Genomic DNA, 115,343 nt, shown 5'->3' with positions numbered 1-115,343 from the left:
TCCATGCGTTAATATAGCGAGATTACCGCCCACCATCCCAAAGCAATGATAGAGCGGCAATGGAATACACAGCCTATCATCTTCTGTCAGCTTTAAGCCTTCACCCATAAAATAACCGTTATTCAAGATATTTCGATGCGTGAGCGTAGCGCCTTTCGGTGTGCCAGTCGTGCCACTGGTAAACTGCACACTAATAGCATCGGTATTTTTAAGCTGGGCTTGGCGCTCTGCTACGCGTAGATCGTTGGCATCGCCTTCTGCCATCCACGTAGAGAATTTCTGCATAAAACCAAACGCTTCATCAGATGCTGGTTCATCAATCCAGATGATGCGCTCAATCGTTGGAATCTCGACCAAATCAAGCTGAGTGTAATCTTTATGATAAATCTCAGGACACAGCTCACGAATCATTTGCGCATAGTCACTCGTCTTGAAATGACGCATTAATACCAATGCCGAACAGCCCAGTTTATTCAGCGCATATTGCAACTCAAAGGTACGATAAGCAGGATTAATATTGACGAGAATGACGCCGATTTTTGCCGTGGCCAATTGCATGAGCAGCCATTCAGCAGTGTTATGCGACCAAATAGCGATACGATCGCCAATCTCAAGCCCCATCTCAATCATACTACTGGCCAGCTGGTTGGCTTTTTCCTGTAGCTCGCGATACTTCCAGCGGATATTTTGATGGCGAGACACCAAAGCTTCACGCTCAGGATATCTATCAACAATCGCATCAAAGAAGTCTCCAATGGTCGCCTCAATCAGCGGCACATCAGGACCTTTATCATGGCTTTGGGTGAGTGGCGCATTTGCAGAACGTGCGCTTATATTAACTTTGGGAACGTTGTTGAGAATACTGTTATTAGACTTACTTTTATTAATAATACTGTCAAAATCGGTAATCTGAGTCATCACGAGTCCTTTCGTTTTGCTATTTGTGTTGGTATGGCTATCCAACTGCTTACGAGACATCTATTCATCTACCTACAATCGTAGAAAGTAAAAATATGCTACTACCGTAAATACGATATTCTTCCTTGAATATTGTTTACCACTAGACATGATAGTTAAATCACGCCTAGCCAATATAGCGCCTTAAACAAAAGACTGTCAATAATATAGATACGGTATGTATCGATTATGATTGATATAAAAAGTAATATAGTCAAAGAAATCTAAAACAGCTACAAGGCAGCCGACCGCAGATTGTACATATAGTACTTCTAGGGAGGGTAACACCGTAGCGGTTTACTAGTTCGCTGACTATAGATGTAAAAAAGCCAGTGCTGCATAAAGATGGCAACACTGGCTATGGTTTATCATACTCTTACAATTATATTTTATCTGTTAGGCTTTAAGCACTGCAGGCGCTTTGATCGTTACAGTTGCGCTGACTTCATCATTATCATTTAGCAAGTCCATAACCAACTCTTCATCACTTTCTATCTTGACTTGCCAATTGCCAGTCGCTTTTGGCACACCTGTCACCATAACGGATATTGCTTTGTTTTTCAGGCGAATCATGGGCGGTTTATGCTCATAGCCGTTATGCTCTAGACCCAATATATCGTCGGCAATGGTAGCAGCCTGCGCGCGTAACGGTGCCACATAACGACACGGCACGCCATCGATAGACATACAGTCACCAATGGCATAGATATTGGCCGTACTGGTACGCAAGGTTGGCGCATCCACCACGATACCAGTGCGACGATTGAACTCGACACCAGCAGCAGTAGGCAGCTTATCATCGACCGTCAGACCTGTACTGGCAATCACGTGATCCACGATGAGTGGTTCGATTGGCTCAGCAGTCGTACTGTCTGTCGCTGATGCCAGCGCCTCGTAACTGACCTGTAGTTTTCCACTGCTGCTATCACTGAGACGAGTAATAGTAGATACCTGATAACCCCCTAAGAAGTTAATTCCTTGCGACTTGACCGCTTGGGCGATACGAGCCGTCGCTTTCGACGGTAGCATTTGTGATAGTGGCGCGTCGTTTAAATCAATGAGCGTCACTTGATGACCTGCTTTGAGTAAGTCTTCTGCAATCTCGGTCCCAACCATACCCGCACCAACGATGGCAACGTGCTGACTGCCAGTGGCTAGCTTTTCTTGCAGCTGTCCAAAGCGCTCAATATGATTGACGTGCCAAACTAAATCCTCTGGCAAGCTTTTTGGAAAAATAGGATGCGCACCCATCGCCAGTACTAACTTGCCATAACTGATCGTGGCATAATCCGTGTTGGCTGGATCTGAGCGCTGTGCAGAGATAAGCTGCAACTGTTGAATGGTCGTATCAACATCCGTTACTTGTGTGTTGGCAAGTAGCTTAACATTTGCAGCTTCTGCGGCATCAACGCCAGTGGCTCTTACCAAATCTGCCGCACTTTTCTTTTGGCTAATCGCCATCGTCAGCATTGGTTTATGATAACGATCACCACTATCAGCTGTCACCAAAGTAATCGGAATGTCTTTATCTTTTGCACGAATGGCATCAATGACATGCCAGCCTGCCAAACCTGCACCAATGATGACGATACCTTTAGAAGATGCTACTGATGGATTTTCTACACTCATATGAACTCCAATACGGTTTATGAATTATTTTAATTATCAAAAATATTGACCGCTATTGTATCAGTAAACAGCCATTCACTCATCTACTCACTTGTATAGCCAATCATATCGATATCACGATGAGATGCATCAAGCTATCACGCACAAAAAAAGCGCCTATTCGTTAATAGACGCTTGATATAATTATAGAGCTATATAGTAAGAGCTGTATAAATGGTTAATGATTTAGAATCTTCGATAAGAACTGCTGCGCACGCTCACTTTTCGCGCCTTCAAAGAATTCATCCTTACTACAGTTCTCAACGATATGACCTTCATCCATAAAGATAATACGATTGGCTACCTGACTGGCAAAGCCCATTTCATGCGTCACGCACATCATAGTCATACCATCACGAGTCAGCTCCACCATCACATCGAGCACTTCTTGAATCATTTCAGGATCAAGTGCTGAGGTTGGCTCATCGAACAACATCGCTATGGGGTCCATCGCGAGCGCACGAGCAATAGCCACACGCTGCTGTTGACCACCTGATAGCTCAGCAGGATATTTATTGGCTTGAACCGTTAGCCCTACTCGATCTAAATAAGCCATCCCTTTTTGTTTGGCTTCCGCTTCTTTACGGCCCAATACTTTGATTTGCGCGACCATTAAATTATCGATGATGGTCAAGTGAGGGAATAGCTCAAAATGCTGAAACACCATGCCGACACGGCTACGTAGCTTAGGTAAGTTGGTTTTTGGATCACCGACAGAGATACCGTTGACCATGATATTACCTTTTTGAAAGGGCTCTAGCCCGTTCACGGTCTTAATCAAGGTAGATTTACCGCTACCTGATGGACCACAGACCACGACGACATCGCCTTTGTGGACATGAGCGGTACAGTCAGTCAGTACCTGAAAGTCGCCATACCATTTGCTAACGCTATCTATCTCAACGACCATCTCACTGCTAGCATGACCACTGTCTGTGACCAGTCCACCAAAGTCATTTATAAACGTTTTAGCATCATTCATCATTGGCTCCTAGCCTTATTCTTACTCTTGCCAAATTGCACTTATTCAAAATACATTAGTGACAAATGCAGTTAAATTTTGAAAGTATTAGAGCCTATCAAATGAGATCAGATAACCATGTTCAGATAACCATGCATTGATCGACTCTAACGCTTAACAGTTCTTTATTAAAACCTTAACCTTTTTTGTACGCGTTGTACGCCGATTGAAGCTGCCAAGCTTAAGACAAAATACACGGCGCCAGCACCTAAGATATAAGGCGTCAATAGTCCCATTAGCTCACCACGTACGTATGCCGCTCGGAAGAAGTCGGTCAGACCAATAGCGAACACTAAAGTCGTATCTTGGAATAAGATAATACATTGCTGCAAAATCAATGGCAGCATCTTGCGAAAGGCTTGTGGCAAAATCACCAGACGCATGGTTTGGCCATAAGTCATGCCCAATGCTTTTGCCGCATTAACCTGACCACTACCGATAGACTGAATACCCGCACGGACGACTTCTGAGAAGTAAGCCGCTTCGAACATCATAAACGCGACAACACAAGAAGCAAAGGCTGCATCTAGTTGTAAATACTTACCCGCTGCCCAAAAATAAATCATCGGGACGGCAAAGTAAAACCACAGTAGCACCAACAGTAACGGTACGGATCTAAAATAATTAACATACAGCTTAGCGGGAATCTCTAATGCTTTGATACCTGATAAACGCATGAGCGCCAATACCGTACCTAAGCTGATACCACCGATAATAGCCAAAAACAGGACTTTTAGCGTGGTAATCATGCCACCCATTAAGCCTGGATACGCGGTCGCAAGTTCGGTCATCATACTCATTTCTGACTCCCTGCGATAAGCCCTGGTACTCTTAATTTACGCTCGATCAGACCCATAATAGCGATTAGCGAGAGATTAAAGACGAGGTAGATAATCGTCGCATAAGTATAAATCTCAAGGCTATTCTGTGTGTATTCGCTGATGGTTTTGGTTTGACTGATGAGCTCCATGACGCCGACTAATGAGGCGACAGAGGCATTCTTAAAACAGTTAGTCAGCTCAGAGCTAAGCGGCGGTAAGATAATACGGAATGCTTGTGGTAACAGTACTTGCTTGTAAGCTTGCGGAATAGTGAAGCCTAGCGCATACGCTGCGTTTATCTGTCCTTTTGGTAGCGACTCGATACCCGTACGCACTTGCTCGACAATACGAGCTGCTGTAAACAACCCTAAACCAATACTGGCTGAGAGCATCGCGGATGTATTCGGCGATAGATCCCTAAACCACCACTCTTGTAGCGCTGGTGTCAACCAACCAGGTGCCACATAAAACCAAAAAAATAGCTGCACAAGCAGCGGAATATTACGAAAAAAGGTCACATAGGCGGTGCCAATGCGACGAGCTGTTTTGTTAGGTAAGGTACGCATAATACCAAAGACAGTACCGACGACCATAGCGATGGTCCAAGCAATACTACCAATCAGTAATAACCAGCCAAGACCAGTAATCATCCAGTGGATATACAGCTCGTTGCCAATACCCGTATGCTCAAACAGCACACCCCAGTTCCAGCTATAATTCATGATTGTCTCTCCGAACAGCGATTGAAAAACTTACGTGCTAGATGGACGATGAGTCCGATCTGAACACGTAAGCAAGCTAGATTGAAGGACAAATACTACTGTGCAGCTGCTACTTTTGGCTGATCACTGTCATGCGGATTGGCGATAAGCGCTTTTAGGTTGTCTGACATCTCAAAGTTTAAGTTGACGTTCTTTGGTGGAATTGGGTTTAAGAACCACTTGTCATAAATGCTATTGATTTCGCCTGAGCTAAAGGTTTTGTTCAGCGCATCGTTTACGACTGTTTTGAATTCAGGATCGTCTTTACGCATCATACAACCATAAATCTCAAACGATTGCGGTGTACCAACGATGACCCATTCATCAGGGTTTTTAGCTTTGGCTTTTTCGCCTGCTAGCAATACATCATCCATCATAAACGCATCAGCACGGCCGCTCTCTAACATCAAGAAGCCTTCGCCATGATCTTTAGCAGAGATGATATCGGTATCCATCTTTTTCTCGTCATTGTACTGACGAATATAACGCTCTGACGTCGTACCAGCGGTAGTCACTAGGCGCTTGCCTTTTAGGTCTTCAAAGTCTTTGATACCAGAATCTGCTTTGGTCAATAGACGTGTACCAATCTCAAAGAAACCATTAGAGAAAGCCACTTGCTCTTGGCGTTCGACGTTATTGGTTGTTGAGCCACATTCAAAGTCGACTGTGCCGTTTTGGACCAAAGGAATACGAGTTTGTGAGGTGATGAGGTTATAACGAACTTCTAAATCTGGCATGTTGAGTTTTTCTTTAATACCCTCAACCACTTTCATCTCTAAATCATGCGCATAGCCCATCGGCTGGTTAGGATCATCAGCAACATATGAAAAAGGAATAGAAGAGTCACGATAGCCGACCACGATGGTGCCAGAGTCTTTGATTTTTTGTAGTGTACCGTTCATGGTCTCTGACGTCGCTGCATCATCTGCTGGTGCATCGGTAGTGGTCTCGCTGCTGTTGCTACAGCCTGCCAAGCCTAATGCCATCAATACAGCCAAAGTCAACGGTTTGGAAAATGAGTAGATCATGAAATACATCCTTTTATCACAAGTTTGAATGAGTGCTTGGACGACATAGGCCATAGTGACTGACCTGACTGCCCCGCATCCGTACGTATGTTACTATTGTCTATCACAATGCAACTTCATGTTACTTTACAACAAAACGTCCGTGGATGGTAAGTTTTTTCGACAGAATCTATAATTATGAATATATTAGATGTTAGATACAGAATTAACTGTCTATAATGATACAACAGCATGCATTTGCCTCACTATTTTATGCGTCTCTAAACCCCTTTATATATCAATATCATAAATAGATGAAAAAACAGTACGGTCAATACGATTGATAAATCAGCAGTAATCCCCATAAAGCCAATAACTTCTTAACACTATAAATGACTTATGACACAAGATACTCAAGTCCCTGCTACCGACCTTCCAACTGCTCACAATCATAGCGATAATGATATCCGTCAGCGCTTCTTTATCGGAGATTCGCCTGTACGCGGTGATGTCGTGCGCCTATCACGCAGTTATGCGAGCACGATTGCCCAAAAGCCTTATCCCGAAGCCATCAAACGCTTATTGGGTGAAATGCTGACGGCAGCGAGCTTGCTCATCAGTACGGTCAAAATCAACGGTCGCCTATCTATTCAGTTGCAATCATCAGACAGCGATAGCCTGTTGAACTGGGCAATGGCAGAGTGCGATCAAGACGGTATCATTCGTGCGCTTGCTAGCTGGAAGAGCGAGACCGATGAGCAAGTACAAGCGTGGGACAATATGATCCATGCCAAAGAAGCCTTTGCTGAGCTGGGCGCAACGGGACAAGGCGTCTTGTTTATTAATATCCAGCCTGAGGGCGGCGAGCCATATCAAGGTATCGTTGAGCGTAGCCATGACAATTTAGCAGACTGCTTAGCGCATTATCAAAAGCAATCGGCGCAGATTCCGACGTTGATTAACTTAGCATCTGATGGCTTGCAAGCGGGTGGTATCTTGGTACAAATGCTACCGCGTACTGCCGAAGAGACGTATGAAGTTGAGCAAAACCAAGATGCGGGTATCGATGATGACTTATGGACACGTCTAAGCGTGTTGACGCGCACGGTCAAAGCAGAAGAGCTGACCACACTCGATGCCAACGAGATTCTCTATCGTTTGTATCATGAAGAAAACATCGTGGCACCTGAACCTGCTCCGTTATCATTCGGCTGCACTTGCTCACGTGAAAAGTGTGAGACAGCCATTGAGCAAATCGGCGAAGCAGAAGCGTTAGATATCGTTGAAGAGCAAGGCGGGACATTTGAGATGGATTGCGGATTCTGCGGTGAAGTCTATAAGTTCAATAAAGATGATGTAGCAGCGATATTTGCTGAGTAAGTTTTCTCACTTACTATACATCAGTGTTTATAAAAAAACCCTCAAGCGTCATGCTTGAGGGTTTTTTTGTTTTTAAATCATAAAGAGAGATAACTATTTTGATGTTGAACAGTCTTTAATCTTGATGCCATTGTTTCATGTAATCAATCGCCATTGTATTGATTGCCTGCCAGTCAGCTAAATGTTTTTTTGAAAACTGAAGTCTTACATAATTATTGTATTCAGGATACATATAATCCATTTGGCATATTCGATCTTGGTCTTCATTAACTGTAGGCATACAGCGGATCATAAAAGGTGAGTTTAGATAGATATTTCCTATGTAGTATGTAGCATAGGTATCGCCTGACCCGATATATGCTTCTAGTTCATAAGCATCTTTATCAAGATCTCTACTCTCTTCCTGTTTGATAGCACCTATTCTAGTCGGTATATCAGCACCATCAATCTTTGAATTTCTAGCTGCCCAACGAAACTGTATGATATCGTCGTCATGTTCCAAAACGTTTGGGTCTTTGTCATTGTTGTTTAGCCCTCGACCACTAGGCCAGAAAAAATAGCTAAGACCCATATCCGTCTCGAAACTTGCATAACTACCCGTATCTGGTCTGACGATATGATTTAAGGGAATGACATAATTGTCACCATTTACATCTACTTTAATTTGAGCGTTAGGGTCGTGTACATTTGGCTTGGCACAACTAGTGACTATGAGTACGCTGCCTAATAGCAAGGACAAATTTCTCAATAGCCCTTTCTTAAAGGATAAAAGCACCATCGCGCAGTACACATAGCGTAGGCAACTCAAAATAATACCCACCACTCTCTACACTGCCACATCTAAACTTCTAGGATAAGAATGTATGCGCGGACGTCCGGCGTAGTCGCTGCGACCATTATCAACCAGCCACTCAACGACTTGCTCACGTACCCGTCTACTATGGATTAAGTTCATATGATTGACGCCATAAAATATGGCTTTGTGACCATCTGGCACAAACAAAGCATGCTCAGCATCATCCTCACCCAGCGCTGATGCCACTGATACGAGACTATCCCCGAGCAGATCAGTCACTTTAGAATCATAATGCGTCTCAAGCAACGCACTGGCAACAAAATAGGTTTTGATACCACTTGGCAAGCGCGCAGGATGACGAAAATCTTGTGGCAACACACTGCGGCCTTCTAATGCTTTCCAATCCGCATCCCGAATACTGCCATGACGCAGATCAATAATACCTGCGCTGCGCATGTCACCGAGCTTGGCAAGTGAGCCTGCAAATGGCAGCTTTGCAATGATATCCTGTACATAATTGCCGATACGCTCAAGCACAGCACCATGATGCGGTGAGCCTAACGTGATGAGATTGCCCACACGCTTGATCCAATCTAGGCGATCTTGCTCCCCATAAAATAGCGCACTACGAGAGACTAGGCCACCCATACTGTGTCCGACCAAATCTATCTGACTGATGTTTGGGTTATTATCGACCAACTCTTGCAGCAATTGAGAGAACTTGCGACCACTGCGCGAGATACGTCGACCTGTGTTGTAATCCAAGTACAACACTGTCGTATCAGGCTGACTGCTATGAATGGCCGCGCCTAAGTCATTATTTTCTTGTGCTTGCCAGCTTAAGTGACTCATGCACAGACCATGACACAAGATAGCAATACGTCCTGATAGGGCTTCATTTTGTGGTTTGCCATCTTGAGTGTATAGCATCATCGGAATGGCAAGCGTGTTTTGATTATTGACCAAATGATCGCCCATGACGCCATTTAGGACGTTGACCAGCTTTTTTAAGGAATCAGGTAATGGCTGCGCTGATTTTTGGACGATGAAGTTTTTATATATTCGTAGCACCGAGGCCAAATTGTTACCCACCATCAGCATGACATGACGTATCGTGCCATAGATACGACCCGTAAATCCGCGCTGCCAGTTGTTTACGTTCTTGTCATTGAAGCGGCCCAGCGGACGCAAAATAACCTCGCGATGAATGGCTTCTACAATCTCTGTGATCTCCACCACACCCATGGTAGCCAGCTGTGCCAACCCTTCAAAAAAGTCCGCCAAAGAGACAGGCTTGGAGGATGTCTCATCATTATCGTCCACATCTGCCAGTAGTTTAACCAGCTCATCCATATCGATGGCTTCGAGTTGGTCAATCTGTTTGTACAGTTCAGTGTGCAATGGCACGCTCGCATCTGGAATGAAATGCCCATCAAGCTCATGGTGAGCACGAGCATACTGACTATCATTTTTAGCATTTTTAGCATTTTTAGCATTACGATCATTAATACGGTCGTTATAAGGCAAATGTTGACTGATCATAATATTGGTACATTTAGCGAGAAGAATAGTTTTACATACTATCCTTTAAATACAAAAAATAGAAGTAAATGATGTGATTGTAGTGTATTTCCTCATTTTGACAATGCCTTGATAAGCCATTGATATTATTCCTATCATTATTACTATCTATAGCAAAAATCATGGTAAAAATACAAAAACCCCAAGCGATGGCCTGAGGTTTTTGTATGAGTGCTTATTCTTGTTATTGCTATCGATGGTGCGCTGACTGTTTACCTAACTATGTCGTGCTCACTGCTGCATCAAATGACTCTGCCAGTATGACACCACCATCTTCCTTCGTAATCATCACAGTCGCTGAGCGAGGGGTACTACCACCAGTGACGGCGCCCCAAGTATTGCCTGGATGCTGAATATTAATAAACAATGTCTTAAAATCTGGCGCCATGGTAATGCCAGTCACCTCACACCCTTCAGGTCCCACAAAGAACCGTTTGATATTGTCATTGCTTGCCAGTGTACCGGCTCGAGTTGCCTGACCTGCCGAGGTGGTGGTCAACGAACCATCACTGACCTTGCCCGGTAGTGCTGCGAGCAACATGCAGCTACTGGTATCAGTATAAGCGCCATCATCGGTCTGAATCCATAAGACACCGCGTGGATCAAAATATAGCCCATCAGGAGATGAGAAATCATTGTTATCATTCAGCTGAGACAAGTTTTCTGCTGACAAGTCACTTGGCGCACCAAACAGGTAGATATCCCACTCAAAACTCATTGCCGCATGATCACCGCCTGCTTCTGCCCAGCGTATGATATGACCATTATCATTACCAAGCGCTTTGTCGCCTGACTGATAGCTACGTGGATTGGCGGCTGAGACGGGTTGATCGTCACGTACACCGCGGTACTTATTATTGGTCAATGTCACATAGACATCACCCGTTATAGGACTGACCGACACCCATTCAGGTCGATCCATCTTAGTCGCGCCAGCGACATCGGCAGCAGCACGGGCAAAAACCAGCACCTCATCTTGACCATTAAATGGCAACTCGCTGTTAGACGCATCCAATCCGTTTTGGCCATGCACGAGTGCCTTCCATTCACCGCTACCGTCTTCATTGAATATGGCCACGTACAGCGTGCCATCATTTAGGTACTTGTCACCTGATTTGAGCCCGCCGCCGATGTCCGAATTTGACCACAGTGCTTTTGACACAAACTTATAAATATACTCGCCTCTAGAGTCATCACCCATATAAAACACTACTGGGCGGCCTTGCTCAACAGGGGCATAAGCACAGTTTTCGTGAGCAAATCTGCCCATTGCTGTGCGTTTTTGCGGCAAGGAATTTTGGTCAAACGGATCAATCTCTGTGATGTAACCAAAGGTATTGAAGCCATGGCGATAATCTTCAGCAGCGCTGGCACCGACAGCGGTCATATCCCAACGTGAGAACTCATCTACTATCTTGGCATCTTTGGCCTCTGGGGTATGCCATAGGTATTCCCAACCTGGGAAGTTCTCGACCGCACCGTAACGCTCGCGACCATAGTTATCACTGGCGCTTAACTGGCTGGCGTCTTGTCCACGTGCAAACACACCTAAGAAGTTCTCTTCGGTCGTCAGGTAAGTGCCCCAAGGTGACAGCCCTGCACCGCAGTTGTTATTGATACCGCGAGTCTGATAGCCTGTTGGATCGAACTTGGTCTTGACCAAATCAGAGCCTGCCACAGGGCCCGCCAATTGCGCGGTCGAACTGCTGGTCAGCCTGCGATTGTATTTAGAATCGGTTACCATCTCATAGCCCATGCCATCGGCACGGCGTTTCAACTCTACTACCGAGACACCATGACAATTGACCTCACGGCGCACATCACTTGCGAGGCGACGGTTTTTAAAGATAGGTGCGGCATCGTTATCTTGCGTCACATAATAGCCAAATGGGCTGAGCTCATCGCTGTTGACGTACTCATGATTCATCACCAATAGACTGTTTTCTGAGGCTTTGGCATCATAGGCATTGCCATTTTTGCCAAAGAACCACATACCATCGTGATTGTCACCCATACGCCATTCAAATGACTCTGCTGACTGCTCACGATTGTCTTTCCAATCATCGATACCGGAGATCAGTGGCGTGCCAAGTGGCAATATCATCTCAGCCTTGTAGCCTGCTGCAACGGTCATGGTTTCAGCCGTTGAGTGTGCGACCGCCTCAAACTTTAGCGTATCAGGTCGTTTTAGGTCACCCTGCGCAGGGATAGCGGCATTATTGTCGTCCCCCACAACACTACTGTCATCATCTTCACTACAACCGACCAAAGGCAATGCCCCAAAAAAAGCAGCGGCCGTCAATCCTGTGCCCCCTTTTAAGATACTACGGCGGTTCAACCGACGACTGATAACGGTTTGAAAGTCAGTATTATTAGTAGGGTTTGAGTCTTCAACCACTTCGTGGGCAAGCGTTCGTTCGTTGTTCAATGATGTCATTATCAGTCACCTTGCTATTGGGCTAGATTGGCAGAGAGTTGATCGTGGCGGTACAATTACAACCACAAAAATACGAATTCCGCTTAAGTCTACTCATCCTTTATGACAGTACGCTGAACGCTAGATGACAAACTGATGACAATTGCTCTTGCGCTTACTCTTGCTAATGAAAGTAGAAGGAAGTTGAGAAAATAAAATGGTTTGGAAACTAAAAAGCTTCATAAGAGTTAGAAAGAGAAAGGTAAAGGCATAAAAACAAAAACCCCAAGCAATGGCTTGGGATTTTTTGAGATGGAACATATCGTGATTTAATGGTTTAAATCAAAAAATCTATCGAACTTGCGACTGCCACTCATGAGCACCCAATGTCAGCTTGAGCTGATCGCCTGCGTGCAGTATACCTACGCCGCTTGGCGTGCCAGTCATGATCACATCACCTGCTTGCAAACTAAAAGCATGACTGATATTGACCAATAGCTCATAAACAGGGAACAACATCAATGCGCTATCGCCATCTTGCGTTAGCTTATCGTTGATGGTCAGCTGATACGATACGTTTTGGAGATTACCAAATACTTGTGGATCCACCCAGTCAGCGAGCACACAGGCTCCATCAAAACACTTAGCACGCTCCCACGGATGGCCTTTGTCTTTTAGGGTGCTTTGCAAATCACGCAAGGTCAGATCTAGACCTAATGTCACGCCGCCAATTGCTTGCTTGGCTTGCTCAATCGTCGCCATAGACAGATCAGTAGAGAGCTGAATACAGAGCTCGGCCTCGTAGTGCGTCTCACCAAATATCTCTGGGTTTGGACGTACCAAATCACTGCGGATAGAGACCACTGAAGACGCTGGCTTCATAAACAATATCGGCGATGACGGCACTTCATTGCCCAGCTCTGCAGCATGTGCCGCATAGTTACGACCGACACAGACGACTTTGCCAATGGAAGTTCGCAAGCGCTCATTATGGCTGTCAACGCTCTGTTCTGCATTGACACCAGCAGCGATGGCATTTGCTAATGACTGATGTGGTGATTGGCTCATACTAGACTCTCCCTGTGAATGATATAGTCAAATCCATATAAATCCGCTACCTCGTCATCCTCGCTAACCATACTAATGTATCGCTTGCACTCGGTTTTCTTGTATCGAAATTATTTGAACCTAACTATATTTATATTATCAGCAATCCGTACTATATTGCCTGTTGTGATGATTCTTCACTGCTAACTGCAATCTCAATTACGAGCACTAGCTACTAGCTATGGAATCGTGTTGGTCACCACATCTGGTGGCACATAACTGGCATGACGGTTCATGCGTTTTTCAAACATTCTAAAGCTAAATAAGATTACCCATGACAGCAGTAGATAGACGATACCTGCTGCAAAGAACAGCTCCATCAAGGTATAAGTACGCGCACTAATCGTACGAGCAACACCAGTGATATCCATCAATGCAATGGTCGAGGCCAGCGCACTGCCCTTTAGCATAAAGATGACTTCGTTACTATAAGCGGGAACCACGATACCAAAGGCACGCGGTAAGGTAACACGCGTCAGCTTCTGCCATTTTGACATACCAAGCGCATCGGCCGCTTCAAGCTCACCGACTGGAATCGTCTGAATCGCACCGCGTATAATCTCTGCCAAGTACGCACTGGTATTGAGGGTAAAGGCGATAATCGCACACCAGTATGCTTGACTGAGTACAGGCTCCCATAAGAACGAATCACGTACGGCTTCGAACTGGCCAAGACCATAGTAGATAAGGAATATCTGTACCAGTAGCGGTGTACCGCGGAAGAAGAAAATATATAAAAACGGGATGATCTGAACGACCCAATTCTTTGACAGCCGTAGCAGCGCTAAAATCAATCCGAAAAGCAACCCGATAATGCCTGAGATAACGACTAGCTGCACGGTCAATACCGCACCGCCTAGTAAATCAGGTATATGATCAAAAATGACCTGCCAATTCCAATCCATAGTATCTCTCCTCTATCCTATGGTCGATTGACGATGCGTTGACTGACGGCTCAGCTTTTTGGCATAGCGGGCCGCTGGATTGGCGCGCCACTCAAGCCACATCATAAAGCCCGTAATCAACATGGTCAGACCCAAATAAATAATCGCTGCTGCCATATAAAAGGTAAACGGCTGCTGTGTTGACTGCGCGGCACGTGATGACTGATACATAATGTCTTTGAGACCCACGACCGATACCAATGCGGTATCTTTAAGCAACACCAAAAATAAGTTACCCAAACCAGGTAGAGCAATCTGCCATACTTGTGGCAAGGTGATGCGATAAAACGTCTGAAAAGGACGCATACCAATCGCTTGCGCCGCCTCTCGCTGCCCTATTGGAATCTCTTGAATGGACATGCGAAAAATCTCAGTCGCATAAGCACCAAAAGCAATAGACAACGCCATCACACCGCCCCAAAAAGCGCTAATCTCGACATAGTCGTTATAGCCGAACTTTTTGAGGATGCTCATCAATAAGATAGAGCCGCCATAATAAATAAAGAGCACCAATAGCAGCTCAGGGATACCGCGCATCGTCGCAGTATAGACAGTCGCAAGCTTACGCAGCAACCAGACATTTGACATCTTTGCAGTTGCGCCGAGCAAGCCTAAGGCCAGACCAATAATTAAACTGGTCACGGCAAGCTGTATAGTGACGGTAGCGCCGCTCAATAAAAGCGCGCCAAATCCTTGTAAGTCAAACACGATTATCCACTCAGTCTCTTTATATTAGCAATTTGCAAAATATGAGTTAAAAGAATCAGCATCAATAGCTGAACGCAGCCAAACACCGTATTTTTACCACATCAATAGGGATGGTCAGCGTCAAAATAATGACGTCAGAAGAATACGATTATTGCTGCGATAGTTGACACAGTAGAAATGAGCGCTGATTTTATCATATTCACTCGTCGTGATGTTAATACTGACGCGTAAAAGCCGTGCCTAAATAGACACCTATCTTTGTAAATGTGAGATAACCAAACTAAATTTAAGCAAAATTGACAGCCGCTACCGACCATCACATCGTGATTCGATGGCGAAATAAAAAAGACACCGCCATGACGACGATGTCCTTTTATTATTCACCACTTGTTCATGACAACTGAACTATAGCAACTAGGCTGTCACGAATTAGCTGTCACAACCAAAGTGTTTAACGCATATTGATTACTGACTGGCCTCTTCTGCCACAGGTTGCTCAGTAGTTTCGGCACTGACCGTGCTTGTCGCAGAGGCTGGCACCGCAAAGTACTTTTGATTGATTTTATCGTAAGTACCGTTGGCTTTCAGATTGGCTAAAGATTGATTGATTTTTGCTTGTAATTCATCACCTGGACGGACGGCAATCGCAAAATTATCATTGATATCGATCTCGTCACCTTTGAGCGCATACTTACTACCAGCAGGTGAGCTGAGCCATTCTATTGCAGGCAATTTATCAGATACCATCGCATCGACGCGGTTTGACCCAAGATCCAAAAACGCATTACTTAGCGTGTCATAAAGCTTCATATCGGCTTTTGGGTAATTGTCTTCAAACCACTGTGAGGAAATGGTCGAACGCTGGGCTGCGATAGAGTGGGAGTCGATGTCGCCACTCTTACTAGGATCAAAGCTGCTGTCTTTTTTGGCTAAGAAAACTAAAGTATTACTAAAATAAGGATCGGTAAAGCTGACCTGCTCTGCACGCTCCGGCGTGACGGACATCGCTGCCACAATCGCATCGTACTTGCCGGCTTTTAGACCAGGAATGATACCGTCCCAGTCTTGCGCTATGATTTCACAAGTCACTTGCATATCTTCACAGATGGCATTTGCTATCTCGATGTCAAAGCCACCCAGTGTCCCATCAGCATTAGTATAGTTAAAAGGAGCATACGCGCCTTCCGTACCGATGCGCAATACCTTATCCTTCGTTACCGCTGCTGCTTCACTGGCTTCTGGATTGGTATCAGCTGCGCTGTCTGAGCCATTGCTACAGCCAACGACAGCAAAGGCCGTCGCCAGTGCAAGTAGCGACATAGAAAGACGACTGGTCGTTATCGCATGAATAACAGATTTGCCAGTCATGGCAGAGGCTGGGGCACAGTGGTTGCTCATAGTCATCCTTGAGTTTTTCTTTAGTAAACAGCACTTTTTTGATGTATAGCATTTTTAGCGAGTCAACAGTCAACTCGCTAAAACACATATTAGTTAGCTGGCGCTTCTTCTGTAGCAACGTCGGTGACATCATTAACGACCGCTTTACTTGCCGCAGCTGTTGAGCTGGTACCGAAATAGCTGCCCGTGATTTGATCATAGGTGCCATTGTCTTTTAGCTCAGCCAATGCTGCATTAAATTTTGCGACTAATGGATCGCCCTTGCGGAATGCTATGCCCATCGCATCATCATCGGTACTGATTTCTTGACCTTTGACTTCATAGTCTTTACCAGCGTCTGTTTTTAGCCAGTCGATACCCGTCACTTTATCAGACATCATGCCGCGTACTCGACCTGAAGTCAGATCTAGATAAGCGTTGTCTTGAGTGTCATATAGTTTGATATCAGCAGATGCATGCTCGTCTTGTAGATACTGTGATGCCACGGTTGAGCGCTGTGATGCTACCGGTTGTCCTTCTAGCGAATCAATGCTTAAATCATCGCCTTTTTTACCGATCAAGATGATACCGCTATGGAAATACGGGTCACTGAAATCAACAACTTCTTTACGCTCAGGCGTGATAGACATACCAGCAATGGTCGCATCGAATTTTTGGGCATTTAGACCTGGAATCAAACCATCCCAGTCTTGAGAGATGACTTCACATTTGGCTTTCATTTGTGCACATAGAGCATCAACCAGCTCGATCTCATAGCCGATCAATTTGCCATCAGCATCAGTATAACTAAAAGGCTTATAGCTTGATTCTGTTGCGATTTTTATATTCAATGGTGCTTCGGCTTCGGTCGCTGTATCCGTGGCAGCACTTTCTGTTGGTTCTGAGCTGTTGCTACAACCTGCCAGCATTAGTATCGCGGCACTAAGCGGTGCTAGCCACAAGGCTTTTTTGCTCATTGATGATGTCATTGAAACTGTCATACGGGTTATTCCTTAATATGTTTATCAACCGTGTCGTCATTTGCCAATTACTGAGCCAGCTTATGAATATGACTCATAAGCTCAGCTCGGTCTTTAAGACTTATTCACCAAAGTTTTTCTGCTCAAGGCGTGCAAGCTCACCGTTACTACGGATTTCGCTCAATGCTTTATCAAAGTCTGCTTTGAGTGAGTCACCTTTACGCACAGCGATAGCAATATTGTCATCGTTATCAATCTCATCACCAACAACGCCAAAGCCTTCTTTATTGTCCGCCAACCATGATTTTGCAGATACTTTTTCAGCCAAAACCGCATTACTACGACCAGATTTTAGGTCCAAATAAGCATTGTCATAGTTGTCATACAATTGAACGGTGTTGCCTTCTTTGCCTTCGTAGTTATCTTGCAGATAAGCACCTGGCGTCGTAGAGCGTTGACCGCCTAGCGTGACGTTGCTGATCGCCATAGGATCAAAGCCACCATCATTACTAGTTAGCCATACCATGGTATTGGCAAAGTACGGTTCGCTGAAATCAACTTTTTCTTGACGTTCAGTCGTGATAGACATGCCGGCTATTACCGCATCGTATTTCTGTGCCAATAGTCCTGGGATAATACCATCCCAATCCTGAGCGACGATTTCACACTTGGCTTGCATCTGGTCACACAAAGCATTGGCAACATCGATATCAAAACCTGCCAAGCTGCCATCAGCATTGGTGTAGTTAAACGGAGGGTAAGCACCTTCGGTTGCAATACGAATGGTTTTGCCAGTCGTTTCTGCAGCAGCTGTGTCAGCGTTGGCATCGGTGGCTTCATCGGCAGGTTGACTACAGGCGCTCAGCATTAATGCAGCGGTCATGGTCATCGACGACCAAAGTAGGCGAGAATTCGACATCATACGTTCCTTAAATTCTGATGGGTTTTGACATAAGTTTTGATAGGATTTTCTGACTTAGGGTTCTAATACTTTGTTCTCTGACGTCCCTGCCAGACAAGCAATATAGATAGCAGAATATATAGGCAGTCGCTAATATTGACTACCTATAAACCTTTTGATAATACCTGACTAAAATATCAAAAACAAACGTTTTGCATACTCACAGATATCATCAAGCAATAAACAGCCAACAATAGTTACGATAAAGTGATTTTATACTGCTTTATAATATGGTTTTTTCAGGACTCAGCCGTTACTAAGTATTAGCAGATGCTGTATTTTGAATTTGGATTTGAGCTTGATAAGATCTTTATGGCGGCAAACGCTTTGCCACCATAAAGATTAAGGAATAACGAATGTCATATTAGGTCGGGCGATGTGATGCCATAAAGTCTTTGACACGTTCAGAGGTAGGATTGTCAAATACTTGCTCAGGCGTGCCGATCTCCTCAACCACCCCTTGATGTAAAAATACCACTTTGCTGGATACTTCACGGGCAAAGCGCATTTCATGGGTAACGATAAGCATCGTACGTCCTTCTTCTGCCAGCTCGCGCATGACAGCAAGCACTTCATTGACCAGTTCAGGATCTAGCGCAGACGTGGGCTCATCAAATAACAAGACTCGCGGCTGCATTGCTAATGCACGGGCAATCGCCACACGCTGGCGCTGACCACCAGATAGGTTGGCAGGATAAGCATCTTTTTTGTCAAGAAGACCCACTTTATCGAGTAGCTTTTCTGCATCGCTAATCGCTTGGGCTTTTTTAATCTTGAGAACCTGCGTCGGTCCTTCGATGATGTTTTGCAAAATAGTTTTGTGCGGCCACAAATTAAAGTTTTGAAAAACAAATCCCACGCGAGCACGCAAGCTCTCTAATTGTTTTACATCTACAGCCTGCAGTTCACCTGATTTATTAGGCTTTAGCATCAGCTCTTCATTGCCAATAAGGATGCGGCCCTGATTTGGGTTTTCGAGCAAGTTAATACAGCGCAGCAACGTCGATTTGCCTGAGCCAGATGAACCCAAAATAGAGATAACATCGCCATCATAGGCGGTGAGTGACACACCTTTTAGCACGTCTAATGAGCCATAGCTTTTATGGATGTCTTGTAAGTCTAGGGCGATAGGCCGAGTCGGAGTTTTTGCAGTATCAAGCATGGTTCAGCAGACTTCCAATAAATATGAGTGAATACACGAATAAAAATAAATAAGAGCCGTATATATAGTGTCAGTAGCACTATCGTGATAATGCGATGCCTGAGGCGGCAAAGAGAAAAATGCGGTATTGTCTCTTATTACACAGCAAAAAGGCAAATCTTGTGTTTAACCAGTCAGTTAGTCACTACTAGCTAATGATAGATATTTTATAAGCGACTATTATAAATAGTCGACCTAAAAAAGCCCAGAGTGCGTTTATCGCTCTGGGCTTTATTTTATCACTTTAGCGCACTAGACGTGGTTTTATCTGATGAGTCTAAGTCGACCATTTACGAGTAATTGCTGACATACCTAGTACTGACAGCAGTTAATAGGTCGAAACATGCTCTGAATCCCCTGTACCATCCATGACTTCTGCATCATCTGCTGTCGCCACTGCTACATCATCATTATTAGTAACGTCCATACCCTCATCATCAGCACTGGCCACAGCGACATCATCGGAGCTGGTCGCCGTTGCGTTTTCTTCAACGCTCGTTTGCGCATCGACAGTCGTGTCAGCCTCAGCCTCCATTGGTGTCTCGTCTTTTTTGCCACAGGCACTTAAGGTTAGCGCTGCTGCGACAAGGCCAACAGTTAGCCAGTTTTTGTAAGTCGTATTTTTAGTAGTCATGTCATTCTCCATTATTCGTCATAGGATGGTTCATTGCCATCTATTGATAGCGTCGCTTTATTAATGCCTACTATACTGACGATGTCCTACGGCTACCTTAGTAATTACAGCGCAGTTCTGTTGAAGGCACGTAAAAACCGTGTGCTTTGTTTATCGTGTCTATATCAAAAACCTCTCGCTCTACGCTCAAAGCTTGTGTCAACCTCCTAATTAAACTTGGCAAATTTGCTCATTAAGACTCACTAAACCGTCTCAAATAAATCTTTATAAACCTATGACAGGGCGGAATCTGTTCACAAAATCATCTTTACTATCGACTCAATCTGCTCTATGTTAAATAGCGTAATGCCTTATCGCTATTTAAGTAGGCATTAAAAACTGCTATTTTTGCTAAATTTTCGCCTTTTTAGGCGCTTTTATTTATATAAAATCCATATGACATAAGGAAAATAATTTATGAGTCAATCAAATACGACCGATATCGCCACCTATATGCAGTCTGTTGGTAAACAAGCTCGAGCCGCTTCTCGTGCACTTGCTGCTGCCAATACTGGCGATAAAAACGCTGCGCTCATGGCGATTCATGATGAGCTGGTCGATGCTAAGCAAGACATTCTAGCTGCCAACAAGATTGATATGGATAATGGTCAAAAAAACAATCTCGATAGTGCCCTACTTGATCGCTTGGAGCTAAACGAAGCGCGATTTAACGGTATGCTACAAGGTCTGAAAGATGTCGCAGGTCTCCCTGATCCAATCGGTGAAGTTACTGATATGACCTATCAGCCATCAGGTATTCATCTGGGCAAAATGCGTGTGCCACTTGGTGTGGTTGGTATGATTTATGAGTCGCGTCCTAACGTGACGTTAGAGGCCGCATCACTGGCGCTAAAATCAGGCAACGCGATTATCTTGCGCGGTGGTTCTGAAGCTTTTGAGTCCAACCAAGCGATTGCTAAGTGCATCATCAAAGGTCTCAGTCATACCGACCTCTCTGAGCATAGTGTACAAGTGCTACAGACGACCGATCGCGCCGCTGTTGGTGAGCTGATTACCATGACTGAATACGTCGATGTCATCGTGCCACGTGGCGGTAAAGGTCTGATTGCTCGTATCAGTAACGATGCAAAAGTCCCTGTGATCAAGCATCTAGACGGCAACTGTCATACCTTTATTGATAGCGATGCTGATCCTGAGATTGCGATCAAAGTCAGTGTCAATGCCAAGACTCATCGCTACGGTACGTGTAATACCATGGAGACCCTACTGGTCGATGAGGCAGTCGCTGATAAGCTATTGCCTAAGATTGCAGAAGCCATCATCGCTGCTGATGACGCAATGCAGCTGCGTCTTGATGACAAATCACAAGCTGTCTTAAATGACAATGCTGCGCTTAAAGGTCATCTATCCGCTGCTACGACTGAAGATTGGGATACCGAATATCTTGCGCCTATCCTAGCGGTAAAAGTCGTCTCAGGTATTGACGAAGCCATTGAGCATATCAATACGCACGGCAGCCATCATACCGATGTCATCATCACTGATAACTATACCAAGTCGCAACGCTTCATCCGTGAAGTGGATTCAGCCAGCGTGATGATTAACGCCTCTAGCCGCTTTGCAGATGGCTTTGAATACGGGCTTGGTGCTGAGATTGGTATCTCGACTGATAAAATCCATGCGCGCGGCCCTGTCGGACTCGAAGGTCTGACGTCGCAAAAGTGGATCGTCTATGGTCATGGCGAAACCCGTGCGTAGGTAATGCAAGAATGCTTTACTAACATGAGGATTAATGCTTAAGTTAAGCAACCAAGAACGTCAGCTACCGTGCTGGCGTTTTTTTAATGTCAATTACCTAGGATGGCACAATCATGCAGAGTGGCAAGATTAAACATTGGAATAAAGACAAAGGCTACGGCTTTATTGATGTAGACAACCAAAGCGAAGACGTGTTTTTTCATGTGAGTACAGTACGGTTGTCACAGCCTATAGAGGAGGGTCAGACCGTTTATTTCAATAGCAAACGCAATGAGAAAAACCAATTGCGAGCCACTGAAGTCACTTCTACTGACCTCAGTCTTCAAGACGATGTTAATCATGGTTTACCTAAGCCTATAACTAATAGTAGTAATGCACGGAACCAAAACACGAGAAATAACAGCAAGGTTCAACCACATAACAGTAGTCGACCTAAAAAAACCCCCCTATCTACCTTGATGAGTCTCATCGCGATTATCGCCGTCGCTTTTTATTTCTTTGATGATCTAAAATCAACCCTTTTTGCAGATGATGTCGCCCCAACCACCCTATCGCAAACCGCATCTGGCAACACAACCCAAGCAGCTTCTGGTTCTGCCATAACGGGTGATGCACAAATAGACCAAACCATCACCCTTATTCAGCAAGGCGGGCCGTTTCCTTATCCCAATAAAGACGGCACAACGTTTTATAATCGTGAAGGCAAGCTGCCTGTTCAGTCGCAAGGCTATTACCATGAATATACTGTACCCACTCCTGGTGTCTCACATCGCGGACCGCGCCGTATCGTCACAGGTGGATATCCGCCTGCCGTCTATTACTTAACTGTCGATCATTACGATAGTTTTCAAAAACTGCAGGTGCCCTAACATGGAACGAGCAGATATGAAAAAAGAAAATATTAATCAAGAAAGTAAGAACCGAGCCATCCACTACGTTAATCAAGACCACATTAACCAAAACGGTACAGCACTACATGCGGGCATTCCTCCTCAGGCTGTTACCATACCCGTGGGTGACACAGTGGATAAAACCATGCTACTGGCGAGTCTAGGCCACGCCTGTGATTTTCCCAGTTACTTTTCGCACAATTGGGACAGCGCATGGGACTGTCTGACAGATAGCGAGGTGGTGCACTTAACGCTTGATTTGACGGTGGTGAAGAGGATAAATACCGAAGACTTCAATGTTTTTAAGAGCCTCATCGAAGATGCCTATAGAGATTTCGGCAAACCAGAACTCTGGATTATTGTGCCACCTGAGGATGAAATCTAGTCTAACTGTCAAAAGATTCGTCACCGATCATTATTTGTCATCATAGAAACCTGAATTCGAGATAAAGCCATATTTATCCCGAATTCAGGTTAATTTATTTTATAGAAAGGATTAACGTATGGAGATTACTTTAAACGGTTATTACACCTTGATATTGGCCACATTAGTACTATTGCTTGGACGATTTTTGGTAAGGAAAGTCAAGTTTTTAGAGGACTTTAATATTCCAGAGCCTGTCGCTGGTGGATTGATTGCGGCAGTCATTGTGTATGCCCTTAATTTTATTTGGGGCTACAGCTTTAATTTTCATCAGGGCTTACAGACAGCCACCATGCTGATGTTCTTTGCCTCTATCGGTCTGAGCGCTGATTTTGGTCGACTAAAAGCAGGTGGTACTCCGTTATTGATTTTTACTATTGTGGTATCAGTATTTATTATCCTGCAAGACGTCGTTGGCGTGACAATGGCAAGTGCATTAGGACTTGATCCATTGCTAGGTCTGGTCACAGGCTCTATCGCGCTTACAGGCGGTCATGGCACCGCTGGCGCATGGGGTACTGTGCTAGAGCAAGAGTATGGCGTGGTAGGCGCGACGACATTAGGCATTGCTGTTGCGACCTATGGCTTGGTCGCAGGTGGTATCGTGGGTGGCCCTGTGGCACGTAGGCTGATCAATAAACTTGGCTTAAAGCCAACGCCTGCCAACCTCAATCCAAGTGATGTTGAAAAAGTAGCAGGCGCGCAGTCGCTATACAGCACCAAGCACAGTGAAAAAGAAGCCAGTGACAATCAAGAGATGTTTGAGAAACCAGACAACATCCGCCTCATTACGGCATCATCTACCATTGAAACCTTAGCGCTGTTTGCTGGTGCTCTAGCATTTGCTGATTTAATGACCATCGTTGCTGAAGGTACCTCATTTGAGCTACCTACCTTTGTATGGGCATTGGCTGGCGGTGTGATTCTTCGTAATTCATTAACCATGATATTCAACTTTGATATGTTTGACCGCGCCATTGATGTGATTGGCAATGCGTCATTGAGCCTGTTTTTGGCCATGGCATTGTTGTCGTTAAAGCTATGGGAATTGACAGATTTAGCAGGCCCTGTACTCATAATCTTACTGGTACAGACATTCGTTATGATTTTATACGTTTATTTCATTACCTTTAAGGTCATGGGCAAAAACTACGATGCTGCGGTACTATCAGCAGGTCATTGCGGTTTTGGTATGGGTGCAACACCAACTGCGATTGCCAATATGCAAGCAGTCACTGACCGTTATCTGCCCTCGCCTAAGGCATTTTTGATTGTACCTATGGTTGGTGCATTCTTCGTTGATATCGTCAATGCGACAGTCTTGCAGATATTTACGAAGTTGCCGTTTATGTAGGCTAATGCTGCCGTAGCGCAAAGCTTGGTTCAATGAAAAACAAAAAAAACGCCTAGCAAATGCCAGACATAGAAAAGCCCGCCAAGACTAATATTGGCGGGCTTTTTTAATTATCAAGTTATAATAAAGTGTTCAATCAAACCCATTATTTATACTTTTTAACTTCACCACTTTTCACACGAGCCACGAAAGAATTAACCTCTCTTTTCACAACTGGCATTAAGAAGTATAGACCGATGATGTTAAAGATAGCCATAGCGAACAGAGCCGCATCTGAGAAGTCGATAACGAAGCTAAACTGTACGATAGTACCGATAACAACGAAAATCAAGAAGATAAGTTTGTATATCATCTCGCCAGCTTTACCTTCACCGAACAGATAAGTCCAAGCTTTTAGACCATAGTATGACCATGAGATCATCGTTGAAAAGGCGAACAATAGTACCGCTACCGCTAAGAAGTACTGGAAAATTGGTGCTGTTTCCATGAAGGCGGCACGGGTTAGATCCACACCAGTGATCGCTTGCGTTTGCAAGTTTGCTGCGGTGTTCACCCCAGAGATAGTAATAACGAGCGCCGTCATAGTACAGATAACAACTGTATCAATGAAAGGCTCTAACAAAGCCACTAAACCTTCAGTAGCAGGCTCACTTGTTTTTACTGCGGAGTGAGCAATAGCGGCTGAACCAACACCCGCCTCGTTAGAGAAAGTCGCACGTTTTAACCCTTGAATCAACGCACCAATAAAACCACCAGCAACACCAGCACCTGTGAAGGCACCTGTGAAAATCTCTCCAAATGCGGCGCCGATATGATTAAAGTTAGCCGCCAGTACGATGACACTCATTGTGATATACAACAAAGCCATAAAAGGTACAACTTTTTCGGTCACTGCGGCAATGCTAGGCATACCACCAAGGATGACCGAACCAACCAAAAGAGCCAAACCAATACCAAAGAATATACTGTAATCCGTTGGAATGCTAAAAGTAGAGCTCATGACTGCAAAGGCTTGGTTACCCTGAAACATGTTACCAGCCCCAAAAGTGGCCAATATACACATAAGGGCAAAACCGACGGCTAATACCTTACCCAATCCACCCATGCCACGTTCAGCCATACCGCGGCTCAAGTAGTACATAGGGCCACCTGATACGACGCCAGATGGTAGTACCGTACGGTATTTAACACCTAACGTACACTCTACAAACTTGGTCGCCATACCGAACAGACCAACCATAATCATCCAAAAGGTAGCGCCAGGTCCACCAATAGCGAGTGCTGCACCGACACCTGCAATATTACCAAGACCAACCGTACCTGACAAAGCAGTGGCTAGTGCTTGAAAATGGCTAACCTCGCCTTCTTCTTTGACAGCAGGGTTTGGATCAGTATATTTGCCTCTGACAATATCCAAAGACAGTCCTATATGACGAAACTGAATAAAGCCAAAATAAAAGGTAAAGACTAAGGCGGCAACCAATAACCAACCTACAATTAGCGGAAAGCTTACGTCGCCAAGAGGTACTGAAAAGAAAATAAGATCGACAAACCAGCCAAATATATTGGCCATAAAGGCATCTAGGCCCGTACCAAATGCTGCTAGACCTCCTTGTTGTTCTGCTGCTTGCGCAAGAGTAGTGCTAAGTAATAGCATCGTTGCGACTAAAGATTGTTTTTTCATGTAAATCCCTTTAGTGAAAATAATATTTATATAATTATTCAATCAATTACAGCGATACTAATACAAAGTGTAATTATTTATTATAATTTGTATTAGTATTATTACTCGATGTTCAATGCCAACTATATACTAATACTTTTATATAAACAAAAACATTTACATATTTTTCTTAATTAAACATCAACTTAGCGCTTTGAAGCTGATAGCTAAACTCAACCAAGCTCACTATAATTATCGATAAATGTCGGTAATATTTTCAGTATAAATAACAAACCTAAATATAATTCAAAGGGCGAGATGACCACATCAACATAGGTTTGCGTCAAATGATCTACTATTGGTAAAGCGTAAGGACAAAAAAACCGCTAAGCAAAAGCTTAGCGGTTTTTTTATTACCATTCTAAAGTTTACTGATTTTTAGCATAGACTGGCAACTCTGCACAAATCGCTTCTACTTTAGCGCGTACTTCAGTAGCAACCGTTTCATCACCGCGGCTGTCTAGTACGTCACAGATCCAACCTGCCAACTCGCCCGCTTGTGCTTCGTTGAAGCCGCGAGTAGTAATCGCAGGCGTACCGATACGAATACCAGACGTTACGAACGGAGATTTTGGATCGTTTGGTACGGCGTTTTTGTTCACAGTGATGTGAGCGTCGCCAAGCCATTTGTCCGCTTCTTTACCCGTCATTTCTTGCTTAACGAGGCTGATCAGCATGAGATGGTTTTCAGTACCACCAGAGATAACTTCATAACCACGATCTTGAACGACTTTTGCCATGGCTTTAGCATTTTTAACCACTTGCTGCTGATAAGTAGAGAAGTTGGCTTCTAATGCTTCTTTAAAGCAAACGGCTTTTGCCGCGATGACATGCATCAACGGGCCACCTTGGTTACCCGGGAATACGGCAGAGTTTAGTTTCTTGGCCAGCACTTCATCACGTGCCAAGATCATACCTGAACGTGGGCCACGTAGGGTTTTGTGCGTAGTCGTTGTGACCACATCAGCGAAAGGTACTGGGTTTGGATAAACACCACCAGCAACTAGGCCTGCAACGTGAGCCATATCGACTAACAGGTAAGCGCCGACTTCGTCCGCGATGTCACGGAAACGCTGCCAATCGACTACTTGTGAGTATGCCGAAAAACCAGCAATAATCATTTTAGGCTTGTGCTCACGCGCTAGAGCGTCTACTTGGTCATAATCAATCAAGCCAGTGCCATCTACCAAACCGTACTGTACGGCATTGTAGTTCAGACCTGAGAAGTTGATGTGTGCGCCATGCGTCAAGTGACCACCAGCATCTAGGCTCATGCCCAATACCGTGTCATTTGCTTCTAGCAATGCTAAAAATACCGCAGAGTTTGCTTGGCTACCAGAATGCGGCTGAACGTTGACGTACTCAGCACCGAACAACTCTTTTGCACGGTCAATGGCCAATTGTTCAACGACATCCACATGCTCACAGCCACCGTAGTAACGCTTGCCAGGATAGCCTTCTGCGTACTTGTTAGTCAGGTCAGTGCCTTGCGCTTCCATCACTGCTTGTGAGCAGTAGTTTTCAGACGCGATCAATTCGATATGGTTTTCTTGACGAACGCTTTCTGCGGCCATCGCTTCAGCAAGTACTGGATCAAAATCTTTGATAGAAATATCTTTAAACATAGTGATGTCCTAAGTAGTGACTGTCATTGAAAAAATGTCATTGAAAAGAAGCTGATAGCCTGCCCACAATAAAACAACTACTGCGTCAACGTCGCTCGAGATATGTTTGATACCTCTGCACTCTGTTTTTCTACAATCTGTTGTCTTTCTACCATCTATTTTATGGTATGACCATTATTGTGAATAGCGTCTATTAGCAAAGAATAAAATAAGAGCAAACACAGGCGAATGGCCTGCTATTAACTTGACTGATTCGTCAATAAAACCGATATACATTTGCATCGATATCACTGCGAAAGATTAAGTGTAACATGAAAAATTGTGCTGCGAACGCAAAAAAACCTCACCTTAAGATGAGTGAATTAAATGGTCATATAACGCAGATAAATAGCCAATAAAATAAAGGATTTACCCATTGAGAATTTTCGCTTAACTGCCTTTTTATACTGAAAAAGGCATAAAAAAAAATTACAGCTCGTTAGATAAAAATGGAGGTAAGAACGTTTCACTGATCATTATCTTGCGCCCATACCAGTCATAACACGTTTGCCGTTGCCAACCCTCGGTGGTATGACCTATAAAACGCTGATTGGGTAATGTTCGACGGCGCTTAAATAGCACATAGCCAATCGGTGTGCCTTTGAGTTGCTGTAGACGACGCGCGCTTCCTTGCAAACTGGGCAGCGGGAACACACTTTGTGCTTGCACCCATGGCGCTTCATCACAGCCATATAGTTCTACTTCACGCACCCATGCCAGCATCGGACGACCCAGCATACTGCCTTGCAAGCCCAGTTGCTTTTTTTGTACTAAGCTCAGGCGTCGATAACCCTCAAAACTGCGTTTCACGCGCAGTGGCTGTCCTGCTCTCTCCTCTAATATCGCAGTGAGAGAGCCTTCAGCATTGAGCCAAGGCAGCAGTTCAGTCGGAGGTGACAGGTTGTTAAAGCAAGAGGGTTGAGTACTGGACATAGTTAACGGCTAATTATGAAGTATTAAATAAGAGGAGCTGGCACTAAATGTTCACATCAAAAGACTAATGATTCACATCAAAATTCGGCATATTATCCGCATTAAAAGGCAATGCCTCAAATGCCTGCTGTCGATACTGTGCCATATGCTCACGATCTCTGGCACAAAAATCACCAATCGCCGGTACAAAACGTGGATCATAGATGCGGTGCAACGAGTGTGTCGTCGTTGGAATAAAACCACGTACCAGTTTATGCTCGCCTTGCGTACCTGGATCAAAGGATTTAAGCCCTTGCTCAATAGCAAACTCAAGCCCTTGATAGTAGCACAGCTCAAAATGCAAGCTGTCGTACTCACCTAGCGCGCCCCAGTAACGACCATATAAGGTGGCATTATCATCGTCATCAGCCTTGTCACCATCAACATTGTGACTATCAGGTGTGTCATATAAGAACAGACTACTAGCGATAATCTCACCACTGGCATCGAGTGCCTGCGCGAGCATTATATGCGCAGACAGGCTCTCTGCCAATGCCATAAAAAAGTCTATCGTCAGATAAGGCTGCTGTCCGCGCACTGCATATGTCATTACATAACAGTGATAAAACGCTTTCCAATCAGCATCGGTAATATCCGATCCACACTTACGCTGGCAACTGATACCTTGCTCCACAACTTTACGGCGCTCAGCTCGAATGGTTTTGCGTTTTTTGGCTTTTAGGGTCATCAAAAATGCATCAAAATCAGCAAATGGCTGACTATCATTAAGTAAGTCTTTATTTTGCCATAAGAACTGACAGCCTTGACGCTCAAATATTGGCATCTCAATAGGCGCAGATTCTATGCCACGCTCTTGTGCAGCTATCGCCAGCGCTACATCAACTTCAGTCGGCATAGAGCTGGTCGCAGCAGATGCCAGCTCAGGCGTGACAAACAGTCCATGCCAGCTTGAGGCGCCTACTTGTTGAGCGATATCGTCGACACCTGCGATGGCAGTTTTGAGGATATCCTTATTTAAGGTTTCACCTTTTGCCAACCACAGACGTTGACCGGTAATTGGTGTATAGGGTACGCTAGTGACTAATCGCGGATAATAGTCCACGCCGTAGCGCGCGTAAGCTTCAGCCCATGCATGATCAAATACAAACTCACCGCGATGATGACCCTTTATAAATACGGGCATCACGGCCACAGGTTGCAATGCATTTTCTGCAGTGCTGTCTATTAAACTATCGGCGCTATTTTCACTATCAGCATAGTCAGCGACCCGGTGTACCAAAATAAATATCGGTAACCATCCCGCCTGCTCACCTATCGCACCGGTATCCGCCAACGCTTGCCAAAATTTGAATGACATAAAAGGCGTGTCTGGAGTCTGCCACTCAGCCTGACTCTGCCAACTGGTATCATTAATCAGCGCATACTCTAAACTCATACTTTTTGTCATTATTATAGTCGCTATATATTTATCGATAACCGATTGATGTGACCTAGCCTAGCAAATTTTTGATAGTTTGCTGTCACAATTTGCAAAAATTCATCTATATGCAATAAAAAACCACCTACTATAATATAGGTGGCTGTGTTTTATAATGATGCTTATATCCTATTCTCCATCTCATTATAAAAGCCAATGAAACGACAGTAGTTGTATGGAAAAGATGATATCGAAGCCGATGACTGTTAGAATAAGGTTGTTATTAGCTTAATATAATTAGAAACCATAGGATATAAGCTAAAACAGTATACTTAGTTCATGGTATACGATTGACATCCTATCGGATTTATCATGGATTGATTATAATATGCCTTCAATGACCCGTTTTAAGTCACTCTGATATAGAGTCTTGGCTTACCATTTTACAATGTCATTGTAATAAATATTAGAAAAACAAAATGTATTATCAGTCTCAATATCTCTCAAAAGATACATGTGATGTACTTGATATAAGCGTATCATTCATTACTGCATAGTATCATTGACCCATATTCGACACTATCTCTGAGCTTTATTATTCACTACAGCCTAAAGGAAGATTATACTAATATGTCAAAAATCATTTATACAAAAACTGACGAAGCCCCAGCGCTGGCGACTCTGTCGTTTTTACCGATTGTAGAAGCATTTACCAAAACTGCAGGCGTCGAAGTTGAAACCAGCGACATCTCTGTTGCTGCGCGTATCTTGGCAGAATTCCCTGAATACTTGACCGAAGAGCAACGTGTTCCGGACAACTTGGCTGAGCTTGGTCGTCTGACGCAAGACCCAAATACAAATATTATTAAACTGCCAAACATCAGTGCCTCTGTACAGCAGCTAAAAGCCGCTATCAAAGAGCTACAAAGCAAAGGCTTTGCGTTACCTGATTTTCCAGAAGATCCACAGACTGATGAAGAAAAAGAGCTCCGTAAGCGTTATGGCAAGAGCTTAGGCAGTTCAGTGAATCCAGTACTACGTGAAGGCAACTCAGATCGCCGTGCACCAAAAGCGGTGAAAAACTTTGCCCGTAAACACCCGCATTCAATGGGTGAATGGAAACAGTGGTCAAGCACGCACGTATCACACATGCATGGCGGCGACTTCTATGATGGCGAGCAGTCTATCACGTTAGACAAAGCCCGTACCGTACGTATGGATTTGTTGCTAGATGATGGTACCCAAAAAGTATTAAAACCTAAAATTGCCTTGCTAGATAAAGAAGTCATCGATCTGATGGTGATGAGCAAACAGGCATTGCTAGAGTTTTATGAGACTGAGATGGAAGATTGCCGAGAAGCTGGTATCTTGTTCTCACTACACGTAAAAGCCACCATGATGAAGGTATCACACCCTATCGTGTTTGGTCACGCCGTTCGTATCTATTACAAAGAAGCCTTTGAAAAACATGGCGCTACGTTTGACGAATTGGGCATCAACGTCAATAACGGTATGGCTGACTTGTACGACAAAGTTGCAACTTTACCAGCCTCAAAGCGTGAAGAGATTGAGCGCGACTTGCATGCGTGTCAAGAGCATCGCCCACGTCTGGCCATGGTTGACTCATCTAAAGGTATTACCAACTTCCATTCGCCAAGCGACATTATCGTCGATGCGTCTATGCCTGCTATGATTCGTAATGGCGGTAAAATGTGGGGTGCTGACGGCAAACTATATGATTGTAAAGCGGTCATGCCAGAGTCTACCTTTGCTCGTATTTACCAAGAAATGATCAATTTCTGTAAATGGCATGGTAACTTTGATCCAAAGACAATGGGTACCGTTCCTAACGTTGGCCTAATGGCTCAAAAAGCTGAAGAGTATGGTTCACACGACAAAACGTTTGAATCTAGCAATGCTGGTATTGCCCGTATTGTCGATGTTGATACTGATGAAGTATTACTCGAAAAACGTGTTGAAAAAGGTGATATCTGGCGCATGTGTCAGGTTAAAGACGAGCCGATCCAAGATTGGGTGAAACTTGCTGTACGCCGTGCTCGTGAATCAGATACGCCTGTGATCTTCTGGTTAGACCCATACCGTCCACATGAGAACGAGCTGATCAAAAAGGTTAAACTGTATCTAAAAGATCATGATACCGAAGGCTTACGTATCGAAATCATGTCTCAGGTTCGCGCTATGCGTTATACCCTAGAGCGTGTCGCTCGTGGCCTTGATACTATCTCTGCGACTGGTAACATCTTGCGTGATTACCTCACTGACTTGTTCCCTATCTTAGAGCTAGGCACCAGTGCCAAGATGCTATCGGTTGTACCACTCATGAAAGGTGGCGGTTTGTTTGAAACTGGTGCGGGCGGTTCTGCACCAAAGCACGTTGAGCAGCTTATCGAAGAGAATCACTTGCGTTGGGATTCACTCGGTGAATTCTTGGCCTTGACCGTATCTTTGGAGCATTTGGCCGAGAACGATAAAAATGCCAAAGCCAAAGTGCTGGCCGATACGTTAGACAAAGCCACTGAAACACTGCTGTTGAATAATAAATCACCATCACGTAAAACCGGTGAAATTGACAACCGTGGCAGTCACTTCTACCTAGCCATGTACTGGGCTGAAGCGCTAGCGGCGCAAGACGAAGATGCAGATCTAAAAGCCAAATTCAAAGCGCTTGCACAAACGCTGCAAGACAACGAAGCTGCTATCATGAAACAGTTCAATGATGCTCAAGGCAAATCAGTCGATATCAAAGGCTATTACTTAGCTGATGAAAAAATCGCTGAGCAAGTCATGCGTCCAAGCGTGCTATTTAACGAAGCATTGGCATCGTTGTAGTTTGTTTGGATAGCTTGCTGATATGATTACATTTGATCGTCTGCTTGTTTTTACTTCAAGGCGATCAAATTAGTTCAAAGCAAAGAAAACACCTCAATAGTCTTAGGACGTTGAGGTGTTTTTTATGGCGCGCATATTTTATAACTTTCATAAATATATCGTCGTTTTGGAGAAAATCATCATTGGCTTATTGATCTTAATATGATTATAAATAGCATTTTTAGCCACTTACTTTGAATGACTTTTATCCCATAACACGTTACTAGCTATATCTCTATATGCTCAATCACTAATGATACCATCAGCCACTTTCATCTAACCCTTATCCTATAGCCTCATATTAGAAGAAATTATGAGCGACCTGCGAATCGCCAAAAAACACTTTATAATAGCTTGGCATCTTAACCCAAAAAGTTTTAAAGATTTGAGCATGCTATCATTCAGATAAACCTCATATAACCTATGAAACTGATTTATTCATATTTAGGACATTTCCGCTTATGCCGACCTCTAGTCTCGTCTTATTTAACAAGCCTTATGGCGTGCAAAGCCAGTTCCGAGATGACAGTAATAATGATCACACTACGCTATCGGAGTATTTTACAGATAAGTCATTGCGAGTGGCAGGTAGACTCGATGCCACATCAGAGGGCTTATTGATGTTGACCAATGATGGACGAGTCAACAAAGCCATTACTCAGCCGCCCTCTGCTGCTGGTTTTGCGAGAAACAAGCGCAAACAAGCAAAGACTTACTTAGCACAAGTGGAAGGAGTAGTAACGGCGGCGCAGCTGAAGGAACTTGCCACTGGTGTTGCCCTAAAAGATGGTAAGACATTGCCTGCGACTGCCGTCGTGGTAGAGGAAGCTGATTTGCCTGTGGACTTATGGCAGCGCGAACCGCCTATTCGTGAGCGCAAAAATATACCAACCTCGTGGCTTATGCTGACGATTTATGAAGGCAAAAACCGTCAAGTCAGGCGTATGACCGCTCATGTTGGTCTGCCTTGTCTTCGTCTGATACGCTGGTCAGTGGCAGGGTTTGAATTGGGCGATTTGGCCGTTGGTGAGTCTATACACATTGAACTCAATAGCGAGCACTATCAGCAGTTGGGTATTAGCCATTAGTTTGCTAAAAATGATGTTAAGAATCAAAAAATATGGAGGAAGAAACTAATGAATATATATTGTTCTTTTGCAATTATGTTTTTAGCATTAAATCTCTTGCAAAAGTATTAGTTCACTAACGGATTTACTAGGGCTAGCAATGACTTATACAAGCGGTCTATTATAACGTAGAATGAAAATAGGAGTCTCGTTTGGATAAAGAGATAGAGAAAGAAATATACCAAATTCGAAAAATCCTAGTGAATTTTAAGAAATCCGACTTTCATTATATGACCAGCTTTTATCATTCATCAGGCTTTCCTAGAGGTTGTTGTGGGGATGCTACGGATTTAATTGGGCTATATCTGTTGGAATTTCATGGGATAGAAAGTGAGTATATATGTGGTGAGGGCCTTATTAATAACTTATATCAATCTCATGCATGGTTACTATGCCAAGGCTACATAATCGATATAACAGCAGACCAGTTTAATGATATTGGCTATAAGTTGCCAGATGTCTTAATTCAAGTTCAAAGTGATTTTCATGACAGCTTTGATACAAAAACTACTCACCCTACTAGCATCGAAGGCTTACAAGACACTAATATTCCAAACGTACTATCAAAAGTTGTTTCATTAATGCAAGCGTAATAATTTTCTTTCGACGAACTGTATAATATGCCACTACCTCACACTAACTATTCTCTAAAGAGGCAGATGGTTAACTAAAACAGGAATGCTAGCGTCTGACACGTCACATTTTTTCTGTACGCAGCTTCCACGATAAATAAATGCTCTTTACGACTTTTTAAACATCGTGTCTCGAATGAGTAAGGTTTATCTGCTAAGATTCAGCACGTCATTGGTTATGTACAGTCATCAGTTATTACCATGGGTTTGGTCCAGTTATCGTTTGGTTTTTTATAATAGGGATATGTCATGATTGCTTCTCATCGTTTGGTATTATTGGCCACTAGCATCTCTGCGGCGCTTATATTGAGTGCGTGTCAGCCAATGACAGAGAGCAATCAATCAGCACCTGTAGAAGAGGCCACGACGCCTGTCACTGATATGTCTCATAGCGAGCATGATAGTACAGATGCTGATACGCTCACAGACAGTGGCAATGTCGCTGATGAATCTAAAACGTCTGACATACTCAGAGACTACACCAAATCGATGAGCCAGATGCACGATGAGATGATGGTTGGCATGAATTATAACGACCCTGACACAGCGTTTGCTAAAGGCATGCTAGGGCATCATCGCGGTGCAGTAGATATGGCAAAAATCGAGCTAAAATACGGTACTGATGATGCCATGCGCCAACTTGCCCAAGACATTATCATAGCGCAGCAAGCTGAAATTGATGTTTTGAATAAATGGCTAGCCAGCCACCCTGACTCTGCCAAACCCAAACCCAATACTGAGGCAATGCAGCAGGCCTATGCCAAAGGCATGAGTGACATGCATGGTGAGATGACATTGGGTATTGCTGATCCTGCTGCTGATATGGCGTTTGCGCGCGGTATGTTGCCGCATCATATTGCTGCTGTAAATATGGCAACAACTCAGCTCATATACGGAACCGACGAAGAAATGCGCGTATTGGCACAAAATGTCATCGATACTCAGCAGACTGAGATTGATTTGATGAAAAATTGGATCGCCACACATCAGAAGATGGATAATACTAAACACACAGCAGTTCCAGATAGTGATGTTAAAAATGACAATGCTAAAAATGACGATGTAAAGATTGACGCTACTGCAAAGTAAAACCTGATTGCCATGATTGGAACCTCTAAAAACAAAACCCCTTAACAAGCTTTATGGCCTGTTAAGGGGTTTTTTTAATGATATTTTTTATCTTAGACGATGGCCTTTATGATAGTGGACGCGTCATCACATTGAGCCACGTCTCCCACCCTGCCTGTCCTTGTAGACCATCTTCTTTATTCTCTACTCCTTTATCGGCTTTTGCCAAACGTAGACTGACTTTATAAGGAGATGAGTCATCATGACTGTGCTCTCGCCCCATATGGTCTTGGCGTTTTTCCTCGGTGATTGTGCTCGGCTGTACCTGCACACGCATTAGCTCATCACGGCGAAACAAGTGACAATCAACCGCTCGTTTTGTATGACTCAGTGCCGCTAACTGTTTGGTATCGGCTTTTATACCATCAATCGCAATAATGACATCATGCGCTGAAATACCCGCTCTGGCAGCCACACTATTACGCATCACCCGGTTGATTTTGAGTCCAGCAGGGGTATCATTACAGCGCATCCCCCATGGTGTATGCTTATTGGCTGTCTCTTTTGTACTTGACTGGATTTTGACACCGTTTGCGATCAGTAGTGATTCAATAGGCAGCTCTTCAATGCCATTGACATAACGGTGTTCAAAATCCTCCCACTCTGCCACTGGCATAAACTGCCCAATCACGGCGCCCATATCAGTGCTATTTATACCTATGCGCTTGCTGTCATTTTGTTTGGCCTTATCATAAAAAGCTTTGACCACATCAAATAAACGATAGCGACCACTAGTATTTTTTAGCAAAATCAAATCCAGACAAAGGGCTACTAGCGCGCCTTTATTGTAATAGCTGATACCCGCATTACCGGTATTTTCATCGGTACGGTACAGCTTAATCCAAGCATCGAAGCTGGACTCTGCAACGCTTTGATACGCACGCCCCGGTGTTTGATAGTAGCGATTGATTTGCTCAGCCAACAGTTTTAGATAGCTTGGCTTATCAATCACGCTAGATGCTTGCAGCATAAAATCATCGATATAAGAGGTAAAGCCTTCAAACACCCACAGCAACGGTGTAAATGCCTCACGGCGCAAATCAACATCGATCATGACATCTGGGCGGACTGTTTTGACCCACCATGAGTGAAAGTATTCATGACTACACAGACCCAAAAATCGCTGATAGTCTGGGCTCGGTATTTTTGGTTCATCAGCATTTGGTAAGTCGCGGCGCGGCGTAATCAGACTGGTCGAGTTGATATGCTCAAGACCACCATAATCCTGACCGCTGGCAAACGTCATAAAAGTATAATCATCAAATGGGGCATCACCCAACCAGTTCAGGTAAGTCTGACAAATTTTAGTCACATCTTGCTGTAGTCTGCCCATGTTAGCGCTATGCTTACCTGACAGATAAAAGTGGTGTTGCAGTTTTTGATGCTCATTATCCTTGACAATAAAATCAAATTTTTGCTGCTCTGCGATTTCAAAAGGATAATCGATCAGCTCATGATAACTGTCTGCTTGTAATTCATAACGTTGCTGGCTACCCATCTGCTGCTCGTTCACGAGCTTGCTATCAAAATGCATGTGAGTAGAGGCTAAGCCGCAAGCTAGCAGTACATTACTGGCCTCTTTGTCTGCCATAAATGCGTCTGGCACAATCAAGCTAACCCCTACTGGTGAGTGCTCTTGACCATCGATGGCCAATGCCAATGAGGTAAAGTTGCCATATAGACGCTGCTGATCTACATAGGCGGTACGTACCGACAGGTCATAACAGTAGACCTCGTACTCCACGACCACCGTTTGCCCTGCACTGACCGCAGGCAGCTGCCACGTATGCTTATCCAGTTTTTGCGCGCGATAAATGTCAGATTGTTTGTTTTCATCTGTGATTCGATAATGGACCGCTGTGATATTTCGGGCAAACTCGCGCATCAAATAACTGCCCGGTATCCATGCTGGCAACCAAAGCTGCGGCGCGTCAGTGGTCGCCATAAAACTCAGTGACACATCAACCAAATGCTCAACAAATCGGGCAAAATCGAATTGGTAATAGATATGGCTCATCGTATTGATGCGTGCGTCATCGCGGCTGATTGATACATCGCTCGTTGACTGATGATCGGTCGTTTTATCAAATGAAGTCATCGTCTTTCTCATCCTTATTTTTATCGTTATGGTAAAAGTGGTTTCTTAGAAACGCAACTTATGAACCCTAAATAGCCAGTAGCTATCAACTGACTATAGAAAATAGCAGCTATTATTGTAAATTGTCGCATTAATTAGATTTTTTTATGTTTTTTGCCTTGAAAGTTATGTGAGCCATCTCAATTAAAGATGCTAACTGCTACAGTTACTTTAATAAACTGATGATAATTGACTAATGATATGGCTATTTGGCTTGCTGATTGGCTTTTTTAGGTTTATTGCAACCACATTTAATTTTTTACATCGATATATTTAGGATATTTTATGACTACTATCGCAAAAGACACTGCCGTCAAATTCAATTACACGCTAAAAGACGACGAAGGCAATGTACTTGACCAGTCACCAGAAGGTCAGCCACTAGCGTACCTACATGGTCACAGCAACATCATCCCAGGTCTAGAGTCACAACTAGAAGGCAAATCTGCTGGCGAAAGAGTGAATGCCGTTGTTGAGCCTGCTGATGGCTACGGCGAATACCAAGAGCAAGCAGTACAACATGTACCACGTGATAACTTCCAAGGCGTTGAAGACATCCAGCCTGGTATGCAGTTTCAGTCAGAAGCTGGTGGCCAAGTAATGTTGGTAACTGTTACTGATGTAAACGATCAAGAAGTCACTGTTGATGCAAACCATCCGTTGGCTGGTAAGCGTTTGACTTTTGACGTTGAAATCCAAGAAGTACGTGCAGCAACTGAAGACGAATTAAACCACGGCCATGTACATGGTGCAGGTGGCGTTGAGCACTAATCTCTTTTTAGAGTATAGTGAAATGATTGGGTGATGGATGACGATTGATTCCGTTATTTGATCAAAGGCTCAGTAGAGATATCTACTGAGCCTTTTTTATGCGCTTTAATAGCGGATTGCTTTTCTTTATGGATGATTATAAGTGGTTATGGATGGATTCAAATATGGATATAGCAAACAAGTAGCTAATCATCAATTAATCATTGAGAATTTGACTAGCTATCATTAGTGGTTGGTCGTTAGCGGTAGGTCATTCATTTGATGAGAGCAATGCTGTCAGTTCATGTTTAACAAATTACGAGAGCTTATCCTAATACCCAAACGTAACAAAGCCGCATAACGACAAGCGTCATGCGGCTTTTATTACTAACCATCCATGTTAACGTTACGTGATACCTAATCCCGGGGTATCTCATAACTGACAGGCATCCAGCCTTATTATCCTTAATCAGCAAACCACTTATCCCTAGTGCGACCCGTACGATACCAATCCCTAGTATCAATGAACCGTTTCGTTCAATCGTGCCGTACAGTTATAATCGCAGATTGATGCATTGTTAGTAAGAGGTGTTAACGTCAATCCATGTAAGCATATGCTTACATGGATTATAGGGCGCTCTTATGATCCGCTTTGTGCCAGCTTTTCTTCAGGACTAACTGGTCTTAGAGGGTCAGCGCTCAGCATGATATAAGCGGCTTCAGTAATGAATGCTTCGTCTTCTGGTAACTCTGGACGCTCAGACTCTTTCATACGACTGCGCTCTTCAAACTTGGCATCCATCGCAGCTTGATAAGTGTTCCAATTAGAGTATGGGCGCTCTCCGGTCGCTATCAGGCGTTTGTTCTCAGCTTCTAATGAGCGCTTTTCAATCAGCTGCATCTTAGCACGGCGACTATTGATATCTAAGGGAACTGGTTTTTTCTCATCGTCCATATTACGTATGTCGTTGAGCGTCGATAAATACGTAAACTGCGGGCTCTTTTCTTGACGGATTTTAGATTGCTGATTGAGTGTCGCCAAGGTGTCACTGGTGAACTTGCCTTCAGGCTTATAAGGCGAGGTTTTAATAGTGTCCCAAGGTAACGCATTTTTCTGAGCGCGCTCACCAAAGGTGGCGTCATCGTAGATATTGACCAGCTCGACATCGGGGACAACGCCTTTATTTTGCGTGCTACCACCAGTGATACGATAAAACTTGCGCTGAGTCAACGTAGCAGAACCCAAAGCCAGACTATCGAGCTGGATTTGGGCAGAGCCTTTACCTGTTGTGGTGCTACCAACGACCAGCCCTCTACCATAATCTTGGATAGCAGCAGCAAAGATTTCACTGGCTGAGGCAGAGGCCAAGTTTGTGATGACAGTCACCTTGCCATTATAGAGCTGCTCACCGCCGTCATTGTCGCGATAGACTTGGATATTGCCTCGATTGTCACGAATTTGTACCAATGGGCCACTCTTAATAAAGAAGCCCAGCATTTTGGCAACCTCATCTAGCGAGCCACCTGGGTTATTGCGTAGATCAACCACCAAGCCATCAATGTTCTTTTTGTTCAACTCTTTTAGGGCTTTTTCGGTATCGATACTGACACTACGGTAGTCTTCACCATTGCGGCGGGCACGGTAGTTCAAGTAAAAGCTGGGTATCTCTAATACACCGATACGCTTCGGTGTTTTATCGATATTGGGGCGTTGTACTTCTACGACGCGCTGGGTCACCCCTGACTCTTCTTGTTGAATAATGTCACGCACCACGGTGACCGTACGAGCACTGGCATCCGGTGTATTTGGCTGACGCAATTTTAGCGTCACCGAAGTACCGCGTTTGCCACGAATCAAGCTGACAATCTCACGCGTAGACCAACCCACCACATCGGTCATAGTCTCACCGTCTTTGGCGATACCCACAATCAAATCATTCGGTTTGATTTGACCAGATTTGGCCGCTGGGCCGCCATCTACCAAGGTCACAATACGAGTATAGTCTGGATTTTTACGATCAGGACGAATAGAGACACCAATGCCTTCAAGCTGTAGGCTAGATTGAATCTGCAGTTCTGTCGCTTGAATCGGTGCATAGTAGTTACTATGCGGATCATAAGTCAGCATGGCCGTGTTTAGGACTGTCTCCATGACTTCGTCATCTGTGAGACGCTTAAACTGCTCTTGCTGGCGGGACAAACGATTTTGCAAAATCTCACTTGGCGTACGCTCATCATTGCGGACCAAATCCTGCCCACGCGTAATATCTGGATTACTTAAAAAAACTTTTTCTTTGGCTTTTTCGTCTTCTTGACCCAGCGTGATACTGATCAGTTGGAACTTCAACTGACGCGCCCAGTAGTCACGTTGCTCTTTTTTGGTCTTAAAATGATTGAGCTTTTCGCGATCAAGGATGATGCTCTCATCGCCCGTCAATTTAATATCTGTTTTGAGCATCTTGGTTGCCATCGCAAAGTACTCATTTGAGCGTTTGCGATAACGGTTAAATACCTCTACCCCTGCAGACAAATCACCTTGTTTGAGACGGGCGCCAAAGTCATCGGCGTATTTTTTCTTAAGCTCGTCCACATCTGACTGCAAAAACAACGTATGGTTTGGATCCAGACTGTCGATATACATGGAAAGTATTTCACTGCCAGTTTTACTGTCTAGTGATTGATTGAGATAATGACTACGATCCAACAAAGCAGCAACTTGGCGCGTGGTGACTTTTTGTTCTGGCGTCTGTATAAATTCCCCAGTATTGGTTTCTGCTACCGCTGTACCATAACTCTGGGTCAGTATAATACCAGCGATGCCTACGGATGCTGCGCTGAGTAACCACTGTGCTGGTTGTTTTTTCATCATATATACCTAGTTAATTAAAATGGATTGTATTATTGGTTTTATTTAGATTAAAGATGGCTACGTTCACGATTGTCCAAAAGTGCTGTCTGCTTCTTATTCATGCTTAGCGGTCATAGTGCTTTATTTCATGATCTCTGAGCGTTCAATTACTATTATTAGATGCTGATATATAGTCAAAAATCAATCAATACTAGCATGCTCATAAACGTCGAACTGTCTCAAACTGTATAAGCAATATTACACGCTACGCCTGCACATACCAAACTTTCTATTACTTTTATTACATAAGAGACATAGGTGTTCTGGACATGGATTTGATAACGTTCATCCATTTTAAAATAGAGATGGTAATACTCACAGAGCCACTGGTATAAACGTACGTGATCCTTTCTCACGCTGACAAATATCAGGTACTAGGTATTTATACCAACTGCACATAAGTGTTAACGTACCATTCTCATGCCGAACTGACTGTATTTATTTTAGCGTCATAATCTACCTTATTATGCTCGGCTCATAATAGCTGTCATAATAAGCATATCTCTATAAAGGCAATTTTTGGATAATGGCGAACAGTTTTTCAATACCCTTCGTTCGTCATATAACACTGTATAACATAATAAGGATTACGCGATGTACGGCGTTTTAATGATAGATATTGATAGTACTGCGCTGACGGCTGAAGATATCAGTTTGATTAAACAAGCACAGGTTGGTGGGGTCATACTGTTTGGTCGTAATGTGACCGATGCCGCTCAGGTGCGAGCACTGTGTGATGATATACGCTATCACAACCCCGATATCCTCATTGGTGTCGATCAAGAAGGCGGACGCGTCGCAAGACTGCGCCAAGGATTCACAGCGTTGCCTGCGATGGGTCGATTGGGTGAATTGTTCAATACAGACCCAAGCCGAGCACTCAATTGTGCTTATGATTGTGGCTACCTGATGGCCGCTGAAGTATTGTCTGTTGGTATCGATTTGAGCTTTGCGCCAGTGTTAGACAGAGATGGCATCAGCCAAGTAATTGGTGACCGTAGTTTTCATCATGAGCTGCCAGCCATTACCGCATTGGCCACACAGTTTATGCGCGGTATGAAAGCGGCTGGCATGGCAACCACGGGCAAGCACTTCCCTGGTCATGGTGCTATCGCGCCTGATTCTCATGTGTCAGAAGCCATCGATACGCGCGGTTTGGATGAGATTATCAATAGCGATATGCAGCCCTTTGCACAGACACTGCCATGGCTTGACGCCCTGATGCCAGCACATGTTATTTTTTCACAAGTGGATGATAAGCCCGCAGGATTCTCTAAAATTTGGCTAAAAGACATCATCCGCGATCAGCTGCAATTTAAAGGTGTCTTATTTTCCGATGATTTGTCCATGGCAGGGGCAAAAGCGGCTGGTGATGTCAGTGCGCGTGTCAAAGCAGCCATCGGAGCGGGCTGCGATATTGCGCTGGTATGTAACGATCGCATTGCTGCTCATGAAGCGGCCGCTGCTGCTCAAGACTTACCGTACCCCAATCAAAAACGCATCAAAGCCATGTGTGGCAAGATACCAAAGTGGCAGGGTGATCTTGAGTCGACTTGCCAGCAGTTTGACTACTGGCAACAAGCAAAGCAGAACATCACGCAGACTTTTTTTGACGATCCATCTGAGACTACGATTATGGCAAAGCATCATGAGCCGAAAGATCCCACTGCTTATAAGTAATGGGTAAATATGTTGATGTACTAACTGATCATATGCCCTCATTCAGTCTACTTAATAAAAAACCGCACCTTATAAAGGTGCGGTTTTTTATTATTAAATGCCGTTAGAGCCAGTGTATAATAAACAGGCTCTCAAAGCGCGCTATGGATCAATTGGCTGACGTCGCGTCATCATCATCTGGTAGCAAGTCATCATTATTGCTATCTAATGGGTTCAAGTCAGGGTTGAGTGAGTCACTGTTGATGGTCATACCATCGTTTGCACTGACAACCTCGTCATTGACCATAAACTCAATACGGCGGTTACGAAAACGGCCCTGTTCTGTTGAGTTATCTGCCACAGGTTCTGACTCACCCATGCCTTTGGTCACCAATTTACTTGCATCAATACCTTTAGAAACCAAATAGGCTTTTACTGAATCAGCACGCTCTTGCGATAGCTTCAGGTTATAAGCATCAGATGCTTGACTGTCTGTGTGGCCGATAATCATAAGCTTCATATCAGGAACTTCGGTGATAATTTTTGTCGCACGGTCTAAAAATGCTTTGTTTACATCTGGAATCACTGCTTCATCCACTTTAAAATTGATAACTTGGATACTCAGCGCACGAGCCACATCACGTGGATCTGGATTTTCACCCAGATTATTCATGGCAACATCTGCAGCAGCCAAGCTATCATCGATCTCACCTTGCAAATCTAGCGGGCCTTCTGCTTGTACCGTCATCGCAGGGGCAGCCGCTTGTAAGTCAGCTATCAGCTTATCAAGTGCGGCCTGATCAGGGGCATTGACCGTGATGGTATCGCCTTTAATAATCATACTAGCATTTGGAATGTTTTTGATAATAGGCAATATCGTTGCCAGTTGAGCCGCTGCGGGCATGTCTGTTGCAAAACTGTCATCAACATCCACACGGCATTTATTGGCCTCATCACCAAACACACTGGTCAAAACATTCATCACATTGGTCTGTAAGGTCTCATCACCGACGCTTAGATTGCAGGCATACAACTGTCTATTTTCACCTGTAGCAATACGCAAAGATGCTGGCTGAATATCTGCTAGCGCTGCACCTGACTCATTACCTTGCGCCACTTGCTGCGCTACAGCCGCGGCTGGCGTGGCTACAGGTTCAGGATTTTCTTGACAGCCTCGCAACAATGCCCAAGCCAATGCACCCAATATAATCAAGCCAATAATCGGTAGCAGTGCTTTCATAAAGCTACCTTGCGGCTCTTCTGTACGTTGCAAAGGGGCCGTGCTCACAGTATCAGAAATGGGCGTACCTGTTGGCGTAGCGGCTAGTGCACTGGCAGGTAAGACCGCCGCTGCCCATGCAGGAACATGATGCTGGTAACTACCCAGATTGTCATGCAAAAATTGCGGTACAGGTGTGGCGCCAGCCAAACTCTTGATTTCGTGAAAAGCAAGCGGCGCTGCCATGGCAATCAGGCCACGTGAGTCCGTCACATCTACGTCATGCTGACTTGCCAGCTCACGAGAGATCTGGTCACGCTGCCCGCCTTCTTCCCAAACCCGATCATAAAAAGCATTGTCATCACGGGCGATAGTCTCATGAGCAAAACGATCATAGGTGCTACCATCTGCGAGTCGAGTCGCAAAAATGGCATAAAACTGCTCAAGTAAATTCTTTTTCGCTGGGCTACTGCCCTCCTCTAACACTGCTGGACTGACCGTGCGTGTTAAATGGCTAATGATATCCATCATATAGTTCTCCCTTTAATTTTTATTTGGGTATGTTCTGATTTTAAAATAGTAATAAGAATAGACTGCGGACAAGTTAATATTGCTTACTTTATGCTGTTCTAGTCTATAACCTTACTTAATGATAGATATTATAAGAGCATTAATAGAACCGTCACAGTCGATGCGTTGTTGTACAAATGCTACATTAAGTAATATTTCCGTCATTACACGTAATCGTAAAGTGACGAAAATTCTGACTCCAGATGATTGAATACAGAATGTCATACAAGCTTAGATCGCTCTTAATGAAAGCACGTTAAAGCATCTACTACCATGCGTTGATATTGATTGACCATCACAGCGCTCACTGCCTCACTTGTGCAGGTTCAGCCATAATGATCGTACTTGCCATCTCATCCACTTCTGATTGTGAGAAAGGGCCTGGCGGTCTGGTCGTTCTATTATTTGAAGGTAAGTTGTTAGAGACGTTATTCGGCACGTTCGCTGGCATATTGTTGGGAGTATTGCCAAAGCCATTATTGTTATTGGGCAAAGGAGCAGGTATCACACGATCACCAGTGTCATCATCTGCGGCTTGGTAGTCTCCATTTGCACTATTTAGGCCGTCATTGTTATATTGATTATTAGCGTTAGCGCCATTCTCAAACTGATTATGTGGCCCATTCATGCCTGCCACACCATTTGTCATATCGCCATTGCCAACACTATTAGGAAGTGGCAAGGGTGCATTGCTATCGATTGCCATGGCCGGTACTAGACTACGTACATTTTCCACCAATTGCTGCAACATTATGCCATCTGGCGCGTCTAGTATGAGTCGATCATTTTGCAGTTGCAGACGAGCAAATGGCGTCGATCTAAGCATGGTTAGGACGTTAGGGATTATCTCTGTCGGCATATTGGTGATACTGGTGGATCTACCCTCCTGTATCGCCAACTCGCAAATACTTGCTTGCTCCCCAAAGCTTGTATTGACCGCCTGTTGTATCGTGCTTTGTAATGCTGCGTCACCCACTGTCCCGCTACAGGTATATAGGTTGCCAGTATTATCAACACCGATGATGAGCTCAATAGGCGTTGTCTGCACAGGCGGTTCTGGTATGGGCGGTGGTACAGCAGGTACAACAGCCACGGGCGCAGCAGGTATCTCACTATTGGGTTTGATTAACAATGCCCATGCTGCTAGCGCTAATGCAGCAACGGCGATAACCAATAAAAACACACGTATCAGCAAGTCGTTTCTTTGATTTCGAGTTCGAACCTGCTCACGTTTTAGGCTACCATTTTCTGCCAAGTGATGCGCGGCAGGGCTGGCATGGATAGCATCTGACATGTCCGCATCTGAGGCGTTAGGCTTTGGCAGATCGTTGCCTTGGATGTTGCTGCTTATACTATTTTGGCTATTACCTGTTTGTTCTGCATACGTAGCCGCTGCACTTGTATCTAGATTGGCACTAGAGATAGGGCTGACCATCAAATGATCCGCTTTATGCAATGAGACCGCAGTGACTGGCTCTTGGTCACTATCTTCGCCAATACTTTGCGGTGATGGAGGCTCAACACCCTGTTCAGTATTCTGTGTCGCAGTGATGATAGGCGCAGACCATATAGGCAAATAGGGACGCAGTGCTGCCTGCTCTTTTTGTAGAAACGCTGGTAAAAACTGACCATTGGCTAAGGATTTTAGCTCTCGATAAGCCAAGGGTGCGGCATTTATCAATAGCTGTGTGGTCATAGACTCATCGATATGATGGGTGGCCGAAAGCTCTTTTATAATGGTTTGTTGCTGGCTGTGATCTTGCCACAGCTGCTCAAACAGAGGGGCTTCAGTAATATTGTCATTGACCACTACTTGATCGGTACGGAGTAATTGCGAGTAAACCTTCGATACTGACAAACGTGCCGCTAAGATGGCATAAAACTGCTCCAGCAAACTGATATATGCCACACTGTCTAAATCGCTGCGCGTGCCCAGTACTGCCGGCGTAACGATTTTTTCTAACTGGTCAATAATACTCATAGATCACGGCCTCTTTTGGCTTTTTAAATCCATAAAAATTAATCATTTATTTTTGCTAACAGATAGATGGTTACCCTATCTTGCGATAGTATCGTCATTTATGTCAGCATAAACGTCGCTAAATAAGTTTCACTTACTGTACATGATACACTGCTACATTATTCCCTAAAAAAGCATAAAAATGCATCGTGTTGTCACACAATAACTATTTGTACCATCATAACTGCTGTTAATATTACTTTAATTAAAAGCTTATACGCTGTATTCAGTATGATCTGTACTGCTTTGTAATACAGCCGCTACTTATTAGTAGCCACTAGTTAACGGCTACGAGCCTTTTAGTACAAGTTATATAGCCATAGTAGCAACCTATCAATTATCGGTCATATGTTAGTTTTCATTCCGCCCTAACGCTTAGGCTTTGAACATTGTCATTTGTAACACTGTCACATACCAGGCATGGCCTAAGGATTTTCCTTTGTTAAACCATACGACCCTTATTATTATCATCACGGTTATTGTCAGCTTATTGGCTTGGCAAAACAAGACACTATTCAATCGATTGATTTTTTACCCACCAGCGGTAAACAACGGCCAGTGGGATCGTTTTGTGACGCATGGCTTTATTCATGCAGATAGCATGCACCTGCTCTTTAATATGTTCACGTTGTACTTCTTTGGTCGCGCTATCGAAGGACTATATCAGTCATTCCTATTTGGCTATGGTTTTGTGGTTTTTTATGTGTTGGCGATTATTGTTGCCATGATTCCAAGTTATCTGAAAAATAAAAACAATGCCAGTTACTTAAGCCTTGGCGCATCGGGTGGTGTATCAGCGGTACTGTTTGCTTTTATTTTGTTAGCACCATGGGAAAAAATCTATTTATTTGCGGTTTTGCCTATCCCTGCGATATTATTTGCCGTCGCCTATGTGTTTTATAGTATCTATGCTGACAGACGAGGTGGCTCAAACGTCAATCATATGGCACATCTGTGGGGCGGCGGATTCGGCATTATCGCGACGATTGTTTTAGAACCAAAGGTATTGCCGCACTTTATCAATGCGCTACTCTCCCCTGGGTTTTAGACTTCCTGACGTTTGAACAAAGTTATAATAGCCCTGTATTAGCTTTATATTTTATCCACATTACCCTTATATTTGAGATTGAATAATTCGTTATGATTATAGACATTATCGGTGATATCCATGGCTATGCAGATAAGCTGGTAGGCCTGTTAAAGCAGTTAGGCTATGAGCATAATGGTCAATACTTTGTCCCGCCAGCTGGACATCGTGCTTTGTTTATTGGTGACTTGATTGACCGTGGCGCGCAGCAATTGGCCACGCTCGAGATTGTCTTTGCGATGCTCGATGCCGATGTCGCGGATGCGGTGATGGGCAACCATGAATACAATGCATTGGCTTATGCCACTCCAGATCCTAATCCTGATATTGATACGGCCACGCAGTATTTGCGCTCACATAATGAGGTGCATAGGCGCCAACATGAGGCGTTTTTGGCAGAGATCCCATTTGGTTCAGCAATGCATCAGTACTGGTTGCAGCGCTTATATGAGCTGCCATTATGGATTGAAACCGACTACGCCTGCTTTGTTCATGCTTGTTGGGATACCGACAGTATGAATTTATTAAAGCCATTGCTAACTGATGATAATTGCCTGACTTCCGAAGGACTGATCGCAACGGGCAAAGAAGATACCGTAGCGTTTGACGCGTTAGAGCGGGTGTTGAAAGGTGTGGAAACACCGCTCCCTGATGGCATCGTCATGGTAGACAAAGAAGGCACTAAACGTACACGCGTCCGTGTGCGCTGGTGGCTTGATGAGTTAAATGAGCGAACGCTACGTGAGGTAGCACGCGCGCCAACCTCTGCACTGGCGCAGATACCGTCTGATGCACTGGCTAGTAATATCGATTTTGCTCTCAAAACGGATAAGCCAGTGTTTGTCGGTCACTACTGGCTGACGGGTTCGCCTGAACCACTCAGCTCACAAGTTGCCTGTACTGATTACTCAGCAGCGGTGGATCACGGCTATTTGACTTGCTATCAGCTCGACACCGAGCAGCCACTACCGCTGACCGCTACTCAGTTTGTACAGCATTGTCATGATGATATCCAAACCGTCGCTGAGTAATATCTGCTCTATCGGCATCACGAATGCATTAAACATCAAACTTGGCTTTACGAATGCAGCAAAACTTTTGTATCATGGTCTTTTTGAGGATATCCAATCATGAGCACCACGAATACTGCTACCGATCAGAACGCGCCAATCACATCACCGAACGGTCAGCCAAAAGTCGGCATAATTATGGGTTCGCAGTCTGACTGGGCAACCATGAGCGCTGCCGCACAGCTGTTAGCAGATTTTGATATTGCCTTTGATTGTGAGGTGGTCTCTGCACATCGTACGCCTGATCGGCTATTTGATTATGCCAAAAACGCTAAGGCCAATGGCTTGCAAGTTATCATCGCGGGTGCAGGCGGCGCTGCGCATCTGCCTGGTATGTGTGCCAGTCAAACGCCACTACCTGTCTTTGGCGTCCCTGTAAAATCCTCTATGCTCAGCGGTTGGGACAGTCTCCTGTCTATCGTACAAATGCCTAAAGGCGTTGCCGTTGGCACATTGGCCATTGGCTCAGCAGGTGCTTACAATGCTGCTCTACTTGCGATTCAAGTCTTGGCCTTGCATGATGACACGATTGCTACTAAGCTAGATCAAATGCGACAGTCTCAAACTGAAATTATTCTTGCTAGTCCAACGCCAGGGATAATAAACACCTAATTGTCGATGCCTCAATCTTTAGTAATGAAGAGCTTATAAATATGGATTGATGCTAAGTGACAGTAGGGTTTTGATATCACTGGTTAGGTGCAAGCAATTGGCTTTATTTTAAGAAAAATCTTACAAAGTATAAGGTGCATACAGTGCACCTTTTCCTATTTTATATAATTGAATTTTTACGTTTCATACACCACACATTCTATTCACTTTTTATTTAAAGAGCCTGCCATGACTACAGCAAACGCTTATCCTGTTACCCAAACCATTCGTACCATCGGTATTTTAGGTGGTGGTCAGCTAGGTATGATGCTTGCCGAAGCGTCCATGCCACTGGGTTATCAATGTGTGTTTTTAGAAGACAGTGCTGACAGCCCTGCTAGCCTATACGGCCGAGTCTTCCACAGTGATCAGCTAGCGGCTTTTATCGAAGCCGCTGATGTGTTTACCTTGGAGTTTGAAAACACACCGACGACGACGGTCGAGCAGCTGACTGAACTGTCAAAATCTGGTAGCAAGCAAGGCATGTTTCCACCATTGATTGCGCTTGATATCGCCCAAGACCGTCTCAAAGAAAAGCAGATGTTTAATGACCTTGATATCGCTACCGTACCTTTTGTGGAAGTCAGCTCAGAGGCTGAATTAAAGCGAGCTTGTGATGAGCTAGGACTGCCTATCGTACTCAAGACCAGTCGCGGCGGTTACGATGGTAAAGGGCAGTTCGTCATCAAACAAGACAGCGATATTAAAGCTGCTTGGCAAGACCTTAAAGATGCGGTCACTGGAAAAGGTTCACTTACGCCAACGCCAGCACCATTGATTGCAGAAGGGTTCGTAAACTTTAGCCGTGAGGTATCTATCATCGCCGCACGCGGGCAAAACGGTCAGGTACGTTGCTACGATTTAGTCGAAAACCATCATCACCATGGCGTTTTGGCTAAGACCCAAGCACCTGCCGTCGGTACTAGCCATCTGTTCAAAAACGCCACGGATGCCATCACCAAAGTCATGAATCATCTTGACTATGTGGGTGTCATGGCACTTGAGCTGTTTGTGACCAAAGACGCGCGTGGTCATGATATGTTACTGGCCAATGAAATCGCGCCACGGGTTCATAACTCTGGACATTGGAGTATTGAAGGTGCTGTCACCAGCCAGTTTGAAAACCATATCCGCGCTGTCGTCAACTTGCCATTGGGTGATACAGATAACGTGCATCCTGCAATCATGGTGAATGTCTTGGGCCAATATCCAGATATCAGCGCTGTTTTAAACATCGATGGTGCTCACTATCATAGTTATCATAAAGCGGAGCGTGACAATCGAAAAATCGGCCATATTACCTTGATGCCCAATGACGTCATGGATTTGGAAAAATCAATGACCAAGCTAGTGGCGATATTGCCAAATAAAGTGGGTTTGGACAAAGAGTATCCTAGCATCAATATACAGCCTAGCACACCAGCTACCGAGACAGAAAACGATGCTAAGAACAGTGCCATAGCTGATGATCTAGACAATAAAGACAGCCTGACAGCTTCTTCATCGAAACCTGAGAAGGCCAAGAAATAATGCAGATTTGGGTGGATGCAGATTCAGTACCATTGATTGCCAAAGACTTGATTATCAAAACGGCTGAGCGGACAAAGACGGTAGCGATATTCGTGGCCAACCAGTCAATCAAGCTACGAAAGTCACCGTTACTGGTCATGACAGTGGTACCATCAGGATTTGATAAGGCTGATGACTATATCGTTGAGCAAATACAAGCAGGCGATCTGGCCATTACTAGCGACATCCCTTTGGCCAACGATATTTTGGACAAAGGGGGTATGGTGCTGACGACACGCGGTGTGGTTTATGATAAAAACAACATTAAGCAAAAGCTCAATATGCGTGATTTTATGGATACGATGCGTGGCACTGGTGTACTAGAGCTACAAGAAATGAGCGGACAAAAACCTTATGGTGACCGTGATAAAAAAGCCTTTGCTGATGGATTAAACAAATTGGTTCGCTGATTTCTAGTATTCAGCTGACATCCTGAATCTGGTTTATTACCTTGCTAACGTCTATTCTCAACTATATTTAGCTTATTTTTCCTCCTTGCAAACCGTATACACTGATAACCAAATACTATTAAATCGGCACGCTTCATAACGAAGCCTGCCGATTTTTTTGTTACTCTATATCCAGATTTTGAGATAAATACTTTTACTCTATTGTTGATAAATACTTTTACTCTATTGTTGATAAATACTTTTACTCTATTGTTTTAGGTTAATAATTAACTTAGCTGATAATTCAAATAGTAGTTTTCTATAAATGATAAACTTATATAAGAATAGGAATGATTATGAAAATTTTAGTAGTCGGTGCCAGTGGTCGCGTGGGAACAGATTTGGTTAAGCAGTTATTGGCTGATGAGCATCAAGTGGTTGGTACGACCCGTCAAAAAGAAAAGCTGTTTAAGGATAAGCATTACAGTCAGTTGGATTTGGACATCACTGCTAGTAAAGAGTCTATCGTAGAGCAGCTTGATCAAGACATAGAGGCCGTTTATTTCGTTGCCGGTTCTGGTGGCAAAAACGTGCTAGAAGTTGATTTACATGGTGCTGTCAAAACCATGCAGGCGGCCCAAGAAAAAGGCATCAAACGCTATATTATGCTCAGCTCTGTCTTTTCGCTAGAAACTGAAAAATGGGAAAATAACCCTGGTATCGCAGATCTGAAAGAATATTATATCGCTAAGCATTATGCAGATCATTGGTTGGTAAACAACAGCACGCTTGACTACACCATTGTACAGCCAGGCGCTTTAAAAGAACGCGCAGGTACGGGCAAAATCACTATCAACGATACCAGTTCTGGTGAAAATGCCATTGAAGATGTGGCAACTGCATTGGCCGCCGTTTTAACAGCAGATAACACCATAGGAAAAGTCTTTAACTTGCATAATGGTGATATCGCTATCGGTGAGGCAATTGCTACTGTATAAGTAAATTCAGTATTAAAAATCGAGCTGCGTATTCAGTTGCTTATATTGAACTTTAGAAGCAGCTCATAGAAAAGGTCGTTACCAATTCGCCAATACTTAACTGGTGAATCGGTAACGACCTTTTTTCATTCATTGTGTCGCTAAGTGAGTCATTTATAAATAAGTCTTATATAAATGATTTCTGGATAAAAGAGGTATAGATGAAACTGAAAACTTCTAACAACTTACGCTTGGCCACTAGGGAAAGGAATCACTTCTTCTACACTGCTTGCGCCTGTTATGACCATCAGCAATCTATCGATACCGATAGCGATGCCACTAGCAGGCAGTAAATCATCAGATGCTGCTAATAGATGCTCATCGATAGGCATTTGGGGTAGATTATGACGTGCGCGTAATTGATTGTCTTGTTCAAAACGTATCCGCAATGTCTGACCATCTGTCAGCTCGTCATAGGCGTTAGCAATCTCAATACCATTGATATATAGCTCAAAGCGCTTGGCGATTGTATTGCCTTCTTTATCTATGGCAGTCTTTGCTAATGCGGCGGTCGCAGGCGGATAATCTATAATCAGCGTTGGCAAATCATGACCTAAATTTGGCTCTACTGCATGGCTAAATAATAAATCCAGCCAGTTTTGGCGGCGATTTTCCTCAGTGTCAGTATCTGTGCCAGCATTAGTATCGATGTCATTAAAATCAAATCCTAACAGTCCCCTATCCTCTGCCACTGCTTGTAAAGCTGTTAGACTCGCTTTCAGTGGATGTATACCAACAAAGTCCATAAAGGCATCGACATAGCGATAATGACTCATCACTACCGGATGACCATACAGCGTCTCTAGTAATTCATTCAGCTCAGCAGCCATATTATCTAAACTGTAATGAGGCTGATACCACTCTAGCATCGTAAATTCGATATTGTGACGGACGCCTATTTCATTGTCTCGAAACACAGGACAAATCTGATAAATAGGTACTTGCCAGCTGGCCAATAAACGTTTCATCGCAAACTCAGGTGATGTATGTAAATAATAAGTATGTGGTCGATCTTGATAGGTCACCTGCGCTGCCACTGACTGCAAAAAAGTATCGGTATTGCCCGCTTGTGATAACAGCGGCGTCTGTACTTCAAGCACTTGCCGACGCTCAAAAAACTGCCGTATCTCACTCATGAACTGTGCACGGCGCTGCGCCATCGCAAGTGTCATGGTTGGCGCATACGTTGGCTTAGCGTCTGAATTTAGGATACTGCTTGATTGACTCATAATAACTCGCTGCAACTAATGCGCTGCAAATAACTAAACATCGATGACTAAAAGAAAATGATTGAACCCTGTACTCAAAACCTTAAGACTGCCACTCACGGCGCAGATGATAGGTACGTCTTAACCCATCAAAATCGGCGCCACTGACTTGCCGCTCAGGTGTTTCACCAGATACTTTATCTCGCAGTGATGCATCATCTTGCATGATGTCATAAAACTTTATCAGTCTATCTGGATGCGCTTTTAATTCAGACCATAGAAATAAGTTAAGCGGTAATAACGCATGCATAGACTGCGTGGGTACAACGTCTAACTGCTCACACAACGCATCATAAATGATTTGCGTACCACGCAGTTTACCTTCTAGCGTATAGCCGGCGATGTGCGGCGTGGCAATAGCAAGCTTGGACAGTAGGCTTTTTGGAACTTGTGGCTCGTGCTCAAACACATCTAACACCACTTGGCGACCAGTACGTTCTATATCTGCTGCTAAATCTTTTGCATTAATCACAGGGCCACGCGCACTATTGATCAGCATGGTATCGGACGGCATCATTGCCAATGTCTTTGCATCAATCAGATGTCGGGTTGGATAATCACTACCTTTAGGATTATTATCCTCTTTTGCATTTGTCAAAGGCACATGCAAGCTAATCACATTGCTTTGGGTCAGCACTTGTTCGAGGCTGGCATTATTAATATTAGAGCTTGGCAATAATGGGTCGTAGCCCAATACCTGCCAGCCCAAATCATCAGCATACTGAGCCAGTGTACTGCCGATATTACCAAGTCCAATGATGCCCAGTGTTAATGGCTGCTGTACATAGTGTGGGCGTAACGTCAAGATAGCCGTTAGCACATACTGCGCCACAGAGTGCTTGCTACAGCCCGCAGCATTAGCAAAAGTAATCTGACGGCTTGTCAGAAAATCTTGATCGACGTGATCGGTACCAATAGTCGCAGAACCAACAAACTGTACGCTTCGATTGTCAGCCAACAACGCTTCGTTTACTGGGGTCACAGAACGTATAAGCAAAATATTAGGTTGCAGTTCTGCAAGTAATGCTGAATCAATATCTCGACCCGCCACCGTGATAATATTAACGGTTTGCTCATTCATTTGACCAAGTTTTGAAGCATTAAAAAACGCCTCTAAACTAGCAATATTACTATCCGCCACAATAGTTATGGTGTTGGCCATATTAGTCTGATCTTTCATAGCATTTCAACGTCTTTATTAGTTATCAATCATTGCACCTGTCATTGGCAGACTCTGGCTCAGGCATCGTTGGTATTTTGTTCTAGCTCTGGCTCGCGCGATCTCGATGGCGGCCGCGCCTGAGGATCAGACAGCAATATTTCTTGCTGAGCGAATATCTCGTTTTTGTGCTGCGATATCCATTCACGCCATACGGCAAGTCCGATTGCCAATACCACAGGGCCTATAAACAAGCCCACGAAACCAAAGGCTGTCAAGCCGCCCAATACTCCGATAAAAATAATAATAAAGGGAATTTTGGTCGCGCCGCTAATAACGATAGGACGAATCAAATTATCAACCCAACTGATAACCAATACGCCCCATAATGCCAAGCCAATACCTTCTGTGGTATGCCCTTGACTCATTAACCAAATAGAGACAGCACCCCAAGCGAATGGTGTGCCAAATGGAATCAAGGCAACAATAAAAGTCACAATGGTCAATAAAATCGGACTTGGTGCACTAGCGAAATAGTAGCCTACACCAGCCAATAGAGCCTGTGCCAATGCTGTCAGTCCAATACCATATACCACAGCACGCGTGGTCGTACCGACAGAGTCGATGTAGCCATCAATGCGATTGCCAATGATATTACGCAGTGCTTGGCGAATCTGACGGACCAAACTGGTGCCATCACGGTAGAAAAAGAACAAGGTCATCAGCGCCATACCAAGCTTTGCCAAACTACTGAACACCACATCGAATGCAACTTTGCCATAATATAAGTGCGACTGAACCCAAAGGCGAAAGGCCTCTAACGTACCTTCAGGGTTTTTATTGATTCGCCATAGCACATCTTTGACTTGCTGCCCAATAATAGGCAAGTCTTTGACAGAATCAGGCACATCCAAATATCCCACTTTGATACGATAAACCAAATTACTTATTAAACTGAGCGCTTCTTGCTGCAAGACAAAGACCCCAATCACAAGCGGCACACCTATTATCAAGGAGATACTCATCGTCATGATAGCAGCACTAAAATTAGGACTTAGCTTGACCTTTTCATGAAAAAAGTTATAAATCGGAAACGTAACATACGCCAAAATTGCGGCCCATAGTGCCGGTACAATAAAAAACTGCACCACTTGAAAGCACAATACAAATAGCGCAATCAGTAATGTAATTGCCAATAAGCGTTGGATAATAAATTCTTTTGTCCAGTTTTCAATCATAGCGTATAAACCAAGAGTGGACAGCAAACGATAACGTTACTGGCCAGTTTACAAATATGCGATGAATACCAGTCTATAGGCCGTGCCTATAAACGATATCCACTGACGAGGGTGGTAAATTCTGAAGATAAGGTTTTAAACTTATGGTTCTAAATATATAACTAAAAATATGATTCATTTGTGAGAACATATGATGTCATCACATCATTTGTCATATAGCATCGTCACATGATACCTGTCATGTGGTGGCAGCTTATAACGCTAGCGACAAATCCCGTAAACAACGCTGCTATCACGTTTTATTATGCAATAAAGTATGCGACTTATATAACGCTATGTTGTAACCTTTACTTACAACTTTGTCTATGCAAGCTTACTAGATGATGACAATAATAACTAGCCTGTTATCCATGGATTTAGTGTGTAAAAATACTGCCACAAAAACTGCTTTTATGACTGACTATTAAACTGTTATCTTATAAGGGAATTCACTGGTGCGTTCTATTTGTCTCGACAATTGATGTTATACTAAAACCATTATTTTAAGCTTTTCAGTGTAGTCAAGCTTATCTAATCGTATTTATTTACGCTGTTGTAAAGACATTATATTGGTTGATAGGATTCCAAAACCCTCATTTATTGTCGTTTTTGAGACTATTATAAAAACCCATTTTGAAGATGGTACTTTTAACATTGTACTTATAAGACCGTACTCGTAACACTGTCATCTTAAAAACCACATAAAAGCGTATGCAGGTGTTAGGCTCCTCACATCGGTTCAATATTCGAACTTGATTTGTAAGGGCTGTTTTTTGAGTCAATTTTGGATTTACTTTAACCAACTTTATCCACCACATTTTAATAATATATCGATAGGAACAATAACAATGTCAAAAGACACTGATAACCCCAATCTAAACCCGTCAAGCGATACCAGCAAGACCAATAAACCACAAGACACTGTCACTTTTGCTTTAGCACAATCCCATTTTTTGGTCGGTGATATTGCCGCCAATGTCGAAAAAATGCGTACGTTAGCATTACAGGCCCGTGAGCAAGGCGCTGATGTCATTGTGTTTCCAGAATTGGCACTATTAGGCTATCCTCCTCAAGACTTATTACTCCGCCCTAGCTTATCAGGCCGCGTCAAAAGCGCCCTGTCTACGCTGAGTGATATCAACGATATCGTTATGATTGTCGGCTACCCTCATGTCGATCATCATGGTACGTTTAACTCTGCAGCTATCCTTCATAACGGCCATCAAAAAGGCTTTTACCATAAGCAAATTTTGCCAAACTATGGCGTCTTTGATGAGCGTCGTTATTTTGATAAAGGTCGTAATCAAGTTTTATTTGATTATAAAGGCATTACTATCGGCCTACTCATCTGCGAAGACTTATGGGAAAAAGCACCAATTGCTGAGCTCAAAAAACAAGGTGCTGACCTTATTGTCAGCTTAAATGCCTCGCCTTTTGAGATTGAAAAACAAGACAGTCGTAAAACCATGTTGGCCAAACGCAGCCGCGAAAACAAACTGCCTATCGTCTATGTCAACGCTGTTGGCGGCCAAGACGACTTGGTGTTTGATGGTGGTTCTATGGCGGTACAAGCTGATGGTAGCATCGCACATGAAGCACCGCGTTTTATGAATCAACTGTTACTGGCCACATTGGATGTCAAAACGGCGAAGTTCAACAACCAAACCAAAGCGCCTCTCAGCCTAAGCCGTGAGTCAGAGATGTATCAAGCATTGGTCGTCGGCCTGCGCGACTATGTCAATCATTCGGGATTCTCAGGCATCATCGTTGGATTATCAGGCGGTATTGATTCTGCATTGACGCTCTGTATCGCTGTTGACGCATTAGGCGCTGATAAAGTATATGCGGTCATGATGCCGTACGAGTATACGTCTCAAATCAGCCTAGAAGATGCACAAGCACAGGCGCGTCGACTCAACGTCTCTTATACTGTTTGTCCTATTTTTGATGCGGTTGAGGGCATTCGTCATACGCTAGCACCACTATTTAACAAGTCGCCTGCTGACACGACCGAAGAGAACATTCAAGCACGTGCGCGCGGTGTTATTTTGATGGCACTTTCCAATAAATTTGGTCATTTGGTCATCACCACTGGCAATAAATCAGAGTTGGCCGTTGGCTACTCAACGCTATACGGTGATATGGCGGGTGGTTTCGATGTCCTAAAAGATGTATACAAATCACAAGTTTACAAACTGGCAAGCTATCGCAACCGTTTAGAAGACACACCAGTTATTCCTGAACGAGTCATTACTCGTCCACCATCAGCTGAGCTACGCCCTGATCAAAAAGATCAAGACAGCCTGCCTGATTATGATATTTTGGATGGTATCTTGGCGTCTTATATCGATGGAGATATGGGCTATCAAGAAATTATCGATAAAGGCTTTGATGCAGAAATGGTCGAAAAAGTCATCAAGATGGTCGACAATAGCGAATATAAACGTCTGCAATCTCCTATTGGTACCAAAATTAGCCATAAAGCCTTTGGTCGCGAACGTCGCTACCCATTGGTTAATAAATGGTCAATAAAAGGCTAAATGCTAGTAAATTCTAGTTGCCTACTCACTTCTCTGGCTCAGGTTTATATAAGTCAGAAGTGAGTAGGTGCTGATTAGCTGGTACTACAAGAAGTCGAATGTTCATGATTAGCTGGGTGCTTGCCCAGCTTTTTTGGTTTTTATCTTTAATAATCTTTAATATGCTCTGATATTCAATATTTTTTCATTTATTACTTCTCTCTATTATTACCTTTGTCTTTTCATTATATCTATCTCTTTTTTCGAGTACGTCATGAGTTTGCTTACCGCTAGTGTTTTTCTTATTTTATTGCTTGCACTAAGTGCTTGTGTTTCTGCTTCTGAGATTGCTATTGCTGCCGGACGCAAAATTAAGCTACAGATCATGGCAAAAGAAGGAGATGTTCGCGCCTTTGATGTCCTAAAAATGCAGGAGCATCCTGGTAGCTTCATCACTGTGGTACAGGTGTTATTAAACGCAGTCGCTATTTCCGCCGGTGCCGTGGGCGAATCCGCCATCAGTCCTTATTTACAAAAACTATTCAATAGTGAAGCCGTGGCCTCGGTCATATCGTTTGTGCTCATTACTAGCCTGTTTTCTTTATTGGCCGACCTGATGCCCAGACGATTGGCCATGTCAGACAGTGAAGCCATCGCGGTACGGCTCGTGCGTCCAATGATGATATTGATTTTTGTGTTAAAGCCCGTCATTTGGGTGTTCGATGGGGCAGCAAATACCCTCTTTAAACTGCTTGGTATCTCCACCATTCGCCAAGACGATATGACACCAGAGGACATTTATGCCGTCATGGATGCTGGTGCTGAAGCGGGTGTGATAAAAAAGCAAGAACATCATTTGATAGAAAACATCTTCGATATGCAAGAACGTACGGTCACCTCAGTTATGAATCCACGCGAAAACATCGTGTATTTTGATACCAAGACCAGTACCGAAGAGGTGGTTCAAATCATGATTGAGCAACCACACAATAAATTTTTGGTCTGTCATGATGATGATTTAGAGCATATTATCGGTTATGTAGAGTCTCGAAGTTTTCTAGCGCTCGTTCTGAATCAGCAAAAAGTTGGCTTAACGGACAAAACCTTATTGAAACCGGCGCTGTTTGTGCCGGACACTTTGTCTTTGTTTGAAGTACTAGAGATGTTCAAATCTACTGGCGCTGACTTTGCGGTTATCGTCAATGAGTATGGCTTAGTGGTGGGCGTTATCACATTAAAGGATGTGATGAGTATTGTCATGGGAGAGCTTGTGACGCTTGAGGAGCAGCCTATTGTCCAGCGTACAGACAACTCTTGGCTGATCGATGGCATGACTCCTATTGAAGACGTGATTCGCGCATTGGATATCGTCGACTTACCACGCAGTCAGAATTATGAAACCATCAGCGGCTTTATGATGTATATGCTGCGCAAAATCCCAAAAAAGACCGATACTATCGAGTATGCCAATTATCGGTTTGAGATTATCGCGACTGACAATCTCAAAATTACTCAGATGCTGGTAACCAAATTAGACGAGCCTATCTGATTCATTAGTTAGACAGGCTATCTCTATGAGCTTGATCTACTGAAAGTAAACTTTGTATCTATTCGCTTAATTTCTCAGGTACTCTTAAGGCTAAGGTATTGCTTTATCACAATGTGATTGACCACGTCATAAAGAAGAAACGCCTTAGCTTCGTGTACCAAAGATAGCAGTGCCAACACGTACCATCGTCGAGCCATTGTCTATCGCCTCTGTCATATCACCACTCATTCCCATACTAAGCGTATCCCAAGCACTTAGCTCTGGGTGGTTCACTTTGACCTCCTCAAACAGCGCTTTGGTGCGAGCAAAAGCATCGGTATCTGCCTTGGCAGGTATAATCATCAGCCCACGCAACTGTAAGCGCTCATAGCCTTTGATCGCACTGATTATCTCTGGTAGCTGAGCCGGTAGACAGCCTGACTTACTATCCTCATCATCGATATTCAACTGAATCAGCACATTCAGCGGAGGCAAGTCTGTCGGGCGCTGGTCGTTCAAGCGTTTGGCAATAATATCGCGCTCAAGTGTTTGCACCCAATCAAAATGCTCGGCAATATCTCGGGTTTTATTACGCTGAATACTACCGATATAATGCCAAACGATGTCTTTGCCTTCAGGTTGCGTCTTTAAAGTAGTGATTTTCTCAATGGCTTCTTGTAGGTAGTTTTCCCCAAAGTGGCATTGCCCCTCTTTGGCTAATGTTGCCACCATCTCAGCAGATTTGGTTTTTGAAACAGCCAATAAGAGTCTGTTATCAATAGCGGCAACTGCTTTCTCAGGTGCCTGCTCATAAGCTTGCATCATTTGCTCTTTGACTCGCTGCCAATTTTCAATAAGTGTCAATTTATCGATATTCTTGTCTGTCTCTGTCATGTCTTTCATCTGTATCACTCTCAAAATTTATTCATTTTTTTAGCTGTTCTGTTGTAGTGCGCTTTATATATAAAAACACTTACTCATCAACAGTATGTCATCAATACCCAGTAAATGCTGTCTTGTACAAATAAATCTTATGAAAACTAATTTTGCATTTTGACTATATGGTAGATGGTTAAATCTCTACAGTCTTGTTATGATATTGTTACATGGTTTAACATTTGCCACTAAATGTGGTAGCAATGGTGAAGACTACATTGTATTCAAGGTCTCACCATACTAAGTTGGGCCTAGCAAAATAGTTCATTGATAGTCTACCACGTGCTCTTGTGCGCTTCTGTACTACCCTTACTGATTGATAGGAATATCTGATTATGGCTGAGAAAAACAATTTAAGCATCGAAGATTTATTGCGTTTTACGGTCAAACATAAGGCGTCAGATTTACATATTTCAGCCGGCATGCCAGCGATGATTCGTGTTGATGGTGAAATGACGCGTATCAATATGCCTTCAATGACCCATCAAGTGGTACATCAGCTTATTTATGACATCATGAATGATAAGCAACGGGCTGACTTTGAAGAGTTTTTTGAGACGGATTTTTCTTTTGAAATTCCAAATTTGGCACGTTTTCGTGTCAACGCCTTCAATCAGAACCGCGGTGCAGGTGCGGTGTTTCGTACCATTCCATCCAAAGTATTGACCATGGAAGATTTGGGCATGGGTGAGGTTTTCAGACGTGTCTCGGATTTCAAACGTGGTGTGGTACTGGTTACCGGTCCAACAGGTTCTGGTAAATCAACCACGCTCGCTGCCATGATCGATTATATCAATGAGAGCCGTAAAGAGCATATCTTGACCATTGAAGATCCGATTGAGTTTGTCCACGAATCCAAAAAGAGCCTGATCAACCAACGTGAAGTCCATCGTGACACATTAGGCTTTGAACCAGCGCTACGTTCAGCTCTACGCGAAGATCCAGATGTGATTTTGGTGGGTGAGCTGCGTGACCTTGAGACCATTCGCTTAGCACTGACGGCAGCTGAAACAGGACATTTGGTGTTTGGCACGCTACATACCAGTTCAGCGGCCAAAACCATTGACCGTGTCATCGACGTGTTCCCCGCTGCAGAAAAAGACATGATCCGTGCGATGCTGTCGGAGTCACTACAAGCCGTTATTTCACAAACTCTACTGAAACGTCAAGTGGGAGGACGTGTGGCAGCGCACGAAATCATGCTAGGCACACCTGCTATCCGTAACTTGATACGTGAAAATAAAATTGCTCAAATGTACTCTGCCATCCAAACTGGTGCAGGCGATGGCATGATCACGCTCGACCAAACCCTCAAAAACCTAGTAGCCAAAGGCACGATTAGTAAAGACGTTGCTCGCCCTTATGCCAAGCAGCCTGAGGCTTTTTTATAGCATTGGCATCAAAGATAGAGACCGTTTTAAATATTAGAAAAGACAAAATGGATTGTGTTTTACTATTAATTACTTTTATTCCCAATACGATTTTTGATCGACTGACGACACATGTAGGTACGATATGGACATTGATAAACTATTGCAGCTAATGATTAATAAGAATGGCTCTGACCTTTTTATTACAGCGGATGTAGCACCTTCCATGAAGGTAAATGGAAAAATTTTACCTGTTGGTAAAACGCCTCTGAGTGCCGAGCAAACGATGAGATTGGTTAAGGGTGTCATGACCCCAAGCCAGAGAACAGAGTTTGAAGAGACCAACGAGTGTCAGTTTGCTATCGCTGATGAAGCACAGCAAGCGCGGTTTCGAGTCAGTGCCTTTATACAGCGTGATATGGCAGGTATGATTTTACGGAAAATCGAAAACAAAATTCCAACTATGGAAGAATTACGCTTACCGCCGTCGCTCAAAGATTTATCTATGAAAAAACGGGGGATTATTTTATTGGTCGGGGCAACAGGTACCGGTAAATCGACGACGCTAGCCTCCATGATAGGGCACCGCAATCAGAACTCTCATGGTCATATTATTACCATAGAAGACCCCATTGAATTTATCCATAAGCATCGCGGCTGTATCATCACCCAACGCGAAGTCGGTATCGACACACATTCGTTTGAAGCGGGTCTAAAAAACACCCTACGCCAAGCCCCTGATGTGATCCTGATCGGCGAGATTCGTAATCGTGAGGTTATGAGCTATGCGATTCAATATGCAGAGACCGGTCACTTGGTGTTTGCCACTCTCCATGCCAATAATGCCAACCAAGCGATCGACCGTATCATTCACTTTTTTGAGACCAGTCGTCACAATCAGTTGTTTATGGATTTGTCATTGAACTTGCAGGCTATTATTGCTCAGCAGCTGATTCCGGCCCCTGATGGCAAAAGTCGACGTGCTGCTATTGAGATCTTATTAAACTCACAGCTGATTAGTGATTATATCCGCAAAGGTGAAGTGCACGAGATCAAAGACGTCATGACGCGCTCACGAGATAGTGGCATGCAAACCTTTGACCAAGCACTGTTTGATTTGTATGAGCAAGGAGAGATTACCTATAAAGAAGCCATTCTGCATGCGGACTCCCCTAACGACTTACGTCTCAAGATTAAACTGAGCAGCAAAAATGGTAATGCCAATTTAGATGAGGGTGCTGACAGCTTGTCATTAGATGTCAGCTAGACTACTGAGCTTGTCGCAGCCTTTTAGTAAAAACAATAAAAAGCCCTTATTATCAATAATGAGGGCTTTTTGCTATAAAAAGAAATTTAAGACATATGAGAGATAGTATCAGGAAAATAAATGACTTCACATGCTGTTTTAGCACTGTCTTTATATAGAGATGCCTCTGTCTAAAAGTGTCTCTATCTAGCACTGTCTCTACAGGCTTGATCGGCACAGATACCGTATAATACTAATGAATGGCCTGATAGTTTAAAGCCATGTTTTTCTGCTACTTTGAGCTGCTCTTCTTCAATTACCTCATTGTGAAACTCAATAATTTTGCCACAAACATCACAAACCAGATGGTCATGATGTTCTTCTTGGGTAATCTCAAACACAGATAGATTGTTTTCAAAGTTGTGACGCTCAACGATACCCGCTTGCTCGAACTGTGTAAGTACACGATATACCGTCGCTAATCCAACGTCTTCGCCTTGCTCGATTAGTGCTTTATAAACTTCTTCTGCACTCATATGATGCAGCTCTGCACTTTCAAGCAGCTCTAGAATTTTGATACGAGGTAACGTGACCTTTAACCCTGCTCTGCGTAAATCTTGATTGGTAAAAGAAGCCATAATATCCCTTTTGACTGTAACAGTCTTAATAAATAAAAACCCAAAAATATGAGATAAATAATCACTGATACTTGTTTTTTGACAAATATCACGTGTGTTCACGCCATCAAATCGACTGAGTCTGTGCCAGCATTTCTTTTATTATTTTCCAAGTTATCTCAATGCAAGCCCATGAATTTAAAATATAAATAACCCAATCGATTAAAGGGTGTTTGGTAAATAATGTCTTAAGTGGTAGGCAATTGCAAGTAAATGACGTATCATTTGTCCAAGATTGTCGGCCACACTCGCACCATCTAGATTCGGCCGCACCTAATTCATTTCTTATGAGTCATCTTACCATGATAAAGACATTAAATTTTCGTCCGTTAAGCCATGCAAGTACATTGCGCACCATTGCCATCACCAGTATGCTTAGCGCTACTGTCGCTATGTCTGGCTGCTCATTATTGAGTGTTTATAAGATTGATTTGCCGCAAGGCACGGCCATTACTCAAGTCCAAGCGCAAAAGCTGCAAGTGGGTATGAATCAGAACCAAGTGCTTTATATTTTGGGTAGCCCAGCGATCAAAGACACACTTGAACCTAAGCGCTGGGACTATATCTATGATTATAAAGCAGGAACAGAAGGTAGCCGCAAAGGCATTGCTGATGTTAAAAATGCTAGCCAGCATTTGGTGGTCTACTTTGATAATAATGGCTTGGTGACACGTGTTGAAGGCATGGAAAGCCTACCAGCCTCGTAACAAATCCTACTTATCAATCTAGCGACTCAACTGCGAGATTTGTTTTTGCGCTGAGACATCGGATCAGCGCTCAAACTGCGATACACTTCTATGCGATCAGATGGCTGTAATACATAGCTCAGCGGTTGTTTCTGCGCATAGATACCGACGTGCCAACGTTTGGCAGTTGGTGTGGCAATATCTATGACTTGCTCGCACCACCTTGCCAATTCTGCAAACTTCTCAAGCCATCCTGCTTGCACCAACGCTGCGTATAAGCTGGTACCATGGCTGACTTGTAAGGATAAATAATGCTGGCGCTGCTCGTCTTCAGCATATGCCAAATATACTGTCATCAGCGCACTCTGCTCAGCATATTGTGCCTTATTCACGTTCGTTAGCTCAACCACTGCATCACCCAGCCTATTAGTGCCAATATAAGTGCCAACGGAACAATCAAGCGTATCGCTATCCGCCACAGATTATAGAACGCTTCACTACCAAAATTCAGTGACTTACGTAAATGACTGATTTTCATCTGCCACCCTGTAAACACTGATAACAGTAGTACAGCAATGCTGCTAATAATAACCAAGAGACTGACTAGCCATGTTGTTGGAATCGCCATCACTAATAGCAAGGCTAAGGCAAACGTGATTATCAAGCTAACCAATAGCCCAAACTTATGCGTTAACTGTTGGGTACTATAATGTAATAAGTAACTGGCAACGAATAACACCCCTACCCAGTACAGCAATTGCCCAATCGGTGGTAATACCATACCACTGAGGAATAAAGCCACGACGCCTATCAGCAGCTGTAATATCCAAATCGGTAATACCAGCTTAGTAGCGCGATACTCACGAGTAGTAGCCCTGCTTTTTGCTTGTTGGCTATCGTCTGCGACTGCTGTGACGGTGTGCTTGCTGACTAAGTTTTGACCAAACCAATATAACCCTGTACCCGCACCAACACTGACCAATGCTAGGGCGACTGCGCGTGCCCATTCGGTCAAGCTAATACCCGTCATGGCAAAACCAATATGGGGTATACCATTGGCGATGCCCAGTAGTAGTCCTATGACCATGAGCCCAAGCCCAATAGGTAAAGGGGCGACGCCAAGCAAGCTCAGTAGTACCGTAATAACCATGAGGCCAGCTGCCACTGCAAAGCTAGGAATACTAGGTGCGCTATTGAGATCAGTCAACGCAGCTAAGATGCCTGTGCTGGCACCCGATATGACCAATGCAGCAATGGTAATAGACACCAATGCAGCAAGCCAGCCAAAGCTGCGCCATACTGGGCTTGCATCGGCTTCACGAGTCAGCTTTTGCATACCAGCGACAGGTCCCTCGACACTGCGATACGCCAATGCTATCTCAGCATAAACAACTGGCAGCGCGACCAATACCATTGCCACTAGCCATAGTAACCAAAAATCAATCTCGCCGATCGATGCTGGTGCAAACCAACGAAATAGCAGCAACGGTAATAATGCTGCGATAAAATAAGAAGCATAACGGATCATCATAATTTCAATCCAAACGATCTAAAGTAAATAACAACAATTTATAATTATACAGAGCAATGATTAACGCGTGTCATCATTAACCGCTGTAAATGAATTCATCTGCATGTTGCCTGATTAATAATTGTCTGCTTAATATAAGGGACATACAGTTATGAAAAAACCCCGAAATCGGGGTTTAGTAATTCAGACGTGATTCATATGCGATCTGGTAGTTAGTGGCTTTGCCGACAACATACGCACCAAATAGGTATCACCAAGGCTATTCAATTAATGAATGGCGCTCACATAGTCTGCCAAAATGCGAATATCATTGTCTGATAGTTTTGATGCGACCGTCTGCATCATGCCCATCTCGCCTTCCTTGGCAGCATCATTGACTCGTTTTTGATCATCGCTAGCGATATCATCAACACGCCCAGCGGCACGGAAAAGCTTTAGCTGAGTGGAGATGTACTGTGCATGCTGTCCGCCAAGCTTTGGAAATGCAGCCCAGGTGTTACCCGCAGCATCTGGACCATGGCAACCAGCACAACCAATCACACCGCGTGATTTATCACCACCTAGGAATAGCTTAGTGGCTGCTTGGTTGGTCGCAGGGTTGCCGTAACCGACACCCCAAGGCGCTTGGCTAGAATAATAGCCTGCCACATTGGCCAAATCTTGCTGAGACAAATTGGCAACCTGTGATTGCATGATACCGTTTTTGCGATAGCCTGCTTTAAAGTTGACCAACTGTTTGTAGAGATACTTTACATTTTGGCCGCCAAGGTTAGGCTGCGCAGGAACAATACTGACCCCATTAAGACCATGACAAGCAGCACAAACAGTTTCTGCAATTTTTTGACCTGCATTAACATCATACTCAGGAACAACAATAGCAGCTTGTACGCTGAAACTTGCAACGCATAAGCTGGCAGCAGCGATTAACTTTTTCATTGATACAAATCCTACTAGCTCGGTGTAAGCATTATCTAGAACGGTTGCACTAATAAGATACCCAGTAAAAGCGCCCTCTTTATTGAATAGGACGGATTATATTTTAGGCTCTTGCACACAAGCAGTCTGAAAGTACTTACTAATATCAGGGTTTATTTTCGATTATTATAGCAAGACTTTGTATCATTTGCCTACTTAATCGCAGTATCCATCAGTTTTCTAACAACATGCGTTACATTACCAAGCGAAAGCCGAAATCATATATAAACAATAAATCTGATGCTCTATAAAGGTATATTCAAGCGTTAAATTATTCACTCATGTATTCAATCAACTGGCGATAATCGTTGTCGCTGCACTTATTACATAGACCACCCGCTGGCATCTGCGGCATACCTGACTTCACGGATTTGATGAGGGTTGGCATGCTTTTTTGTTTGATAAGTTGCTGCCATTTTGCACTATCGCCTTTTTTGATGGCATTCAGCGCACCGCTATCATGACAAACAGCGCATGAGTTGTCGTAGGTCTTGGCAATATCAGCAGCACCTGCACTGCTTGCCATAGCACCACTAATCAGTACCGTAGCAACGCCCGCGGTGACAGCGCGATAGCTTTTGCTAAGCAGTTTATTGATTGCAAACATGGAGCACCTCCTCGTGATATTTCACGTGTCTAATCCATCGTTCTAATAAGTATCTCTTATCAAATATTGTAACAATATATGTCATTCAAATATAGGTAAATTGGATAAGGCTTTGTTAATGCCCAAAACTTGTGCTGATGAAGGCGCAATTTTAATGTTATCCTACTATTTATATGATGCTAATTGCAGTTATTTCAATAAGTAAGACAGGTAATGGTATAGAATAGCCGTTACTGTAAAATAGCTGCTTTTATAAGCTGTCTGATGTAGACCACTACCGTGAATTATCAGCTGATTAAAACGTTACAACTGTATCCAATTTTTTAAGATTAATGAGCCATTTATGAATACCCCGTTTACAGATGTTGCCGCCGAACATGCGGTGTTCAACACCAAATCCCGTCAAAAAATTCAGCAAACAGAATTTTTGATGTCAGCACCTACTTTTCGTCTTTGCCCACCTGATATGGGGCTAGAAGTTGCCTTTGCTGGCCGCTCAAATGCGGGCAAATCGTCTGCTATCAACGCCTTAACCAATCAGCGCCAACTGGCTCGCTCGTCTAAGACCCCTGGCCGTACGCAGATGATTAACTTTTTTAGTATCGGTGATAATGACCGAAGACTGGTCGATTTGCCTGGTTATGGCTACGCCGCCGTACCGCTTGAGATGAAAAAAGAATGGCAGGTAGAGCTAGAGGAATACCTAGTATCGCGCTCAAGTCTTGCAGGTTTGGTATTGATGACGGATATTCGCCATCCACTCAAATTCTTTGATGAGCAAATGCTACGCTGGGCAAATGATGGTGAACTGCCTGTTCATATCTTGTTGACTAAAGCAGACAAATTGAAATATGGTGCCTCTAAAAATGCATTGCTTAATACTCGTAAAAGACTAAAAGAGCTGGGATTGAACTGTAGCATTCAGCTATTTTCAGCACTCAGAAAAGAAGGTCTAGATGAATTGGCAGGTATTATGGGCAACTGGTATGAATACCAGCTTGAGGCCGACAAAATTATTGAGTCCTCTTTTGCGTTATTAGAAGGCGAAGAGTTAGAAGACGCTATTGAAAAAGACAGCGCTCAACAAGAAAGCACTCAAAAAGAAGACAAGTAGAGATCATAATCTTCTATTAAAAAACCTTCTATTAAAAAGTCTTCAACCAAAAAGGGTTTATCGTTATAGCGATAAACCCTTTTTGGTTGCCTGTTTATTCACTCATTATTATCATCGGTGTGATATTAAAATAATAAGAATTATAAAAGCAGCTCTACCCGCATAGCAAATCCACTAGCGCTTGTGGAGTATCAACCTGATAGGTTGGGTTTTGCTCCGCAAGCTCTGCACTCGTTGCCGTACCATAATCAACTGCAATACTGGTCATGCCGAGTGCGGTTGCCATCTGGATATCATAAATGCTATCACCAATAAACACAGCATCAGACACATTTTGCTGCGTGTAGTCTAGAATATCAGTCAGCATCTGCGGATCCGGTTTTGAGCCTGCCTCATCAGCGCAGCGTGTCATCACAAAATAATGATGACTCTGTGAAGCATCTAGTACCCGATCTAGCCCTTTTCTTTTTTTGCCCGTGGCTACCGCTAGTTTTTTACCCTGCTGCTGCAAAGTCTGCAACATAGCTTCTATCGGTGCAAAAAGCGGTGTACTGTGACTGTTGGCAATATAGTAGTCTGCATAACTTTGCTGAATGGCGAGTTTTTGTGACTCATCTGCTTGCCGATATAAAATCTCGATACCTTTCATTAGGCTTAGGCCGATTATATCCTGCACGGCTTTATCCGTCGTCTCGAACCCATGCGCTTCTCCAGCCACATGCATAGAATCAACGATTAAGCCGATTGAATCCATCAACGTCCCATCCCAATCAAAAATAATAAGGGTTTTGTTAGCCAAGCAGTGCTCTGCTACTGGCTGAGCGTTTACGGTAGGTTCTGAGGCATTAACGGTAGCGGGTGTAGTCATGAATATACCTTAACGAATGACAGTAATAAATGGCAGATAGCAAAACGTCACGGTAGCTTATTGATTCAATAAGGTATCGTGACGTTTAGGGATAACATAAAGGCTCTGGCTTACAGCCTATATTTGAAAACCTATTCAGGCAGTTTAATGGTCTCTGGCAACCAATCTGCCATCTCTTCTGGCAATGGCGCAGTGATGGTCTTATAGCCTGGAATGTCTAAGCGCCACGCATGTAGGCATAGACGATGAACGCCCGATTTGTCATGAACGTTGTATTTATCATCGCCCAAGATAGCATGACCGATATGAGCCAAATGCACACGGATTTGATGCGTACGACCGGTTAATGGCTTGGCTTCAATCAAACTCACTGGCTGATCTGCAATCGTAAAACGACCGTGAACGACGATGTCTGTCTGGCTTTCTTTGGATTGTGGGTCTTGCGCATCTACTTTGACGCGGCGTTCACCACTAGCGACTGTATAGCGTAGTAATGACGCATCGATACGCTGCTCATTAAGCGTCGGTTGTCCTTTTGCCAGACACAGATAATGCTTCTGAATGGTTTTATCCACCAAATGCTGCTGCAACACTTTGAGCGTTGAGCGTTTTTTGGAAATCATTAACAAACCTGATGTGTCTTTATCAATGCGATGTATCAATTCTAGGTATTTTTTACCGGTCACTTCACGCATGGCTTCAATCACGCCAAAGTCCAAGCCACTACCGCCGTGAACAGCGATACCAGATGGCTTGTTTAGCACGAGTAATCCCTCGTCTTCATAGACCACACGGGCGAGCAAGCTTTTAGCAAACTCTGTGCTAATGATTGGCTTTTCGCGGGTGGCAAGCACCACTGGTGCGATACGCACGACGTCTTCACGCTGCACTCTATCGTGTGCTTTACAGCGCTTATTATTGACACGTATCTCATCTGAGCGAATCATTTTGTAGATATGCGGTTTTGGTAAGCCCTTTAAGCGGTTCAGCAAAAAGTTATCCAAACGCTGGTCGTGCTGATGGCGTGTCACTTCAAGGTAGTTCACCTTACCGAAGTTACTGATCTCATCGTCAGCGCTTTGTGGGCGTGTTTTGCTATTAAAAATAGCAGGGGCTTCATGGGTAGGAGCGTCGTCAGTCATTTTTGAGTTTGTCATTTTTAGTTAGGTATTTACACAAAGATTTGTTATAGTTTAGCATGTTGAGCGACAATTAAGCAGAGGTTACAACAATAATCATTGTTGTTCCAAATAGTTGACCACCATTTTATCACTTGTCAGTTCTTTACTGCTGGCGAGCAAAGCGGTTTTCTCTATCTACCCTGCTGACATGACACGTTTCATCTGATTTTGAGTGTACTGTCTATTCAAAGCTACTACCTAAAAAAGGTATTACTGACCAAAGATAGCCTCATAAATTAAAAAACTGTACTGAATTTTTTCAGTGCCATAAAATAAATAGTGACACTAGATACCATCGCGTTAATAACTCTGATGATAAATCAGCTTATTGACCGATTACAACATAACATTGACTCACTCATCGCATGACAACGACTTTATTTGATAACCAATCATTATTTAATGATTACTTATCTAATGGTCTTTTACGCCAGCATAGTTGAGCAAGTATGGGTAGTTTAGCGTTAGGATCGAAAAGTAACTCGATAGCTGCCTAAGTATTGGTGGTCAAACAGATGATGATAAAAAGGTGACTATACTACCACGCTGACAAGCTGGCCCTTTACTCTGTTTGCCAAGTACGCCCCGCTGATAACCAAGCTGCGATACCTAACCTTGAAATACCCAAGATATTATTGACGTTATACAAAGAACGATAAATACAGAATCAGCAATCGCTTTACCTGAGTAAAAAATCGCTGAGTGACGCTATTATATATAGCCATCATGACCGCGATATTATTGTTAGACTTTGATGGATGAACAAAAGCAGCACCATGCTTTTTTAATATCAGTATTTTTTAGACCCGTAATTGACCGTCGCAGGTGCTTACAACGTTTGCTGACAATCACTACCAATAGAATGTACTGACTATAAGAGAGCCTCGATACGCTGATACATTCATATATGTACCGAGTTTATTGATGATAAAGTATGAGTACTATAGCCTTACAACCTATACTGTTTATATCCATGTTGTCCTCGCTGACAGCTTCAGGTAAAAAAGCCATTGAAAAAGCCCATGTGCTTTATGAGACCCACGGTTTACGTTCTATCGTTAATTAACATCTGCAACTGCTAATATCGAATTAGCCATACTTGCCACTTTACCTTGATCTAAAAGACTGTTTTATCGTTGTTATGCGTACTCATAGGATATAAATATGAAACGCATTTTAATCAACGCCACTCAAAACGAAGAGATTCGTGTCGCCTTATGTAAAGGCAACCATTTATACGATTTCGATCTAGAAAACCGTACCCGCGAACAAAAAAAATCCAACATCTATAAAGGTCATGTGACTCGTGTCGAGCCATCGCTTGAAGCGGTATTTGTCGAATATGGCTCTCAGCGCCAAGGTTTCTTGCCGATTCGTGAAATCTCTGCCGAATACCTAAGCGGCAATCCACGTGATGAAAACATCAAAAAACTGATTAAAGAAGGCGACGAGCTAATCGTCCAAGTCGAAAAAGAAGAGCGCGGTAATAAAGGCGCTGCCCTATCGACTTATGTCTCTTTGGCTGGTCGCTATTTGGTATTGATGCCAAACAACCCTCGTGGTGGCGGTATCTCACGTCAAATCTCAGGCAAGCTGCGTGAAGATATGAAGCGTATGCTGGGCAATCTTGATTTGCCAAAAGGCATGAGCGTTATCATTCGTACCGCTGGTATTGGTAAAACACAAGAAGACTTACAACACGATTTGAACCACTTGCTTAACATCTGGCAAGCCATTCAAGAACAAAACCAAAAATATCCATCACCGCGCTTGGTTCATCAAGAAGCGGGCGTTGTCACACGTGCTGTCCGTGACTACCTGCGTGATGATATCGCTGAGATTTGGATCGATAACGAAAACGCTTATATCGAAGCCGCTGGCTTTATCGATGCTGTGATGCCAAAGCAAGCAGAAAAGCTACGCAAATATACCGATTATGAGCCGATGTTTTCGCGCTTTAATATCGAAAAACAAATCGAAACCGCCTATCAGCGTGAAGTTCGTCTGCCATCAGGCGGCTCAATCGTGATCGATCAGACCGAAGCATTGGTCTCTATCGACATCAACTCAGCCAAATCGACCAAAGGCTCAGACGTTGCTGAGACCGCTTATCACACCAACCTAGAAGCTGCTGACGAGATTGCCCGTCAACTGCGTCTACGCGATATGGGTGGTTTGATTGTCATTGACTTCATTGACATGAATGACAACAAGCATCAAAAAGAAGTCGAAAAACGTCTGATTGACGCCACCAAATATGACCGTGCACGTGTGCAGTTTGGTGATATTTCTAAATTCGGCCTGATGGAAATGAGCCGTCAGCGTCTACGTCCTTCATTAGAAGAGTCAACGGGTTATATCTGCCCACGTTGCCATGGCAATGGCATGATTCGTGACTTGCGCTCATTGTCGTTATCTATCATGCGTCAGATTGAACAAATCGCTTTAAAAGAGCGTCAAGGTGAAGTACAAGCAGAAGTACCGACTGACATTGCAGCCTTCTTATTAAACGAAAAGCGTGACAGCTTGGTTTATCTTGAGCAAGACAGTGGCACGCGTATCACTATCTTGCCACATGCTCATTTAGAGTCACCAAACTTTAAGCTTCACTTTAACCGTGATGGCTTTGCCCCATCGAGCTATGAGCGCATCACCGATGCTCAGGAACAAGAGCACAGCGATCTTGGCTACAATGTTGACTGGCAAACGGCTGAAAAAGAGCGCCCAGAACAGCAGCCTACTCGCCAGCCACGCCAGCAGCCGAGTGACAATAGTAGCAAACCAAACAGCCCTGCAAGCACGCAGCAGAGCACCGCAGCGACCTCGCAAAACAGCACTGTCAATCATAGCAATGATCGTCGCACTCATAACAATCATAAAAGCTCCGATGCAGCAGCGCCTGTGCAAGCACCGCAAGTAAATAACACTCAGAGTGTTGTTGCACCAGTAGCGACGCAACCACAAAGCGCTCCAGCGCCTGCCCAGCCGCAAGCTGTCGCTTGGTTGTCTAATCTGTTTGCGCAAGCACCGCAAGCCACAACGACACCTAACGTTAGTAGTCGTGATGCCGCAGAAGCGATTGAAGCACTGGTAAATACTGGCGCGCAAAGCCTAGGCTCATTCGGTCAAGTGGATAGCAATGCGCTCAATAACGCAGGCTCAAGTAATGCAGCCACAAACAATGAAAGCCCTACCCAATCAACTGGCAATCAAAAAAATGACAGCCAGCAGTCAGACAATCAGAACAATCGCCAACAGGCCCGTCGTAATAACGATGGCGATGCTGATGAGGGTAGCAGTGAAGACAGAAGAAGACGCAAACCGCGTAAATCTAGATCTTCTAAACCGCGCCCAAGAAAAGACGCAACTGATGAGATAAGTAATACTGTTGATGACAGTGCCACTAGCAATAGCAGCACCTCAAACACTACTGATGACAAACCGTCTGACACGCAAGACCAACGTCAGCAAGACAAGCGTCAACAGGATAATAGACGCACAAACGATCGCAATCGCAACAACCGTCAAGACACCAATCGTCAGGATAGCAGTCGCAACACAAGCGAGCGTAATGAAGCTGACAACGAAGACAGCGCTAAAACCGATGAGCAAACGCGTGCTAAGCGTAAATCGCATAGCCAACGTGGCTCACGTGGCAAGCTAGAGCGCGGTGAGACGCTGACAGCAGACAGTGTCAAGCAAGGCAAGCAGCAGCAAGCTAGAAGCCATGATGCAGCCAATAGCAAAAACCAATCTAGCTCGCGCCGTAGTCAAGACCCTAACGAAGTCGTGCTTCAGGTCAATGAAGCACCGAATCAGCTAAAGCCGTCCGAAGTTGTGCACTTGTCTTTAGATGATAGCAAGTCTACGCAGGCAAAACCGCAGGCGACTGAAAAGCAGAGTACAGCAAACGATGTGGCAAAAAACGAGCGCTCGAAAGATCGCCCTGCGCCGCATCCTGCTCAAAAGACCAATGTTGACGAGCAAAGCGCTGACCAACAGGTTGAGCAGGAAAAAAGTGCTGTAAAAACTCCTGATGTGAAAACTAGCGAAATCAAATCCAGTGACGCCAAAGGTGATGCAAAACAGCCAGTGCAGAACGAGGCACCTAAGCGTGAGCAAAACACTGCTGACGAAAAACCATCGGTAGACGCGCCAGCAGCCTTTATGAACAGTGCTGACCTTGATGCAGACAAGCCTTTAGATAACGTACCATCAGTAGCGACTGATACAAGCGTGACCACTGCTGCGACAGCGCAACAGCCGGAAGTGGCAACTGCAGATGAAAGCAGTTCAAACGAAGGCATTGCCAGTCAGAGCGTAGAGGAAAGCAGTCCAGACCAAGCTAGTAAAGTCAGTGATGCTGTCAGTGCTCAGGCCGATGACAGTAACGCCAAGGCTGTTGATGCCAGCAATACCAGTAGCTCAGCACTTAAGCTGACACACGAGGCATTGTTTGGCACACGCTACGTAACTGCAGAAAAGTTCGGTCAAGCCAGCAACGATCCACGCGTGATTCGTAGTCAGCAATTGCAGACAAAGCAAGCGTCTAAAGTTGAATCACAACCGGCTGTGAAAATGGCAGCCATTGGCAGTAGTGTTGGTACGTTTATCCGCGCAACGTTGCCAGACGCGCAAAATCGCTTGGAAGCTGAGGGCGTTATTAATTGCTTCATCGCGGCGATTGCCTTGTATAAAGACCAAACGCAAACGGCTGATGATACTCAAAGCGTGGTCAGTGACAACAACGATAATGATGCGAGTGAGAGCTTTGACTTTAGCAACTATGGCTATCAGCCATTGGCGGCAGATTACTTGACACGCTTTGGAGCGATGACGCAAGCCGTCAGTCAGTTCGCAGCGGCTCAAGGTAAAACAGACGTTGAATTACCTACTGTCAGTAAGCGTGCTGCCAATGATCCGCGTGGCCAGCATCCTGACTATCAGGAACCAGCTGTCTTGAGCGTACCTGCACCACAGGATGCTGAAAAGAGTGCAGAATCAGCAGTAGACTCTGAGCCAGCCGATAGTGAACTAGACGCTCATGCTGTGGAAGCTAGTGCACTGGTCAATCAAGTACAGACAGACGATGTCAGTGCTGATAGCGAGCAATTGCTAGAAGTTGAGCAAGCGCAATCAGCTGCCAAGCAGGTAGACGTTGAAGCTAGTGACATGCCACAGGTGAACGTGGAAGAGGCCGAGCCAGCAATTGACTCTACCTTAGAGCAACCGACTAAGGAAGAGAGTCAGGCAGCCAAATCCAAAACCACCATCGCCAGTTATAAGAACATGATCGAAAATGTGGCTGAGCAACTGCTGCCGCAAACTGGTATGTTCAATTTGACGACGCCAAAAGTACCTAAGGCTCGCAGCCGTAAGCCTAAGACAGAGCATAAAAAACCCACCCAAGCTGAAAAGCTAGCCTCTGATGAGTCAGACAGTGAAAGCTAATCATTAAGAATGCAAACAAAACCCCAAAGCTGCTAGCAGCTTTGGGGTTTTTTATGTTGAGACAGATAGAACTAGCGTTTTATTCATCAAGCAAATAGCGCTCAGAAACTATCACTTAATGTGCAGAAGAAGCTGTATCATCTTTGCCACGCATTTTATTGATAACAGTCAAAAGTGCCACAACTGCTGCCCCAATAACAAAACCAATAACACCATTAAGCAAAGTCGTCGTCAGACTTTCAAATATGCCTGTCAAACCTGCCAAGTCCTCGACACCATGATGCAAGAAGCCAATGCCGTGTACTAAAATACCACCACCTACCAAGAACATTGCCAACGTACCCGCAATGGATAAAAACTTCATTAGCTTAGGTGCAGCGGCAAACATAAACTTGCCCAGTTTTTGTTTAAAGGCGCCGTCCTGCTCCATCAAATGCAAACCTGCATCATCGATCTTTACGATGCCCGCGACCAAACCATAAATACCAATCGTGATACCAATCGCTAGGATAGATAGTACCAGACTGCGTTCTAATAGTGTCGCCCCTGCGGTTGCCCCTAAGGCAATCACAATGATCTCAGCGGATAAGATGAAATCAGTACGTATCGCGCCTCTAATTTTTTCTTTTTCAAAGGCAACCAAATCTACTGTTTCATCCGCATTGGCTTTGCGGCGTGCGTTCTGCTCTTCATCGTGTGGCAGTGCATGCGGCCAAAAACGATGTATGACTTTTTCAGCACCTTCATAAACCAAGAACAAACCACCACACATCAGCAAAAAAGTAACGAGTGGCGGATATATTGCACTGATCAGCAGTGCGGCCGGTACTAGAATGAGCTTATTGACGAACGAGCCTTTGGCGACCGCCCAAACGACTGGTAGCTCTCGATTGGCTTTAACACCAGTCACTTGCTCAGCATTTAGCGCCAAATCATCGCCTAATACGCCAGCGGTTTTTTTAGCAGCGACTTTGGTCATGACGGATACGTCATCCAATATCACACTGATATCATCAAGTAGAGTTAATAAACTGGCACCTGCCATGTGTGCTCCTTAAAGCAAATTTGTTAAAGTAAGTCGTTCTCAAACAATTAAAACAAAGCATTTTATTCAAATTGTTATAAAAAATATGCTGTTAGCATTAGATTACAAGGGCAAGCCTATATATTACATAGTATAAGTGTATCTTATTTTTTGAATTTGTATTGATAGCTATTCTTTAAAGTTGGCAATATCTGCATTTATTGGATGATGTACTTGAGCTGTCAGTTGACATAAATATGGTAATATAGAGAAGATGACTCTTCACCTTTTATTATCAATAAGTTATAAAAACGTCTTCACTATTAGACCTTTAAAACGTTGCCAAGACACATTACTATATAGAAAAGTTTCTAGCGCTTTTGTATAACGAACTCATGATTAGGCGCGATGCCTATAGGAAACCCGTATGCCGTTCCCCACGATCAAAAATACCACCTTGCGTAACCCTCTTTCTCGTACTGTTTTATCTCGTTTTATGATGAGTGCGCTACTGGTTGGTATCGCTGCTGGCTGCTCAAACAATGCCGCTGATGCAACCAGCAATACCAGTGTTGTAAACGCAGCCCAGACTAAAACCACTCCTACTAAGACCTCAGCTGGTAATGATGCAACCGTGGTAAATGCCTTACAAGCAAACCTAAAGGCTTCTGGCATCGAAGAAAAAATCGTCTCAGCTGTGCCGACAGATATGGATGGTATTTATTGGGTGACTGCTGAGGGACTGCCTTCTTTCTTTACGGATAAATCTGGCAAGCATATTATCCAAGGGCAGATTATTGCTGTTGGTGATGCTGCTCCAGTTGATATCAGTGCTGCTCTGGTTGCCAGTACAGCACAAGAAGCGCTAAAAGCCGTCGATAAAAAAGAGATGATTATTTATCCAGCAAAAGGTGCGACCAAAGCCGTCGTCTATGCCTTTACCGATGCAGACTGTGGCTATTGCCGCAAACTGCATGAAGAGATGGACGATATCAATGCGCGCGGTATCGAAGTGCGTTATTTGGCGTGGCCACGCAGTCAAGAATCCGTACCAAAAATGGAAGCAATTTGGTGCAGTCAAGATCGCAATGCGGCTATGGATCAAGCAAAGATAGGTGCTAATGTACAAGCCCCTAGTTGTGCCACTCCTGTACAGGCGCATATGGCTCTAGGGTCAAGACTTGGTGTACGTGGTACCCCTGCTATCTTTACCGAAACAGGAGAGCAAGTGGGTGGCTACTTACCTGCGGCGCAACTGGCTCAAGCAGTCGGTGCTAACTAATTGTTAGTTTTAGAATTTGATGTCTTTTGGTATTTATAATTCATCTGAACTGATATCAATACAAGAAAGCCCAGCGTGTGCGATACGTTAGTATGCCAAGCAGAGGTTGACGTTATAGTGGTTTTATAGTCAGTAGACGATATGACCTTATCGACATTGTATAGACGTCACAACTGCTTGTCGGTATGATACGATAAAGCGCAATACAAAATTAGCAACACCCTTTTATCTAAGCATTTTTTATTCAACTATAATGAAGTATGTAGACGAAACAGCGATAAAAAAAATGCGCACAGCCTCTAGGTTTAGTACTGTAGGCTCATTTGGCACTGTTATAGCGTTATACTCGCTTCATTATATTTAACCTCTTGAGGATACTGTGAGTAATTCCATCAAACTAGCGATACTTGGTCTGGGCACCGTCGGAACGGGCGTGATCAACCTAATCCATGACAATTTAGATGAGCTAAAACGCCGTAGCGGACGCGATATTATTATTACCGAAGTTGGTACGCGTCGTCAGCGTGACGATATTGATTCAAATATCACGCAAAACAGTGACTTGATGGCAATTGCGGCAAGCGACAATGTCGATATCGTTATCGAAGTAATTGGTGGTACTACCCTAGCCAAAGACGTCATCATGCATGCCATCAAAAATGGCAAACATGTGGTGACGGCTAACAAAGCTTTATTGGCTGAACATGGCAATGAGATCTTCGCCTTCGCTGAAGAAAACAATGTCCATGTCGCTTATGAAGCAGCGGTAGCAGGCGGTATTCCAATTATCAAGGTGATGCGTGAAGCACTTGCTGCCAATAAAATTGATTGGCTCGCAGGTATCATCAACGGTACTGGCAACTTTATCATGACTGAAATGCGTGACAAAGGTCGCCCATTTGCCGATGTATTGGCCGAAGCACAAGAGCTGGGTTATGCAGAAGCAGACCCAACTTTCGATGTCGAAGGTATCGATGCTGCTCATAAACTGGCACTACTTGCCTCGATCGCGTTTGGTATTCCGCTACAGTTTGATAAAGTCTACTGTGAAGGTATCACGGGTATCACGTTACAAGATGTCAACTATGCCGAAGAGCTTGGTTACCGTATCAAGCACCTAGGGTTTGCCGTACGCCGTGATGGTCAAGGCAATGCTGATGATGCTGGTATCGAGCTGCGCGTACATCCGACGCTGATTCCGCAAGATGCGTTGCTTGCTAACGTCAATGGCGTAAAGAATGCGGTACTGGTCAACTCGCATCCACTTGGACAGACGCTGTATTGCGGTGATGGTGCAGGCGCTGGTGCAACTGCTTCTGCGGTGATGGCCGATGTCATGGATTTGGTCCGTGTCCTAGGCAATACCGACTGTGACGATCAAGGCAACAGCAATCAAAACAACCATGGTCATCATGTGCCGCATCTTGCGTTTATTCCTGAACAGCTGTCAGATACGCCGATATTGCGTGCTGAGCAGATGATCACTGGATACTACTTACGTGTACATGCTAGTGACAATCCAGGTGTACTCGCGGATATCACTCGTATCTTGAGCGACGCTGGCATCAATATCGATGCTATTTTGCAAAAACCTGCCCATAAAGTGGGCCAAGTACCCGTCATTATCCTGACGCTACCTGTGGTCGAAAGCCAGATGAATCTGGCGATTGAAAAAATCGAAAAACTAGAGACTATTACTGATAAAGTAGTACGCATTCGCTTAGATGAGCTGGCATAGATAACACAAGCTTGGTGGCCAACGAGCGTTTGACCTTGGGGCGTGTTGAACATTCAAATATTAGGGCTGCTGATTGTTAAAATTGCACCCAACTAGGCGCAAGCCGACGATAATGTCGAGACCTTAGCTAGGCTTGCAACAACGTTTGAGGTGATTTTAGCATCAGCCTTTCAGGGCAGTACTCTTTTTTGCCAATATATGGCGAAATTGTTTAACCTAGAATGACTAGGTATCAAAAATTTCACTGCATATTGTCTAGAAAATAGTCACTGCCAGCACCACATTTGAATGTTCAACACGCCCCAATCAAAATAAAACACTTTTATTTAAAATACGTGAAAAGGAATAATAACGATGTCAAATGATGCAATTGTAATCTTAAACAGCGCTCGTACACCAATGGGCGGTTTTCAAGGTGTCCTAAAAGACATGAGCGCCACAGACCTTGGTGCTGCTGCAATCAAAGCCGCTGTCGAACGTTCTGGCGTTAGCGCTGATAACATTGATGAAGTTATCATGGGTTGTATCTTGACCGCAGGTTTGGGTCAAGGCCCTGCCCGTCAAGCGATGCGTAAAGCAGGTCTGTCTGACGCAACTGGTGCTGTGACGATCAATAAGCTGTGCGGCTCAGGTCTGAAAGCAGTCATGCAAGCACATGATGGTATCAAATCGGGTAGCTTCAATGTGGCTGTCGCAGGTGGTATGGAATCAATGACCAACGCGCCTTATCTCATGCCAGGGTCACGTGGCGGCTACCGTATGGGTCACAAAGAAGTCAAAGATCATATGTTCTTAGACGGTCTAGAGGATGCTGAAACTGGTAAACTCATGGGCATGTTTGCGCAAGAAATGGCAGATGAAAAAGGCTATACCCGTGAGCAAATGGATGAGTTCGCCATTGAATCATTGAACCGTGCACTCACTGCTATCAAAGATGGTCACTTCGCAGACGAGATCGAGCCTGTTACCTTTAAAACCCGTAAAGGTGATCAGACGGTTGATACTGATGAGCAGCCAGCACTTGCCAATGCCGATCGCATCCCTACACTACGTCCTGCCTTTGCAAAAGAGGGTACGATTACGGCAGCAAATGCCAGCTCAATCTCTGATGGTGCGGCTGCGGTTGTTGTGATGAAAGAGTCACAAGCAAAAGCTGAAGGTCGGGATTATCAAGCCCGCATCATTGCGACTGCCTCTAACTCACGTCACCCAAGTGAGTTCACCATTGCCCCGATTGGCGCAATCGAAAAAGTACTAGCAGGTGCAGGTTGGTCTGTAGCAGATGTTGATCTATGGGAAATCAATGAAGCATTTGCCATGGTCACAATGGCCGCTATGGACGAGTTAAAGATCGATCATGCCAAAGTAAACGTCGAAGGCGGTGCTTGTGCGCTTGGTCATCCAGTCGGCTGTTCTGGTGCCCGTATTCTTATCACACTCATCAACTCTCTCAAACGTACTGGCGGCAAAAAAGGCGTCGCCACGCTATGTATCGGTGGTGGTGAAGCGGTAGCAGTCGCTATTGAATTGCCTTAAATATCTATAGATTTTGAGCGTATTGTTTTAAGACAACATAACGTGCAAAATATTTGATGATAATCTAATATTTAGTATGTATTAAAAACCGCATAGCATTTTGCTTTGCGGTTTTTTTGTGTCTAATCATAGAAAACAATCGTTCAATATTTCTCTTTGTAAAGCTGCGTCAACTTATACCCCTTTCTCTGTTATAGCGCTTACAGCCTATTACACGCAATTACGCCAAGTGCACACTTCGCTACCTTGCTCATATATATCACTCAGAATCATGATGTTAGGATAGCCACAAGTTGATGCAAAGACTATCTACATCGTTTAGCACTCGATTTACTTTATTTCCAGAAATTAAAAAATAACTACTAAATATTATAATTAAAAGCAATTAACTCACAAAAAAGGAAGACAATAATGAGCCAACTAATTCGTTTAAAAGATATTCAAGCAACTCACCATGACCTAATCGGTGATGACTATTATGATCCGACAAATAAAACAGCTTACGGTGTTAATGAAGAAAAAATCGGTAAGATTGAAGGGGCTTTGGTAGAAGATACCACTGGTCGCATTCGTTACCTTATCGTTGATGCAGGTGGCTGGTTTAGCTCAAAAGAAGTATTGGTACCAGCAGGATTAGCACGTATTGTTGGTGATGATGTGTTCTTTGATAGCTTGACCAAAGGACAGGTCGAGGCCATGGAAGTCTACGATCACGACTATCAATACAGTTACAAAGATCAGTACGAAAAAGACCGTCAAGCATTCTCATCTGATATCGTTCCTGCCACAGAGCGTATGGAAATTGCAGATCATGCCTATGACGCACCAAATACGTTGGAGCTATTAGAAGAGCGTCTAACTGTCAATAAAGATCGTATCGTAGCAGGCTTAGTTAAAGTCGGTAAGCATGTAGTCACTGAAGAGCGCAACGTCGATGTTGAGCTTGAAGAAGAACATGCCAATATCCAGCGTACTAATGTAGATCGTCCAACAGATCGTCGTATCGGTGATGTGAACGGTAACGAAGCAATTGAAGTTGAATTACAAGCTGAACGCGCCCGTGTTGGTAAAGAAACCTATGTATCAGAAGAGGTCAATGTTGGCAAAACAACTGAACGCCATACTGAGACCATCATTGAAACTATCCAGCGTGAAGAATTGGATGTCAATGATGATGGTCACGTAGTTGATCGCGAAGGCAATATCGTTGACCGTGATGATATCACTGCTGAAGATGTACGCCACGCTCGTGGTATGTAATATGCCGATATGTCACATTGTTAATAAGAGATATTTTTTAGACTATTAGCTAAATGTGACGGTATTTATTAGTTAGTTGAGATTTAGCTAAACGCATTTATTTATTAGATTAAGATCAGGGCATGTCTCTGGTCTTTTTTGTATCAGTAGTTTGAGTAAATGGTCTATAGTAGAGATAGAGAATCAGACATCTCGTTGTATGACCTTTTTAGCTTTCATGATCCAACATTTTATAATTATAAGGAGATAACCATGAGCATCAATAAAGAAAATAATCTGCCTCAAAATAGCTTAATTAATGAACAAGACGCATCGCGTAACCAAACGAAAAACATGGTCAATATTGGCCATCTCGAACTATTAGAAGAGCGTCCCGTCATCAATAAAGAGCGATTGGATGTTGGTAAAGTGACCGTCACCAAACATGCCCGTACCAAGACCATAAATATCCCAATTGAGCTTGTCGAAGAATACATCACCATTCGCACTGACTATCATGATGCGGAGAGTCAAGACTTACTCTCTGGTGATTACGACGAAAAAGACATATTACGCCATGTCGAGCCGTCATTAGATAGCAAAGCTGTCGTGACCATCAATGGCAAACAAATAGAAGTCGGCGATGATCCTATCGAAATCGTGGTCTCGCGCCAAGTAGCCACCATCACCAAAGACACTTATGTCATTCAAGAAATTGATATTGATAAAAGCACGCACGTACATACGGATAGCATCCAAGTAGAACTCAAGCACGAGGAGCTAGATGTGACTGAAGAAGGGTTTCTAGCGCATGGGTCGCGCGGTAAAGACGTGACTCCATCAGAGTAGATGAGAGGTTGGTTAAACTGAACACATGGCTATTCCCATGATTATGAGAAAATGCTGAGCTATTAGATATTTCATTATGGTATAGATATCAGATGGCACTGATGTAGAATGGCGCTGATATAAAATAGTACAGATATAAAAAAGCAACGCGAGTATCACGTTGCTTTTTTTTGCTCATCGCATGGTCATTACTGTTTATTGGTTTAAGTCGCGCTGACCTTTACTTCAGGAGTGCATAGATAAGACCTTTGCGTCTCGCTACCATCTACTGAGCCACTGTCTCACTCTCTACTTCATCGCTCGCTACTTCATCGCTTACTACTTCATCGTCCGCTACTTCACTGACTGTCGTGTCTTCAGTATTGACGATGATATCATTGGGTTCAGCCGGTTCAGCTGACATTGGTACAACCTCTTCGGTATCGACACCCTCTTCTGACCCTGACTCCGTTTCTGACTGCTGACAAGCGCTGAGCGTTAACGCACCAGCAAGCAACCCTACCAACGCTACGGAAGTACGTAGCTGTTTTAACGACGCTAAACTCATGACACTCTCCAAAATAAATATGTTGAACACTATAGCCTGTCCATAAATTCACGCCTATGCTGAATTTGTAAGCAATCAATACAACAGGTTTGCATATTTTATAGACGTATAGTCAATCTTCTATAAAAGAGTGACAGCGTTAACCTCGCTTGAAGTATCGCATATACATCTACACTCGGTTGCCTTGTCTCTCTATTAAACCAAATCAACTATATATTCTGTTTCTAGAAAGATCATTCGATGAATATAAAAAGCCCCTATCTAGAATAGACAAGGGCTTTTTATATTCTTCAGCTTATAAGTACAAACTGATGGCAATAAAAACTAGATTTTACCATGGCATTGTTTGTATTTGAGACCTGATCCACAAGGACAAGCGGCGTTGCGACTGATATTCATACCTGCATATGGATTAGGCTCACTAGCACTAGCACTAGCATTGTCACCACTACCTGATACACCTGTACTCACGCCAGCTGCGGCGATACCGCTATTGATACCTCGATTCTGTGGGTTTGGCTGAGCAGCTGAACGGTTCGCACCACTGTCCAAATTATCCACATCATCATGCTCAAACTGCATTTGCATATGTGCTGCATTCTCACGCTGCTGTATTTCCAACGCTTCTAGCTCTTCTTTGGTTGGAATATGCACACGTGATAGATCTTGTACGGTCTCAGACTTAATCGCACCAAGCATCATCTGAAACAATTCAAACGACTCACGCTTGTACTCTTGTTCAGGGTTTTTCTGTGCATAGCCGCGCAGATGAATACCTTTACGCAGCTGATCCATCTGTGTCAGATGCTCTTTCCAGTGCTTGTCTAAGCTTTGGAGCATAAAGTGACGCTCAAGCTGTGCGGCATCTTTTTCACCCATTTGCTCACGGCGCTCATGATAACGAGCAACAGCGGTTTGGATAATTTTTTCGCGTAATCCTTCTTCGTCTAGACGACGATCTTCATCTAGCCAATCATTGATCGGCATCGGTATCTTAAACTCATCTTCCAGCTCATCCTCTAACCCATCGACGTTCCACTGGTCATCGATAGACCCTGGCGGGATAAACTGGTTGATCAGGGCGGTATAGATTTCATGATGCATGGTCTCAATGGCTTTTAATAAATCCATCTCAGCCAGTAGATCATCACGCTGTCCATAGATGACTTTACGTTGCTCATTGGCAACATCGTCATATTTGAGCAGGTTTTTACGGGCATCAAAATCGCGACTCTCTACTTTTCCTTGCGCGTTCTCAATAGATTTGGACACCATCTTATGCTCGATGGCTTCGTCTTCTTTTAGACCCATGGCACGCATCATGTTGACCACACGATCACCTGCGAAAATACGCATCAAGTCGTCTTCAAGCGATAAGAAAAAGCGCGACATGCCAGGATCGCCTTGACGACCAGCACGACCACGTAACTGGTTATCGATACGGCGTGATTCATGACGCTCAGAACCAATAATATGTAGACCGCCAGCCGCCACGACTTGGTCATGCTTGATTTGCCATTGGGCTTTTAGGCGCTGCATCTCTTCTGGACTGACCGAGTCAATATCTTCGATAAATGACTGCCAGTTACCACCTAGAATAATATCCGTACCACGACCTGCCATGTTGGTGGCAATGGTAACAGACTTAGGGCTACCTGCCTGTGCGATAATTTCGGCTTCACGCTCGTGCTGCTTGGCATTTAAAACATTATGCTTAACGCCCTCTTGATCGAGCAGATAAGACAGCTCTTCACTGGCTTCAATTGTTGCTGTACCAACCAGTACTGGCGCACCTTTGGCTTGAATGTCTTTGATCTCGCGGATGATGCCTTTGTATTTTCCTAACTTGGTTAAGAATATCTGGTCATCCATATCGATACGAGCAATCGGCTCATGCGTTGGAATGACAATAACATCCAAATCATATGTCGATTTAAATTCTGCTGCTTCGGTATCAGCCGTACCGGTCATACCAGACAGTTTGTCATATAGGCGGAAAAAGTTCTGGAATGTCGTCGTCGCAAGCGTTTGGTTTTCTGCTTGAATCTCAACGTTTTCTTTGGCTTCGACTGCTTGATGCAGACCTTCTGACCAGCGACGACCCGGCATGGTACGACCAGTGTTTTCATCAACGATGACCACTTCGCCTTCATCGACAATATAGTGAACATTTTTGACAAACACATGATGCGCACGAATAGCTGCTTGAACGTGTGCCAATAGTGGCAAACGACTTGGGCTGTATAAGCTTTCGTTTTCACCCAGCTCACCCACTTCGATTAGGAAGCGCTCAATTTTTTCATAGCCTTTTTCGCTGATTTCAATCTGGCGATTCTTTTCATCAATCCAGAAGTCTTCTTCTTCATTGTTCTTGTTTGCTTCTTCGTCCTTTGAACGGATAAGCACAGGAATAATGGTGTTAATCAGCGCATACATGCGTGATGAATCTTCAGCTTGTCCTGAAATAATCAGCGGCGTACGAGCTTCATCAATCAAGATTGAGTCAATCTCATCAATGATACAAAAGTTTAGCGGACGCTGTTTTTTCTCTTTTAGACTAAAAACCATGTTGTCGCGCAGATAGTCAAAGCCGTATTCGTTGTTGGTACCGTAAGTGATGTCTGCTTGATAGGCCGCTATTTTTTCGAGTGGCGGCTGCTGTGAATAAATCACGCCAACAGTCATACCCAAAAATCCGAACAGCGGGCGGTTCAATTCAGCATCACGCGCTGCCAAATAATCATTGACCGTGACCAAATGCACGCCTTTACCACTGATCGCGTTCAGATACATGGCCAAGGTTCCCATTAGGGTTTTACCTTCACCAGTTTTCATCTCAGCAATTTTGCCTTCGTGCAAAGTGATACCACCAATCAGCTGCACATCATAGTGACGCATACCATTGACACGTAATGATGCTTCGCGGCAGACGGCAAACGCCTCTGGCAATAGCGCATCTAAGCTTTCGCCTTTTTGATGACGTGCTTTAAATTCTTCGGTTTTTTGTTGTAGTTGCTCATCAGACAAAGCTTGTATTTCAGCCTCTCGTGCGTTGATCTTGCTGACCACTTTACGCATGCGTTTTAATTCGCGGTCATTTTTGGTGCCAACCACACTGCCTATAATCTTTGATAACATAATTTTTTGACCTATGGAATATTCGATAATTAGTGCGCATTAGCCAAAGCTTAGCTCTTTGCCTTGTCATCACCCGACTAAGTACTACCTAATTTAGTATCGCCCAATTAAGTGTGCCATCATTATATATGGTTATGGCGCTGATGGATACAAGGGCGGCGAGTAGATATTTGTCGCCCTAAAAACGCGGTAAGACGTGTTAAAATGGCACAGTTAATCTCAAGATATTATATTGATAAAACCCCATCTAAGTACCAAAAGAGACTCTGCATGACCGTAAAGCCGTCCATTCAAAATAGCAATGCAAATCCTGCGCCATCAAACGATACTGTTTCAAACGGTACTTTTTTAAACAATGCTGTATCTAAACAAGACACCTCTGATCGTTTAAGTGTCGGCGATACCATCTATTACTTAGCAGATCATACGCCGATGATGGTGCAATATCTGACCATGAAAGCCAACTATCCACAAGCACTGCTGCTGTACCGGATGGGCGATTTTTATGAGCTGTTTTTTGATGATGCCAAACGCGCCGCGCAGATATTAGACATCACTTTGACTCGCCGTGGTACGGACAAAGCAGGCAACACGATTGCCATGGCAGGCGTACCATTTCATGCTGCCGATAGTTACATGGCACGCCTGATTGCTGCTGGGCAAACGGTGGTCGTCTGTGAGCAGATAGATGAATCAGCTACTGACAGTACGAGTGATAAACCCAATATCCCTGCGATGGGCGATAAGCAAAAGAAAGACAAGAGCAAATCTGGTGCTGGCATTATGCGCCGCGAAGTGGTCAAAACACTTACAGCGGGAACCATTACTGACGATGCATTAATTGCGCCCAATCATACGCCTACGGTCGTCGCCATTGATATTGCCATGCCTAAGGCAAATAGCAAACAACCCATGCAAGCGGCTATCAGTCAACTGGACTTGGCAGCTGGCACGCTGACGACACAGACCTTGCTTACCAGCAGTGATGATATTAAAGATCTACAAGCCCAGATGCTCACAGTATTGGCGCGCTTTGCGCCCAGTGAGTGCATCATTAGCGAAGCACTTAACGATAGTATCAGTAATATTGGCGGTACTGATGCAGAGTGGCTGCTGTGGCTGCGTCAAAATCTAGACTGCCCTATCATAGAAGTCGCGGCAAATGACTTTCATCGCGAGCATGCCAGCGACACCCTTTGCCAACAGTTTGAAGTTCAACGCCTTGATGGATTAGGAATTCATAACGCACCACTGGCACAATCTAGTTGCGCAGCGCTCATTCACTATGCACGCCAAACCCAGCAACGCCACGTGCCTCAAGTGAACCAACTCATTGTCGAGTACAGCGATGACTACCTCATTATCGATGCCAATAGCCAACAAAACCTTGAACTGTTTACGCCCGTTAGTAGCAGTGGCACCTCATTAATATCTGTGCTCAATCACTGTCAGACACCCATGGGCAAGCGACTACTGGTACAGCAAATGAAGCGCCCACTGCGCCAACATGCGCGTATCAATATGCGCTTGGATGCGATTAATCATCTATTACACACAGAGCGCTCGGCAGCCGACACGGATGTAGACTTAACACGCAGCTCGTTAGTCACAAATCTACGCGACACCCTCAACACCATTGGTGACATCGAGAGAATCAGTAGTCGCATCGGACTCATGAGCGCCAAACCTCGTGACTTACGTAAACTCGCCGACGGTATCGCCAGCAGCGCGCAGCTTACTACCCTACTCAATGAGTCAGGTATCAGCCATGAGCAGTCAGGACTGTTGCCAATACTCATGCAGCAATTACCTGCTCAGTTATCTGCCGTCCAATCGGTAGCCGAATTAATTGAGCGCACCATTATCATCGAGCCACCTGCACACATTCGTGATGGTGGTATGTTGGCGGCAGGCTATGATAACGAGTTCGATCGTCTTACCCACTTGCATGACAATATCCAATCGACGCTAGATGAGATGGTCGAACGCGCCCGTCAGGACAGTCAACTGCCCAGTTTAAAAGTAGGTTTTAATAAAGTCAGCGGCTTTTACTTTGAGCTGCCCAAGATGCAAGCAAAAAATGCGCCTGCTCACTTTATCCGTCGGCAAACACTGAAAAGTAGTGAGCGTTTCATCACTGATGAGCTAAAAGACGTCGAGACAGAATACCTAAGCGCACAGTCATTGGCTTTAGCCCGTGAAAAGCAACTGTATCAAGAACTACTAAACCAGTTAAACGAAAACTTAGCTGAACTACAACAGCTGAGTGCAGCTATCGCCCAAATAGACGTACTAAGCAACTGGGCACAGCTTGCGACGACTTATCATTGGCAGCGTCCAATCATGGGTCATGAAGCAAAAGATCAAAATGAGTCGATAATACATGAAACCAGCATTGATATTCGTCAAGGTCGTCACGTCGTGGTCGAAGCGGCGCTAAACCCCGCTAATACGAATACCAAAACTGTGAATACCACGCACAAGAGCCACTTCGTTGCCAATGATTGTGCACTAGGCAGTCTCGAAAACCTTGAGCGACTACTGATGATTACTGGCCCTAATATGGGTGGAAAATCTACCTATATGCGCCAAACGGCTCTGATAGTCTTGCTCGCTCATTGCGGCAGTTTTGTGCCAGCTGAGCATGCGCATATTGGTGACATTGATCGTATCTTTACACGCATTGGCTCAGCAGATGATTTGGCAGGTGGCAAATCTACATTTATGGTGGAGATGATCGAGACGGCTAATATCTTGAATCAAGCCACCAGTAAATCATTGGTACTGATGGACGAAGTCGGGCGAGGTACAGCGACCACTGATGGTCTCGCCATTGCCCATGCTTGTGTCAATCGCTTGGTGGAGATTGGTTGCCTGACATTATTTGCCACCCATTATTTTGAGCTGACGCAATTGGCAGAAGATTTAACAGAGAACGGTGAAAATCATCATGCTAGCATTCGCAATGTGCATGTAGCAGCCAGTGAAATCGATGGTCAATTATTATTACTTCATCAAATAAAAGATGGCGCAGCAAGCTCCAGCTTTGGACTACATGTCGCAAAAATGGCAGGGATTCCCACGCAAGTGCTGGATGATGCCAAACGCTACTTGGCTGATAATTTAAATATAGACACGACTAACGCCGAAAATAGCAAAATCATTGATGACAAAAATGAATTAGTTAAGTCAGTAACGGATAAACGGCAGGTAGCATCTCTATATAACGGACAAGATAATGGCCAAGTATCAGATACTATCAATGTTAATGAAAGCCAGAAGAATTACACTATTTCAGAACAAAATCAATTGTTTAGTCTACAAGACGAGATAAGCGCTATCGATCCTGATAGCTTAACACCCAAGCAAGCACATGATTTACTGTATCATCTGAAAAAGATCATGAGTCATTAAAGAGAATTGTCAAACCGTCGTAAAGGCGCTAAAATATGAGTTATTTTCTAGCGCTTCTATTTAGCCCCATCAAATAACAGGTAGACCTCACTATGACCTTTGTCGTTACAGATAACTGCATTCTTTGCAAATACACCGACTGTGTGGAAGTCTGTCCTGTGGACTGCTTTTATGAAGGCCCAAACTTCCTCGTCATCGATCCTGATGAGTGCATCGACTGCGCACTATGCGAGCCTGAATGTCCGGCCAATGCCATCTTCTCAGAGGATGAAGTACCAAAAGATCAAGAAATGTTCACTCAGCTAAATGAAGAGCTGGCACAAAAATGGCCAAACATCACAGAGATGAAAGGCCAAATGCCAGAAGCCGCTAAGTGGGATGGCGTAGAAGGTAAGATTCAGTATTTAGAAAAGTGATTTATTCTTTAGAACCGTTCAATGTATTAAACCAATAAAAAACCACTCAGTAGCATCTCGCTACTAAGTGGTTTTTTATTGTCCCATTTTACTGGCAATCTTGAGGCAAATAAGACTTTGATATGTCATCAGAGGCCCTACAATGCCAAGTACCATCTGTCTTTAAATCCAGACTCAAAGTTTGATCAGTTAAATAGTTTAGATTTTGAATTTGGCAAACTACGGCATCAGTAGTGACAGCATTTACGTCTGGTGGAATAACGGTAAACTGACAATTTTCAGTCTGCGCAGGCATATTTAGACCGTTTGGACTAAACCCTGTCACCCCCGCTCCCTCATTGACCAATATTTGATAAGGTATACGAAAATGATTGATTTCTTGGTAAATTGTCATCATTTGAGTTTTTCTAATATAGGCATGATAACTAGCGGTTGCAATAGAGGCCAAAATTCCAACTATAGTAATAACTATCATCATCTCGACTAAAGTAAAGCCTGATTGAGAGCTGCGTGAGTGATCTGATATTAGAAGCATAAGCATATAGCCTAAAGTTGATACCTGATTAATGCAGACACTGTGCCAAGTATATTCAAATAAAAATCATCCTTAGATATGAGTAATAAGTAAAAACGCCAAATACTTTCATATCATTAGAGTAATCGGTATCCATATGCCCAAAATCTTGGAGGTGTTAATGGCATATCAGAGCTAAAAGAAGAAGCCTGAAAACTTACATAGATAAGCCAAATTGCTAATACCATAAATACTATATAGGATATTGTACGTTGCAACTGGGAAGTTGTCGTTGTTCTATTAACGAAATACTGAGCGTGAGAAAACTCAGGATTTTTTAATAAAAAAGTAAATAGCCATAGTAATGCTATTTGTGTGACGGGATAGATATGTATTCCTGAGAGCGATAAATCGATACCTACCGCTAAAAAAGCTGCAATAACAAAGTGATTTTTTTTAAGGTTCCAACTCAAATTTTTAGCTATTGTGAAGACAATAAGGGTTAAAAAGCTAAAGCCTACCAACCCCAATTCAGTCAATACTTGAATAAAAATATTATGGGGATGAGCTGATAGATTCGGAGAACTGTCTAATTGATAAAATCCACAGCCTACAATGGGATGCTGTGACCAACATTGCAAAGCATCTATCCACAAGTCTATACGCCCATTAGAAGATTCTCTTGCTATACGTAAGCTACTAGACCCAAGGCTCGCTGTATAAGTAATAGCGATATAAGCTAACCAAGACATTGCGTATGTAAAAATAAGGGGTGGTCTGCTACTCTTATTAAATATGATAACAAATCCGACAAAAGCATTATAAGCTAATGTAGCAGAACGCCCACCATCTAAAAGAATGGCAAAAAAAGCTAGAAATAGAAGTACTAAATAACTGCTCTTGTACTTACTTTCAGTTAAATATAGCCAAGTAGCTAAAATAGATACTATCAAGAAATAACTATCATATGCTCTAATGTTAAAAGGTAAAGGATACCAAATAGCTTTATAGACACCTGTTTGGACGTATTCGAATAAGGATAGGGGAAAAAGTAGAAACAATAGAAAAGTTGATAAAACAATAACTTTAGTGATGGAGTTATTATAATTTAATACTTGAAAACTCTTATAAAGCAAATAATAAAGCAGTAATTCAGTGATACTAAAAAAAGGCTGTTGCCAAAAAAAGCTACCTAATGATAGGAATGATAAAAACAGTAACTCTACTCTTGTAACAGCTAATTGCTTAGCAAAAAAGGCATAGAAGCCAAAAGCTAATAGAGCTATAGTTTCATAGACTCTAAATTCGTTATAGGTACTATAACTGAGACCTGTGGTAAATCCCAAAAAGAAAAGCAAAAAATAAAGAGCTATCAATAGCTCTTTATTTTTTAAACCGTTATAAAACTCGAACATTAACTAGTAGCACAGTTATTAGCGAAGTCTTCTGCTACTGATGTACTGCAAGACCAGCCATCACCAGGCGTATAAGTATAAGTAACGGTTTCACCTTGCAGATTTTTGTTTACGTTATCACCAAATTCGTATACCGCACTTGCTGAATCATCGTCTGAAGCAAAAGCAGGATAGGTAACACTACCATATTTACCAGTATCCGCTATTCCTAGAGGATTATCAGTACCATCACCCAATGCATACGCTGTGCCTTGATCCACTCTTTCCTGAATAACAGGCTTTACACCAGAAAGTAAAGTCTGCGACTCAGAAAATTGCGAACGAGCAATATAGTTTTGATAAGCAGGTAGAGCGATCGCAGCTAGGATACCGATGATCGCAACAACGATCATTAATTCGATTAAGGTAAAACCTTTTTGGGTAGTAGCGTTCATAGTACGTCCTTTAGAGTAAGGTGATAACAAATCGATTGATACGCTATGCAGTATCACTATCTGCCATCTATTATAAATATAGGGTTTGTTAGTTTGAGTAGTTAATTGACTTACTCATCTAACCTTCTTAGTATTATTGTTGCAGGTACCGTGCCAACTTTTCAGTTCATCTTAATTTCTTACTACAAAAATATTGCTACTGATAATAGCGTCCATTTAAGACTATAAGCTATATATCGCTTGTGATTACTTGGTATATAGCACTTAAAGATCCGATAAATAAGGTATTGAACAGCATTCAATATGAACTCAAAAATAAATAGAACGGCTATAAATTGACATAGTTAAGCTGCTGACAATTTTTGTCTACTTATTATTGTTACTGAAGACCTACTAAAAATCGTCAGTTTGAGTGATGATTAGGCATATAAGGTAACCAGCATGACATTTTTTGTCAGGTGACTGGCTATTTCTTATGTTGAGATCAATAAAAAAGAGCTACTCTAAATTAATATAGAATAGCTCAACTATATTGCTTGATTGATTAAAAACAGATTTGGTATTTAACACACAATATTAGGTGTGTTACAACACAACTTGTTTATGAGTAACAACTGGCTTAATCGTTCCATTCATCACCTTTACCACAATATGTGTCTCTACACTTCCTACCTAGACTGTTTAGAGTCAGACTACCGTCATTTGCCATTCGTTGACCTGTTAAAGGAGCCGCTGTAATAGTCCAATCTTTGTCACTTAGAGTCACCGTGTCGTTCGGTGTGACTGTAATTGTATATAGAGCATTACCAGAGATAGGAAAAGTAATACTACCATCAGTCTCAGGGGTATCTAACAATATAGAGGATAATGGTATTCTGTCATAACGCTTATAATTGACTTTATTGGCTTCGATACGACTGGCTATTTGCTGCATCTCACTCATCATATCTGCACGATTGGTTCGCTCTACATAGCCTTGATAACTAGGGTATGCAATCGCTGATAAAATACCAATGATGGCCACGACAATCATCAGCTCTATCAATGTAAAGCCAGTTTGGGCAATAGGCTTTTTTGACACATCCTGTGATAATGTAATACTTACCATGGGGTCGCTCCAGTACAGTCAGCATCCGTAATATCAAAGACCTCACTACTTGAGCAACGCAGCCCTTGGCTTGAAAGTAAAAAGCTATCTGCACCTACTAGATCAACGGGCGTGGCTATCATAATCCAGTTGTTAGCGCGGCCGCTGCCTTCATGTAGCGTGCTAAAAGTTGTTGATCCTGTAAGGTGTCCTAGCTTAATCACATAATTTGGGTCAGTAGTGGGAAAATTAATTTCACCTGTCGTGTCCTTAATGGTATCAGGCTCAAACCCTTTGTAAGTCAATGCTTTGGCTCGCCATTGTTCAAGCTCGTTGGTCAATGCTAACATCTTGCGCTGCGCATCGGCTTCTGCATTACGAATGATATATGCACGGTAGCTCGGTATCGCGATAGCAGCCAAGATGCCTATAATAGCCACGACAATCATCAACTCTATAATAGTAAAGCCTGATTGCTGTCTAGTGTCATTGTTCAATTGTTTAGACATATCAATGCTCAATCCAACTCAATGGGTTGATACGTTTGTCAGTATTAAAACCGTCTAGAGGACTACAAGTAGGACCCGTACAGGTAGGCGGTTCAGGATCACAGTCACCACTTGGACAGATGACTTTAGGCTCACAAGAATCCCCTTCACACCGGTTAACTAAACCGCTAAAAATACTAGTATCATTAAACTGAGTGACAATATTGTCAACAATCCCTGAGCCCGCATTAAACGTAGAGCGACTGGTCAGCACATCATTACCTGTACCATCTAGACAAGCACCATAAGGTAAGCAAGTACGTTCGCGTTGAGTCTCACCTTTCACACCAGCACTACAAGCTTGAATGACTTGCCCTTTGTCAGGGTTATATGAAGAGGACACTAATACCCCAGCGAGAGCATCGGGTTCATTAAACATTTTTATTTTGTAAGGACCAGTAGTTTGTGTCGTCTCATTTAGCCAAGTATTAAATGGCATGTACCATCCTTGGACCGCATTGTTCTGCATATTTGTCTTGATGCCATTTGAACCAATATCTGTGGCTGAGAACGTCAGTTTTTGTAGTTTGTTATTTTCATTTGCTGCAACTCCAACCTTGTTTACAGGTGTACGCATGCTAATCGTCGTTGCTGTACCAGTTCCATAATAGAATAAATCGCTACGGGCAACATCCTTATCGATAACATTGTATAGAGCATCGGGCATATTTCTGGTTGCGGTTACTGGATTACTGCGATCTCCTGTCCCTACTGTAACCATAGCTTGTACGCCACTAGCACTGCCTGATACGTTTGCTGCATCCTTGTAAGCATACTTGCCGTTATAGAAAGTAATCAGTGGACGCTCATAAATACGTGGCGGAGCATCACCAGTATCAACTTGATCACTGACGTCTAATATTTTTACTACCCGATCTACTTTGAAATTATCGGTATCTGCATTGTTATTGATATCTGCTCGCCATACTTGACCACCCAAATCAGCATAATAAATATGATCTATAAGACCATCGTAGTTTCGATCTAAAGTTCTCACTTGTGTTACTACACTATGCTTCATTTCTGCAGCTTTAGAATACTGTAATGAGCTAGAGCGAGAAGTACTACTATCACCTGTACCTTCACTATTTGCCCACCAAAGAAGCTTACCATTATCCTGAGATACATTGACTTCTTCTTCATTATTAGCCTTAGTTTGCACTTCACCTACTTGTACCATGTAAACGCTATTACCCTGGGCAGCAGTTTTGGCACTACATTGGACATTATCTGAGTAGACAGTATTTAATTTAAACGTTGGATTCTCGTAGCAGGCATCGTAGCCACCGGGTAAAAAGCTAACCATCACACGCTTGCCGCCACTTTTGACATAGCCTAGCGCCGGCTTGCCCCATGACTGACCCATTTTTGCAAAAGCTTGTTGTTCTGCTGCGTTGATGATCGCCACGTTATCTTTGATACCACTTAAACTTAGCGTACTATCTTGCAGTTTATTGGCATAGTTAGAGCCAACACTATAGATTATTTTAGGGCTTTCGACTTCCGAGACATCTAAGGCATAATACATAGAGCCGCCCATACGCAGTCCACCTAATGCAAAGCTTTGATCAGATTCGTAAGTATTGACAGTGGTTGCGGCAGCACCGGTACCTGTAGGAGTAGACTTAGTAGTATAAGAGGCATAAGTTAACCAAGGGGCATCGACACCGTATGGGTAACTACCATCTTCTGCAGAACCATTACCAGTGAGTGCTTTGGGTTGCAAATCAAGGATTTGTTTCGGTACGAAAGTAAAGGTTTCTTTACCCGTACTATCATCGAGCATATGTAGCGCGCCGTCCATAGAGCCGTAAATAATATAGTCTTGACGCTCACTGGTGTCGAACTTGCCAGTAGCATCAACTGCTACTTTTTTGGTAATGAGCTGCGGTATGGAGTGCAAGACACCGCCGATATTTTTTAATGCCTTATTTTGAGTAGAGGTGAGCGCTGTGCTATCTTTAATCTTTGCGTCTTCCGGTTCGCTATAACCCATAAAATTAAGCAGGGTTACTTTCTGTTTATCACTGTATGTTGTCGCTAAATCGTTGAAGTTTACTGGTTTATTAGCAGCGACGTTGAGATTGACCAAACTACTGCCGCTATCAACAAATAAGTTTCTGTTGCCTATACCTGTAGTCGCATTTTCAAATACTTTTTGATAAGCACCACCAATTTGCGGTGCACCGCCGTCAGGTCTCGCGGTATCAAGACGACTGGTATCAATAATAGTATTCCATAAATCATGAGTGTTTTTTGCAAACAGCCCACTGCTATCAGAAAAGACAAACTTGTCATCAGCGCCAAGTAACGTAGAATTACTGACTTTATATTTCTTTAGGTTACCTTTCCATAATAATGGTGATTTAGGAATCGGCTCAAGAATAGGTAGGTAGGCGAATTGACGTGATTCGAGCCCCCCTAGGCTGTCTAACGGGACAGACATTGTCCCTGCTGATATTGGATCAATCTCAGCAGTGCTAACATCTTCAATAAACTGTCTAACACTGTCTGCAATATCTTTTGGCTCTTCGGTATAATAGAAGCCACCATTACCATAGCCTTCGCCTTTTTCGCCAAGTTTACATAGATTCTTGGCATCTTGACCAATACCATCAGCATCACATTGGTAAACGTCTACATTCTCAACGACACCGCTAGGACGAGTAATAGTTCTAGTGATTTTTCCTTTATCTGTGAGCTTTTTAAATACACTACCAAAGCCAACCGTTGCTGTCGCAATAAGAGTACTTTTAGGATTGCCTTTGTTATATAAATATTTAGAGTACTCACCGATACATTCCCATCTAGAAGCTGTCCCGAATGTAGTGCCAGTACTGGTCAAACCAACATCACATGTACTGCCCATACTTAACGAGCTACCTGCCAAGCTATTTTCCATTAGGTTAATAGTATCAGTAGTTGATGTATTAGGCTCGCCATCGGTTAGAAAGTAAACACCATAACCGTCACACTGATTGGCTTCACCCTTGATAGGAGAATCGTATTTTGATAACCCTGGCTTTACTTTAGTATCATCAGAAGATTGCGAAAAGCCACTTGCTGAATTGGCTGCCACGTCCGCCGAAACCTGTTTATAATAGTAAGTATTACCGTCTACTGTGGGTGCATAAGAAATGACATTACCTAATATGCTAGGATAGTAAGCACTCTGATCAGCGTTCGTTCCGCCGTCGTATGTAATGCATGAATAATATTTATAACCGTTTAATGTACTTATTACTGAGCTAGTCTTTGTGCATTTGTATACTTTATCTTTATTAACATTATGATACCTAGAATAACCTACTTCTTCATATAGCGTTTCGGTTTCTACTTTTTGTGTGTTCGTTCCTAGCATATAGGCACCTGCTTCAGCATAGGCATCAGCAGTAGGCGTATTAGTACTGGCACTCAGAGACTTAACTGTCGTAAGTAACTTTTTTCGATTTTCTAAAGTCAAATCTAACACTGGATTAATAATCTTACCGCCATTTTTTCCAGAGCTAATATAGAAGCTACCCAGTCCTATTCTATATTTACTTAAATCAACATCCCCACCAAAGGCGGTACTACTCTTCGGATTGGCAAACATTGGCATCAGAGCCATTTTGAGACGTGACATACGGTCGTAGTATTTTGTATCGCCTTTTTTTACATAAGTTACATCATACTCATAAGCCTGATTTGTTTTTGCACCATTATCATCGTAAAGATCCTGAGTTAACTTTCCCGAAGTGGTACTATCGCCAGATAAGACCGCTGAATAATCATTACGAATACTTCTTGTATCCATACTTCCTGAATTATCGAGCATCATCATGATAGAGGCATTACCGTAGGTTGCCCCTTGATATATCTCTAGATCCGTTGTATGACCAGCACTACTCGCCATACAGCCTAATATGACAGTCGATAATAATTTTAGAGACCAACCTGTAGTAATAGGATGGGCCTTATTAACCTTGATTCTGTTCGAAACTTTCATAATAACCGCCCATATATAATAATTACTGTTATAAATAAGATATCACTATTTTATATTGCTGTGAAAAGTTGTACTTTTAGTTGCCAGATACACAAGTAACGCCAACAGGCTGGTTGATATAGGTCTGTTGTTGCGTTTGATACGGAACACTTAGTGCAGTTAAGCAGCTGTCTACGGTATTAGTCCCTGTACGTGACTGTTTAAAACAGCCTGCGATAGAGCTAGTGCCACTGCTATTAGCATCTCCTAACGATGCATTGGACAACGCTGGTATAACTGATGTGACATAACCTATAAAAGTAGTACAGCCAATAGCTGCATTGACTCCTGTCGTGGCAGGCTCGACATCATTGGACGAGGTACCTGATCCTTCTTGTGACAAGATACCTGTACTTTCAGGTCGTACAAAGGTCATTTGAGTGATGACTCGACCCTCGCTGACATAATCATTGCTATCCTCAGGATTACAGTAGCCATTGTTTTTGGCTGTCAATAGCGCGTCGTTACGATTCACTTCACTGATTTCAAGAATACTAAATAGCTTTGTACTACGTGGTCTCACACAGAAACTGACCTTATGACCTTCGCGTTCACTACTAGACATATAGCCTTTTAAGGTATCATTCTTTTCTCGGCTATCAGCACTCAAGATACGATCTTCTTTTTCGACTTTTAATAGAGCAGCATCATTGGCTTGAAACAGAAGCTTATTTACTTGATCAGCAGTTGCCACTTTTAGATCGGTGGTGCTTTGTCTAACAGCAATGGCTCCTACGATCATAATTAAAATTAGTACCAACAGCACCACAATCAGTACCGCACCAGATTGGTTATATGAATTAGTCGACAATTTAGGATGACTTATAGTTTTAGGTTTCATCACAAACCTCCTCTAGCATTGCGTAGTAGCACTGTAGTTTCATAAACATTGCGTAAATATGTAGGCCCACTTATAGCAGCGCTATTGAGAGCTACATTGGCTTTATCAAGAACCGTAAATGTCAATTCACTATTCGCTTGCGCCGTTGCTGTTGGGTTATCTGAACGAGCTAAAATACCGATTTGCAAACTCACAATACGCCTAGCATTGAGAGCTGCAGTGAGGTTTGTAGCAGTAGGAATCGGTATATAAGCGATTACTAAGTTTTGAGGATCTGTGGCAAAATCTCTGCTTGAAGATATACCTAGCTTTGCTCTAAAGTAATCAACGTTAGGTATAATAATAGTACCTATACCAGCTAAATTATTCGCTTGTGTTGAAGCTGGTATGGCCGCCTTAACAGGGGCTGTGGTTACGGCAGGCACGGCAGGTATTTCATATTCCTTAATATCTATACCGGTTGGGAGTCCAGCAGTTGTTTCATTGTAATCATAAATAGCCGATGCACAAGCCAGTCCAGGCGCATTAGGCGAAACTGTAGTATCCATACGCACAAAGTACCGCTCGATCACGTAAAACCCTTCTGGTATCTCAGCACCTTCACAGTCGAAAGTACCAGCTCTATCCGATCTATACTGGATCGTTAGCTGATCGCTATTGGCGATACCATCTATATTACTTATGCTATTGCCAGATTCATTACTTGATAATAAAGCTGCTGGAACAGCATTACCATTCAATACCAATCCAGATAGATTACCCTGTAACCAACTGACTGGCGTACCCATACCACTTGGTGCAGTAAGTACCAACCCGCCCTGTGGCGTCAGATGGTTCATAAAGAACTCATCATAAGCACCGATTGATTTAGCGCCGTAGTTTGATCGCCTTAGGTGCTGCTGTATTTGAGAAAAACCAAAAATAGCATTTTCTTGAATCTGTGAGCTGGCTTCTTGTCTACGGCTATTGACTGAACTTGTGTAAAACACTTGCAGTGCGGCAGCAGAAACTAGCAAACCTAGCACCAAAGAGATCATCAGTTCCACTAAAGTAAAGCCTTTCATTCTGTCTACAGTCAAAGCCTGCATAGCAGGAGTGCTTTTATTTGACGTAGACAAGTGTAAAAAATTCTGATGCTGTGGATTCATATCATATCTCCATCATCATGCAAGTAGCTGCAGAATGATAATTACCACCTGCTTGTTCGACTACATCTTGGTCATCGACAACTCGTGCAGTCAAGCAGTCCATGCTACCATCTGTACCTGTATCGTCTTCACCAATAGTAGCTGTCGTGTTGCCCCATGCTGAAATCAGACAATAAGAGAACATAATGTTGCTTGCTACATCAGCACCATTACCACCAGTATTCGGGCAAGGATGCATCTGTATTTGGAAGTCATAATTCTGTAAATCTATTTTGATTTTGTAGCTTTCGGCTACTGCAAGCTCTGCTGCTGTACAAAATGTAGTTACTGCTACGCCATCTAGACCGCACTGACTAGTAGGGGCCGTAATAGAATCCATATTATTAATTTCAGACTCATAAGTCTCAACAGCAAAAGGATTTGAATGGATTTTTTCTGCTATGTTTCGCATCATTATTAATGATTGAGAACGCTCGAATGATTCGTTAGTCACTTTGATAGCCTGACCCTGTAAGGCACTATAGCCAAGCACTGCAACACTTAGTAAGAGTATAGCTACCATTACCTCAATCAACCCTACGCCTTCTTGCTTAGATTCAATGCTCATTAGCAGCTTCCGGAGTTTATAGTACTAATATTGGCAATTCTATTAATACTCACTTGTCTAGGAGTTTCATTACTTGAGTTAGTATCACAGATGGTATAGATAACACCATCGTTGTTAGCAATGATTTTATTTGGCTGGAACGTAACTGTAGTTACATTAACGGGAGAAGCACCCATAGTAGTGACCGCCACAGTGTTTTGACTATTTATATTGTAAGTAATCAACGTACTACCGCCATTTTGCAACGTAACTGTCCTAGGAGTACTAGTACTATTATAAATAACAGCAATATTTTGCCGCTTAATAATGCTTTCAGCTTTCGCTTCTTTTAAGGCGCTTTCTATCACTGACGCTGTCGACTTCACGCGCTGATTTGCAAGTTGTGTACTGATACTTGGTGCAGCAATACTCACAATAATAGCAAGCACGGCAATCGTCACCATCAGCTCAATTAAAGTAAAGCCTGAGCTTGTTGCATGGAGCTTAAGTGGTCGATTGTTTAAAGATGCGCTCACATCATATTCCTATTTATAACTGCCATTATGTATCTGATATCGTGATTGATTTAGAGCCAATAACAAACATGTTTTACTTTATAAGTATTACTTATTTTTATGCTGACTTACTAAATAACCTGCAATTTTTGTTCCATCATATTTAGTAATGATATTGTCCATAAATTGCTGATGATAAGCATATTGGCAATATCGTTAAAAATTATTGTCTTAACGAGACATCTCACCTCTCAAAGCATGTTAGCTCAACTTTACTGATAACAAATTAATATATATTATTTTATTAATATAGCGTTAAGGTGATGTATTAGCAATATATTGCGCTCTATAGATAGCTTTTATCATTGGCTACCATGTGCTAACGCATAGGCAGAGACACGATAGCCATTTTGATGCTTAGGATTCATTGTCTCTGTTATTTCAGTTGAAATGAGTGCACGTGCTAACGCCTGTAGACTGGCTCCCGTGGTGGAAACATCGTCGAATAACAGTAAGCGCTTTACGGGAGGTTTTGAGATAAGGGCAAAAGCACTGTCTAAATTACTCAAGCGTTCAGCGCGAGTCAGTCCCTGCTGGCTAATCGTATCATCGATACGTCTAACGCCGTGCCATAAGGGGATATGCCAATGCTTCGACAGTTGTGCTGATAATATACTGACAGGGTCAAATCCACGCTTAATCAGTCTCTGATCCGTGGTTGGCATCGCGATAATGACACTATTATTGTGGTAGCAGCCATGTGGACGTGGCAGTTGACGTATGGCGTGTAACAGTAGTGGCAGCTTAGTCATGTCTTCATGATGCTTAAAAGACCGAATTGCCTGACGCATTGGGTAGTCGTAGTAGGTTGCCGCTTGAATCGTCAACGAGGTGCCAGCGGCAATATCAACCTCAAAAGATTTTGGTAACCATATAATACTGTTGTGGCAGTCAGCACAGAGTAAGCCTTTGTTTAAGCGATGACTTATCCGATGACGAATATTGGCAAACGTACTGTTATTTAGTGAAGGCTCAAACGTAGCAGACGCATTGGTTGAGTGCTCGATATGAGAGGGTGAAGCGTGCTTTCGTAGCTCAGATTGTGGAATGCTACGATAGGTGCGGCATAGTTGGCAGCGTACATATAGGTACTCTGCCAACCATATTCCGGTTTGATAAGGGGCTAGACGAGGCATCAGCTGTCATAAGTCAGGGTAGATGCTACTGATATCAAAGCCCTTTCCAGTCGTTCAGTACGATACCGAAGCCAATAGAGGTATTTTCATGGTTATAATCGATGATAGATTCGCCATAACCTTGGAACAACTGTACCATGCCATTGACGTTTTCTGACAACGGGTAAATATAGTCAAGTTGTGCCGCGCCTTTGTTGGTGCTTGGGTTGTAGCGCAATGTCCCACTGAGGCTCTGCTGATCTGGCAAATCATATAAGAACTTGATATCACCATAGCCCATGTAATCTTCGATATCTGGGTTATCATCATCGCTATTACTGTCACTATTTACTCGAGCCCATAGACGCGGTATGACTGAGAGCTTGCCCCACTCTGCGCCTGCCATCAGATAAGCGCGGTTCCATGAACGTGATAATGGGTCGTCTTGTCCATTAGAGTGATGGACAGCACCCGCACCCAGCATACGTAAACGTCCGCCAAACGGTAAATCTGCCGTCACAGGCTGTGTCAAAAATATTTCGGGCTGATAGTCTGTGGCACGAAATGGTCGTGAGTTGTCTTCGTTATACACTTGCCAATGCGACTCTTGGGTATAACCAAACCACAAATCAGCACTGGTATCGAATAAATCTTCTGCAACTTTTGTCTTTAGAGATAGCTGGAATTTTAGCTCAGTTTCACGCATCTCGTTAGTGGTTAACGATTCAGTCTCTTGTGATGGTGTACCTGGACTCAAATTGGGATCAAAAGTATAAAACAATGGCAGCAAATAAGTAGGGCGATACGGTCTTACTGTCCATGTACCACGCTCACTGTTTTTGTCTAGGTCATAAGACAGACTGAGTGGCGAGAATTTTTCGATGTCTGTTTGAGTGACACCTACACTTTCTAAAATCTGTGCTTCATTCTTCGTTTCAGTATCTATTTCTACGTTGTCATTTGCCTTCAATTTACTAGCTGCTGTTTGCTGATTGGTCATTAAGATGGTATCGGCATCTTCAACTGTCGTACCACTCATTGACGTTTGAGCCTCAGCCAATATCACTTTTGGATTACCTGAGACCGTACTTTGAAATGTCTTTGCCAAATCAATTGGTTGTTTGGTTGAGGTATAGCTTGGTGTTTTACCTTGTTCAGCTACCTTATCAAAACAGGCCAAACGAGCACTACTGCTCTGTACTTGCGTACACTCCAAAAACAGCTTGGCTTGCTGTGCCACAAACGCTTTGTCATTCAGCTTTTCCATTGGCATGTCTACATTTGAGTCAGCTTTAAGACCGCCACTCTTTTGCGACGCGTTCAAACTTTCGTACTCAAATGCAGCCTCTGGTGCTGGTATCTCATTATAAGTTTGAGTCGTATCCGCAGCTTGTGCTTGTATTGCCGTGAAACTCAAGGCAATAGCAACTGCCATACTCAAACGAGTGTGCATACCTTGATAGGATATTTGCTGCGAGCCATCAGCTTTACGACTCATTGTATTGGTACGTTGTGGTTGACGTTGAGCAGTGATATGGGCAAACATAGATGTCCTTTATCTAACCGACGTCGCCGCCAGCAGAGTATATAAGATAATTGATATAGCCATTAGCGTTGCCGCTAAAAATTAGATGAAAAATCAATAACTGGCCAATACGAGAGACAATCATTACAGACTGTAATGCGTCTTCAATATTGTTACGTTATTGTAATGAAAATATGAACACTATACTAGCGTTATTGATAGATAAAATACGCATGAATCAGCATAAATCATACTAAACCAAATACTTAGCAAATATTCCAAAAAAAGAATAAACCGCACCAAAAAAGCCAGTGTACTGACATAACAGTACACTGGCTTTCTTATTAGTTAAGCAAAAAATCATGACTTAATAACTTTCTTAAGTCCTAATTGTCAATCATTCAGCGCATCCAATGTCTGCTCAAACTCTGCGCGACCGATCTCACCGACTTGTTGCTGTGTCAGTTGACCCTCTTGATAGTAGAGCAGCGCGGGCGGACCGAACAGCTTATAACGTGACAAAATAGCTTTTGAGTCTTCAGTTGTCTCCGTGATATCGAGCCTCACTAGCTGCCAATCTTGCATCTGCACTGGACGACTATGAAACAGGTTCTTGTCCATAATGCGGCACTCAATACACCACTCTGCGGTCAGATCGACAATGACATTCGGATTGGCTGCTACAATGGCATCTAACTCAGCCAGCGTAGTGATCGTCTTATCAGTGGTGCTATCACTATTCACTGGTTGACCCGAGGCTGACTGTACCATCATCGGTGCGGCACTCAATGATGCTAAAGGATGCAAGCTATCGTCATTGCCCAGTGCTGCGCCAATTATCAAGCAAGCCGCCCAAATACCAGCCATTAGACTGATCGCTTGGGTCAGCATACGCGCTTTGCCAAGCCAGCTCCATGCCCATGTAGCGACGACCATAAACCACAGCGCCCATACCATCAGCATGACTGGTGATATAAAGACACGCTCAATCAATAGCAATGCAACGGCAAATAATAGTAAAGCAAAGCCCTGCTTGACCCAGTTCATCCACTCCCCTGCTTTTGGCATGATTTTGCCTTGGGTCGCACCAATTAATATGAGCGGTGCGGACAAACCAAACCCTAACATAAATAACGCCACAAAGCCCAGTAACGGATTGCCAATAGTAGAGACGGCTAGCAATGCCCCGAATAATGGTGCGGATACACAAGGTGACACCACGAGTGCTGACAAAAACCCAGCCACTAAACTGCCGCCCGTACTACCCAGCTTGCTATCCCCTGCTTGGCTCAAACCTTGCATTTTGCGACTGATTGCTTGTGGCAAGCGAACCGTGAAAACGCCTAGCATGTATAGTGCTAGCAAGACGAAGACGATAGCGAATCCAATGAGAATAACGGGATTTTGTAGCCAGCCAATAATACCTAATGACTCACCAAATACAGCAATGATCGCGCCCAAAACACCATAAGCCGTCGCCACACCAATTGCATAACTGGTGGTCAAAATGACGCCTCGCTTGACCGTGGGGTTCTGTTCACGAGCTACGATATTGGCCACAATAGGTAGCATGGGCAATACACATGGGGTCAGTGCCAAGCCTAAACCTGCTAAAAACAATAATACCAAGGCAAGCCATGGATGAGAGGCTAAGCCAAAAGGATCACCATCGACCAACGCCTCTGACGTTGTCTCATTGCCATTAGCTGCGCCATTTACGCTGCTTTGTTCAGCAGATAGCGTGTCTATCGTCGTACTACCGTCTAGTGACTCATACTCCAAGCTATCGCCATCGATTAAATCATAATCAATGACATCTTCATTAACATCACCAGCGAGCGCCTGCTCTGACTCAGATGCCGCGTTGTCAATATTGGCTGTTGATAGTGCTGTCGCCGATTGAATTGCTGTGCTGTCAGCGATAGCAGTGTCTGCTCGAATCTCATTGTCTGATGACGCATCGGCATTGACAGTCGCATTCGTTGCCTGTCCTGACACAGTTTTGATATCAACTGTGGTTGTGATTTTTTCTGGTGGATAGCACAGCCCTGCTTTGGCACAGCCCTGCCAACCAATAACAATTGGCACATCTAGCATGCTTTTGCCATTGCTAGTTGTCAATGTGGTGGTAGCGACCATATTGGCTTGATCAAACACCAGTACCTTTCCAAAAGTAGGATCATCAATTGAATATGGTGTCTGGCTGTATGTGAAAGGGGCTGCCGTCACGCCAGCCGGTAGCGTCAGTTTAAGCTGCTTCTTATAAACGTAATGCTCAGGCGTGATATCAAAGTTAACCGCTAAGCGTGTACCAGACTTGACTGGCGTAATACTACTACTCACCTGAAAAGCTTGATCAACTGGCAAAAACTTCGATTTCGATGTGCTTTGATTACTGCCAAACAAATCGCCTAGCCCTGCAGCATGAGCGGTCGTTGAAGTCACTGATAGCCCTGCAAACAGCGAGCTACTCGCAATCGCTAGCGCGAAAACATAGGACTTATTTAAATAACTATTTGCCGTGAGCGATTGAGATCGTTGTGGCGGCTTGATTGACATAAATAACTACCTATTATTACCAATATTTGAATCGACCTGCATACTATTTATTTTCGTGTCGCTGCAATATCTACCTTGGTTTTTATTTTTTCGGGTGGATAGCACAGCCCTGCTGTTGCACAGCCTTGCCACTCGATAATCATTGGTGCATTTTTTGCGCCCTTGCCATTACTTGTGGTCAACGTCGTGGTTGCAACGACGCTCCTTTGTGTGAATACAGGCACTTGACCGAATGTTGGATCATCAATTGAGACAGGCGCTTGATTAAACGTAAAAGGCGTTGCACTCACGCCTTTGGGGAATTTCAAAGTCAGCTTGTTTTTATAGACATAATGGCCTGGCGTAATTTCAAAACTTATCGACAACCGTGTGCCTTTGGAAGTCGCTTTGGTATTACTGACCACCTGAAAGGCTTGATCGACTGGTAGAAATTTTGATTTGACTGAGGTGTTGCCAAACAAGTCATTTAGGCCTGCAGCCTGCGCGTTGATAGATATCATTGACAGCCCAGCCACCAACGAGGCACTAATAATAGCAAAGGCTTGTGCGCGTAAATTTTTAGAGGTGGGTTTTATGATAGCAATGGGCGATGTATTTGGCATTTTGATTGACATAAGTATTACCTTGAATGGCAGGTGTAGTAGCTGTGAATAAAAGAGCGACTATATCGGTATATAAGATGGTTATACGAACATGCAGGCGTGGCCTCTATCAAGCATGGCCGTTATCAAAACTAGTAGCTATCAAGTACGGTCATTATTAAAAACGGCCATTATCAAGCACAGTCGCTATAAAATCGTACTGTGAGACGAAGGTTTTCTACACTAATAAAAGTGTGTTCATAAAATATATTGATAAAAAACATCAACCAATAACGCCATATTGGTTGATGTTTTTACGAGTGCTGACTGCTTGAGTAGCTTAACTTTATAAGTGAGACTTATAGCTGAGCATAAAGGTCTGTGTCTTGACCTTCACCGCCTTGTTGTCCATCAGCACCTAACGAAAATAAATCATAAGGGCGACCTTCACTGCCAGGCGCAACATACTGCATCTCATTTTCCCAGCCATCAGTTGGATAGCCGCCTTTGATATAACCGCCTTCGGGATAGTTTTTTGCATCAGCAGGCGGTGTGGTCAACGCTTCTAAACCCTGAGCAGTGGTTGGATAACGTGAGTTATCAATTTTATACATATCTAGTGCATTTGATACGGTGGCAAGCGCAGTCTCAGTGGTTTTGACACGCGCTTTGTCGCTTTGTCCGACTACTTTTGGTACCACCAATCCAGCAAGAATGGCTAGGATCACAATAACGACCATAATCTCAATGAGAGTGAATCCTGCTTGACCAGATTTTCTTGCCACACTGCGCTGCATGGCTGAAGAAGCAACCTTAGGGTCATTTACAATATTTGAATGGGATTGGGTATTCTGAACAGCACTTTTTGGCGTCATATTTACTTGGAATTTGTCAGTCATAGTCATCGCTTTGGTCATCACAGTTATGTAAATAGTAAAAGTGGCGTTCTATCGTGGCTCTCATCAATGATATATCAATGAGCTCTGAAATTATTGTCACTATAAACCATGGTTTTATTTTTATCCAGCGCTGCGCCCAATTTGAGTTTGAGTTTGGGTTGGCTATTTTAGATAAAGTTAACTGTTAGCCGACACCAAGTGTATGACTATTAATCCGTGCTTACTATAGCGCGGCGCTTGTGTTTGCCATAGCAAAAATAGCGTTCGTTCAACAATATACAACAGTAAGCAAACCTTAAGAAAGTTAATCCATGGTTTAGCAAGCAAGATAGCTGATATGAATAGAATAAAGGAAAATTAGAGAGAGGTTTTGGAGACAGGAAGCTAGGGCATTGACTTTAATTTAACCTGCCAAATCATTCATATTGACGATTGGCAGCATCACCGCCATGACGATAATCATTACCACCACACCCATCAACACCAGCATCAACGGCTCAAGCAATGACAGTAAGGTACTGATAAAGTTGGTCGCCTCAGCCTCTTGCATATTGGCGGCACGGCTGAGCATGTTTTCAAGCTCGCCTGAGTTTTCTCCACTTTTTATCATCTGTACCATCATCGGTGGGAAGTAAGTAGATTTCTCTAACTGGCTAGACAGACTAGAGCCTTCTGTGACTCTATCGGCCGCAGTGATAATAGTTTTTTGAATATGCAGATTGGTCGTTACCGCAGCGCCAATATGTAACGCTTCAATCAGTGGCACTCCTGAGCGTACTAGTATCGCAAGCGTACTCGCAAAACGTGCCGCATTCAACCCTTTGGACAGTCTGGCCAATATAGGTAATCTCAGGACAGTACTGTCTATCGTCAACTTACCAGCTTGCGTTTGGGCAAAACGGTAGAATAAAAATGCGGTACTTGCCAATACCAATAGTATTAACCACCACCACTGGGTGATGATATTTGATAAAGCCAGAACGATTTGGGTAATCAGCGGTAGCGCTTGCTCAGATTGCTCAAATACTTTGACAATTTTGGGCACCACAAAGCTCATCAGTCCCATAATTACCCCAATGGCCATGACCATCAGCACAATCGGATAAACCATAGCGCCTTGGACTTTCTTTTGGAGGGCAAAGCGGTTTTCGGTGTAGTCTGCTAGCTGGTTAAGAATGAGGTCTAGGTGACCCGATTTTTCGCCTGCCGCAATCGTGGCGATATACAACGGCGGAAAGCTAGCAGCTTGTTGTAGGGCGCGTGCTAAGCTCAAACCCTCTAGGACATGCGAGCGTACCGCCAGCATCAGAGATTTTATATGGGTTTTTGGCGACTGTTTGGCGACGGCAGCCAACGTTTCTTCGAGCGGGATGCCTGCGGCGAGCAGTACAGATAGCTGACGTGTCAGCAGTGCAAGCTCATAGGCAGAGGGTTTTTTGTAGCGGTTTTTGCTTTGGCTCTGTCTGTCATTGACCGCACTGACCTCAACCGGCGTCCAGTGTTTGTCACGCAATTGCTGACGGACTTGCCGCGCAGAGTCGCCTTCTAGCAAACCTTTTTGGACACCACCATGGTCATCAAGCGCTTTAAAATGATAAGCGGGCATAGCAGCGGATATCCTAAGAAGGTCACAGACAAAAGGTTGTAGTATTTACTCAAAAGCTCAGGTTTTCAAAAGCGTAAACGCTTAAAACTTTCAATACTTTAAAAAGCACATTGCGTAAGGTGTGTCATCATTTATACAGAACTTGGCCTATTAAAAAAACGGTGTTGAGTCATTACTGTCAGGCATCAAGCCCTGCAACAATAATACATCTAAATGTTGCTGCTGGATTTTTTTATCAAAATCATTGACCTCAGCAATCAGCATTCTCTCGATACGTTTGTCACTGGCAAACATACTGAGACGCGCACAGATCACAGCCAACTGATAAATGCGTTTTTTGCAATAACCATCTAGCCCTTGTAGCAGTCTCACCATATGCGGCGTCTCAAGACTGGCATAGTCATAATCAGTGATTACTTGCTGACCCAGCGCTCTAACGCCATAGCTGATCGATAAGTGCGCACAAAAATAACAGCTGAACAAATACCCAATCACATGGCCAATATAATAGCCTCGATCATAGGTAAAGCTACTCACACCAAAGTGACCGAGTACATAACTATTGAGACTGCCTTGATCCTGAATTGGCTTACCATGCTTTAGTTTACCGACAGTGGCAAAGCATAATGGGTTTTGTCCGTCCTGAGTAGTCAGCTGCCAACCTGCGGGCTGCTGAGCGGGCATATGACGCACAATATCATCAATGATATCGTCGATGATGTGCAGCTGCTGCCAAAGTCTATCAAGCGCCTCGGTGTCCATAAGACCACGCTTATCAAGCTGCTGAGCCAGCAAATACTGCTGATACTCTACAAACTGTGACTTGAGCGTTTGCACAAGATACGTGGGACGCGTATTGGCAGATGCCATATATAGCAGTCGAGTGCGCTCATGCTGAGTACGATAAAGCGCCACACGCTGCGCGGCTATACTCTCTTCACTAGCAGGAGTTACTGTTACGGCGTTCGCATCAGCTCGTTCAGGAGAAGCGACTTCTGCGGCGCTGACTTCCTTAGTGTCTGATAATGTAAATAATGTCAGCAAGGCCGCTTTGTCAGGCATCTCTACTGCACCTTCTATCTGAGCAGCTTCGTTCCTGCTTTGACCATCTCTGATAGTTTGCTTATTAGGCTTGTTTTCTTTTTTAGCAGTTGCAGTAGTGCCTTGATGGCGATTGGCTTCTGTACTTGGCTTTGCGGTCGGTTCAGTCATAACACACCATCAGCAGCAAAAATAAACACCGTCTAGGTTTTTTATAGGACTGTCAATCAATGACAATCAATACGCCAAAAACGCGCGCTTATACCTTGACGATTCATCACCCCATAGTACCTGAACCCAATCGCATTGTCAGCTGTACCTGTTCAAAAGAGCTCGCGTCAATATCAGTGATACGACACTTATAAACCTTTGATACTTGAGAACTAAAAAAGCGTTAAGAACACATTGGCATCCTTAACGCTTTGAATAAAAAAAATATGAGCTACCCTAGGCAAGGACTTGCTTTTGATACTGCTGACGATAGGCTTTTGGTGAAACCCCATAAACCCGCTTGAATGCTTGGCTAAAAGTAGAATCTGAGGCATAACCTACCATCTGGCTGATACGGCAAATGCTATTTTGCTGCAAACGCAAATAGCGCGCCGCTAAGCGTAAGCGATAGTCAATCAGATAGGTCAATGGCGGCATACCAACCGTGTCTTTGAACCGCTGCGCAAAGCTCGAACGGGACATCCCTGCTACCTCCGCAAGCTGATGTATCGTCCAGTTTTTACCGGGCGCTCCATGCATTGCGGCAAGCGCCTTGGTCAAAAATGGATCTTTCATTGCCTTGAGCCAACTCTCTGTGGCTTCAGGTAAGCTCTCAATATACACGCGCAAGCATTCAATCATCATGATGCTCGCCCAATGATTGATGACCGCTGTTTTTCCCATACGCTCACGCTCAGCTTCGAGTGTCAGCAGTTTAATCTCTACATCGATGACCTCAAACCGACCATCATCTGCATCATTTATTTCGGGCAATATAGGTGGCAACACAGACAATAAAGGATGAATCATCTCTTTATCGTATTTGCACTCAATCAATATCAAAGAGGAATTGGGATCACCATCGCCATTGATATCGAGCGTACGCTCTTTGCAATTGAGCAATAAGTCATCAAGCGATTCGGCAACATCGCCATTATGATTCAGCGCATAGCTCACATGCTTATGCGCGTTCGGGATCATAATCATATCGCCAGTACGCGCCTCTCGTAGACCATTCCCGACATCAATACAAAAGCCACCAGACATCACTAGATAAAACAAAATCGTGTCTTTTCTAGTGATTGAATAAGACCAATTGCCAGCGCCATTTAAGCGATAGTACTTCGTCTCAAATAAATGCACGTTTTGTAGCAATACGCTCAGTGCGTCCATCCATTAGTTCCTCAATAATACAGGGTCGATACCAACCAATCTCACAAAAACATGCACAGTATTAAACATATCGCTTCAAACTTACCCAATAGACACAGTGATTCGTCCTGGCTGACTCTTACTGGAGCAGGTCATCATTTCAAAATTATCTGATAAATAACTTAAATACTGATGGCTGTCATTCAAATCGACAGTATCACGCACTATTTATCATGCAGGGTGGTATATCACTCTTTTTTCAATAGTATGCATGCATTAATTTTCTAAAGCATATTCTGACTTTAAACTTGCCAATCAAATGAGACCTATCAGGTTGTTTAGTATTACTCAAAAACCTTTGATTATAAGTATCTCACTTAGGTAACTATTATCTAAGTCAGGAATACGTCTTCTTATAATGCCGAATTTAAAACCTGTTGTCTATTTACTTATAAGAAATTCTAAACAATAGTATGCTTAATAATTTTATTGAAGTAATTCTAAAGGATTTAGGATAGAAGTAATGAGGCACACAGAGTCAATTGACCCTCAGATAATCAAGTTCTGTTAAAGTCATTT

General features: G+C 43.6%; 89 protein-coding genes (1 of these 89 running past the window's edge). 32 read left to right on the top strand and 57 right to left on the bottom strand.

The genetic code is table 11. The features are described 5' to 3' along the window. The 6 genes from IP485_RS05620 to IP485_RS05595 form a co-directional block, all read right to left on the bottom strand. Positions 1-918, bottom strand: the 5' portion of a protein-coding gene (locus IP485_RS05620) for an AMP-binding protein (protein WP_198326377.1). The gene continues 870 nt to the left of window position 1, outside the view; 918 of the gene's 1,788 nt are visible here — the first part of the coding sequence; its start codon is at positions 916-918; its stop codon lies beyond the left edge, outside the window. Between the two features lie 435 nt (positions 919-1,353). Further along, positions 1,354-2,586, bottom strand: coding sequence for an FAD-dependent oxidoreductase (locus IP485_RS05615; RefSeq protein WP_198326376.1), 1,233 nt, complete (start codon positions 2,584-2,586; stop codon positions 1,354-1,356). A 217-nt stretch (positions 2,587-2,803) separates the two neighbouring features. Further along, entirely contained in the window at positions 2,804-3,535 is a 732-nt protein-coding gene (locus IP485_RS05610; RefSeq protein WP_194196339.1) for an amino acid ABC transporter ATP-binding protein, read from the bottom strand. Positions 3,536-3,774: 239 nt separating this feature from the next. Beyond that, complete coding sequence (locus IP485_RS05605; RefSeq protein ID WP_198326375.1) at positions 3,775-4,446, bottom strand: ABC transporter permease subunit; 672 nt, start codon at positions 4,444-4,446, stop codon at positions 3,775-3,777. Next, positions 4,443-5,189 (bottom strand): amino acid ABC transporter permease, encoded by a 747-nt coding sequence (locus IP485_RS05600; protein WP_189582821.1) that lies wholly within the window; start codon positions 5,187-5,189, stop codon positions 4,443-4,445. Before IP485_RS05600 ends, IP485_RS05605 begins: the two co-directional genes overlap by 4 nt. 95 nt (positions 5,190-5,284) lie before the next feature. Beyond that, the gene (locus IP485_RS05595; protein ID WP_194363641.1) at positions 5,285-6,256 is read right to left on the bottom strand and encodes a glutamate/aspartate ABC transporter substrate-binding protein; all 972 of its coding nucleotides are present in this window, start codon (positions 6,254-6,256) and stop codon (positions 5,285-5,287) included. A 378-nt stretch (positions 6,257-6,634) separates the two neighbouring features. On the opposite strand from IP485_RS05595, the gene IP485_RS05590 reads away from it, so the two are divergent. After that, positions 6,635-7,615 (top strand): Hsp33 family molecular chaperone HslO, encoded by a 981-nt coding sequence (locus tag IP485_RS05590; RefSeq protein ID WP_198326374.1) that lies wholly within the window; start codon positions 6,635-6,637, stop codon positions 7,613-7,615. A 115-nt stretch (positions 7,616-7,730) separates the two neighbouring features. Here IP485_RS05590 and IP485_RS05585 read toward each other — a convergent pair whose 3' ends face one another. From IP485_RS05585 to IP485_RS05535, 11 genes are all read right to left on the bottom strand, one after another. Further along, complete coding sequence (locus IP485_RS05585; protein ID WP_198326373.1) at positions 7,731-8,393, bottom strand: hypothetical protein; 663 nt, start codon at positions 8,391-8,393, stop codon at positions 7,731-7,733. A gap of 48 nt (positions 8,394-8,441) precedes the next feature. Further along, positions 8,442-9,953 carry an alpha/beta fold hydrolase gene (locus IP485_RS05580; RefSeq protein WP_198326372.1) on the bottom strand — a complete coding sequence of 504 codons (1,512 nt, stop codon included), beginning with the start codon at positions 9,951-9,953 and terminating at the stop codon, positions 8,442-8,444. Positions 9,954-10,212: 259 nt separating this feature from the next. Next, positions 10,213-12,429, bottom strand: coding sequence for a PhoX family protein (locus IP485_RS05575; RefSeq protein WP_198326371.1), 2,217 nt, complete (start codon positions 12,427-12,429; stop codon positions 10,213-10,215). Positions 12,430-12,759: 330 nt separating this feature from the next. Continuing rightward, positions 12,760-13,389, bottom strand: coding sequence for a fumarylacetoacetate hydrolase family protein (locus tag IP485_RS05570; RefSeq protein ID WP_413787016.1), 630 nt, complete (start codon positions 13,387-13,389; stop codon positions 12,760-12,762). A 305-nt stretch (positions 13,390-13,694) separates the two neighbouring features. Then, on the bottom strand, positions 13,695-14,420 hold the full coding sequence (locus tag IP485_RS05565; protein WP_198326369.1) for an ABC transporter permease: 726 nt from the start codon (positions 14,418-14,420) through the stop codon (positions 13,695-13,697). A 12-nt stretch (positions 14,421-14,432) separates the two neighbouring features. Further along, positions 14,433-15,167, bottom strand: coding sequence for an ABC transporter permease (locus IP485_RS05560; protein WP_194363634.1), 735 nt, complete (start codon positions 15,165-15,167; stop codon positions 14,433-14,435). A 465-nt stretch (positions 15,168-15,632) separates the two neighbouring features. Next, entirely contained in the window at positions 15,633-16,565 is a 933-nt protein-coding gene (locus IP485_RS05555; RefSeq protein WP_198326368.1) for an ABC transporter substrate-binding protein, read from the bottom strand. Positions 16,566-16,654: 89 nt separating this feature from the next. Next, positions 16,655-17,545 (bottom strand): transporter substrate-binding domain-containing protein, encoded by an 891-nt coding sequence (locus tag IP485_RS05550; protein ID WP_198326367.1) that lies wholly within the window; start codon positions 17,543-17,545, stop codon positions 16,655-16,657. A 100-nt stretch (positions 17,546-17,645) separates the two neighbouring features. After that, positions 17,646-18,446, bottom strand: a complete 801-nt coding sequence (locus IP485_RS05545) for a transporter substrate-binding domain-containing protein (RefSeq protein ID WP_198326366.1) — start codon at positions 18,444-18,446, stop codon at positions 17,646-17,648. A 403-nt stretch (positions 18,447-18,849) separates the two neighbouring features. Continuing rightward, positions 18,850-19,647, bottom strand: a complete 798-nt coding sequence (locus IP485_RS05540; RefSeq protein ID WP_194363630.1) for an ABC transporter ATP-binding protein — start codon at positions 19,645-19,647, stop codon at positions 18,850-18,852. Positions 19,648-20,014: 367 nt separating this feature from the next. Next, positions 20,015-20,320: a hypothetical protein gene (locus IP485_RS05535; protein WP_198326365.1), complete on the bottom strand. Its 306-nt coding sequence runs from the start codon at positions 20,318-20,320 to the stop codon at positions 20,015-20,017. Positions 20,321-20,776: 456 nt separating this feature from the next. Here IP485_RS05535 and IP485_RS05530 point away from each other — a divergent pair, with 456 nt between their 5' ends. The 4 genes from IP485_RS05530 (at position 20,777) to gltS (ending at position 24,746) form a co-directional block, all read left to right on the top strand. Beyond that, positions 20,777-22,078: a glutamate-5-semialdehyde dehydrogenase gene (locus tag IP485_RS05530; protein ID WP_198326364.1), complete on the top strand. Its 1,302-nt coding sequence runs from the start codon at positions 20,777-20,779 to the stop codon at positions 22,076-22,078. Positions 22,079-22,191: 113 nt separating this feature from the next. Beyond that, positions 22,192-22,947: a ribonuclease domain-containing protein gene (locus IP485_RS13865; RefSeq protein WP_198326363.1), complete on the top strand. Its 756-nt coding sequence runs from the start codon at positions 22,192-22,194 to the stop codon at positions 22,945-22,947. A 16-nt stretch (positions 22,948-22,963) separates the two neighbouring features. Further along, positions 22,964-23,353, top strand: coding sequence for a barstar family protein (locus tag IP485_RS05520; protein ID WP_198326362.1), 390 nt, complete (start codon positions 22,964-22,966; stop codon positions 23,351-23,353). Between the two features lie 118 nt (positions 23,354-23,471). Continuing rightward, on the top strand, positions 23,472-24,746 hold the full coding sequence (gltS, locus tag IP485_RS05515; RefSeq protein ID WP_198326361.1) for a sodium/glutamate symporter: 1,275 nt from the start codon (positions 23,472-23,474) through the stop codon (positions 24,744-24,746). Between the two features lie 145 nt (positions 24,747-24,891). Here gltS and IP485_RS05510 read toward each other — a convergent pair whose 3' ends face one another. The 4 genes from IP485_RS05510 to IP485_RS05495 form a co-directional block, all read right to left on the bottom strand. After that, the gene (locus IP485_RS05510) at positions 24,892-26,430 is read right to left on the bottom strand and encodes an alanine/glycine:cation symporter family protein (RefSeq protein WP_198326360.1); all 1,539 of its coding nucleotides are present in this window, start codon (positions 26,428-26,430) and stop codon (positions 24,892-24,894) included. Between the two features lie 407 nt (positions 26,431-26,837). After that, a complete protein-coding gene (gene glyA / locus IP485_RS05505; protein WP_198326359.1) occupies positions 26,838-28,094 on the bottom strand; it encodes a serine hydroxymethyltransferase in 1,257 nt (418 codons plus the stop codon). A 468-nt stretch (positions 28,095-28,562) separates the two neighbouring features. Continuing rightward, positions 28,563-29,066 carry a chorismate--pyruvate lyase family protein gene (locus IP485_RS05500; RefSeq protein WP_198326358.1) on the bottom strand — a complete coding sequence of 168 codons (504 nt, stop codon included), beginning with the start codon at positions 29,064-29,066 and terminating at the stop codon, positions 28,563-28,565. A gap of 64 nt (positions 29,067-29,130) precedes the next feature. Further along, positions 29,131-30,501 (bottom strand): GNAT family N-acetyltransferase, encoded by a 1,371-nt coding sequence (locus IP485_RS05495; protein WP_198326357.1) that lies wholly within the window; start codon positions 30,499-30,501, stop codon positions 29,131-29,133. 612 nt (positions 30,502-31,113) lie between these two features. On the opposite strand from IP485_RS05495, the gene IP485_RS05490 reads away from it, so the two are divergent. The 4 genes from IP485_RS05490 (at position 31,114) to IP485_RS05475 (ending at position 36,220) form a co-directional block, all read left to right on the top strand. Continuing rightward, positions 31,114-33,333 carry an NADP-dependent isocitrate dehydrogenase gene (locus IP485_RS05490; protein WP_198326356.1) on the top strand — a complete coding sequence of 740 codons (2,220 nt, stop codon included), beginning with the start codon at positions 31,114-31,116 and terminating at the stop codon, positions 33,331-33,333. Positions 33,334-33,833: 500 nt separating this feature from the next. Beyond that, entirely contained in the window at positions 33,834-34,460 is a 627-nt protein-coding gene (locus IP485_RS05485; RefSeq protein ID WP_198326355.1) for a pseudouridine synthase, read from the top strand. A 191-nt stretch (positions 34,461-34,651) separates the two neighbouring features. Continuing rightward, positions 34,652-35,092, top strand: a complete 441-nt coding sequence (locus IP485_RS05480) for a hypothetical protein (RefSeq protein ID WP_198326354.1) — start codon at positions 34,652-34,654, stop codon at positions 35,090-35,092. A gap of 288 nt (positions 35,093-35,380) precedes the next feature. Next, entirely contained in the window at positions 35,381-36,220 is an 840-nt protein-coding gene (locus IP485_RS05475; RefSeq protein ID WP_198326353.1) for a DUF305 domain-containing protein, read from the top strand. Between the two features lie 106 nt (positions 36,221-36,326). On the opposite strand, the gene IP485_RS05470 is transcribed toward IP485_RS05475, so the two are convergent. After that, the gene (locus tag IP485_RS05470) at positions 36,327-38,357 is read right to left on the bottom strand and encodes a M61 family metallopeptidase (RefSeq protein WP_198326352.1); all 2,031 of its coding nucleotides are present in this window, start codon (positions 38,355-38,357) and stop codon (positions 36,327-36,329) included. Between the two features lie 324 nt (positions 38,358-38,681). Between IP485_RS05470 and IP485_RS05465 the strand changes: the two genes are divergently transcribed. Next, on the top strand, positions 38,682-39,167 hold the full coding sequence (locus IP485_RS05465) for an FKBP-type peptidyl-prolyl cis-trans isomerase (RefSeq protein ID WP_194363616.1): 486 nt from the start codon (positions 38,682-38,684) through the stop codon (positions 39,165-39,167). A gap of 619 nt (positions 39,168-39,786) precedes the next feature. On the opposite strand, the gene IP485_RS05460 is transcribed toward IP485_RS05465, so the two are convergent. Further along, complete coding sequence (locus IP485_RS05460; RefSeq protein ID WP_198326351.1) at positions 39,787-42,012, bottom strand: carboxy terminal-processing peptidase; 2,226 nt, start codon at positions 42,010-42,012, stop codon at positions 39,787-39,789. A gap of 636 nt (positions 42,013-42,648) precedes the next feature. Between IP485_RS05460 and nagZ the strand changes: the two genes are divergently transcribed. Beyond that, positions 42,649-43,734, top strand: coding sequence for a beta-N-acetylhexosaminidase (nagZ, locus tag IP485_RS05455; protein ID WP_198326350.1), 1,086 nt, complete (start codon positions 42,649-42,651; stop codon positions 43,732-43,734). 148 nt (positions 43,735-43,882) lie between these two features. Here nagZ and IP485_RS05450 read toward each other — a convergent pair whose 3' ends face one another. Continuing rightward, the gene (locus IP485_RS05450; RefSeq protein ID WP_227686420.1) at positions 43,883-45,463 is read right to left on the bottom strand and encodes an OmpA family protein; all 1,581 of its coding nucleotides are present in this window, start codon (positions 45,461-45,463) and stop codon (positions 43,883-43,885) included. A 343-nt stretch (positions 45,464-45,806) separates the two neighbouring features. Continuing rightward, positions 45,807-47,483 carry a hypothetical protein gene (locus IP485_RS05445; RefSeq protein WP_198326349.1) on the bottom strand — a complete coding sequence of 559 codons (1,677 nt, stop codon included), beginning with the start codon at positions 47,481-47,483 and terminating at the stop codon, positions 45,807-45,809. 478 nt (positions 47,484-47,961) lie between these two features. On the opposite strand from IP485_RS05445, the gene IP485_RS05440 reads away from it, so the two are divergent. From IP485_RS05440 to IP485_RS05415, 6 genes are all read left to right on the top strand, one after another. Next, positions 47,962-48,570 carry a rhomboid family intramembrane serine protease gene (locus IP485_RS05440; RefSeq protein WP_197174641.1) on the top strand — a complete coding sequence of 203 codons (609 nt, stop codon included), beginning with the start codon at positions 47,962-47,964 and terminating at the stop codon, positions 48,568-48,570. Positions 48,571-48,662: 92 nt separating this feature from the next. Continuing rightward, a complete protein-coding gene (locus IP485_RS05435) occupies positions 48,663-49,640 on the top strand; it encodes a metallophosphoesterase (protein ID WP_198326348.1) in 978 nt (325 codons plus the stop codon). Positions 49,641-49,739: 99 nt separating this feature from the next. Next, a complete protein-coding gene (purE, locus tag IP485_RS05430) occupies positions 49,740-50,291 on the top strand; it encodes a 5-(carboxyamino)imidazole ribonucleotide mutase (protein ID WP_198326347.1) in 552 nt (183 codons plus the stop codon). 228 nt (positions 50,292-50,519) lie between these two features. After that, positions 50,520-51,860, top strand: coding sequence for a 5-(carboxyamino)imidazole ribonucleotide synthase (locus tag IP485_RS05425; RefSeq protein ID WP_198326346.1), 1,341 nt, complete (start codon positions 50,520-50,522; stop codon positions 51,858-51,860). Beyond that, positions 51,860-52,309, top strand: coding sequence for a YaiI/YqxD family protein (locus IP485_RS05420; protein WP_194363609.1), 450 nt, complete (start codon positions 51,860-51,862; stop codon positions 52,307-52,309). The genes IP485_RS05425 and IP485_RS05420 overlap by 1 nt, the downstream gene beginning before the upstream one ends. A 335-nt stretch (positions 52,310-52,644) precedes the next feature. Then, positions 52,645-53,286: an NAD(P)H-binding protein gene (locus IP485_RS05415; RefSeq protein WP_198326345.1), complete on the top strand. Its 642-nt coding sequence runs from the start codon at positions 52,645-52,647 to the stop codon at positions 53,284-53,286. Positions 53,287-53,510: 224 nt separating this feature from the next. Here IP485_RS05415 and epmA read toward each other — a convergent pair whose 3' ends face one another. The 3 genes from epmA to IP485_RS05400 all read right to left on the bottom strand — a co-directional run bounded on the left by epmA (position 53,511) and on the right by IP485_RS05400 (position 56,990). Beyond that, positions 53,511-54,554: an EF-P lysine aminoacylase EpmA gene (epmA, locus tag IP485_RS05410; protein WP_198326344.1), complete on the bottom strand. Its 1,044-nt coding sequence runs from the start codon at positions 54,552-54,554 to the stop codon at positions 53,511-53,513. Positions 54,555-54,636: 82 nt separating this feature from the next. Next, the gene (locus tag IP485_RS05405) at positions 54,637-55,755 is read right to left on the bottom strand and encodes a 4-phosphoerythronate dehydrogenase (protein WP_227686419.1); all 1,119 of its coding nucleotides are present in this window, start codon (positions 55,753-55,755) and stop codon (positions 54,637-54,639) included. 77 nt (positions 55,756-55,832) lie between these two features. Then, entirely contained in the window at positions 55,833-56,990 is a 1,158-nt protein-coding gene (locus tag IP485_RS05400; protein WP_227680460.1) for an AI-2E family transporter, read from the bottom strand. Positions 56,991-57,877: 887 nt separating this feature from the next. Between IP485_RS05400 and IP485_RS05395 the strand changes: the two genes are divergently transcribed. Together IP485_RS05395 and IP485_RS05390 are read left to right on the top strand one after the other, a co-directional pair. Next, entirely contained in the window at positions 57,878-59,569 is a 1,692-nt protein-coding gene (locus IP485_RS05395; RefSeq protein ID WP_194363606.1) for an NAD+ synthase, read from the top strand. 253 nt (positions 59,570-59,822) lie between these two features. Further along, positions 59,823-61,097 (top strand): hemolysin family protein, encoded by a 1,275-nt coding sequence (locus tag IP485_RS05390; protein WP_198326342.1) that lies wholly within the window; start codon positions 59,823-59,825, stop codon positions 61,095-61,097. A 144-nt stretch (positions 61,098-61,241) separates the two neighbouring features. On the opposite strand, the gene IP485_RS05385 is transcribed toward IP485_RS05390, so the two are convergent. Beyond that, positions 61,242-61,970 carry a YggS family pyridoxal phosphate-dependent enzyme gene (locus IP485_RS05385; protein ID WP_198326472.1) on the bottom strand — a complete coding sequence of 243 codons (729 nt, stop codon included), beginning with the start codon at positions 61,968-61,970 and terminating at the stop codon, positions 61,242-61,244. A gap of 377 nt (positions 61,971-62,347) precedes the next feature. Here IP485_RS05385 and IP485_RS05380 point away from each other — a divergent pair, with 377 nt between their 5' ends. Further along, complete coding sequence (locus tag IP485_RS05380; protein ID WP_198326341.1) at positions 62,348-63,403, top strand: type IV pilus twitching motility protein PilT; 1,056 nt, start codon at positions 62,348-62,350, stop codon at positions 63,401-63,403. A gap of 124 nt (positions 63,404-63,527) precedes the next feature. Then, positions 63,528-64,649, top strand: coding sequence for a PilT/PilU family type 4a pilus ATPase (locus IP485_RS05375; RefSeq protein ID WP_198326340.1), 1,122 nt, complete (start codon positions 63,528-63,530; stop codon positions 64,647-64,649). A gap of 182 nt (positions 64,650-64,831) precedes the next feature. Here IP485_RS05375 and fur read toward each other — a convergent pair whose 3' ends face one another. Further along, positions 64,832-65,266, bottom strand: coding sequence for a ferric iron uptake transcriptional regulator (gene fur / locus IP485_RS05370; protein ID WP_194363602.1), 435 nt, complete (start codon positions 65,264-65,266; stop codon positions 64,832-64,834). 326 nt (positions 65,267-65,592) lie between these two features. Between fur and IP485_RS05365 the strand changes: the two genes are divergently transcribed. Continuing rightward, positions 65,593-66,012 carry an outer membrane protein assembly factor BamE gene (locus IP485_RS05365; RefSeq protein WP_198326339.1) on the top strand — a complete coding sequence of 140 codons (420 nt, stop codon included), beginning with the start codon at positions 65,593-65,595 and terminating at the stop codon, positions 66,010-66,012. Between the two features lie 26 nt (positions 66,013-66,038). Here the strand turns inward: IP485_RS05365 and IP485_RS05360 are convergent, their stop codons facing one another. The 4 genes from IP485_RS05360 to IP485_RS05345 form a co-directional block, all read right to left on the bottom strand. Next, complete coding sequence (locus IP485_RS05360; RefSeq protein WP_320159116.1) at positions 66,039-66,401, bottom strand: RnfH family protein; 363 nt, start codon at positions 66,399-66,401, stop codon at positions 66,039-66,041. Then, the gene (locus IP485_RS05355) at positions 66,389-67,522 is read right to left on the bottom strand and encodes a hypothetical protein (protein WP_198326338.1); all 1,134 of its coding nucleotides are present in this window, start codon (positions 67,520-67,522) and stop codon (positions 66,389-66,391) included. The genes IP485_RS05360 and IP485_RS05355 overlap by 13 nt, the downstream gene beginning before the upstream one ends. 267 nt (positions 67,523-67,789) lie before the next feature. Further along, positions 67,790-68,458 (bottom strand): c-type cytochrome, encoded by a 669-nt coding sequence (locus IP485_RS05350; protein WP_197174652.1) that lies wholly within the window; start codon positions 68,456-68,458, stop codon positions 67,790-67,792. A 310-nt stretch (positions 68,459-68,768) separates the two neighbouring features. After that, positions 68,769-69,104 carry a c-type cytochrome gene (locus tag IP485_RS05345; RefSeq protein WP_198326337.1) on the bottom strand — a complete coding sequence of 112 codons (336 nt, stop codon included), beginning with the start codon at positions 69,102-69,104 and terminating at the stop codon, positions 68,769-68,771. A 343-nt stretch (positions 69,105-69,447) separates the two neighbouring features. Here IP485_RS05345 and yihA point away from each other — a divergent pair, with 343 nt between their 5' ends. After that, the gene (gene yihA / locus IP485_RS05340) at positions 69,448-70,218 is read left to right on the top strand and encodes a ribosome biogenesis GTP-binding protein YihA/YsxC (protein WP_198326336.1); all 771 of its coding nucleotides are present in this window, start codon (positions 69,448-69,450) and stop codon (positions 70,216-70,218) included. Positions 70,219-70,372: 154 nt separating this feature from the next. On the opposite strand, the gene IP485_RS05335 is transcribed toward yihA, so the two are convergent. Further along, entirely contained in the window at positions 70,373-71,086 is a 714-nt protein-coding gene (locus IP485_RS05335) for an HAD family hydrolase (protein ID WP_198326335.1), read from the bottom strand. 131 nt (positions 71,087-71,217) lie between these two features. Continuing rightward, a complete protein-coding gene (locus tag IP485_RS05330; protein WP_198326334.1) occupies positions 71,218-72,228 on the bottom strand; it encodes an RluA family pseudouridine synthase in 1,011 nt (336 codons plus the stop codon). A gap of 973 nt (positions 72,229-73,201) precedes the next feature. On the opposite strand from IP485_RS05330, the gene IP485_RS13860 reads away from it, so the two are divergent. Further along, complete coding sequence (locus tag IP485_RS13860; protein ID WP_265090930.1) at positions 73,202-73,333, top strand: hypothetical protein; 132 nt, start codon at positions 73,202-73,204, stop codon at positions 73,331-73,333. Positions 73,334-73,431: 98 nt separating this feature from the next. After that, on the top strand, positions 73,432-77,718 hold the full coding sequence (locus IP485_RS05325) for an Rne/Rng family ribonuclease (protein ID WP_198326333.1): 4,287 nt from the start codon (positions 73,432-73,434) through the stop codon (positions 77,716-77,718). A 115-nt stretch (positions 77,719-77,833) separates the two neighbouring features. Here the strand turns inward: IP485_RS05325 and IP485_RS05320 are convergent, their stop codons facing one another. Continuing rightward, the gene (locus IP485_RS05320) at positions 77,834-78,763 is read right to left on the bottom strand and encodes a DUF808 domain-containing protein (RefSeq protein ID WP_194363593.1); all 930 of its coding nucleotides are present in this window, start codon (positions 78,761-78,763) and stop codon (positions 77,834-77,836) included. A 406-nt stretch (positions 78,764-79,169) separates the two neighbouring features. On the opposite strand from IP485_RS05320, the gene IP485_RS05315 reads away from it, so the two are divergent. The 5 genes from IP485_RS05315 (at position 79,170) to IP485_RS05295 (ending at position 85,386) form a co-directional block, all read left to right on the top strand. Next, entirely contained in the window at positions 79,170-80,024 is an 855-nt protein-coding gene (locus IP485_RS05315) for a DsbC family protein (RefSeq protein WP_198326332.1), read from the top strand. 379 nt (positions 80,025-80,403) lie between these two features. Next, entirely contained in the window at positions 80,404-81,762 is a 1,359-nt protein-coding gene (locus tag IP485_RS05310) for a homoserine dehydrogenase (protein WP_198326331.1), read from the top strand. 354 nt (positions 81,763-82,116) lie between these two features. Then, on the top strand, positions 82,117-83,298 hold the full coding sequence (locus tag IP485_RS05305) for a thiolase family protein (RefSeq protein WP_198326330.1): 1,182 nt from the start codon (positions 82,117-82,119) through the stop codon (positions 83,296-83,298). A 411-nt stretch (positions 83,299-83,709) separates the two neighbouring features. Beyond that, on the top strand, positions 83,710-84,558 hold the full coding sequence (locus IP485_RS05300) for a DUF2382 domain-containing protein (RefSeq protein WP_194363589.1): 849 nt from the start codon (positions 83,710-83,712) through the stop codon (positions 84,556-84,558). A 252-nt stretch (positions 84,559-84,810) separates the two neighbouring features. Further along, complete coding sequence (locus tag IP485_RS05295) at positions 84,811-85,386, top strand: YsnF/AvaK domain-containing protein (RefSeq protein WP_198326329.1); 576 nt, start codon at positions 84,811-84,813, stop codon at positions 85,384-85,386. A gap of 265 nt (positions 85,387-85,651) precedes the next feature. Here IP485_RS05295 and IP485_RS05290 read toward each other — a convergent pair whose 3' ends face one another. Next, complete coding sequence (locus IP485_RS05290) at positions 85,652-85,933, bottom strand: hypothetical protein (protein WP_198326328.1); 282 nt, start codon at positions 85,931-85,933, stop codon at positions 85,652-85,654. Positions 85,934-86,257: 324 nt separating this feature from the next. Next, positions 86,258-89,071, bottom strand: coding sequence for a preprotein translocase subunit SecA (secA, locus tag IP485_RS05285; protein WP_198326327.1), 2,814 nt, complete (start codon positions 89,069-89,071; stop codon positions 86,258-86,260). A 432-nt stretch (positions 89,072-89,503) separates the two neighbouring features. On the opposite strand from secA, the gene mutS reads away from it, so the two are divergent. Together mutS and fdxA are read left to right on the top strand one after the other, a co-directional pair. Further along, positions 89,504-92,485 carry a DNA mismatch repair protein MutS gene (mutS, locus tag IP485_RS05280; protein WP_227686443.1) on the top strand — a complete coding sequence of 994 codons (2,982 nt, stop codon included), beginning with the start codon at positions 89,504-89,506 and terminating at the stop codon, positions 92,483-92,485. Between the two features lie 92 nt (positions 92,486-92,577). Next, the gene (gene fdxA, locus IP485_RS05275) at positions 92,578-92,901 is read left to right on the top strand and encodes a ferredoxin FdxA (protein WP_198326325.1); all 324 of its coding nucleotides are present in this window, start codon (positions 92,578-92,580) and stop codon (positions 92,899-92,901) included. An 88-nt stretch (positions 92,902-92,989) separates the two neighbouring features. Here fdxA and IP485_RS05270 read toward each other — a convergent pair whose 3' ends face one another. The 18 genes from IP485_RS05270 to IP485_RS05185 all read right to left on the bottom strand — a co-directional run bounded on the left by IP485_RS05270 (position 92,990) and on the right by IP485_RS05185 (position 114,785). Continuing rightward, a complete protein-coding gene (locus IP485_RS05270; RefSeq protein ID WP_198326324.1) occupies positions 92,990-93,436 on the bottom strand; it encodes a pilin in 447 nt (148 codons plus the stop codon). A 116-nt stretch (positions 93,437-93,552) separates the two neighbouring features. Then, on the bottom strand, positions 93,553-94,830 hold the full coding sequence (locus IP485_RS05265) for an O-antigen ligase family protein (protein WP_198326323.1): 1,278 nt from the start codon (positions 94,828-94,830) through the stop codon (positions 93,553-93,555). Beyond that, a complete protein-coding gene (locus IP485_RS05260; RefSeq protein WP_198326322.1) occupies positions 94,830-95,264 on the bottom strand; it encodes a pilin in 435 nt (144 codons plus the stop codon). Before IP485_RS05260 ends, IP485_RS05265 begins: the two co-directional genes overlap by 1 nt. A 619-nt stretch (positions 95,265-95,883) precedes the next feature. Beyond that, complete coding sequence (locus IP485_RS05255; protein ID WP_198326321.1) at positions 95,884-96,372, bottom strand: type IV pilin protein; 489 nt, start codon at positions 96,370-96,372, stop codon at positions 95,884-95,886. Beyond that, the gene (locus tag IP485_RS13845; RefSeq protein WP_198326320.1) at positions 96,366-96,860 is read right to left on the bottom strand and encodes a type IV pilin protein; all 495 of its coding nucleotides are present in this window, start codon (positions 96,858-96,860) and stop codon (positions 96,366-96,368) included. Before IP485_RS13845 ends, IP485_RS05255 begins: the two co-directional genes overlap by 7 nt. Before the next feature lies 1 nt (position 96,861). Then, a complete protein-coding gene (locus IP485_RS05245; RefSeq protein ID WP_198326319.1) occupies positions 96,862-100,887 on the bottom strand; it encodes a hypothetical protein in 4,026 nt (1,341 codons plus the stop codon). Positions 100,888-100,963: 76 nt separating this feature from the next. After that, the gene (locus tag IP485_RS05240) at positions 100,964-101,767 is read right to left on the bottom strand and encodes a PilX N-terminal domain-containing pilus assembly protein (protein ID WP_198326318.1); all 804 of its coding nucleotides are present in this window, start codon (positions 101,765-101,767) and stop codon (positions 100,964-100,966) included. Further along, complete coding sequence (locus IP485_RS05235; protein ID WP_198326317.1) at positions 101,767-102,915, bottom strand: PilW family protein; 1,149 nt, start codon at positions 102,913-102,915, stop codon at positions 101,767-101,769. Before IP485_RS05235 ends, IP485_RS05240 begins: the two co-directional genes overlap by 1 nt. A gap of 1 nt (position 102,916) precedes the next feature. Beyond that, positions 102,917-103,522: a type IV pilus modification protein PilV gene (pilV, locus tag IP485_RS05230; RefSeq protein ID WP_198326316.1), complete on the bottom strand. Its 606-nt coding sequence runs from the start codon at positions 103,520-103,522 to the stop codon at positions 102,917-102,919. Continuing rightward, positions 103,522-104,037, bottom strand: coding sequence for a prepilin-type N-terminal cleavage/methylation domain-containing protein (locus IP485_RS05225; RefSeq protein ID WP_198326315.1), 516 nt, complete (start codon positions 104,035-104,037; stop codon positions 103,522-103,524). The genes pilV and IP485_RS05225 overlap by 1 nt, the downstream gene beginning before the upstream one ends. Before the next feature lie 341 nt (positions 104,038-104,378). Further along, positions 104,379-105,212 carry a ComF family protein gene (locus IP485_RS05220; protein WP_198326314.1) on the bottom strand — a complete coding sequence of 278 codons (834 nt, stop codon included), beginning with the start codon at positions 105,210-105,212 and terminating at the stop codon, positions 104,379-104,381. A 34-nt stretch (positions 105,213-105,246) separates the two neighbouring features. After that, the gene (locus IP485_RS05215; RefSeq protein ID WP_198326313.1) at positions 105,247-106,737 is read right to left on the bottom strand and encodes a phospholipase A; all 1,491 of its coding nucleotides are present in this window, start codon (positions 106,735-106,737) and stop codon (positions 105,247-105,249) included. 372 nt (positions 106,738-107,109) lie between these two features. Continuing rightward, positions 107,110-109,275 (bottom strand): protein-disulfide reductase DsbD, encoded by a 2,166-nt coding sequence (gene dsbD / locus IP485_RS05210; RefSeq protein ID WP_198326312.1) that lies wholly within the window; start codon positions 109,273-109,275, stop codon positions 107,110-107,112. A gap of 47 nt (positions 109,276-109,322) precedes the next feature. Continuing rightward, positions 109,323-109,889 carry a protein-disulfide reductase DsbD N-terminal domain-containing protein gene (locus IP485_RS05205; RefSeq protein WP_198326311.1) on the bottom strand — a complete coding sequence of 189 codons (567 nt, stop codon included), beginning with the start codon at positions 109,887-109,889 and terminating at the stop codon, positions 109,323-109,325. 326 nt (positions 109,890-110,215) lie between these two features. Then, positions 110,216-110,653, bottom strand: coding sequence for a type II secretion system major pseudopilin GspG (gene gspG / locus IP485_RS05200; protein ID WP_198326470.1), 438 nt, complete (start codon positions 110,651-110,653; stop codon positions 110,216-110,218). A gap of 505 nt (positions 110,654-111,158) precedes the next feature. Next, positions 111,159-112,361, bottom strand: a complete 1,203-nt coding sequence (gene gspF / locus IP485_RS05195; protein ID WP_194363573.1) for a type II secretion system inner membrane protein GspF — start codon at positions 112,359-112,361, stop codon at positions 111,159-111,161. A gap of 150 nt (positions 112,362-112,511) precedes the next feature. Then, on the bottom strand, positions 112,512-113,573 hold the full coding sequence (locus IP485_RS05190) for a hypothetical protein (protein ID WP_198326310.1): 1,062 nt from the start codon (positions 113,571-113,573) through the stop codon (positions 112,512-112,514). Positions 113,574-113,849: 276 nt separating this feature from the next. Beyond that, the gene (locus IP485_RS05185) at positions 113,850-114,785 is read right to left on the bottom strand and encodes an AraC family transcriptional regulator (RefSeq protein ID WP_198326309.1); all 936 of its coding nucleotides are present in this window, start codon (positions 114,783-114,785) and stop codon (positions 113,850-113,852) included. Positions 114,786-115,343 lie beyond the last annotated feature (558 nt).

Source organism: Psychrobacter sp. NG27, from assembly GCF_016106655.1.
GTDB lineage: Bacteria > Pseudomonadota > Gammaproteobacteria > Pseudomonadales > Moraxellaceae > Psychrobacter.
Note: the sequence above shows the minus strand (reverse complement) of the source record. Positions and strands in the feature narration are given on the sequence as shown.

Bases quoted from the DNA above. Each gene is read 5' to 3' on its own strand.
- IP485_RS05260 (WP_198326322.1), bottom strand. From the start codon at position 95,264: ATGAACGCTACTACCCAAAAAGGTTTTACCTTAATCGAATTAATGATC.
- purE (WP_198326347.1), top strand. From the start codon at position 49,740: ATGAGCACCACGAATACTGCTACCGATCAGAACGCGCCAATCACATCA.
- gspF (WP_194363573.1), bottom strand. From the start codon at position 112,361: ATGCCCGCTTATCATTTTAAAGCGCTTGATGACCATGGTGGTGTCCAA.
- IP485_RS05265 (WP_198326323.1), bottom strand. From the start codon at position 94,830: ATGTTCGAGTTTTATAACGGTTTAAAAAATAAAGAGCTATTGATAGCT.
- IP485_RS05425 (WP_198326346.1), top strand. From the start codon at position 50,520: ATGACTACAGCAAACGCTTATCCTGTTACCCAAACCATTCGTACCATC.
- IP485_RS05540 (WP_194363630.1), bottom strand. From the start codon at position 19,647: ATGCTTGATACTGCAAAAACTCCGACTCGGCCTATCGCCCTAGACTTA.
- IP485_RS05345 (WP_198326337.1), bottom strand. From the start codon at position 69,104: ATGTTTGCAATCAATAAACTGCTTAGCAAAAGCTATCGCGCTGTCACC.
- IP485_RS05355 (WP_198326338.1), bottom strand. From the start codon at position 67,522: ATGATGATCCGTTATGCTTCTTATTTTATCGCAGCATTATTACCGTTG.
- IP485_RS05460 (WP_198326351.1), bottom strand. From the start codon at position 42,012: ATGAAAAAACAACCAGCACAGTGGTTACTCAGCGCAGCATCCGTAGGC.
- yihA (WP_198326336.1), top strand. From the start codon at position 69,448: ATGAATACCCCGTTTACAGATGTTGCCGCCGAACATGCGGTGTTCAAC.
- IP485_RS05615 (WP_198326376.1), bottom strand. From the start codon at position 2,586: ATGAGTGTAGAAAATCCATCAGTAGCATCTTCTAAAGGTATCGTCATC.
- IP485_RS05610 (WP_194196339.1), bottom strand. From the start codon at position 3,535: ATGGTCGTTGAGATAGATAGCGTTAGCAAATGGTATGGCGACTTTCAG.
- IP485_RS05240 (WP_198326318.1), bottom strand. From the start codon at position 101,767: ATGAAACCTAAAACTATAAGTCATCCTAAATTGTCGACTAATTCATAT.
- IP485_RS05495 (WP_198326357.1), bottom strand. From the start codon at position 30,501: ATGAGTTTAGAGTATGCGCTGATTAATGATACCAGTTGGCAGAGTCAG.
- IP485_RS05555 (WP_198326368.1), bottom strand. From the start codon at position 16,565: ATGAGCAACCACTGTGCCCCAGCCTCTGCCATGACTGGCAAATCTGTT.
- IP485_RS05445 (WP_198326349.1), bottom strand. From the start codon at position 47,483: ATGAGTATTATTGACCAGTTAGAAAAAATCGTTACGCCGGCAGTACTG.
- IP485_RS05400 (WP_227680460.1), bottom strand. From the start codon at position 56,990: ATGATTGAAAACTGGACAAAAGAATTTATTATCCAACGCTTATTGGCA.
- IP485_RS05365 (WP_198326339.1), top strand. From the start codon at position 65,593: ATGAGTCATCTTACCATGATAAAGACATTAAATTTTCGTCCGTTAAGC.
- gspG (WP_198326470.1), bottom strand. From the start codon at position 110,653: ATGCAGCGCAGTGTGGCAAGAAAATCTGGTCAAGCAGGATTCACTCTC.
- IP485_RS05390 (WP_198326342.1), top strand. From the start codon at position 59,823: ATGAGTTTGCTTACCGCTAGTGTTTTTCTTATTTTATTGCTTGCACTA.
- IP485_RS05385 (WP_198326472.1), bottom strand. From the start codon at position 61,970: ATGACAGAGACAGACAAGAATATCGATAAATTGACACTTATTGAAAAT.
- mutS (WP_227686443.1), top strand. From the start codon at position 89,504: ATGATGGTGCAATATCTGACCATGAAAGCCAACTATCCACAAGCACTG.
- IP485_RS05305 (WP_198326330.1), top strand. From the start codon at position 82,117: ATGTCAAATGATGCAATTGTAATCTTAAACAGCGCTCGTACACCAATG.
- IP485_RS05290 (WP_198326328.1), bottom strand. From the start codon at position 85,933: ATGAGTTTAGCGTCGTTAAAACAGCTACGTACTTCCGTAGCGTTGGTA.
- IP485_RS05470 (WP_198326352.1), bottom strand. From the start codon at position 38,357: ATGACTTCATTTGATAAAACGACCGATCATCAGTCAACGAGCGATGTA.
- IP485_RS05490 (WP_198326356.1), top strand. From the start codon at position 31,114: ATGTCAAAAATCATTTATACAAAAACTGACGAAGCCCCAGCGCTGGCG.
- IP485_RS05270 (WP_198326324.1), bottom strand. From the start codon at position 93,436: ATGCTTCTAATATCAGATCACTCACGCAGCTCTCAATCAGGCTTTACT.
- IP485_RS05380 (WP_198326341.1), top strand. From the start codon at position 62,348: ATGGCTGAGAAAAACAATTTAAGCATCGAAGATTTATTGCGTTTTACG.
- secA (WP_198326327.1), bottom strand. From the start codon at position 89,071: ATGTTATCAAAGATTATAGGCAGTGTGGTTGGCACCAAAAATGACCGC.
- IP485_RS05500 (WP_198326358.1), bottom strand. From the start codon at position 29,066: ATGTCCAGTACTCAACCCTCTTGCTTTAACAACCTGTCACCTCCGACT.
- IP485_RS05520 (WP_198326362.1), top strand. From the start codon at position 22,964: ATGAAAAAAGAAAATATTAATCAAGAAAGTAAGAACCGAGCCATCCAC.
- fur (WP_194363602.1), bottom strand. From the start codon at position 65,266: ATGGCTTCTTTTACCAATCAAGATTTACGCAGAGCAGGGTTAAAGGTC.
- IP485_RS05465 (WP_194363616.1), top strand. From the start codon at position 38,682: ATGACTACTATCGCAAAAGACACTGCCGTCAAATTCAATTACACGCTA.
- IP485_RS05605 (WP_198326375.1), bottom strand. From the start codon at position 4,446: ATGAGTATGATGACCGAACTTGCGACCGCGTATCCAGGCTTAATGGGT.
- IP485_RS05435 (WP_198326348.1), top strand. From the start codon at position 48,663: ATGATTATAGACATTATCGGTGATATCCATGGCTATGCAGATAAGCTG.
- IP485_RS05530 (WP_198326364.1), top strand. From the start codon at position 20,777: ATGAGTCAATCAAATACGACCGATATCGCCACCTATATGCAGTCTGTT.
- IP485_RS05475 (WP_198326353.1), top strand. From the start codon at position 35,381: ATGATTGCTTCTCATCGTTTGGTATTATTGGCCACTAGCATCTCTGCG.
- IP485_RS05190 (WP_198326310.1), bottom strand. From the start codon at position 113,573: ATGACTGAACCGACCGCAAAGCCAAGTACAGAAGCCAATCGCCATCAA.
- IP485_RS05395 (WP_194363606.1), top strand. From the start codon at position 57,878: ATGTCAAAAGACACTGATAACCCCAATCTAAACCCGTCAAGCGATACC.
- IP485_RS05350 (WP_197174652.1), bottom strand. From the start codon at position 68,458: ATGAAAAAGTTAATCGCTGCTGCCAGCTTATGCGTTGCAAGTTTCAGC.
- IP485_RS05595 (WP_194363641.1), bottom strand. From the start codon at position 6,256: ATGATCTACTCATTTTCCAAACCGTTGACTTTGGCTGTATTGATGGCA.
- IP485_RS05510 (WP_198326360.1), bottom strand. From the start codon at position 26,430: ATGAAAAAACAATCTTTAGTCGCAACGATGCTATTACTTAGCACTACT.
- glyA (WP_198326359.1), bottom strand. From the start codon at position 28,094: ATGTTTAAAGATATTTCTATCAAAGATTTTGATCCAGTACTTGCTGAA.
- IP485_RS05580 (WP_198326372.1), bottom strand. From the start codon at position 9,953: ATGATCAGTCAACATTTGCCTTATAACGACCGTATTAATGATCGTAAT.
- IP485_RS05325 (WP_198326333.1), top strand. From the start codon at position 73,432: ATGAAACGCATTTTAATCAACGCCACTCAAAACGAAGAGATTCGTGTC.
- IP485_RS05205 (WP_198326311.1), bottom strand. From the start codon at position 109,889: ATGTCAATCAAAATGCCAAATACATCGCCCATTGCTATCATAAAACCC.
- epmA (WP_198326344.1), bottom strand. From the start codon at position 54,554: ATGAGTCAATCAAGCAGTATCCTAAATTCAGACGCTAAGCCAACGTAT.
- IP485_RS05255 (WP_198326321.1), bottom strand. From the start codon at position 96,372: ATGGTAAGTATTACATTATCACAGGATGTGTCAAAAAAGCCTATTGCC.
- IP485_RS13845 (WP_198326320.1), bottom strand. From the start codon at position 96,860: ATGTCTAAACAATTGAACAATGACACTAGACAGCAATCAGGCTTTACT.
- IP485_RS05535 (WP_198326365.1), bottom strand. From the start codon at position 20,320: ATGACTACTAAAAATACGACTTACAAAAACTGGCTAACTGTTGGCCTT.
- IP485_RS05575 (WP_198326371.1), bottom strand. From the start codon at position 12,429: ATGACATCATTGAACAACGAACGAACGCTTGCCCACGAAGTGGTTGAA.
- IP485_RS05235 (WP_198326317.1), bottom strand. From the start codon at position 102,915: ATGAATCCACAGCATCAGAATTTTTTACACTTGTCTACGTCAAATAAA.
- IP485_RS05185 (WP_198326309.1), bottom strand. From the start codon at position 114,785: ATGGACGCACTGAGCGTATTGCTACAAAACGTGCATTTATTTGAGACG.
- IP485_RS05330 (WP_198326334.1), bottom strand. From the start codon at position 72,228: ATGACTGACGACGCTCCTACCCATGAAGCCCCTGCTATTTTTAATAGC.
- pilV (WP_198326316.1), bottom strand. From the start codon at position 103,522: ATGAGCATTGAATCTAAGCAAGAAGGCGTAGGGTTGATTGAGGTAATG.
- IP485_RS13865 (WP_198326363.1), top strand. From the start codon at position 22,192: ATGCAGAGTGGCAAGATTAAACATTGGAATAAAGACAAAGGCTACGGC.
- IP485_RS05295 (WP_198326329.1), top strand. From the start codon at position 84,811: ATGAGCATCAATAAAGAAAATAATCTGCCTCAAAATAGCTTAATTAAT.
- IP485_RS05590 (WP_198326374.1), top strand. From the start codon at position 6,635: ATGACACAAGATACTCAAGTCCCTGCTACCGACCTTCCAACTGCTCAC.
- nagZ (WP_198326350.1), top strand. From the start codon at position 42,649: ATGTACGGCGTTTTAATGATAGATATTGATAGTACTGCGCTGACGGCT.
- IP485_RS05300 (WP_194363589.1), top strand. From the start codon at position 83,710: ATGAGCCAACTAATTCGTTTAAAAGATATTCAAGCAACTCACCATGAC.
- IP485_RS05375 (WP_198326340.1), top strand. From the start codon at position 63,528: ATGGACATTGATAAACTATTGCAGCTAATGATTAATAAGAATGGCTCT.
- IP485_RS05420 (WP_194363609.1), top strand. From the start codon at position 51,860: ATGCAGATTTGGGTGGATGCAGATTCAGTACCATTGATTGCCAAAGAC.
- IP485_RS05565 (WP_198326369.1), bottom strand. From the start codon at position 14,420: ATGGATTGGAATTGGCAGGTCATTTTTGATCATATACCTGATTTACTA.
- IP485_RS05245 (WP_198326319.1), bottom strand. From the start codon at position 100,887: ATGAAAGTTTCGAACAGAATCAAGGTTAATAAGGCCCATCCTATTACT.
- IP485_RS13860 (WP_265090930.1), top strand. From the start codon at position 73,202: ATGAGTACTATAGCCTTACAACCTATACTGTTTATATCCATGTTGTCC.
- gltS (WP_198326361.1), top strand. From the start codon at position 23,472: ATGGAGATTACTTTAAACGGTTATTACACCTTGATATTGGCCACATTA.
- IP485_RS05215 (WP_198326313.1), bottom strand. From the start codon at position 106,737: ATGTTTGCCCATATCACTGCTCAACGTCAACCACAACGTACCAATACA.
- IP485_RS05320 (WP_194363593.1), bottom strand. From the start codon at position 78,763: ATGGCAGGTGCCAGTTTATTAACTCTACTTGATGATATCAGTGTGATA.
- dsbD (WP_198326312.1), bottom strand. From the start codon at position 109,275: ATGTCAATCAAGCCGCCACAACGATCTCAATCGCTCACGGCAAATAGT.
- fdxA (WP_198326325.1), top strand. From the start codon at position 92,578: ATGACCTTTGTCGTTACAGATAACTGCATTCTTTGCAAATACACCGAC.
- IP485_RS05335 (WP_198326335.1), bottom strand. From the start codon at position 71,086: ATGACTACACCCGCTACCGTTAATGCCTCAGAACCTACCGTAAACGCT.
- IP485_RS05415 (WP_198326345.1), top strand. From the start codon at position 52,645: ATGAAAATTTTAGTAGTCGGTGCCAGTGGTCGCGTGGGAACAGATTTG.
- IP485_RS05600 (WP_189582821.1), bottom strand. From the start codon at position 5,189: ATGAATTATAGCTGGAACTGGGGTGTGCTGTTTGAGCATACGGGTATT.
- IP485_RS05585 (WP_198326373.1), bottom strand. From the start codon at position 8,393: ATGGTGCTTTTATCCTTTAAGAAAGGGCTATTGAGAAATTTGTCCTTG.
- IP485_RS05450 (WP_227686420.1), bottom strand. From the start codon at position 45,463: ATGATGGATATCATTAGCCATTTAACACGCACGGTCAGTCCAGCAGTG.
- IP485_RS05220 (WP_198326314.1), bottom strand. From the start codon at position 105,212: ATGCCTCGTCTAGCCCCTTATCAAACCGGAATATGGTTGGCAGAGTAC.
- IP485_RS05405 (WP_227686419.1), bottom strand. From the start codon at position 55,755: ATGGCCAACACCATAACTATTGTGGCGGATAGTAATATTGCTAGTTTA.
- IP485_RS05550 (WP_198326367.1), bottom strand. From the start codon at position 17,545: ATGACAGTTTCAATGACATCATCAATGAGCAAAAAAGCCTTGTGGCTA.
- IP485_RS05485 (WP_198326355.1), top strand. From the start codon at position 33,834: ATGCCGACCTCTAGTCTCGTCTTATTTAACAAGCCTTATGGCGTGCAA.
- IP485_RS05315 (WP_198326332.1), top strand. From the start codon at position 79,170: ATGCCGTTCCCCACGATCAAAAATACCACCTTGCGTAACCCTCTTTCT.
- IP485_RS05545 (WP_198326366.1), bottom strand. From the start codon at position 18,446: ATGATGTCGAATTCTCGCCTACTTTGGTCGTCGATGACCATGACCGCT.